103 protein-coding genes and 2 riboswitches are annotated in these 112,686 nt (G+C 64.0%); of the genes, 58 read left to right on the forward strand and 45 right to left on the reverse strand.

Features of this window, described 5'->3' with window-relative positions:
• Positions 1-280: electron transfer flavoprotein subunit beta/FixA family protein (locus ACN0S5_RS08260; protein ID WP_417207677.1), on the reverse strand; the 280-nt coding region annotated here is incomplete at its 3' end.
• A 201-nt stretch (positions 281-481) separates the two neighbouring features.
• Between ACN0S5_RS08260 and ACN0S5_RS08265 the strand changes: the two genes are divergently transcribed.
• From ACN0S5_RS08265 to ACN0S5_RS08290, 6 genes are all read left to right on the forward strand, one after another.
• Positions 482-1,381, forward strand: coding sequence for an NAD(P)-dependent oxidoreductase (locus ACN0S5_RS08265; RefSeq protein WP_417207679.1), 900 nt, complete (start codon positions 482-484; stop codon positions 1,379-1,381).
• Positions 1,382-1,507: 126 nt separating this feature from the next.
• Entirely contained in the window at positions 1,508-3,151 is a 1,644-nt protein-coding gene (locus ACN0S5_RS08270) for an acyl-CoA dehydrogenase family protein (RefSeq protein WP_417207680.1), read from the forward strand.
• 173 nt (positions 3,152-3,324) lie between these two features.
• Positions 3,325-3,639: a carboxymuconolactone decarboxylase family protein gene (locus ACN0S5_RS08275; RefSeq protein ID WP_417207681.1), complete on the forward strand. Its 315-nt coding sequence runs from the start codon at positions 3,325-3,327 to the stop codon at positions 3,637-3,639.
• Positions 3,640-3,676: 37 nt separating this feature from the next.
• Positions 3,677-4,390 carry an alpha/beta fold hydrolase gene (locus ACN0S5_RS08280; RefSeq protein ID WP_417207682.1) on the forward strand — a complete coding sequence of 238 codons (714 nt, stop codon included), beginning with the start codon at positions 3,677-3,679 and terminating at the stop codon, positions 4,388-4,390.
• A gap of 183 nt (positions 4,391-4,573) precedes the next feature.
• A complete protein-coding gene (locus tag ACN0S5_RS08285) occupies positions 4,574-6,049 on the forward strand; it encodes an aldehyde dehydrogenase (protein WP_417207683.1) in 1,476 nt (491 codons plus the stop codon).
• A 104-nt stretch (positions 6,050-6,153) separates the two neighbouring features.
• The gene (locus ACN0S5_RS08290) at positions 6,154-6,969 is read left to right on the forward strand and encodes a thioesterase family protein (protein ID WP_417207684.1); all 816 of its coding nucleotides are present in this window, start codon (positions 6,154-6,156) and stop codon (positions 6,967-6,969) included.
• Positions 6,970-6,977: 8 nt separating this feature from the next.
• Here the strand turns inward: ACN0S5_RS08290 and ACN0S5_RS08295 are convergent, their stop codons facing one another.
• Positions 6,978-8,024 (reverse strand): zinc-dependent alcohol dehydrogenase family protein, encoded by a 1,047-nt coding sequence (locus ACN0S5_RS08295; RefSeq protein ID WP_417207685.1) that lies wholly within the window; start codon positions 8,022-8,024, stop codon positions 6,978-6,980.
• Positions 8,025-8,088: 64 nt separating this feature from the next.
• Positions 8,089-8,853 carry an SDR family NAD(P)-dependent oxidoreductase gene (locus tag ACN0S5_RS08300; RefSeq protein ID WP_417207686.1) on the reverse strand — a complete coding sequence of 255 codons (765 nt, stop codon included), beginning with the start codon at positions 8,851-8,853 and terminating at the stop codon, positions 8,089-8,091.
• A gap of 381 nt (positions 8,854-9,234) precedes the next feature.
• Between ACN0S5_RS08300 and ACN0S5_RS08305 the strand changes: the two genes are divergently transcribed.
• The 8 genes from ACN0S5_RS08305 to ACN0S5_RS08340 all read left to right on the forward strand — a co-directional run bounded on the left by ACN0S5_RS08305 (position 9,235) and on the right by ACN0S5_RS08340 (position 16,962).
• Complete coding sequence (locus ACN0S5_RS08305) at positions 9,235-9,795, forward strand: nuclear transport factor 2 family protein (RefSeq protein ID WP_417207687.1); 561 nt, start codon at positions 9,235-9,237, stop codon at positions 9,793-9,795.
• 22 nt (positions 9,796-9,817) lie between these two features.
• The gene (locus tag ACN0S5_RS08310) at positions 9,818-10,396 is read left to right on the forward strand and encodes a nuclear transport factor 2 family protein (RefSeq protein WP_417207927.1); all 579 of its coding nucleotides are present in this window, start codon (positions 9,818-9,820) and stop codon (positions 10,394-10,396) included.
• Between the two features lie 653 nt (positions 10,397-11,049).
• Positions 11,050-12,120: a TRAP transporter substrate-binding protein DctP gene (gene dctP, locus ACN0S5_RS08315; protein WP_417207688.1), complete on the forward strand. Its 1,071-nt coding sequence runs from the start codon at positions 11,050-11,052 to the stop codon at positions 12,118-12,120.
• Between the two features lie 137 nt (positions 12,121-12,257).
• Entirely contained in the window at positions 12,258-13,328 is a 1,071-nt protein-coding gene (gene dctP / locus ACN0S5_RS08320; protein ID WP_417207689.1) for a TRAP transporter substrate-binding protein DctP, read from the forward strand.
• 67 nt (positions 13,329-13,395) lie between these two features.
• A complete protein-coding gene (locus ACN0S5_RS08325; RefSeq protein ID WP_417207690.1) occupies positions 13,396-14,016 on the forward strand; it encodes a TRAP transporter small permease subunit in 621 nt (206 codons plus the stop codon).
• Positions 14,016-15,317, forward strand: a complete 1,302-nt coding sequence (locus tag ACN0S5_RS08330) for a TRAP transporter large permease (protein WP_417207691.1) — start codon at positions 14,016-14,018, stop codon at positions 15,315-15,317. The genes ACN0S5_RS08325 and ACN0S5_RS08330 overlap by 1 nt, the downstream gene beginning before the upstream one ends.
• A gap of 50 nt (positions 15,318-15,367) precedes the next feature.
• Positions 15,368-15,991, forward strand: coding sequence for a nuclear transport factor 2 family protein (locus tag ACN0S5_RS08335; protein WP_417207692.1), 624 nt, complete (start codon positions 15,368-15,370; stop codon positions 15,989-15,991).
• 11 nt (positions 15,992-16,002) lie between these two features.
• Positions 16,003-16,962, forward strand: a complete 960-nt coding sequence (locus ACN0S5_RS08340) for an NADP-dependent oxidoreductase (RefSeq protein WP_417207694.1) — start codon at positions 16,003-16,005, stop codon at positions 16,960-16,962.
• Between the two features lie 392 nt (positions 16,963-17,354).
• Here ACN0S5_RS08340 and ACN0S5_RS08345 read toward each other — a convergent pair whose 3' ends face one another.
• Both ACN0S5_RS08345 and ACN0S5_RS08350 read right to left on the reverse strand, forming a co-directional pair.
• Entirely contained in the window at positions 17,355-18,959 is a 1,605-nt protein-coding gene (locus tag ACN0S5_RS08345) for a carboxylesterase/lipase family protein (RefSeq protein ID WP_417207695.1), read from the reverse strand.
• 136 nt (positions 18,960-19,095) lie between these two features.
• Positions 19,096-20,052, reverse strand: coding sequence for a LysR family transcriptional regulator (locus tag ACN0S5_RS08350; protein WP_417207696.1), 957 nt, complete (start codon positions 20,050-20,052; stop codon positions 19,096-19,098).
• Positions 20,053-20,482: 430 nt separating this feature from the next.
• Here ACN0S5_RS08350 and ACN0S5_RS08355 point away from each other — a divergent pair, with 430 nt between their 5' ends.
• From ACN0S5_RS08355 to ACN0S5_RS08380, 6 genes are all read left to right on the forward strand, one after another.
• A complete protein-coding gene (locus ACN0S5_RS08355; protein WP_417207697.1) occupies positions 20,483-22,141 on the forward strand; it encodes an ABC transporter substrate-binding protein in 1,659 nt (552 codons plus the stop codon).
• Positions 22,142-22,211: 70 nt separating this feature from the next.
• A complete protein-coding gene (locus tag ACN0S5_RS08360) occupies positions 22,212-23,291 on the forward strand; it encodes an ABC transporter ATP-binding protein (RefSeq protein WP_417207698.1) in 1,080 nt (359 codons plus the stop codon).
• A gap of 2 nt (positions 23,292-23,293) precedes the next feature.
• Positions 23,294-24,208 (forward strand): ABC transporter permease, encoded by a 915-nt coding sequence (locus ACN0S5_RS08365; RefSeq protein ID WP_417207699.1) that lies wholly within the window; start codon positions 23,294-23,296, stop codon positions 24,206-24,208.
• Positions 24,205-25,065, forward strand: a complete 861-nt coding sequence (locus ACN0S5_RS08370) for an ABC transporter permease (RefSeq protein ID WP_417207701.1) — start codon at positions 24,205-24,207, stop codon at positions 25,063-25,065. The genes ACN0S5_RS08365 and ACN0S5_RS08370 overlap by 4 nt, the downstream gene beginning before the upstream one ends.
• Before the next feature lie 29 nt (positions 25,066-25,094).
• Complete coding sequence (locus ACN0S5_RS08375) at positions 25,095-26,159, forward strand: ABC transporter ATP-binding protein (RefSeq protein ID WP_417207702.1); 1,065 nt, start codon at positions 25,095-25,097, stop codon at positions 26,157-26,159.
• 17 nt (positions 26,160-26,176) lie between these two features.
• A complete protein-coding gene (locus ACN0S5_RS08380; RefSeq protein ID WP_417207703.1) occupies positions 26,177-27,532 on the forward strand; it encodes an MmgE/PrpD family protein in 1,356 nt (451 codons plus the stop codon).
• 27 nt (positions 27,533-27,559) lie between these two features.
• Here ACN0S5_RS08380 and ACN0S5_RS08385 read toward each other — a convergent pair whose 3' ends face one another.
• The gene (locus ACN0S5_RS08385; protein ID WP_417207705.1) at positions 27,560-27,763 is read right to left on the reverse strand and encodes a hypothetical protein; all 204 of its coding nucleotides are present in this window, start codon (positions 27,761-27,763) and stop codon (positions 27,560-27,562) included.
• A gap of 435 nt (positions 27,764-28,198) precedes the next feature.
• Between ACN0S5_RS08385 and nadA the strand changes: the two genes are divergently transcribed.
• The 3 genes from nadA to nadC are packed head-to-tail and all read left to right on the forward strand — an operon-like array spanning position 28,199 to position 31,672.
• Positions 28,199-29,251, forward strand: coding sequence for a quinolinate synthase NadA (nadA, locus tag ACN0S5_RS08390; RefSeq protein ID WP_417207706.1), 1,053 nt, complete (start codon positions 28,199-28,201; stop codon positions 29,249-29,251).
• Positions 29,252-29,255: 4 nt separating this feature from the next.
• Entirely contained in the window at positions 29,256-30,851 is a 1,596-nt protein-coding gene (locus tag ACN0S5_RS08395; protein ID WP_417207708.1) for an L-aspartate oxidase, read from the forward strand.
• On the forward strand, positions 30,824-31,672 hold the full coding sequence (nadC, locus tag ACN0S5_RS08400) for a carboxylating nicotinate-nucleotide diphosphorylase (protein ID WP_417207710.1): 849 nt from the start codon (positions 30,824-30,826) through the stop codon (positions 31,670-31,672). Before ACN0S5_RS08395 ends, nadC begins: the two co-directional genes overlap by 28 nt.
• Positions 31,673-31,970: 298 nt before the next feature.
• On the opposite strand, the gene ACN0S5_RS08405 is transcribed toward nadC, so the two are convergent.
• On the reverse strand, positions 31,971-32,501 hold the full coding sequence (locus ACN0S5_RS08405) for a peroxiredoxin (protein WP_417207711.1): 531 nt from the start codon (positions 32,499-32,501) through the stop codon (positions 31,971-31,973).
• An 89-nt stretch (positions 32,502-32,590) separates the two neighbouring features.
• Between ACN0S5_RS08405 and citF the strand changes: the two genes are divergently transcribed.
• Positions 32,591-34,081, forward strand: a complete 1,491-nt coding sequence (citF, locus tag ACN0S5_RS08410; RefSeq protein ID WP_417207712.1) for a citrate lyase subunit alpha — start codon at positions 32,591-32,593, stop codon at positions 34,079-34,081.
• A gap of 143 nt (positions 34,082-34,224) precedes the next feature.
• Positions 34,225-35,427 (forward strand): efflux RND transporter periplasmic adaptor subunit, encoded by a 1,203-nt coding sequence (locus ACN0S5_RS08415; protein WP_417207713.1) that lies wholly within the window; start codon positions 34,225-34,227, stop codon positions 35,425-35,427.
• Positions 35,428-35,452: 25 nt separating this feature from the next.
• Here ACN0S5_RS08415 and ACN0S5_RS08420 read toward each other — a convergent pair whose 3' ends face one another.
• From ACN0S5_RS08420 to ACN0S5_RS08430, 3 genes are read right to left on the reverse strand one after another with little or no spacing between them, the layout of a single operon-like run.
• On the reverse strand, positions 35,453-37,675 hold the full coding sequence (locus tag ACN0S5_RS08420) for a PAS-domain containing protein (RefSeq protein WP_417207714.1): 2,223 nt from the start codon (positions 37,673-37,675) through the stop codon (positions 35,453-35,455).
• Positions 37,672-38,856: an FIST N-terminal domain-containing protein gene (locus ACN0S5_RS08425; protein WP_417207715.1), complete on the reverse strand. Its 1,185-nt coding sequence runs from the start codon at positions 38,854-38,856 to the stop codon at positions 37,672-37,674. Before ACN0S5_RS08425 ends, ACN0S5_RS08420 begins: the two co-directional genes overlap by 4 nt.
• 42 nt (positions 38,857-38,898) lie before the next feature.
• Entirely contained in the window at positions 38,899-39,597 is a 699-nt protein-coding gene (locus tag ACN0S5_RS08430; RefSeq protein WP_323767960.1) for a response regulator transcription factor, read from the reverse strand.
• Between the two features lie 320 nt (positions 39,598-39,917).
• Between ACN0S5_RS08430 and ACN0S5_RS08435 the strand changes: the two genes are divergently transcribed.
• Together ACN0S5_RS08435 and ACN0S5_RS08440 are read left to right on the forward strand one after the other, a co-directional pair.
• On the forward strand, positions 39,918-42,212 hold the full coding sequence (locus tag ACN0S5_RS08435; protein WP_417207716.1) for an Orn/Lys/Arg decarboxylase N-terminal domain-containing protein: 2,295 nt from the start codon (positions 39,918-39,920) through the stop codon (positions 42,210-42,212).
• A gap of 229 nt (positions 42,213-42,441) precedes the next feature.
• Entirely contained in the window at positions 42,442-44,643 is a 2,202-nt protein-coding gene (locus tag ACN0S5_RS08440) for an NADP-dependent isocitrate dehydrogenase (protein WP_417207718.1), read from the forward strand.
• 72 nt (positions 44,644-44,715) lie between these two features.
• On the opposite strand, the gene ACN0S5_RS08445 is transcribed toward ACN0S5_RS08440, so the two are convergent.
• The 7 genes from ACN0S5_RS08445 to ACN0S5_RS08475 form a co-directional block, all read right to left on the reverse strand.
• On the reverse strand, positions 44,716-45,120 hold the full coding sequence (locus tag ACN0S5_RS08445) for a Na+/H+ antiporter subunit G (protein WP_417207719.1): 405 nt from the start codon (positions 45,118-45,120) through the stop codon (positions 44,716-44,718).
• Positions 45,117-45,386: a K+/H+ antiporter subunit F gene (locus ACN0S5_RS08450; protein ID WP_323767968.1), complete on the reverse strand. Its 270-nt coding sequence runs from the start codon at positions 45,384-45,386 to the stop codon at positions 45,117-45,119. The genes ACN0S5_RS08445 and ACN0S5_RS08450 overlap by 4 nt, the downstream gene beginning before the upstream one ends.
• Positions 45,383-45,874, reverse strand: coding sequence for a Na+/H+ antiporter subunit E (locus ACN0S5_RS08455; RefSeq protein ID WP_417207720.1), 492 nt, complete (start codon positions 45,872-45,874; stop codon positions 45,383-45,385). Before ACN0S5_RS08455 ends, ACN0S5_RS08450 begins: the two co-directional genes overlap by 4 nt.
• Positions 45,875-45,877: 3 nt before the next feature.
• Positions 45,878-47,473, reverse strand: a complete 1,596-nt coding sequence (locus ACN0S5_RS08460; RefSeq protein WP_417207721.1) for a monovalent cation/H+ antiporter subunit D — start codon at positions 47,471-47,473, stop codon at positions 45,878-45,880.
• Positions 47,470-47,820 (reverse strand): Na+/H+ antiporter subunit C, encoded by a 351-nt coding sequence (locus ACN0S5_RS08465; RefSeq protein WP_417207723.1) that lies wholly within the window; start codon positions 47,818-47,820, stop codon positions 47,470-47,472. Before ACN0S5_RS08465 ends, ACN0S5_RS08460 begins: the two co-directional genes overlap by 4 nt.
• 1 nt (position 47,821) lies before the next feature.
• Positions 47,822-50,686 (reverse strand): monovalent cation/H+ antiporter subunit A, encoded by a 2,865-nt coding sequence (locus ACN0S5_RS08470; protein WP_417207724.1) that lies wholly within the window; start codon positions 50,684-50,686, stop codon positions 47,822-47,824.
• Positions 50,687-51,096: 410 nt separating this feature from the next.
• Complete coding sequence (locus tag ACN0S5_RS08475) at positions 51,097-52,131, reverse strand: NAD-dependent epimerase/dehydratase family protein (protein WP_417207725.1); 1,035 nt, start codon at positions 52,129-52,131, stop codon at positions 51,097-51,099.
• 92 nt (positions 52,132-52,223) lie between these two features.
• Here ACN0S5_RS08475 and ACN0S5_RS08480 point away from each other — a divergent pair, with 92 nt between their 5' ends.
• The 8 genes from ACN0S5_RS08480 to ACN0S5_RS08515 all read left to right on the forward strand — a co-directional run bounded on the left by ACN0S5_RS08480 (position 52,224) and on the right by ACN0S5_RS08515 (position 59,689).
• The gene (locus tag ACN0S5_RS08480; RefSeq protein ID WP_417207726.1) at positions 52,224-52,970 is read left to right on the forward strand and encodes an HpcH/HpaI aldolase family protein; all 747 of its coding nucleotides are present in this window, start codon (positions 52,224-52,226) and stop codon (positions 52,968-52,970) included.
• A gap of 61 nt (positions 52,971-53,031) precedes the next feature.
• Positions 53,032-53,934, forward strand: a complete 903-nt coding sequence (locus ACN0S5_RS08485) for an NAD(P)-dependent oxidoreductase (RefSeq protein WP_417207727.1) — start codon at positions 53,032-53,034, stop codon at positions 53,932-53,934.
• Positions 53,931-54,794 carry a sugar phosphate isomerase/epimerase family protein gene (locus tag ACN0S5_RS08490; protein WP_417207728.1) on the forward strand — a complete coding sequence of 288 codons (864 nt, stop codon included), beginning with the start codon at positions 53,931-53,933 and terminating at the stop codon, positions 54,792-54,794. The genes ACN0S5_RS08485 and ACN0S5_RS08490 overlap by 4 nt, the downstream gene beginning before the upstream one ends.
• A gap of 156 nt (positions 54,795-54,950) precedes the next feature.
• Positions 54,951-55,703 carry a molybdate ABC transporter substrate-binding protein gene (gene modA, locus ACN0S5_RS08495; protein WP_417207730.1) on the forward strand — a complete coding sequence of 251 codons (753 nt, stop codon included), beginning with the start codon at positions 54,951-54,953 and terminating at the stop codon, positions 55,701-55,703.
• A 3-nt stretch (positions 55,704-55,706) separates the two neighbouring features.
• The gene (gene modB, locus ACN0S5_RS08500; protein ID WP_417207731.1) at positions 55,707-56,399 is read left to right on the forward strand and encodes a molybdate ABC transporter permease subunit; all 693 of its coding nucleotides are present in this window, start codon (positions 55,707-55,709) and stop codon (positions 56,397-56,399) included.
• Entirely contained in the window at positions 56,399-57,472 is a 1,074-nt protein-coding gene (gene modC / locus ACN0S5_RS08505; RefSeq protein WP_417207732.1) for a molybdenum ABC transporter ATP-binding protein, read from the forward strand. The genes modB and modC overlap by 1 nt, the downstream gene beginning before the upstream one ends.
• Before the next feature lie 31 nt (positions 57,473-57,503).
• A complete protein-coding gene (locus ACN0S5_RS08510) occupies positions 57,504-58,169 on the forward strand; it encodes an SDR family NAD(P)-dependent oxidoreductase (RefSeq protein ID WP_417207733.1) in 666 nt (221 codons plus the stop codon).
• Entirely contained in the window at positions 58,163-59,689 is a 1,527-nt protein-coding gene (locus ACN0S5_RS08515) for a cryptochrome/photolyase family protein (protein ID WP_417207735.1), read from the forward strand. Before ACN0S5_RS08510 ends, ACN0S5_RS08515 begins: the two co-directional genes overlap by 7 nt.
• A gap of 67 nt (positions 59,690-59,756) precedes the next feature.
• On the opposite strand, the gene ACN0S5_RS08520 is transcribed toward ACN0S5_RS08515, so the two are convergent.
• The 3 genes from ACN0S5_RS08520 to ACN0S5_RS08530 form a co-directional block, all read right to left on the reverse strand.
• Complete coding sequence (locus ACN0S5_RS08520) at positions 59,757-60,215, reverse strand: DsrE family protein (RefSeq protein WP_417207736.1); 459 nt, start codon at positions 60,213-60,215, stop codon at positions 59,757-59,759.
• Positions 60,216-60,341: 126 nt separating this feature from the next.
• Complete coding sequence (locus tag ACN0S5_RS08525; RefSeq protein WP_417207737.1) at positions 60,342-61,670, reverse strand: PhnD/SsuA/transferrin family substrate-binding protein; 1,329 nt, start codon at positions 61,668-61,670, stop codon at positions 60,342-60,344.
• Positions 61,667-63,109 carry an MORN repeat-containing protein gene (locus ACN0S5_RS08530; protein WP_417207738.1) on the reverse strand — a complete coding sequence of 481 codons (1,443 nt, stop codon included), beginning with the start codon at positions 63,107-63,109 and terminating at the stop codon, positions 61,667-61,669. The genes ACN0S5_RS08525 and ACN0S5_RS08530 overlap by 4 nt, the downstream gene beginning before the upstream one ends.
• Positions 63,110-63,416: 307 nt before the next feature.
• Here ACN0S5_RS08530 and ACN0S5_RS08535 point away from each other — a divergent pair, with 307 nt between their 5' ends.
• Positions 63,417-65,075, forward strand: a complete 1,659-nt coding sequence (locus ACN0S5_RS08535; RefSeq protein ID WP_417207739.1) for an NAD+ synthase — start codon at positions 63,417-63,419, stop codon at positions 65,073-65,075.
• 21 nt (positions 65,076-65,096) lie between these two features.
• Here the strand turns inward: ACN0S5_RS08535 and ACN0S5_RS08540 are convergent, their stop codons facing one another.
• Genes ACN0S5_RS08540 through ACN0S5_RS08555 form a run of 4 tightly spaced genes read right to left on the reverse strand, consistent with a single transcriptional unit; the run spans position 65,097 to position 67,627 of the window.
• Positions 65,097-65,747, reverse strand: a complete 651-nt coding sequence (locus ACN0S5_RS08540; protein WP_417207741.1) for an SGNH/GDSL hydrolase family protein — start codon at positions 65,745-65,747, stop codon at positions 65,097-65,099.
• Between the two features lie 25 nt (positions 65,748-65,772).
• Entirely contained in the window at positions 65,773-66,156 is a 384-nt protein-coding gene (locus tag ACN0S5_RS08545) for a metallopeptidase family protein (RefSeq protein ID WP_417207742.1), read from the reverse strand.
• Positions 66,153-66,686: an RNA 2',3'-cyclic phosphodiesterase gene (thpR, locus tag ACN0S5_RS08550; protein WP_417207743.1), complete on the reverse strand. Its 534-nt coding sequence runs from the start codon at positions 66,684-66,686 to the stop codon at positions 66,153-66,155. Before thpR ends, ACN0S5_RS08545 begins: the two co-directional genes overlap by 4 nt.
• Positions 66,686-67,627: a 1-phosphofructokinase family hexose kinase gene (locus tag ACN0S5_RS08555; protein WP_417207744.1), complete on the reverse strand. Its 942-nt coding sequence runs from the start codon at positions 67,625-67,627 to the stop codon at positions 66,686-66,688. The genes thpR and ACN0S5_RS08555 overlap by 1 nt, the downstream gene beginning before the upstream one ends.
• Positions 67,628-67,770: 143 nt before the next feature.
• Here ACN0S5_RS08555 and gltX point away from each other — a divergent pair, with 143 nt between their 5' ends.
• Positions 67,771-69,099, forward strand: a complete 1,329-nt coding sequence (gltX, locus tag ACN0S5_RS08560; RefSeq protein WP_417207746.1) for a glutamate--tRNA ligase — start codon at positions 67,771-67,773, stop codon at positions 69,097-69,099.
• A 47-nt stretch (positions 69,100-69,146) separates the two neighbouring features.
• Here gltX and ACN0S5_RS08565 read toward each other — a convergent pair whose 3' ends face one another.
• Positions 69,147-69,716: a gamma-glutamylcyclotransferase gene (locus ACN0S5_RS08565; protein ID WP_417207747.1), complete on the reverse strand. Its 570-nt coding sequence runs from the start codon at positions 69,714-69,716 to the stop codon at positions 69,147-69,149.
• 92 nt (positions 69,717-69,808) lie between these two features.
• On the opposite strand from ACN0S5_RS08565, the gene ACN0S5_RS08570 reads away from it, so the two are divergent.
• The 5 genes from ACN0S5_RS08570 to ACN0S5_RS08590 all read left to right on the forward strand — a co-directional run bounded on the left by ACN0S5_RS08570 (position 69,809) and on the right by ACN0S5_RS08590 (position 75,731).
• Positions 69,809-70,297, forward strand: coding sequence for an RrF2 family transcriptional regulator (locus tag ACN0S5_RS08570; protein ID WP_417207748.1), 489 nt, complete (start codon positions 69,809-69,811; stop codon positions 70,295-70,297).
• Between the two features lie 6 nt (positions 70,298-70,303).
• Positions 70,304-70,403: riboswitch (glycine riboswitch) on the forward strand.
• A 3-nt stretch (positions 70,404-70,406) separates the two neighbouring features.
• Positions 70,407-70,471: riboswitch (glycine riboswitch) on the forward strand.
• 85 nt (positions 70,472-70,556) lie between these two features.
• Positions 70,557-71,675: a glycine cleavage system aminomethyltransferase GcvT gene (gcvT, locus tag ACN0S5_RS08575; protein WP_417207928.1), complete on the forward strand. Its 1,119-nt coding sequence runs from the start codon at positions 70,557-70,559 to the stop codon at positions 71,673-71,675.
• A 16-nt stretch (positions 71,676-71,691) separates the two neighbouring features.
• Positions 71,692-72,051 carry a glycine cleavage system protein GcvH gene (gene gcvH, locus ACN0S5_RS08580; RefSeq protein ID WP_089280121.1) on the forward strand — a complete coding sequence of 120 codons (360 nt, stop codon included), beginning with the start codon at positions 71,692-71,694 and terminating at the stop codon, positions 72,049-72,051.
• 145 nt (positions 72,052-72,196) lie between these two features.
• The gene (gene gcvP / locus ACN0S5_RS08585; protein WP_417207750.1) at positions 72,197-75,043 is read left to right on the forward strand and encodes an aminomethyl-transferring glycine dehydrogenase; all 2,847 of its coding nucleotides are present in this window, start codon (positions 72,197-72,199) and stop codon (positions 75,041-75,043) included.
• Between the two features lie 280 nt (positions 75,044-75,323).
• The gene (locus tag ACN0S5_RS08590; RefSeq protein ID WP_417207751.1) at positions 75,324-75,731 is read left to right on the forward strand and encodes a response regulator; all 408 of its coding nucleotides are present in this window, start codon (positions 75,324-75,326) and stop codon (positions 75,729-75,731) included.
• 12 nt (positions 75,732-75,743) lie between these two features.
• On the opposite strand, the gene ACN0S5_RS08595 is transcribed toward ACN0S5_RS08590, so the two are convergent.
• The 4 genes from ACN0S5_RS08595 to ACN0S5_RS08610 form a co-directional block, all read right to left on the reverse strand.
• Positions 75,744-78,296, reverse strand: a complete 2,553-nt coding sequence (locus tag ACN0S5_RS08595) for an ATP-binding protein (RefSeq protein ID WP_417207752.1) — start codon at positions 78,294-78,296, stop codon at positions 75,744-75,746.
• A gap of 214 nt (positions 78,297-78,510) precedes the next feature.
• A complete protein-coding gene (locus ACN0S5_RS08600; protein ID WP_417207753.1) occupies positions 78,511-79,425 on the reverse strand; it encodes an inositol monophosphatase family protein in 915 nt (304 codons plus the stop codon).
• 87 nt (positions 79,426-79,512) lie between these two features.
• Positions 79,513-82,029 (reverse strand): ABC transporter permease, encoded by a 2,517-nt coding sequence (locus ACN0S5_RS08605; RefSeq protein ID WP_417207754.1) that lies wholly within the window; start codon positions 82,027-82,029, stop codon positions 79,513-79,515.
• Positions 82,026-82,718, reverse strand: coding sequence for an ABC transporter ATP-binding protein (locus tag ACN0S5_RS08610; RefSeq protein ID WP_417207755.1), 693 nt, complete (start codon positions 82,716-82,718; stop codon positions 82,026-82,028). Before ACN0S5_RS08610 ends, ACN0S5_RS08605 begins: the two co-directional genes overlap by 4 nt.
• A gap of 15 nt (positions 82,719-82,733) precedes the next feature.
• On the opposite strand from ACN0S5_RS08610, the gene ACN0S5_RS08615 reads away from it, so the two are divergent.
• On the forward strand, positions 82,734-83,405 hold the full coding sequence (locus ACN0S5_RS08615; RefSeq protein ID WP_417207756.1) for an arylesterase: 672 nt from the start codon (positions 82,734-82,736) through the stop codon (positions 83,403-83,405).
• A 15-nt stretch (positions 83,406-83,420) separates the two neighbouring features.
• Here the strand turns inward: ACN0S5_RS08615 and ACN0S5_RS08620 are convergent, their stop codons facing one another.
• The 6 genes from ACN0S5_RS08620 to ACN0S5_RS08645 all read right to left on the reverse strand — a co-directional run bounded on the left by ACN0S5_RS08620 (position 83,421) and on the right by ACN0S5_RS08645 (position 87,133).
• The gene (locus ACN0S5_RS08620; RefSeq protein ID WP_417207757.1) at positions 83,421-83,612 is read right to left on the reverse strand and encodes a hypothetical protein; all 192 of its coding nucleotides are present in this window, start codon (positions 83,610-83,612) and stop codon (positions 83,421-83,423) included.
• A 91-nt stretch (positions 83,613-83,703) separates the two neighbouring features.
• Positions 83,704-84,870, reverse strand: coding sequence for a geranylgeranyl reductase family protein (locus ACN0S5_RS08625; RefSeq protein WP_417207758.1), 1,167 nt, complete (start codon positions 84,868-84,870; stop codon positions 83,704-83,706).
• Positions 84,867-85,421 carry a L,D-transpeptidase gene (locus tag ACN0S5_RS08630; protein WP_417207760.1) on the reverse strand — a complete coding sequence of 185 codons (555 nt, stop codon included), beginning with the start codon at positions 85,419-85,421 and terminating at the stop codon, positions 84,867-84,869. Before ACN0S5_RS08630 ends, ACN0S5_RS08625 begins: the two co-directional genes overlap by 4 nt.
• Before the next feature lie 138 nt (positions 85,422-85,559).
• Positions 85,560-86,222 carry a MotE family protein gene (locus ACN0S5_RS08635; protein WP_417207761.1) on the reverse strand — a complete coding sequence of 221 codons (663 nt, stop codon included), beginning with the start codon at positions 86,220-86,222 and terminating at the stop codon, positions 85,560-85,562.
• Positions 86,223-86,261: 39 nt separating this feature from the next.
• The gene (locus ACN0S5_RS08640; protein WP_417207762.1) at positions 86,262-86,609 is read right to left on the reverse strand and encodes a hypothetical protein; all 348 of its coding nucleotides are present in this window, start codon (positions 86,607-86,609) and stop codon (positions 86,262-86,264) included.
• A gap of 11 nt (positions 86,610-86,620) precedes the next feature.
• Positions 86,621-87,133 carry a flagellar basal body-associated FliL family protein gene (locus tag ACN0S5_RS08645; RefSeq protein ID WP_417207763.1) on the reverse strand — a complete coding sequence of 171 codons (513 nt, stop codon included), beginning with the start codon at positions 87,131-87,133 and terminating at the stop codon, positions 86,621-86,623.
• A 116-nt stretch (positions 87,134-87,249) separates the two neighbouring features.
• Between ACN0S5_RS08645 and fliF the strand changes: the two genes are divergently transcribed.
• The 4 genes from fliF to fliP are packed head-to-tail and all read left to right on the forward strand — an operon-like array spanning position 87,250 to position 90,513.
• Positions 87,250-88,884 carry a flagellar basal-body MS-ring/collar protein FliF gene (gene fliF, locus ACN0S5_RS08650; protein ID WP_417207764.1) on the forward strand — a complete coding sequence of 545 codons (1,635 nt, stop codon included), beginning with the start codon at positions 87,250-87,252 and terminating at the stop codon, positions 88,882-88,884.
• Positions 88,881-89,501, forward strand: a complete 621-nt coding sequence (locus ACN0S5_RS08655; protein WP_417207765.1) for an ABC transporter ATP-binding protein — start codon at positions 88,881-88,883, stop codon at positions 89,499-89,501. Before fliF ends, ACN0S5_RS08655 begins: the two co-directional genes overlap by 4 nt.
• Positions 89,494-89,781 (forward strand): FliM/FliN family flagellar motor switch protein, encoded by a 288-nt coding sequence (locus tag ACN0S5_RS08660; protein ID WP_417207767.1) that lies wholly within the window; start codon positions 89,494-89,496, stop codon positions 89,779-89,781. Before ACN0S5_RS08655 ends, ACN0S5_RS08660 begins: the two co-directional genes overlap by 8 nt.
• Positions 89,782-89,784: 3 nt before the next feature.
• Positions 89,785-90,513, forward strand: coding sequence for a flagellar type III secretion system pore protein FliP (fliP, locus tag ACN0S5_RS08665; protein ID WP_417207768.1), 729 nt, complete (start codon positions 89,785-89,787; stop codon positions 90,511-90,513).
• A gap of 100 nt (positions 90,514-90,613) precedes the next feature.
• Here fliP and ACN0S5_RS08670 read toward each other — a convergent pair whose 3' ends face one another.
• The 3 genes from ACN0S5_RS08670 to ACN0S5_RS08680 are packed head-to-tail and all read right to left on the reverse strand — an operon-like array spanning position 90,614 to position 93,803.
• Positions 90,614-91,567 carry an aldose epimerase family protein gene (locus ACN0S5_RS08670; protein ID WP_417207769.1) on the reverse strand — a complete coding sequence of 318 codons (954 nt, stop codon included), beginning with the start codon at positions 91,565-91,567 and terminating at the stop codon, positions 90,614-90,616.
• 57 nt (positions 91,568-91,624) lie between these two features.
• Positions 91,625-92,545 carry a rhodanese-related sulfurtransferase gene (locus ACN0S5_RS08675; protein WP_417207771.1) on the reverse strand — a complete coding sequence of 307 codons (921 nt, stop codon included), beginning with the start codon at positions 92,543-92,545 and terminating at the stop codon, positions 91,625-91,627.
• 40 nt (positions 92,546-92,585) lie between these two features.
• Positions 92,586-93,803: an Hsp70 family protein gene (locus tag ACN0S5_RS08680; protein WP_417207772.1), complete on the reverse strand. Its 1,218-nt coding sequence runs from the start codon at positions 93,801-93,803 to the stop codon at positions 92,586-92,588.
• A gap of 109 nt (positions 93,804-93,912) precedes the next feature.
• Here ACN0S5_RS08680 and pncA point away from each other — a divergent pair, with 109 nt between their 5' ends.
• Both pncA and pncB read left to right on the forward strand, forming a co-directional pair.
• Entirely contained in the window at positions 93,913-94,506 is a 594-nt protein-coding gene (pncA, locus tag ACN0S5_RS08685; RefSeq protein ID WP_417207773.1) for a bifunctional nicotinamidase/pyrazinamidase, read from the forward strand.
• 49 nt (positions 94,507-94,555) lie between these two features.
• A complete protein-coding gene (gene pncB / locus ACN0S5_RS08690; protein ID WP_417207775.1) occupies positions 94,556-95,848 on the forward strand; it encodes a nicotinate phosphoribosyltransferase in 1,293 nt (430 codons plus the stop codon).
• Positions 95,849-96,066: 218 nt separating this feature from the next.
• On the opposite strand, the gene ACN0S5_RS08695 is transcribed toward pncB, so the two are convergent.
• A complete protein-coding gene (locus ACN0S5_RS08695; protein ID WP_417207776.1) occupies positions 96,067-97,677 on the reverse strand; it encodes a substrate-binding domain-containing protein in 1,611 nt (536 codons plus the stop codon).
• Between the two features lie 120 nt (positions 97,678-97,797).
• Between ACN0S5_RS08695 and hisC the strand changes: the two genes are divergently transcribed.
• From hisC to ACN0S5_RS08710, 3 genes are all read left to right on the forward strand, one after another.
• On the forward strand, positions 97,798-98,883 hold the full coding sequence (gene hisC, locus ACN0S5_RS08700; protein WP_417207778.1) for a histidinol-phosphate transaminase: 1,086 nt from the start codon (positions 97,798-97,800) through the stop codon (positions 98,881-98,883).
• On the forward strand, positions 98,880-99,800 hold the full coding sequence (locus tag ACN0S5_RS08705) for a prephenate/arogenate dehydrogenase family protein (protein WP_417207779.1): 921 nt from the start codon (positions 98,880-98,882) through the stop codon (positions 99,798-99,800). Before hisC ends, ACN0S5_RS08705 begins: the two co-directional genes overlap by 4 nt.
• A gap of 62 nt (positions 99,801-99,862) precedes the next feature.
• Entirely contained in the window at positions 99,863-100,441 is a 579-nt protein-coding gene (locus ACN0S5_RS08710; RefSeq protein WP_417207780.1) for an extensin family protein, read from the forward strand.
• A 229-nt stretch (positions 100,442-100,670) separates the two neighbouring features.
• Here ACN0S5_RS08710 and ACN0S5_RS08715 read toward each other — a convergent pair whose 3' ends face one another.
• The 4 genes from ACN0S5_RS08715 to ACN0S5_RS08730 all read right to left on the reverse strand — a co-directional run bounded on the left by ACN0S5_RS08715 (position 100,671) and on the right by ACN0S5_RS08730 (position 104,646).
• Complete coding sequence (locus ACN0S5_RS08715) at positions 100,671-102,356, reverse strand: flotillin family protein (RefSeq protein ID WP_417207781.1); 1,686 nt, start codon at positions 102,354-102,356, stop codon at positions 100,671-100,673.
• Between the two features lie 24 nt (positions 102,357-102,380).
• Complete coding sequence (locus tag ACN0S5_RS08720) at positions 102,381-103,142, reverse strand: OB-fold-containig protein (protein ID WP_417207782.1); 762 nt, start codon at positions 103,140-103,142, stop codon at positions 102,381-102,383.
• Between the two features lie 191 nt (positions 103,143-103,333).
• Entirely contained in the window at positions 103,334-104,260 is a 927-nt protein-coding gene (locus ACN0S5_RS08725; RefSeq protein ID WP_417207783.1) for a sterol desaturase family protein, read from the reverse strand.
• The gene (locus tag ACN0S5_RS08730; RefSeq protein WP_417207785.1) at positions 104,257-104,646 is read right to left on the reverse strand and encodes a hypothetical protein; all 390 of its coding nucleotides are present in this window, start codon (positions 104,644-104,646) and stop codon (positions 104,257-104,259) included. Before ACN0S5_RS08730 ends, ACN0S5_RS08725 begins: the two co-directional genes overlap by 4 nt.
• 308 nt (positions 104,647-104,954) lie before the next feature.
• Between ACN0S5_RS08730 and ACN0S5_RS08735 the strand changes: the two genes are divergently transcribed.
• A complete protein-coding gene (locus tag ACN0S5_RS08735; RefSeq protein WP_417207786.1) occupies positions 104,955-105,110 on the forward strand; it encodes a hypothetical protein in 156 nt (51 codons plus the stop codon).
• 101 nt (positions 105,111-105,211) lie between these two features.
• On the opposite strand, the gene ACN0S5_RS08740 is transcribed toward ACN0S5_RS08735, so the two are convergent.
• Complete coding sequence (locus ACN0S5_RS08740; RefSeq protein WP_417207787.1) at positions 105,212-105,778, reverse strand: TlpA family protein disulfide reductase; 567 nt, start codon at positions 105,776-105,778, stop codon at positions 105,212-105,214.
• A 21-nt stretch (positions 105,779-105,799) separates the two neighbouring features.
• On the opposite strand from ACN0S5_RS08740, the gene argH reads away from it, so the two are divergent.
• The 3 genes from argH to ACN0S5_RS08755 are packed head-to-tail and all read left to right on the forward strand — an operon-like array spanning position 105,800 to position 107,642.
• Positions 105,800-107,191, forward strand: a complete 1,392-nt coding sequence (gene argH, locus ACN0S5_RS08745; protein ID WP_417207789.1) for an argininosuccinate lyase — start codon at positions 105,800-105,802, stop codon at positions 107,189-107,191.
• A complete protein-coding gene (locus ACN0S5_RS08750) occupies positions 107,188-107,334 on the forward strand; it encodes an argininosuccinate lyase (RefSeq protein ID WP_417207790.1) in 147 nt (48 codons plus the stop codon). Before argH ends, ACN0S5_RS08750 begins: the two co-directional genes overlap by 4 nt.
• The gene (locus ACN0S5_RS08755; protein ID WP_417207791.1) at positions 107,334-107,642 is read left to right on the forward strand and encodes a DUF2834 domain-containing protein; all 309 of its coding nucleotides are present in this window, start codon (positions 107,334-107,336) and stop codon (positions 107,640-107,642) included. Before ACN0S5_RS08750 ends, ACN0S5_RS08755 begins: the two co-directional genes overlap by 1 nt.
• 37 nt (positions 107,643-107,679) lie before the next feature.
• On the opposite strand, the gene ACN0S5_RS08760 is transcribed toward ACN0S5_RS08755, so the two are convergent.
• Entirely contained in the window at positions 107,680-108,501 is an 822-nt protein-coding gene (locus ACN0S5_RS08760; protein ID WP_417207792.1) for an SDR family NAD(P)-dependent oxidoreductase, read from the reverse strand.
• Positions 108,502-108,710: 209 nt separating this feature from the next.
• Here ACN0S5_RS08760 and lysA point away from each other — a divergent pair, with 209 nt between their 5' ends.
• Both lysA and ACN0S5_RS08770 read left to right on the forward strand, forming a co-directional pair.
• Positions 108,711-109,976: a diaminopimelate decarboxylase gene (lysA, locus tag ACN0S5_RS08765; protein WP_417207793.1), complete on the forward strand. Its 1,266-nt coding sequence runs from the start codon at positions 108,711-108,713 to the stop codon at positions 109,974-109,976.
• 37 nt (positions 109,977-110,013) lie between these two features.
• Positions 110,014-112,560, forward strand: coding sequence for a DUF4175 domain-containing protein (locus ACN0S5_RS08770; protein WP_417207794.1), 2,547 nt, complete (start codon positions 110,014-110,016; stop codon positions 112,558-112,560).
• Positions 112,561-112,686: the final 126 nt, after the last annotated feature.

Below are 112,686 nucleotides of genomic sequence, written 5' to 3' on the forward strand. Positions count from 1 at the left end.
TGTGCACGTCGTCGGCGGCCACCACGAGGATGGCGCGGTCGGCGCCCATGGCCAGCGCGGTGCGCAGGGTTTCCTGGCTCTGCTTGACGCCGATGGAGACCGCGATGACCTCCTCGGCCTTGCCGGCCTCCTTGAGGCGAATGGCCTCTTCGACGGCGATTTCGTCGAAGGGGTTCATCGACATTTTCACGTTTGCCAGATCGACACCCGATCCGTCCGCCTTCACGCGAACTTTCACGTTGTAATCGATCACGCGCTTGACCGGGACGAGGATTTTCATGCGTGCCGCTCTCCTTGCACAATTGGGTCGACCATGAATGCGGGTAGCAGCTTCGACACCCTCGGTGAAGCCGGTGGATGCCTGCGCCAAGCGGAGCCATAGGCAGTGGCTATGGTGGTGGGGGCGGGGCGTTTGCGCCTCGGCAAGAACCGGGCGGCTGCGATAGTACTCTGTCAGGACGCCAAAAGGAGGAGGGCAGCGATGTCGATTGGATTTATCGGGCTGGGTGACATGGGTGGCGCATTGGCGCGACGGTTGCAGCTTTCGCACCCGCTTGTGGTCTTTGACCTGAACGCCGAAGCCATCGCAAGGCTGGAGGAGAAAGGGGCCACGGCCGCCAAAAGCCTGCCGCAGATGGCGGCCGATTGCGACACGATCTTTCTTTGCCTGCCGAAATCCGAACATGTGCGCCGCGCGATATTCGGCGCGGGCGGGCTGGCCGAAGGTCTGCGCCCCGGCACGCTCCTGATCGACCAGACCTCGGGCGATCCCAAGGAAACCCGCGACATGGCTCAGCGGCTGGCGGCGCGCGACGTGACCCTTGTCGACGCGCCGGTCAGCGGCGGCCCGGCCGGTGCCGATGCTGGCAAGATTTCGATCATGGTGGGTGCCGAGAAGACGGATTTCGCGACCGTTCTGCCGATCCTCAACAGCATCAGTCCCAACGTCTTCCACGCTGGTGGCAGCGGCACCGGGCATGCCATGAAACTGGTCAACAACCTGCTGTCGGGCGCGCAGCGGCTGCTGAGCCTCGAATGCCTCGCGCTGGCAAGCAACAGTGGCATCGCCCCGACCGACGCGGTGCGCATCCTGCTGGCCGGAGGGGCGCGCAATGTCTTTCTGGAAAGCCAGATCGGACCGATCATCGAGAAAGGCGAAATGAACGTCGGTTTCACGCTGGAGTTGATGCACAAAGACGTAGACCTGGCCTGCCGGGCGGGCAACGACGTCGGTATGCCGATGTTTTTTGGCGCCACCACGCGGGAGATGTACCGGCTTTGCATGACGCTTCTGGGCGGCGATCAAAGCGTCATGACCTCGGCCCTTGCCATCGACCAGATCTCGGGCAGCCGGATCGTGCCGGAGGGCGTGAAGGCCTGAGTCCGGCAAGACGGGACCGCCGGGCCTATGGCTGACGAAGCCTTTGCCTTTCGCCGCCTATGGGGCGGTTGATGTCCGGCGGGACCGGGTCTTAGAGCAGGGGGGAGCCAAGAAGGAGGGCTTCCCATGCTTGAGACCAAATCTGCGCTGAGCGCGCATCTTGACGGCCTGTCGCCGCTTCTTGACGGCTATGTCGCCCGCGCCAGGGCCGCTGTCGCCGCGCGGGTCATGCGGGAGGGCAAGGTCGACCGCGGGCTGGCGGATACCGAGCAGCGCGCGCTGCATGGGCTGGCATGGATCGGGGCCATTGCCGAGGCGATCCGGCAGGCGGCAGACTGGGGCCTTCGGCTGGAGGCGGCAGAGCGGATGCGTCGCGGCGAGGAGTTGACCCTGAGCATCGGTCTGGGCGAATACCTCGAACAATTGACCACTGGCATCGCGATGAGCCAGAATGAAGTGTTCCGACCTTCGGAGTTGGGCTTGGCCGACGCGGCGGCCGAGTTGCGTCGCGCCCCCGCCGTCGCCCATTGGCTGGAGGGCGGCAGCACCCCTGAAACACGGCAAGCGCTGCTGGCGCATCTGCGCGCCGACGGTGCCATCGACGAAAGCCTTGGCGACGAGACCCTCGACATGGTGCGCGATCAGTTTCGCCGGTTCTCGGAGGAACGGATCATGCCGTCGGCACAGGAATGGCATCTGAAGGACGACCTGATCCCCGACGGGATTGTCGCCGAGATGGCCGATTTGGGCACTTTCGGCGTCTGCATCGCCGAGGACTACGGTGGGCTTGGCATGGGCAAGCTGGCGATGTGTGTGGTGACCGAAGAACTCAGCCGCGCCTGGATCGCCGCCGGGTCGCTGGGCACCCGGTCGGAGATTGCAGGGGAGCTGATCTCACAGGGGGGATCCGACGACCAGAAGGCCGCGTGGCTGCCTTTGATCGCCACCGGCGAGGTGCTGCCCACCGCTGTCTTTACCGAACCAAACACCGGTTCTGACCTTGGCAGCGTGCGCACCCGCGCGCACCGGCAGGCAGACGGCGGCTGGCGGATCACCGGCAACAAGACCTGGATTACCCACGCCGCGCGGTCCGACCTGATGACGGTGCTGGCGCGTTCCAGCGAGGCACCGGGGTACGCCGGGTTGAGCATGTTTCTTGCGCCGAAGACGCGCGGCGACGATGCCGCTCCCTTTCCGACGCCGGGGATGACCGGGGGTGAGATTCCTGTGCTGGGCTATCGCGGCATGAAGGAATACGACATCGCCTTCGACGCCTTTCCGGTGCCGGCAGAGGGGCTGCTGGGTGGCGAAGAGGGGCAGGGCTTCAAGCAGTTGATGCAGACCTTCGAAGGTGCCCGGATACAGACCGCCGCCCGCGCCGTTGGCGTTGCCCGCAGGGCTTTTGAACTGGGCTATGCCTATGCCTGCGACCGCCAGCAGTTCGGGCAGGCCATCGTCGGCTTTCCGCGCATCGCCGACAAGCTGGCGGTGATGCTGGCCGAGACCGTGATGGCACGCGAGCTGACCTATTTCTCGGCGCGCGAAAAGGACAAGGACCGGCGCTGCGACATCGAGGCCGGCATGGCCAAGCTGCTCGCGGCGCGGGTGGCCTTTGCCAATGCCGACCTCGCCCTGCAAATCCATGGCGGCAACGGGTATGCGCTGGAGTTCGAAATCAGCCGCGTGTTCTGCGACGCGCGCATCCTCAACATCTTCGAGGGTGCGGCCGAAATCCAGGCCCAGGTGATCGGACGGGGCCTGCTGCGCTAGGGGTACGGGGCGGGTAGGCCCGCCCGGTGCGCATGGCCCCCAAAGGCCGCGCCTATGGTAGGCGGCACATGCGCCAACGGGCATTGCGGCAGTCAAAACTGCCTCGCTACAACAAGGAGGACGCGGGCGTCTGCCGATGCCCGCCGGACCCGCAGACAGCGAAAGGATATCCCATGGAAGAACCGGATTTCTACAAGGCCGTGCCTGAACTCGCGCGACTGCGCAACGACGTGCTCTACGCCGACGTTTGGCAACAACCCGAACTGTCACCGCGCGACCGCAGCCTTGTGACATGCGCGATCCTTGGTGCGCTGGGCAAGAACGCCGAGTTGGCCCATCACATGCAGAACGCAGTGAACAACGGCGTCACCCCGGACGAGCTGCGCGGCCTCGTGGTGCAGCTTGCCTTTTACGCCGGCTGGCCCTGCGGCGTGAACACCGCCAAGGCCGGGTTGCCGATCTTTCAGGGAGACGGCAAGGCCCAATAGGGTCCGCTGTCGCGAAGCAGATACGGGAAGGGCGGGCATGACCGGCAAGACATTCGTTCTGATCCACGGCGGCTTTCACGGCGGCTGGTGCTGGAAGGCGGTGGCCCGCCGCCTGCGGGCGCTCGGTCATGAGGTTCACACGCCCAGCCATACCGGCATGGGTGAGCGGGCGCATCTGGCGGCCGGGGCCATGGGTATGGCGACCTTCGAAGAAGACCTGCTGAGGCTTTTCCACTACGAGGACATCACCGATGCGGTTGTCGTGGGACACAGTTTCGGGGGCTCTGCGGTCTCTATCCTGGCCGACCGCCTGCCCGACCGGGTGCGCCATCTGGTCTATCTTGACGCGATGGTGCTTCAGGACGGACAGAGCCCGCTGGACACCGCGCCGCCGGGCCGGATCGAGCAGTACCGCGCCAACGCGGTGGATACCGCCAATGGCAAGGTCATCCCCCCTGCCGATCCCGCCGCCTTCGGGATCGCGGACCCGCAAATGGCGGAATGGGTGCGCGCGCGGCTGACACCGCAGCCGCTACAGACTTTCCTCGACCCCATTCATCTTGCTCATCCGTTGGGCAATGGCCTACCCGCAACCTATATCGCCTGCACCCAACCCTGGTGGAGCGGCACCGGGTCATCGCGCGACCTGGCAAGGAAAATGCCCGGCTGGGACTGGGTCGAGCTGCCCTGCGGACATGACGCCATGCTGCTTTTGCCGGACGAACTGAGCGACATTCTCGCCGCAATTTGACCGTGGCCACCCCGCAGCAGGGCGCAGCCTCCGGGCTGTCAAGACGGATTGGCCGTTGCCGTCGGACACCGTTTCCGGTTCCGCAATCGCCCTTTGGTCAAGGGCGCGCACACATTTGCCACGCGGCATTCGCGGCGTGGCCTTGGCGGTCGGGTTCGGCCGCAGGCAGTTGGGAGCATCGCCATGAGCTGGCAGAAACACGAAGGCACACTTTTCATCGACGGGACTTGGCAAAAGCCCGAGGGCGGCGGTCGCATTGGCGTCATCTCGCCTTTCACCGAGCAGGAAATCGCGGTCGTCGCCAGCGCCTCGCGGGCCGACATTGACAAGGCCGTCGCGGCGGCCCGCCGGGCCTATGACCAAGGCCCATGGCCCCGCCTGTCAGTCGAAGAGCGCATCGAGGCGATCAAGCGGCTGCGGGCGGTGTTCGAGCGGCGGAAAGAAGACATGGCGCAGGTGATCACCGCCGAGATGGGTTGCCCGATCACCCAGTCGCGCAGCATCCAGACGACGGTGCCACTGATGATGTTCGACGAACAGTGCCAGATCGCCGCTGAAAGCTATCCCTGGACGGAGCTGCGCCGCTCCGCCTCTGGGAACGCGCTGGTGCGGCGCTACGGAAAGGGGGTGGCGGCGCTGATCACACCTTGGAACGCACCGATGATGACGACGGTCCAAAAGCTCGGCCCGGCGCTGCTTGCGGGATGTACCGTGGTCCTGAAACCGGCCTCGCTGGCGCCGCTCAGCGCCTATATTCTGGCCGAGATGATCGAGGAGGCGGGCCTGCCCGAGGGGGTGGTCAACGTCGTGACCTGTGACCGCGTCGAGGCCGAATACCTTGTGCTCCACCCCGGCGTCGACAAGGTGACTTTCACCGGCTCGACCGGCGCGGGGCGTCATCTGGCGGCGAAATGCGGCGGCCTTCTGCGTCCGATCACGCTGGAACTGGGCGGCAAGTCCGCGGGCATCATCCTCGACGATGCAGATATTCCCGCCGCCGTCGAGGCGATGCGGCTGCTGTCGTTCCGCAACTCTGGCCAGATCTGCACCCTGAAGACCCGAGTGCTGGTGTCGACGACCCGCGAAGCCGAGGTGGTGGAGGCCCTGGCCGATATGATCCGCTCGATGCCGATCGGTGATCCGGGCGATGCGGCAACCCACATCGGCCCGATGGTCAGCGAAAAGCAACAGCAGAGCGTCACGGGCTACATCGAGGCCGGCATCGCGCAGACCGGCGCGCCGGTGGTCGGCGGTCTCGGCCGTCCCGAGGGGCTGAACCACGGTTGGTTCGTGCGGCCGACGCTCTTTGCCGGAGTCGACCAGAACGACCGTATCGCGCAGGAAGAGATCTTCGGCCCGGTCTTGTCGGTCATTGCCTATGACAACGAGGATGACGCGGTGGCGATTGCCAACAACTCGGTCTTCGGGCTCAGCGGTTCCGTCTTTTCCGGCGATACAGAGCGCGCCATTGCCGTGGCCGAGCGGGTCCGCACCGGAGTGCTGGAGGTCAACGGCGCGCCCTTCGGCTTTCACGCGCCCTTTGGGGGCGTGAAGCAATCCGGCATCGGGCGCGAAAGCGGCTGGGAAGGCTTCGAGCCCTATGTGGAACTTCAATCCATCGGAGTGCCGAAGGACTACGCCACCTCGCAGGTCGCCTGATAATGTGCGCTCGGCTGTCGCGCGGACATAGAAGCGCGACAGCCGGGACAGTTGCCCGGTCGGGTAGGGAGCGATCCGCCCGACAGGATCAAACCGGAGGCGTCATGCACCAGGCCAATGGACGGCCGACTTTTCATGGCCGGGTGGAAAGCTGGGAGTGCGATTTCAATGGCCATTGGAACACCCGGTTCTATTGCCGCAGCTTCCAGACCGCCGCCGAAGTGGCCGCTGCGCTGGATGGTCGACCTAACCGCGACGAGGTCGTGGTGACGGGTCGCCACATGCGCTTTCACCGCGAATTGCTCTGCAACGAAGCCTTTGCGATTGGCTCTTTCGTACAGAACGTCGCGGGCACTGCTGTCACCGTGCATCACCTGCACCGCCACGGGCAGATGCTGGCCACGTCGGTGGACGACGGACTGCCGCCCAACGCGACCCTGCCGCCGTTGCCGGGGGCGCTGGCCGCGCGGGTCGGGCCGCGTGGCCTGACGGGGCTGGCGGACGCATGGCGGCCCGATCCGGAGGCGGGGGACGTGATCGAACTGGGTCCGGTACGGCACGATGAGGTGGCCAAAGACGGCACGCTGGAGTTCAACGCCGCGATCGCGCGGCTTGGGCCCGTTTCGCATCATGTTCTGGCAGGCCTTGGGTTCACGCATGAATTCACCGTCAAAACCGGCATCGGCCGGATGCTGGTGGAACTGCGCTACAGGCGGCTTGGTCCCTGCGGGCCGCAGGATTTTTTGCGCGGCAGCGGGCGGCTGGTGGCGTCGGGCGGCAAATCCTTTGTCACGGCAAACCTGCTGAGCACCCATCGCGGGACCCCGGTGGCGCTGTTCGAGACCTGTCTGCTGGCGGTGGATCTTGGGACGCGACGGGCCACCGAGGTTCCGGCGTTTGTGTTGCGCACCCCACCCTGAACCGGGCGTCAGAGACCCGGTTTGTCAGCCTCGGGTCCGGTGATGGCAACGCAGATGTTGCCAAAGCCTTCGTGGCGGTCCAGCGCCCGAAACGCCTTTGGTGCATCGTCGAACGCAAAGACCTGCCCCACAACCGGGTGGATTCGGTGATACGCCAGCGCACGGTTCATCGACTCAAAAGCCTGTTTGGATCCGACCGAGACCGATTGCATCGTCAGCCGCTTGCTGAGCACGAAGGGCAGAAACAACGGGGCCTCGTTGCCGGTCACGTTGCCGATGAGGATGACAACGCCGCCGGGGCGGGTGGCCTTGAGCGAATCGTTCAATGTCCGCGCGCCGCCAAGCTCCAGCACCCGGTCGCAGCCGATGCCGTCGGTCGCCTTGCGCGCGGCACGCGACCATTCGGGCTGTACAGAACGGTCGATCACCATGTCCGCGCCCATCTGTTGCAGCCGGGCGGCGCGGTCCGCCGAAGAGGTGGTCATGATGACGCGGGCCCCGGCGGCCTTGGCCAGTTGCAGCGCCATCAGCGCCACCCCGCCGGAGCCGAGGATCAGCACCGTCTCGCCGCTGCGCAGCGGTGACGGTTCCTGTAGGGCGCTCCATGCGGTCAGACCGGCGCAGGGCAGGGTTGCGGCCTCGTTGTCGCTCAAATGCGCGGGCACCTGCACCACCGCCGAGGCAGGCACCACCAGATGCGTGGTCAGAGTGCCGTCCAGCGGCCCGCCCAGTCGACGGGTGACCAGATCCACCGGCGGCGCGCCGCCGGGCCAGTTGAGGAAAAAGCAGGGCGAGACGCGATCGCCCTCGGCCAGATCGCTGACCTCATTGCCCAGCTTTGCGATCCGGCCCACGCCATCGGAGAGTGGCACCAGCGGCGGTTGCACCGCGCGCCCGTGTTTGCCGTCGATCACCACCAGATCGCGGTAATTGAGCGCGGCGGCGCGCATCTCTATCAGTACGTCGCGCGGGCCGGGGACGGGTATGGGGGCCTCGATCCGGCGCAGGTTGTCCAGCCCGAAGCCGTCGGTCAGCGACCAGGAGTGCTTGGTCATCAGGTTCTCCTATTTCGGGAAATTGCCACAGGCCCCCCGGCACCGGCACCGCTGTTCCCAGCGCTCAGAAAGAGGGCGCGCCAGCGGTGAGGCCGCCATCCACCGGCAACACACAGCCGGTCATGAAGCTGGAATCGTCCGACAGCAGAAAGGCGATCACCGCGGCGATCTCGGCGGGTTGTCCCTCACGGCCAATGGGATGCGCGGCGCGGATCCGCGCGGCGTTTGCGGGGTCCTCGAACATCGGCGCGGTCATCGGCGTGTAAATCATACCGGGCGCGATGCAGTTGGCGCGAATGCCGCTCTTGCCCATTTCCAGCGCCACGCCACGGGTCAGGCCGACGACCCCATGTTTGGCCGATACATAGGACAGCCGGTTCGGCACCGCTTCTACACCAGCCTGCGATGAGATATTGACGATGGCACCGGGCCGTCCGGCCTGTGTCGCGTAGCGGCAGAACGCTTGGCAGGTGTTCAGGCTGCCAGTCAGATTTACCCTCAGGTTCAGGTCCCAGACGTCGCGGGTGGTGTCGGTGATGCTGCCGACTCCGCGCACCCCGGCGCAATTCACCACGCCGTCAAGCGCACCAAACCGGTCGACGGCGCGCGCCGTCAGCGCCTCCACCGCCTCGGCGTCGCCGATATCGACAGCCTCGGCCATGGCGCGGTCCTTCCCCGCGCCAGCCGCGCCGAGCGCGGCACGGGCGGCCTCGGCGTCAAGGTCGACCGACACGACATTGGCACCCTCGTCGCAGAGGCGCTGAACGGTCGCGGCGCCAATGCCACTGGCGCCGCCGGTGATGATGTAGGTGCGTCCCTCGAATCGCATATTGCTCTCCCTTGTCGGTCTTGGTGGCACGCGGCATCAAGGCGTCGTGCCTCTGTGTCGGTGAACCATGGTCGCGGTCCGGGCGACTGCATCGGCCGCGTGGCCAACGCGCCCGTGGACCGCCGTTTGCCCTGCGATCCTAGGATGGTCGGCGTGGCACACGAAAGGCATGTCCGTCGCAGGGGCGCACAGCATCGACGCAGACTGGAGCCGTTATAGCCTGCCCCTTTCTGCACCCGCTTTCAGGCCATCATTCGGGGGAGCAGAGCATAGGCAAATGCTGTGGGCAGTATAGCGTCTGACAAACTTGTGGTTCGCAAGGCTGGTGCCGAGACTGCGGGCACCGCCCGAAAGGGGCCGCACGCAATGGATACACAGCGCATGACAGCACAGGACCTGAGCCGGGACTTCGATCCCGCCGCGCTGGCGGGGATCGTGGCCAGACAGGCCATCTGGGATTGTCTCTTGCGCTACATCCGCGGCGTCGACCGGATGGATCAGGTGTTGATCCGCGCCGCCATTTGGGAGGACGCGCGCATCACCCACGGGCCGGTCAGCGGCGGCGTCGAGGATTTCATCGCTGGCTGGCACCCGGCGCAGGCGGCGCGCGATGTCAGTTTCCACCATGTCTCGAACCAGACCGTCGAACTGGACGGAGCGCAGGCGCATTGCGAGGCCTATTTCATGGCGGCGTTGCGCAAGACAGGGGCGGAGAAGCTTGAGATGGTTGGCGGGCGATACATCGACCTGTTCGAACGGCGCGACACCACATGGCGGATCAAGACCCGCCTGGTGCTGCTCGACTGGCAGGGGTTGCTTGACGCAAGCCAGATGGAGACCCGTCTTGCCACCCGGCATCGCGGCAGCCGTGACGCAACCGACCCGTCTTATGAACGTCCGGTGCGCCCGCGCAAGAGGATCGACACCCCATGGGAGCCGTAGGAGGGCTGGCAACTTGGACAACATGACGGAAACCGACAGGATCGCAGAACTGCAACGCCGGATCGAGGCGCTCGACAGGGAAGTGACCCGGCAACGCGACTGCGAAGAAATTCGCCAGGCGATGTATGCCTATGCACGTGGCGTCGATCGCGCCGATGCGGCGCTGTTCGAGGCGGCGTTTCACGATGACGCCTATGACGACCACGGCAATTTTCGTGGCGACAAGGCGCAGACCGTGGCGACCCTGCGGCGCAGCGGCCAGAACCCCGAGGTCAAGGCCTCGATGCACCATATCGGCAACATCCTGATCGACCTTGAGGGAAATTTTGCCAATGTCGAAAGCTATTTCGTCGCCTATCAGCGCCGGGAGGTGGGCGACAGGACCTATACCCGCAGCCGGGCCGGGCGTTATCTGGATCGCTTCGAAAAGCGTGACGGTCGCTGGCGTGTGCTGCGCCGTCGGGTGGTCGACGATTGGAGCCGCTTGGACGAGGTCGGCCAGACGGCGCGCGAAGTCGGCCCCGAGAATACACTGTGCACCCGTGACCGCCACGATGCCTCCTATGAGATGGAAGGCTTCGCGCAGCGCCACATCGGGTGACGACCCACAGCCGAGCATCGGGCGGGCACGGCTTGGCGGTCAGCCATAGTTGGTCCGCCTGTTGCAGGCATCGACGCTGTATGCGGCCCCGTGCGGGGCGGTGCGGGCTGGCGTCTGTTGCGGACGTGATGACCCGGCCGGGGCGACGTGTGGCGCGACGCCGTTGCGCTGGTCCAATCTGGCCCAGTCTGGCCTGATCGCCTCTTGTCCGCATCCTTGCGCTGCCATGTGGGCCTGCCGGGACTCGCGTCAACGCGGTCTCGCCCGGAAGGATTGCGACCGTAGCGGCGCGCGGATCTCGGCCGCGGTCTGGCCACATCGGCGGGCCCTCAACCATGGTCGCTGCAATTGTCAAACTGGGGCCGTCGTTGTCTCTGGACGGGACGGGGTCATCCAGGGGGCCGCGTTTCTTGACCTTTGCAAGCGGCGCAACAGACCGGAACACAGGTGCCGACCCGCGAAAGGGTGCCCTGACAACATAAAGGCAAAACCGATACCTTCCCCTACCGTGACCCTAACGCAAAGGAAAAGGGCACGACCGAAGTGCAAACGGATGTTAGCAATTTTCCACGGCTCGGCGCCGCTGCGGGAATGGCGTGGCAAGCGAGGGCACAGGAAATGCCATAGGCATTTGCGGATATCGGGAGGAAAAGATGGTCCAGATCCACAAAGCAACAAACACACTCGCGGCGGCCACACTGATCACGACTTTTGGGGCAGGGGCGGCGCTGGCCGAGCTCGACCGCGTGAAGTTTGAGGTCGTCACCGGCAACCATGTTGACACCTTCACTCAGGAACTTGCCCTGCCGTTCTTCAACGAATGGCTGGCAGAGCGTTCGGACGGCAAGATCACCGGCAACGCGGTGCCCTATACCGAACTTGGGCTCAGCGGTTACGAGATCATGAACCTGCTGAAACTTGGCACCAACGACATCAGCAACTCGGTCATCGGGTACATGTCCAGCGACAGCCCCAATGTCGAGGGTCTGGAACTGCCCGGTCTGACCGGCGACCTGACGCTGTTCCGCGAGGCGCAGGCAGCCTATCGCCCGCTGATCGCCCGCGAGCTGTCCGAGAACTGGAACGCCAGACTGCTGCTGTTCTACACCCACCCGAAGTTGCAGGCCTTCTGCAACCTGCCCGAGTCCGAGGCCGCCGATTTCAGCCTTGATACCATTCAGGACAAGAAAATCCGGGTCCACAGCACATCCTTTGCGGATTTCGTCGAAGGCATGGGTGCGGTTCCAGTCACCATGTCCTTTGCCGACGTGATTCCCTCACTGGAACGCGGCGTTCTGGATTGCGCCATCACCTCGCCGACGGCGGCCTATGGTTCCGGAATGTTTCAGGTGACGAACTACGTCGTCGACATTCCGGCTGGCTACTCGACCCAGCTTTACGCGATGAACAATGATACGTGGACCGGGCTGAACGACGAGACCCAGGCCTTTTTGACCGAACAATTCGCAGAACTGGAGCAGCAGTTGCACGACATGACCGACCGCGATACCGCGCAATCCGCTGCCTGCCTTGGCGACGGTCCCTGCGAACGGGGCAAGCCGGGCGGCATGGGCCTGCTGACGCTCAGCGAGGCCGATGGGGCCGCGCTGAAAGAGGTGGTTGAATCCACGGTGCTGACCCGCTGGACCAAGCGTTGCGGGGCCGAGTGCGCCACCGAGTGGAATGAGACCATGGGTGCGATCCTTGGCATGACCGCCCAATAACCGCCGAACATTTAGCACCGGCGGTCAGGTTCGCCGACGCCGATCCGACACGGCCACATACCGCAGCGCATGGCGCGCTGCGTGACCGGCCCGTCGCATTGTCGCCTCCGGGCGTAAGACATCAGGAGAGCATCAAGATGAACACCCACATGCTGCGTCATGTCCTTGGACTGGGCGCTGTCGTCATTGCCATGGGGACTGCGCCGGTCACCGCCGAGCTTGCAGAAAAACGCCTTGAGGTCATCGTCGGCAATCACACCGACGCCTTCACCCGCGACCATCAGTTGCCGTTCTATAACGAGACGCTGCCACAGGCCTCGGGTGGGGCGATCACCGCCCGCGCGGTGCCCTACACCGAACTCGGCCTGACCGGCTTCGAGATCATGAACCTGCTCCGCCTCGGCACCAATGACATCAGTTGGGGTGTGGTCGGCTACATCTCGGGCGACAGTCCGCTTGCCGAAGGTCTGGACCTGCCCGGCCTGACCAGCGACCCCAAGGTCGCCTACCAACTGGTCGATGTCTATTCCCCGATCATCGCCGCAGAGCTTGAAGACAAGTTCAACGCCAAGCTGCTGTCAATCACGCTTTATCCGCAGCTTCAGGCCTTCTGCAAACTGTCGGAAGCAGAGATGCAGGATTTCACACTGGAAACGCTGCGCGGCAAGAACATCCGGGTACATGCCAAGGCCTTTTCCGACCTCGTGGAAAGCTTTGGAGGCGTGCCGGTGACCATGGGGTTTGGTGACGTGATCCCGGCGCTGGAACGCGGCGTGCTCGATTGTGCCATCACCTCTTCCTACGTCGCCTATGGCTTCAACATGGGGCAGGTGGCCAATGCCATCCTTGACCTGCCGGCCTTTGCCAACTTCTTCACCGCCGCCAACCTGGATGTCTGGAACGACCTTGACGACGAGACGCAAAGCTTTCTGACCACGCAGTTTGCCGCTCTGGACGCCAGCCTGCGCGAAGAGACCGAGAACAGCACCATCGTCGGCGGCAATTGCCTGCGCGACGGACCCTGTCCGCTGGGCGAACCCTCTGGGATGAAGCTGCTGAACCTGAGTGTGGCAGAGACCGAAACGCTGCGCTCGGGCATTCGCGAGACCGTGCTTACGCGCTGGGTCGAACGTTGCGGCAAGGGCTGCGCCGCCCAGTGGGACGCAACAATCGGCGAAATCCTCGGGGTTTCGCTGGACGGCAAATAACCCCCTCCCCGACGCCCTGTCCGGAAAAACCGGGCGGGGTCATGCGACTTGTCCTGAAGGATCGGATATGAGCCTGAATATTGTCCATGCGCGGCTGGAGGGCGTGGCGCGCTTCGCGGCCCTCGTCGGCGGCTTGGGAATCATCGTCATCGCCGTGATGGTGACGATGGACGTCCTGCTGCGAAAATTCTTCAACACCACTTTGGGCGGCGCCACGGAAATGTCGGGCTTCATCTTCGCCATCGGCACCGCGCTGTCCTACCCTTACGTGCTGTTCGACCGCGCAAACATCCGCATCGACGTGGTCTATTCACTGGTTTCGTCGCGCATCCGCGCCGGTCTCGACCTGCTGGCGTTGCTGTTGCTGCTCTACTTCGTCTCGATGCTGACGCTGTCGGTGGCCGGGGTCTTCGTCAAATCCTGGGAAGGCAACTCGATGAGCATCGGTGTGGTCAACGTCCGGCTCTGGATCCCGCAACTGTTCTGGATGATCGGCTACGTGCTGTTTTCCGCCACCGCGCTGCTGCTGACGGTCTTCGCGGTGGCTGCACTGGTCCGGCGCGACTACGCGACGGTCAACCGGGTCGCCGGCGTGCCCAGCGTCGAGGAAACAATCGAAGAAGAAACCTACATCACGCCGGATCATCCGGCCGAATCCACGCGCCCGGAAGACGAGGAAAAACACTGATGCCCGCAGTCTGGATCGTCATCGCGATTGTCATATTGCTGTCCGCCGCGGTGCCCGTCGGCGCGGTTCTTGGGGTGCTCGCCTTCGGCCTCGACGACCTCTACATGGCCGGGCGGCTGGAGCGCGCCATCGGCAACATCTACTGGGAAAAGAGCATCGATTTCCTGCTCATCTCGGCACCGCTCTTTATCATGCTGGGCGAAATCATGCTGCGCGCCGGGATCGCCCGCAAGATGTACAATGCCGTGGCCAAGTGGCTGACCTGGCTGCCGGGCGGCCTGATGCACGCCAATATCGGCACCTGTGCGCTGTTTGCCGCCACCTCGGGGTCCTCGGTGGCCACGACAGCGACTATCGGCGTTGCCGCCTACCCCGAGATCGAGCGCAACAAGTACAACGAAAGCCTGTTCATGGGCTCGTTGGCCGCAGGCGGCACGCTGGGCATCCTGATCCCGCCCTCGGTCGGCCTTATCCTCTACGGCGTGCTGACGGAAACCTCGATCCCCGAGCTCTACCTCGCCGGTTTTATCCCCGGCATGTTGCTGGCGCTGACCTTCATGGTTGTGATCTTTGTGGCCTGTGTCTTCAAAAGCAGCTGGGGCGGCACCCGGATCAAGACGTCCTGGCGTGAACGTTTTGCCAGCCTGCCCGATTTGGCCGGGCCGGTGGTTCTGTTCCTTGCGGTTGTGGGGTCGATCTATGCCGGCATCGCCACCCCGACAGAGGCCGCCGCCGTGGGGGTCTGCATGGCGTTGCTGCTGGCCGCTGCAAACCGCACCCTGAACTGGCAGATGATCTCTGAGGCCGCCGTCGGCACCATGAAGACCACGGCGATGATCATGTTCATCGTGCTGGCGGCGCTGTTCCTGAACTTTATCTTCGCCTTCATGGGCGTCACCAAGGCGATGCTCGGGGTCATTGCCGATCTGGGCCTGACCCCGGTGGAGACCATGCTGATCATCGTCGCGTTCTACATCCTGCTGGGGATGTTCATGGAGACGCTGTCGATGATGCTGACGACGATCCCCATCGTCTTCCCGATTGTGGTGCAACTTGGCGAGGCGGAATTCACCGGCGTCTGGTTCGGTATCCTGATCACCATTCTGATGGAAGCCGGGCTGATCACCCCGCCGATTGGCATGAACCTTTATGTGGCGCAGGGCATCCGCAGCCGTGGCGGCAAGTTCAGCGACGTGGCCATTGGCGCGCTGCCGTTCCTTTTGCCGATGCTGTTTCTGGCGATTTTGCTGATCGCCTATCCCTCGATCGCCACATGGCTGCCCGACCTGGTCTACCGTTGATCCTTTCAGCGGCCCCCACGCGGGACCGCCAACCGTTTCGGAGGCACGAGATGCAAGACAAAGACACCGACATTGCCCGCAAGGTGAACGAACTCTGGGACCGCGAAGAGATCCGCCAATGCGTGCACCGCTATGCCCGAGGCGTCGACCGCTTCGACCGCGAGATGATCGCTTCGGCGTTTCATCCCGATTGTCTGGACGAGCACGGCAAGTTCGTCGGCACGCCAGAGGAATTCACCGACTGGGCGCTGAACCAGCACGAGGCCGCGCACCTTTGTCACCAGCACTGTCTGCTGAACCATACCTGCGAGCTGGATGGCGATACCGCCCATGCCGAAACCTATTTCATGTTCGTATCGATGAACCGGCAGGGCAAACCGCTGACGCTGGGCGGCGGGCGCTACGTCGACCGGCTGGAAAAGCGCGGGGGCGACTGGCGCATCGCCGCTCGGGTGACGTTGCGCGACTGGTCGATGATGGATGAGATCCCCGACATCGCCGATCTCAGTTCCTTCACCTCTACGCGCGCCTCCCTGCCCGAGGCGGTGCGCGCGTTCATGAATGCCGGACGCGCCACGGCGCGGGATCGCAGCGACCCTTCGTACGACCGGCCGCTCACCGTCGATCCGGCCCGGCGCGACGATTACCGCAAGCTGATGCAGAAAACCGCATGAAAGGAGCGCCCATGTTCGCCGTCACCTTCGAGGCCTTTGGCGGCCCAGAGCAACTGGCCGTGACCGAACGGCCAATCCCGGACCCCGCCGCCGGTGAAGTGGTGGTCCGGATCATCGCCGCCGCCGTCAACCCGACCGACCTGCTGATGCTGGGCGGCGCGCAGGCCAAGATGATGACCCACCTTACACCGCCCTACGTGGCCGGTATGGAATTCTCCGGCAACGTGCACGCGGTGGGTGAGACGGTCGACATTGCGCCGGGCACCCGTGTCATGGGCGTGGTCAATCCGCGCCGTCCAGAGGGCGGGGCCCATGCCGCGTATATCGTGGTGCCCGCAGCCTCAGTCGTTGCGATCGACATGAGCGTCGACGCGCTTGCCGCGGCCACGGTGCCGATGAACGCGCTGACATCGGTTCTGGCGCTGGACATGCTGGCCCTCGCTCCGGGCAAGACGCTGCTGGTGACCGGGGGGGCCGGTATGTTGGGCGGCAGCGCCATACAGTTGGCCAAGGCGCGTGGTCTGAGAGTCATCGCCAACGTGCGCGACGACAAGGCCGCGCTGGTGCGTGACCTAGGTGCCGATCTGGTGGTGCCCCGCGACGACGGGATGGCCGCGGCGGTGCGCGCGGCCTGCCCCGAGGGGGTCGACGGGCTGATCGACGGGGCGCTGATCGGGAATGAGGTCTCGGGTTTGGTGCGCGACGGCGGCGGCGCGGTGGCGCTGCGCAGCTCGCATCCGATCGGGGATGACCGGCTGACCTGTCACGTTGTCTCTGTTGCCAAGGGGTTCGAACGCGAAGATATCCTGCGCGACCTTTCCTGCTTGCTGGGTCAGGGGCGCTTTCGCCCGCGTCTGGCTCAGGGCGGTGCGATCTCGTTCCGAGACGCCGCCAAGGCCTATCGCCTGACCCAGAACGGGGGACTGGATGGCCGCGCCGTGCTGGTCTTTGATGCCGAGGGGCAGGGTTGAGGTCAGGCAGACCGCCGCGTGCCTCGCTGCTCTCGATGACCCTGCGCGGCCAGTTGGCCGTGCAGAGGGCGATGGTCGGCAGCTTTCAGGTCGTGTCCCCCGGTAAAAACGCCGGTCGGGGCATGGTTGCCCCATCCCGGAACCCGGCCCGGCACCCATCCCGGCAGATGTCTCGATCCTGACATTCTCTGCCGAGGGGTGGCTTTCGGCAGCAAATTGCGCCGTCGCTCTTCGGACAGGTGCGCGCCGTTAACCGCGCCCTCCCCCAGATCCCCGCCAACGGCCATGTCGTCACCGGTCTGCCCGGCAGGGGCTGCGTGTCCGGTGTTTCAGCGGATGGCAGTTTCCAAGCGGTCCCTAGCCACTTCGGTGACAAGCCTTGGGCGCGGTCTTCAGGCCGGTGTCCTGACAGCGAATGGCGCGGTGAGGCCAACGGCAAGGGATCGCGGTTCCCATGGCATGCAGGCTCCGGTCCCACCAAAGGCCAGACGCTCTGCACGTCGGGGGTCGCTCGCAAGGCGCGGCGGCACGTCAAGGATCATTGTTGTCCGCCGCGCGGGTTCGTAGATGGGCCAATGGGCAATTCCGGGCACCTGCGGGTGACCGGTCCGGGCAAAGGTGATCCAGGCCGCGCTGACAGTCTCTGCCAATATGTGGCGGTCAGCGCGGCCGCCGGTCATCGGCGATTGGTCCACGGTGCGGAACACAAACGGCACCTCGATGCCGTGCGCCGCCTTGTAGAGGCGGAAATCGGTTTCCCAGGTGAACAGGTAAAGATAGGCCGGGGCACCGCCCTGCGCGGTTTTCTGCAAGGCGATGTCGGCGGCCATCAGTCGCCGGTCTTCGCTGGCAATCCCGACCAGCAGTTCCCAAGGGGTTTCCTCGGGCCGCGCGCGCGCGTGTGCGTTCAGGATCGCCTCCGCGCGCGGGCCCAGCGCCCTCTCGCAATGCGCCTGCAAGGCCTCAATCGTCATCTGGCCGGCACCGGGGCGACGGCACAGGTGCACCGCCGCCTCATCCTTGTTGGTGCCGATCAGCAGCGGCACATTGCGGCTGGCCTCGGGCGCCTGCCCGTCCCAGGGATGCTCCGGCAGAACCGCGCCATCGACGACCGGCGACATCATCCAGATCGCGATTGTAGGGTCTTCGGCCACCGCCGGGTCGTTCAGCGCGCGGCAATACGCCACCGACAAGGCTTGCAGCCTTGACGCCGGGATCCGGTGGAGGGCGCGAATGTCCCGTGGCGCCACCCCAAGATGATGCAGGAAACCCGCCGCGAACCTGCTGGCCCTGTCACGGGGGATGCAGCGCAAATGCGGACCGCTTTCGATGATGGCCTTGTGGAACAGCCCTTTTGCCGAGGGCATCGCCATAAGGTTGCAGATCTTGCGACCACCACCGGAGACCCCGAATAGGGTCACGTTGTCCGGATCGCCACCAAAGGCCGCCACATTATCGCGCACCCATCGCAGCGCCAGAACGATGTCGGTCAGGCCAAGATTGGCGGTCTGCGACACCGCTCCGCCGCTTACATCATCGAGGAACAGGAAACCGAAAATGTTGAGCCGGTGATTGAGGCTGATCACCACCGCGTCGCCGAAGGCGGCGAGGTTGCCGCCGTTGGTGATGGCCTGCGCGGCGCTGCCAACCGAGAAGCCGCCACCATGCAGCCAGACCATGACCGGGCGCTTGCCTGCGCGGTGGCCTGCCGGAGACCACAGGTTGAGCTTCAGGCAGTCTTCGCTACTTGTCGGGACCGGTCCCGGCAGCGGTTGGGTGTAATCGGGGTGCTCATTGAACCCGCCTTGCGGGCAATGCGCACCCCAGGCCGAGGCCTGTAAAACGCCGCGCCAAGGCCGTGCCGGTCGGGCCGGACGAAAGCGGTTCTCGCCGGTTGTGGTCTGGCCATACGGAATGCCCAGAAACGCCCATGCACCGGCAGGGTGCCGGTGTCCCTCAACCGTGCCGCAAGCGGTTTCGACCTTGTTGCTCTGCATAAATGTCCTGCCTCCCGACCCTGCTTGCGATCTGCCGCGCCGGGTTGGTTTTTCCTTTGCCCTGCCGGTCCATGTTTCCGGCGCGGCGGCGCGGGACGGCTGGGGCGACCCGCGTTTTCAGGCCGTCCGCCGGGGATCAGGCCACCGCGTTCAACTCTGCCCGCGACACGCCCCATTGGCGGGCGACACGGCGCAGCATCGGGAACAGGTGCCGTGTCGCCTCTGGCAGCCGGGCCCCGCGGGCAGTCACGATGCTGACCTTGCGGGTCAGCGCCGGTTCGACGATCGGCACAGCGGTCACATTGGGGTAGGAAGCCCAGAGTTCCCCCAGACTTGGAAACACGGTCGCGCCGACACCGGCATCCACCATTGGCAACAACAGGCTGGGTTGCAGCGCGCCGTCGTAGACCCTGCCAAAGGCAATCCCGCGTTCCTTCGCGGCTGCGGCGAACATGCGCTGGGTGATGCTTTCGCTGGTCATCATCACCAGCGGCAGCTTGCAAAGCTCAGCCATGGTGATGTTGGCGTGGCGCGACTGCGCCATGCAGTTGGGGATCAACGCCACGATGGGATCGTCGATCAGATGTTCGAACTCCAACGCCTGATTGCCGGGACAGACGCCGCCGATCCCGAAATCGTATTCGCCGTTGGCGATGCCCGCAATCGTGCGCGCAATCGGCAGTTCCGAGACCGAAATCGTGATCTCGGGATACCGCGCCGCGAATTTCTTGACAACGGCGGGCAGCAGTGTGCCGGAAATCGAGATCGAACAGGCTATCGAGATATGTTTGGACCGGCACCGGCTGGCATCATGCACCCGATGCAGATTGTCGCCGAGTTCGGTCAGGGCCGAACGCGCAAAGCCCAGCAGGTCGCGGCCCTGATCGGTCAGGTCGACTGTGCGGGTGGTGCGGTAGAACAGGCGGGTCTGAAGCTGCTCTTCCAACTGCCTGATGCCGTTGCTCACCGCCGAATGAGACTTGCCGCAGGTTTCCGAGGCCTGCTTGAAGCTGCGGCATTCCGCGACGCTGACGAAGACCTGTAGCAGGTTCAGATTCACGGCCAGCCCGCTGCCGATGTTGGTCACGATCATGTCGGTTGTCCTCCTGCCTCTTGCGCAGATGGCGTCGAGGGCATGACATGCGCCCTGCCCACAGACTGCCGCTGTCCCGCAAGAAGTGTCGCAATCGTTGCCCGCAGACCCGGTTCGGTCAACGTGGCCAGAGCAACGCCGAGTCCCTGCCTTGACGGATCATCGGCTCTGCCTTTGCCCGCCAGGGCGTTCCCGGTTGTCCGCCCCGATTATCCCGAAATCCGGGATAATCATTTGTTTTCAGTACAATAAGCCCCGATCTCGCCTTCTTGGATGGCGATCGCCGCTATAGGCTGTCTGGTCAGGGGAGCCCCGGTCCGGGTGCCGCTCCGGTCGCTGGTTTCGACGCCGCAGCCATGTCGCTGCGGCCCGCGCGCCCGGTGACAGATGCCGGGCGCATGGCGCGCCGGAAATTGGGAGGAGAAGACCGATGACCAAGGACAAGCAGACATACCGATCCGGGATCAGCCGCCGGGCGTTTCTTGCCGGCACCGCCGCCGGAACGACGGCCCTGCTGACGCTGCCGAAAGGCCTGCGCGCGCAGGAAGAACGCACCCTGCGCATCGCCGTGACCGGCCTGACCGGCGAGGTGATGGACCCGATGATGGAGGTGCGGGGCCAAGTGTCCGACATCAGCATGATTATGTTCGACTCGCTTCTGGAAATCGGTCCGGACAACGCGCTGGTGCCCGGCCTCGCAGAAAGCTGGGAGGTCGACGACAGTGGCACCGTCTGGACCCTCAAGCTGCGGGAAGGTGCCCTGTTCCACGGCGGATACGGTGAGGTCACCGCCGAGGATGCGGTCTACAGCCTCGAGCGGTGGATGCACCCGGATGTCGCCAGTTCCGGGGCCAGCGCCCTGCGGAACGCGATCAAAAGCGTCGCCCAGACCGGCACATACACCCTTGAGATCACCACCAATGGCGCCCGTCCGACCTTTCCCTACATGATCTCGCCGCATGAATCCGTCACCGGCATCGTGCTCAGCAAAAAGCAGTTGCTGGAGGCCGGAGAAGACTTCGAGGCCCAGACCCGTCTGCTGAACGAAGGCCCGATCGGGTCGGGGCCCTACCAGTTCGAGTCGCACCGGCGTGGCCGATCGTTGACCATCGCCGCCTTCGATGGCCACTGGCGCGCGAAGCCGGAGGCCCGCCGCGTTGAATTTCTGATTGTGCCCGATCTTTCGACCCAGTTCCTGATGCTGCAATCCGGTGAGATCGACGTGATGCAGCCGGATCCGGATCAGGCGGCGCAACTCAGGGACATGGACGGTTTTGTCTTGGCCACCGTGCCCAATTCGGCCGATTTGGCGCTGAACATCTACGGAACCTTTACGCCTGCGGGTCAGGAAATGGCGACATCTGATCCGCGGGTGCGCAAGGCGATCTCGTTGGCGATCAACCGTCAGGCCATAGGAGAGTCGCTGATGTCCGGGTTCGCCCGTGCGCCGGGGGCGCCCTGGGGGCTTGCCGCCAAGGCCGACGGGCTCTTGCCCGAAGCCTTTGAGCCGTGGATGGAAGAGGCCGCGATCTACGACCCGGAACAGGCCAAGGCGCTGATGGCCGAAGCGGGCTATCCGGACGGGTTCACCGTGGCGGTCCGCGACTCGGTCCGTGCCGCGTCCTTCCCCAACCCTTCGGTTGTCGCGCTGGCGGTGGCGCAGCAGTTGGCAGAGGTTGGCATCAAGGTGGAGTACACGACTCAGGAATACACCACGATCAGGCCCTATTTCGTTGAAAAGCAGGACGACGCCTACATCGCGGGTCAGTTGGCGGCGGCCACGAATACCCCCCGCTTCACCAGTGAGGCCTATCTGCGGGTGTTCTATGCCCAGGCCGGAGTGTCGCGGCTGCTCAAGGACGACCGTTTCGAGGCGCTTGTTGCCATGATCGGCAAGACCATGAACACGGCAGAGCGTGAGGCAATGGTGACAGAGGCCATGCAAATCCTGCACCAGTCTTGGGTCACTGTGCCTGTTCTTGCTGCCGACACGCTTTTTGCGGTGAACGACGCGGTTGTCGCGGATTGGCCGCAGCGCGACACATGGCCATTCCTCAGTCGCCAGATCGAGCTGCTGAAACTCACCTGACGCGCGTCCGGGCCCTGCGTCGGCACGGTCCGGACCTTGCAACTGCCTTTGACAGGAACGGAACAACGCCATGACCGCCAGCGATATCCCTGTGGCCCGGACCATTCTGGAGGCCCGCGGCGTCAAGCGCCACTTTCCACAAGGCGCAAGCCTTGCCTTCTGGCGCGACCGCGAAAAGATCAAGGCCGTCGATGGCATTTCTTTCCGCCTCGTGCCCGGCGAGACGCTCAGCATCGTCGGCGAGTCCGGTTGCGGCAAGACGACCTTGGCGCGGATGTTGCTAGACCTCGACCGTCCAACCGTCGGCTGCATCCGTTTCGAAGGTGAAGACGTCGCGGCGCTGCCAAAATCGGACTGGAAGGCCTTTCGCCTGTCGGTTCAGGCGGTGTTTCAGGACCCGACCAGTTCGCTTGACCCGAAACGGCGCATCCGTGACATCATCGCCGAGCCGCTGCTCGTCAACACCCGGCTGCGCGGCGCGGTGCTGGACGACCGGATCGCCGAACTGTTGCAGGATGTCGGCCTCAACGCCGGGGTCGCCACCGCCTTTCCGCATGAACTCAGCGGCGGCATGCGACAGCGGGTGGCCATCGCGCAGGCGCTGGCGCTCAATCCCAAGGTGATCATCCTCGACGAGCCGGTCTCGGCGCTCGACGTGTCGATCCGGGCGCAGATCATGAACCTGCTGAAACGGCTGCGCGAAGAGCATGGCATCACCTACGTGATGATTGCCCATGATCTTGGAACCGTGCGCTACCTCTCGCACAGGGTCGCGGCGATGTATGCCGGGCAGTTCGTCGAGACCGGCGACACCGATGCGCTTTTCGACGACCCGCTGCATCCCTACACCATCGCGCTGATTTCGGCGGTGGGCAGCACTCGGGCGCTGGCCAAGGGGCGCATCGTATTGTCGGGCGAGCCCGCTTCGCCGCTCGACCGGCTGCCGGGCTGCCGTTTCCAGCCGCGCTGCTGGCTTTGCCGACAGATTGGTCGCCCCAAGACCTGCACCACCCTTGAACCCGAATTGCGCGACGTGCGGGACGGCCAAAGGGTCGCCTGCCACTTCGCAGAGGAGTTGTTGGACCCGGCGCGCCGCGCCGTTCACATCGACGCCGCCCGGTCCTCGGCGCTGGTCGAAGAGGAGTCCTGAACATGTATCCTTATCTGGCGCGGCGCATCGGACAGGGCCTGATCTCTGTCGTCGGGGTCACTGTGCTGATCTTTGTGCTGGTCCGCCTGACCGGCAGCCCGCTTGACGCCATGCTGCCCATCGACGCCGATGCCGAAACCCGCGCCCGCCTTGCGGCGCGGCTGGGACTGGACCGGCCGCTTTATGAACAGTTCGCGATCTTCGTCGGCGACCTGCTGCACGGCGATCTGGGCGAGTCGATCCGCTATCGGGTGCCGGTTTCCCGCCTGCTTGGCGAAACCTTCCCGATGACCGCCAGTCTGGTGTTCCCGGCACTGGTGCTGTCGACCCTCGTGGGGATCCCGCTGGGCATTGTCGCGGCCACCACCAGCCGACGCAGCGTCCGTGCCTTCCTGTCGAGCTTCGGGCTTGTCGGGCTGGCGATGCCGACCTTCTGGCTGGCGATCCTGCTGATCATGGTGTTCTCGATCTGGCTGCGCTGGCTGCCTTCGGCCCGCGCCGGCGGCGTCGAACACTACATCATGCCGGTACTGACCATGTCGGCCTTCCAGATTGCCGCGCTGATGCGCCTGACGCGCGCGTCGGTGCTGAACATCCTCGACAGCGAATACATCAAGCTTGCCCGCATCAAAGGGCTCAGCGAGGGCCGGGTGATCTGGAAACACGCGTTGCTCAACTCGCTGACCGCCGCGGCCTCTTATCTGGGTCTGTTCTTTGCCGCGCTGCTGACCGGCAGCATCGTGGTAGAGACCGTCTTTGCCTGGCCCGGTTCGGGGCGGTTGATCTACACCAGCATTTCGTCGCGTGACTACCCGGTGATTCAGGGCGTTGTCCTCGTCTCGTCGCTGTTCATCATCTTTGTGAACCTCGCGGTCGACCTGCTGCAAGGCTACCTTGATCCGAGGGTCCGCGCATGACCGATGCCGCCAGCCAGCCCGCCGTGTCCCGGCCACGCCGGATCGATTTCGGACGATTGCCGCTGATCACCATCTCGATTGTTGCGCTGTTCATCTTTGCCGGGGTCTTTGCGCCGCTGCTGGTGCCCTACGATCCGAACGGGCAGGATCTGCTGATCCGGCTGAAACCGCCGAGCGCCGACCACTGGTTCGGCACCGATGCGCTGGGGCGCGATGTGTTCTCACGGATCGTCTATGGCGCTCGTGTTTCGCTGGTGGTGGTGTTCTTCGCCCTGCTCGGCGGCGCGGGTCTGGGCATGACGCTGGGTGTGCTGGCGGGCTATTTCGGCGGCATCACCGATGTCGTCATCTCCCGCGTGATCGACGCCGCCATGTCGATCCCTTCGCTGTTCATCGGCATCCTGCTGGCGGTGTCGCTGGGCGGCGGCATCGCCTCGGTGATCATCGCGATCTCGCTGATCATGTGGTCAAGCTTTGCCCGCGTCATCCGCGCGGACGTGATCGCGCTGAAGAACCGCGAGTTCATCATCCTCGCCCGGCTGGTCGGCTGCTCGCATCTGCGCATCCTCCTTGTGCACGTGCTGCCAAATATCGTCAGCACCGCGATGGTCCTGATCAGCATCAATCTTGGCGAGGTCATCCTGATGGAGGCGGGCCTCAGCTTTCTCGGGGCGGGCATTCCGCCGCCGACCGCGTCCTGGGGCAGCATGGTGGCCGAGGGGCAGGGGCATCTCGCCAGAGCATGGTGGCTCACGGCAGTGCCGGGAACGGTGATCCTGTTGGTGGTGCTGGCCTTCAACATCCTTGGCGACTGGACACGCGACCGTCTGGACCCGCGGCTGAGGGACAGACTGTGAGGGACGACCATTTGGCCGAAGGAGCAAACATGCATCGCCACCACGTCGCCAACGGTCCGCCCGAACCTCCAGTGCTGCGCGTCGAGGGGCTGACCATCCAGCTTGGGACCCGTCGCGGCAAGGGCATCGCCGTTGATGGGGTCGGTTTTGACTTGAAGAAAGGCCGCACGCTGGGACTGATTGGCGAATCCGGCTCCGGCAAAAGCCTGACCGCGATGGCGCTGCTGGACCTGCTGCAAAAAAATGTGCTGCGGATCACCGGCGGTCGGATCGAATACGACGGCAAGGATCTTGTCCAGCTCGACGCCGAGGCGCGCCGGGCGTACCGTGGTCGCCACATCTCGATGGTGTTGCAGGACCCGCTGGCGGCACTGAACCCGGTGTTGACGGTGCGCGACCAGCTTTTCGAGGCGTTGCGCCTGCACCACGGTCTGAAAGGCGCCGCACTGCGGGCGCGGGCGGTGGAACTGCTGCGGTTGATGCGCATCCCCTCGCCGGACGCCCGGCTGGAGGCCTACCCGCACGAGATGAGCGGCGGCATGCGGCAACGGGTGGTCGGTGCCATCGCTCTGGCTGGCGATCCGGCGGTGCTGGTCGCGGACGAGCCGACCACCGCGCTCGACGTGACGGTGCAGGCCGCCTACCTCGAACTGCTGAAGAAGATCCAAGCGGAACGCGGCATGGCGATCCTGTTTATCACCCATGATTTCGCCGTGGTTGGCGAGATCTGCGACGAAGTGGCGGTGATGTACGCTGGCCGGATCGTCGAGAAGGGCACGACCGCAGAAGTCTTTGGCGACGCCCGTCATCCCTACACAAAGGCGCTGTTGAAGGCGGTGCCCGACATCACCGAAAAACCGCGCGCGTTGGCCTCTATCCCCGGAACGCCGCCCTCGGTCTTTGCCATGCCGCCGGGCTGCCGGTTCCATCCGCGTTGCTGGCTGCACAAGGCGATGGGCTGCCCGTCCCGCTGCCGCGAGGAGGCCCCCGCAGACCACGCGACAGGCCCCGGTCGGACCGCTGCGTGCCATTTCACCGAGGAGGCCGCAGCCTCCGAACCCGCCGCCAGCCGTGGCGACGACGACATTCAATAGCCGATAGGACCCAGAGCATGACGCAGACCCTCACCGACAAGATCACCGCCTTCGCGACCGCCACCACCTACGCCAGCCTGCCGGATGAGGTGCGTGAACAGGCCAAGAAGCTGATCTTCGATGAAATCGCCTGCTCTGCGTTTGGGCGGCGCAGCCTCGCCGGGACGCTGGCCGACAGCTATGTTCAGACCGTCGCAAGCGCGCCGCAGGCACAGGTCTGGGGATCCTCGACACGCGCCTCCGCCGGGTTTGCCGCCATGGCCAACGGGGCCGCCGGACACGGCGAGGAAGTGGACGGTGCCCATGGTGCGGGCGGGCATCCGGGATCGTCGATCGTGCATGCCGCCATGGCCACCGCCGAGATGCTGCGCGCCACCGGTGCCGATCTGATCAATGCCGTGGTGCTGGGGTACGACGTCGGCGTGCGGTTGCGTTGGGCCTGCGGCGGTTCCTTCGGCGCGCGACGTGACAAACATCTGCATGCGGATTTTCTCTATGCTCTGGGCTGCGCCGTCGCGGCCAGCCGTCTGATGGGGCAGGATGCAACCCGCATGGGCCACGCGCTGGCGCTGACCACCCTTCAGGCCAACGGGCTATACGCGACCTATTCAGAGGAACGTCACATCAGCAAATCCTTCTGCGAAGGCCAATATGCCTATGCCGGCGTCGCCGCCGCGCAGATGTCAGCCGTCGGTCTGGAGGGCAACGCGGACATTATTGGGGCCCATGCTGGCCTGCTCGACGCCTGGGGCATCGACGGCGGGCGCGAGATGGTCGAGCACAGGCTTGGCGAGGACTTTGAGATCATGGGCGCCGGGTTCAAATTTTTCAACGCCGGTTACCCGATCCACGCGCCGCTGGAAGGCGTGCTTGGTCTGGTCGAAGAACACAAGATTGACCCCGCTCAGATTGCGGCGGTGACCATCGAAATGAACGACAATGCCCGGCACATCGTCGACGGTCGCGCCATGCACAACATCTGTATTCAGGATATGGTTGCCGCCAATCTTGCGCGCGGCGGCCTGCGGCTTTCGGACCGGCCTTTCCCCGAGATGCTGGAAGATCCGGTGTTCCGGGCGCTGCGGCCGCATATCTCTGTCGAGTCGAACCCAGAGTTCAAGGACACGGATTCCTCGCGCCTTGGCGCCCGCGTCTCGATTGTTACAAAGGACGGCCGGACTGTCGCAAAGCACGTCAAGCATCCGCGCGGCTACGAGTCATTCGGGCGTGTGACATGGGAAGATCTGGAACGGAAATGGGCCGGGGAACTGGAAGGCTGCGATCTTGACGGCGCGCTAAGGCTGGCCAAGACGCTGGACACGCTGGAAGACATAAGCCAACTTTCCAGTCGCTTCGCCACCGCCCGGAGCTGAGGATACGTTATTGTTGTTGATGGGGTTTTATGGCGTGCCGGTGGTCGACAAGATCACCGGCAGCCACGTGTCGAAACCCGGCTCACCGAACGGCAAGCGCTTTGGCATGATCTCTAACGGCCAGAGACAAACGTTCCGCGCGCCGCGCTCAAGGCATTTGTCGACCGGGACTGTCCAGGTGCCGAAGTCGATGTGCCGCTCGACCCGGTCGCCATGACCGATCTGCGGCATGCACCCCCTGCCGCCACCTGCCCGGTGAACGAGGTCTGCGGACCGCTGGCGAAGGACATCCGACCCAAGCCGTTTGGTTACAAGGGGTTCGCCCGCTGTCGTCGGGCGACGCATCGCGGCGCTGGCGGGCAGCCACCCACGGCACCTTTTGACGAAAGGGGCCATCGACCTTGGTTGCTGCGGCACCGGCGTGCCCGAACCAACCTTGCGGATCGGCGATTTCAGACCTGGGTGCAGACACGCTCGGCAGCCGCGACCGGCCACGCCCGCCGCTGTCCCATGCCATTGTCGGCGGTTGTTAGCGCAGGTCAGCAAAACAAAGGCCTGCGAGCGCTTGCCCTTACGTCATCCCTGCCTTATCACACCCGCACCAGACGCCATCTGTCGACGTTTGCCGCCTCCGTCGGCCCGAAATAACCTGAGGAACCTCCGGAATTGCTCGACCAGATCGCGCTACGCGCCGAACTCGCCGATCTTTACGATCTCTCCCCGTCAACAGAAATCGCCGCCGCCAATGCGCATCTCTACAAGCGGATGGATCGGGTGGTGACGCCGCCGGACTGGGCGATCCATGCGCCCTACGTGGCGGCCATCAACAAGCTCAAGAAAGAGCGGGGCGCGGTCATCCTCGCGCATAACTACATGACGCCTGAGATCTATCATGGCATCGCCGACGTGGTCGGCGACAGCCTGCAACTGGCGATCGAGGCAACGAAGGTCGAAGCGGACGTCATCGTCCAGTGCGGCGTGCATTTCATGGCGGAAACGTCGAAGATCCTGAACCCGTCAAAAACGGTACTGATCCCCGACATGGAAGCCGGCTGTTCGCTGGCCGAAAGCATCACGCCCGCAGGAATTGCGCAGATGCGCGCCAAATATCCCGGCGCGCCGGTTGTCACCTACGTCAACACCACGGCCGAGGTGAAGGCGGCGTCGGACATCTGCTGTACATCGTCCAATGCGGCGCAGATCGTGCGCGGGCTGGACAGCGATACTGTGATCATGACCCCGGACAAATATCTGGCGCAGAACATCGCGGCTCAGGTGCCGGAAAAGCGGATCGTCTGGTGGGACGGGTCCTGCATCGTGCACGAACAGTACACTGCCCAAGACCTGCGGGACTTCCGTGAATGGAGCCCCGACATCCGGATCATCGCCCATCCCGAATGCCCCCCCGACGTGGTGGCCGAGGCGGATTTCTCCGGCTCGACCAGCGGAATCATCGACTACGTGACGCAGCAGCGACCGGAACGGGCGATGCTGGTCACCGAATGTTCCATGGCGTCCAACATCTCGGATGCGCTGCCGGACGTCGATTTCGTCGGGCCGTGCAACATGTGTCCCTTCATGAAGAAGATCACACTGGAAAAGGTGCTCTGGTCGCTGCACTCGATGGAGGGCGCGGTAGAGGTGGATCCGGTGATCGCCGACAAGGCGCGCGTCGCCGTGCAACGGATGATCGACCTCTCCGCAAGGCTGGCCGGCTGAAGCGATGACCCCGATCGACACGTCCCGCGTCATCATCGTGGGCGCGGGGCTGGCGGCGCAATATTGCGCGCTCAAACTGGCCCCCCGCCCGGTCCTGATGATCTCTCCGGACCCCTTGGGCGAAGGTGCGTCCTCGGCTTGGGCGCAGGGCGGCGTGGCGGCGGCGATGGACCCGGCGGACAGTGCCGAAGCCCATGCGCGCGACACCGTCGTCGCGGGCGCGGGCACGGTGGACCGGCGGATTGCCCAATCTGTCACCGCCGAGGCGCGCGCGCATATCCTCGACCTGACCCTGCTGGGCGCGCCCTTTGACCGGGCCGCCGACGGCGGCTATGTGCTGTCGCGCGAGGCGGCGCATTCCTTTGCCCGCGTGGTTCGGGTGCGCGGCGATCAGGCCGGGGCCGAGATCATGCGTGCGCTGGCCCGGCAGGTGCGTGAGGCCGACCATATCCAGGTGCTCGAAGGGGTGATGGCCACCCGGCTTGAGGTCACTGGCGATCGCGTTATCGGCGTCGCCGTCGCCCGCTGCGGCGACGGTCAGAGCAAAAGTATCCTGCTGCGCGGCCCCGCCGTTCTGCTGGCGGGCGGCGGGTCCGGTGGATTGTTCGCCCTGACGACCAACCCGCCACGCATTCAGGGACAAGTCATCGGCATGGCCGCCCGCGCAGGCGCGCGGATCGCCGATGCAGAGTTTGTCCAGTTCCATCCGACCGCCCTTGCCTGTGGGGTCGACCCTGCGCCGCTTGCGACCGAAGCGCTGCGCGGCGACGGCGCGACGCTGATCAACCGCCACGGCGCGCGGTTCATGCTGGCGGCCCATCCTGACGCCGAACTCGCCCCGCGCGACATCGTCGCCCGCGCGGTCTATGCGCAGACCAAGGCCGGGCTGGCCCCGGCGCTGGACACCCGTGCCGCAATCGGCGCAAGGATCCGGACCGATTTCCCCGCCGTGGCCGAGGCCTGTCGGCAAGCGGGCATTGATCCGGTGAAACACCCGATCCCGGTGGCCGCAGCCGCGCATTACCACATGGGCGGCGTGGCCACGGACCCGCAGGGGCAAAGCTCGCTTTGCGGTCTCTGGGCCTGTGGCGAGGTCGCTTCGACAGGACTTCACGGTGCCAACCGGCTGGCCTCGAATGGCCTGCTCGAGGCGCTGGTCTATGGCCGCCGATGCGCGCTGTCCATCGACGCGGCGTTGCCCGTTTCGCGCGGCGCGCCAACGGTGTCTCTGCCCGACCTTTCGGCAGAGGCCGCGCCCGATCCGGCCTTGGTCGCGCAGTTGCGTCATGCCATGACCGAAGGCGCGGGCGTTGTCCGCGATGCGCAGGGGCTTGCTGACACGCTGGCCATGATCGCCCGGATCGAAGCCGCCCAGCCGGGTTGCGACGTGCTGCGCAACATGACCGCCACCGCCACGCTGATCGCCGCCGCAGCGCTGCTGCGCCGCGAAAGTCGCGGCGCACATTTCCGCTCGGATTATCCCGCACCAGCAGGCGAAAGCGGCGCACGATCGCTGCTCACCCTGACAGAGGCCCTGAACGTCCGGGACGCCACCTTCAGAAAGGAACCGGCATGCGCCACAGCCCCTTGCCCGACCTGATCCTCGAACCGCTGGTCCGCGCCGCGCTGGTCGAGGATCTGGGCACCTACGGCGACATCACCACCCGCACCGTCATTCCCGCCGGCTGCACCTATGCCGCGCGGTTGAACGCGCGCGAGGCCGGTGTGGTCTCCGGTCTTCAGATCGCTGCGCTGGCCTTTCGGCTGGTCGATCCGGCGCTGACGGTCACCGCGCACAAACGGGACGGCGACGCGATCCGGTCCGGTGACCTGCTGATGGAGATCTCCGGCGACGCTGCGTCGATCCTGTCGGCGGAGCGTGTCGCGCTGAACTTTGCCGGGCGGCTTTCGGGGATTGCCACCCTGACCGCCGCGTTCGTGGCCGAGACGGAGGGCACGACGACCCGCGTCACCTGCACCCGCAAGACCACGCCGGGACTGCGGCTGGTCGAGAAACAGGCGGTGCTGCACGGCGGCGGGTTCAACCATCGCTTCGGCCTGTCCGACGCAATCCTGATCAAGGACAACCACATCGCCGCCGCCGGGGGCATCCAACCGGTGCTGCGCGCTGTAAAGGCGCAGGCATCGCATATGATGCGTTGCGAGATCGAGGTCGACCGGCTGGACCAGTTGGCCGGGGTGCTGGAGGAAGGTGGCGCCGATGTTGTCCTGCTGGACAACATGACGACGCAGGCTCTGGTGACGGCGGTGGAGATGACGGCGGGGCGCGTCATCCTCGAAGCCTCGGGAAACATGCGGCTCGACCGCATCGCCGAGGTCGCCGCGACCGGGGTGGACTATATCTCCTGTGGGGCGCTGACACATTCGGCCCGAACCTTGGACCTCGGGTTGGATTTCTGAGCGGAACCGCTGTCCCCTGTCGAGGTTGTTCGCCGCAAAGCCAGCGGGACCATGGACCTTTGCAGCCACGCTGGCCCGTGGCTGGCGCACAGGCGCCCCGCAGAGGAAACCCCGGATTGGGTGCGCACCGGGCGGCGCACTGGGCGGCGCACTGGGCGGCGCGCCTGAATTTGCGTCGCGTTGGAACCCGCGGCAGGATCGCCTTGCGGTTGGACGTGCCGCCAACCCGGTGCAGGTCGCTGGAGGCACAGGCCCAGTCGGAATGGGCGTCTGACCTTGCGGTCTTTCGACCCTTGGGTCAGCCCGCGTCCCGCAGATGCGCCAGCATGGTTTCGGCCGCCGACACCGTGACCGGCACGCCGGAGGGATTGTCGCGCAGTCCCGGTTCGGCGAACAGCGCGGTGATTGCCGCGTCCTCTACCAGCATCGAATACCGCCAACTGCGCATGCCCATCCCCTGTGCCGACCGGTCCACCAGCATCCCCATCTTGCGGGTAAACTCGGCGTTGCCATCGGGCAGCATCCGCACCTGTTCGATCCCTTGCGCCCGCGCCCATTGATGCATGACAAAGGCGTCGTTGACCGACAGGCAGGCAACCTCGTCGATTCCCAGCGCGTGAAAGGCATCCATGGCCCGCTCATATCCCGGCAGGTGGCTGTCCGAGCAGGCAGGCGTGAACGCCCCCGGCAGCGCGAACAGCACCACCCGCCGCCCACCAAAGACCTCATCGCTGCTCACCTGCCGCCATTCGTAGGGGTTGTCGCCACCCAGTGCGGCGTTGCGGACACGGGTGTGAAAGACGGCGTCGGGGACGCGGTGCGGGGTCATCGGCTGGCTCCTGTTGCAGGTCGGGGCGGCGTGGCAGAGAGTATCGCAAAGGCGCGCACCGTAAAGCGCCGCAACATTGAAAGACCGCGATGCCCGATCTACCCGCTGACATTCCCGGCTATGGCCCGCTGCGCCCGCTTCACGCCACAGGCAAACAGCGCGCGCGCCGGTCCAAGCTGCTGCCCGATCTCGACGCGGCCATCGCGGCCTGTGATTTGCGCGACGGGGCGACGATCTCTTTCCACCACCATCTGCGCAACGGCGACGGTGTGCTGAACATGGTGATGGCGGCGCTGGCACAGCGCGGCCTGCGGGATCTTCACGTCGCGGCCAGTTCGATCTTTCCGGTTCACGCGCCGCTGGTCGATCACATCCGCAATGGCACCGTCAGCCGGATTTCGACCGCCTTTGTTTCCGGCCCGGTGGGCGAGGCGATCTCCCGCGGGCTACTGCCCAACCCCGTCACCCTGCAAACGCACGGGGGGCGGGCACGGGCGCTGGATCTGCGCGAGTTGCCCATCGACGTGGCATTTGTCGCCGCCCTGGCGGCGGATGACATGGGCAACCTGTCCGGCAGCACGGGGCCAACCGCCTGCGGCACGCTGGGCTATCCGACGGTCGATGTGGGTGTGGCCCGCCACACCGTCGCCGTGACCGACACGTTGATGCCTTATCCGGTGCCCGCCATCGACATCCCTCAGACGCAGGTGGATCATGTGGTGCAGGTCGCGCATACCGGCGATCCTGCCGGGATCGCCTCTGGCACCACCCGGCCTGCCAGCGATGCGGTCAGCCTGTCCATCGCTGACGCCGCCGCGCGGGTCATCGCCGCCAGCGGCCTGCTGGTTGAGGGGTTTTCCTTCCAGACCGGGGCGGGGGGCGCATCGCTGGCCACGGCGGCGGCGGTGGGGCGCGAAATGGCGGCGCGCGGTGTCACCGGCAGTTTCTGCTCGGGCGGGATCACGGGGTTCCATGTGCAGATGCTGAACGCGGGGCTGTTTCGCGCGCTTCTGGATGTGCAGTGCTTTGATCTGGAGGCTGTGCGCTCCTACCGCGACGACCCGAGGCATCAGAGCATGTCCGCCGCCGCCTATGCCGGTCCCCATGTGGGCGGTGCTGTGGTGGACCGCGTGGATGCGGTTGTGCTGGGCGCGGCAGAGGTGGATTTGGGCTTTAACGTCAATGTCACCACCCGCGCGGGCGGCATCATCATCGGCGGATCGGGCGGTCATGCGGACACCGCCGCCGGGGCCAGGCTTGCCATCGTCACTACCCGCCTTACTGCCGCCGGTTTCGCCAAGCTTGTGCCGCAGGTCGGCACCTTGACCACGCCGGGCGCGACCATCGATGTGGTGGTGACAGAGGCCGGGCTGGCGGTGAACCCGGCGCGGCCCGACCTTGCCCGCCGCCTGCACGACGCGGGCCTGCGCGTGCGCGCCATTGCGGACCTTGTGGCCGAGGCCGCGCAGGCCGCAACCCGTCCGACACCGCCGCGCGCAGAGGGGCGCATCGTGGCGGTTTGCGAATACCGCGACGGCGGCGTGACCGACGTGGTGCGCGCGATCCCCTCTGAAACGTGACCATGTCCGGTCACTCGGCACTGGAAATCGACGGAGAATCCGCGACAATCACGCGGGACGGGCTAATTTCAGCCCCGCATGGGTCAGGCGTGAATGGAACCAATACCAAGGCGCGGCCCGCAACAGGGAAAAGAGGATTGAGGATGACCAAAGACATCCAACGCGGTTGGGCGGGCGGGGTTTTTGCCTTATCGCTGTTGCTGCCCGTGGCCGGCATCGCGCAGGACGCGCCGGTGGCGGTCGATACGATGCGGCTATTGGCGCAAAAGACCGTGACCACCGACACCTTCTTTGGCACGGTGCAGGCCACCGGCATGGTCGGCCTGTCCTACGAGGCGCGCGGTTGCGTCGTCGAAGTGTCCGAGCAGGCCAAGCGTGACCGCGTCGCCAGTGCCGGTCAGGTGCTGGTGCGGCTGGACGGCAAGCGGTCGCTGCTGGCGCTGCGCACCGCCGAATCGCGGCTGGCCGAACTGGGCGCGCAGGTCGAAGAGCGCGAACTGGACATCCTGTCCGCTGCCGCCGACGACAAGCGCCGCCAACAGGAACTGGACCTGACCACCGCCGAGTTTGAACGCAACAGCACCATGCTGGGCCGTGGCCTGATCAACGAGACCACGATGGAAGGGGTCGAGCGGCGTTTCATGGAGGCCCGGTTTGCCGCCGACCGCGCGCAAGAGGCCATCGCCACCGCCCGCGCCGCCAAACGCCGCGCCGAAATCGCGCTGGAAATCGGTCAGCTTGACCTTCAGACCGCGCAGCTCAATCACGACATGCTGGTGCTGACCGCCCCCATCGATGGGGTTCTGGTGGGGTTTGAGACCAATGTCGGCGACTGCGTGCAAGAGGGCGAACGCGCGGCGCAGATCTATGCGCCCAGCCAGAAGTCGGTCGATGTCTTCATCCTCATTCGCCGCCTGTCGACAAGCGGCCCGAACGGCATCGCCGAAGGGTCCGAGGTGCGCATCACCCGCGTCAATGATCAGACCTGCGGCGGCACGATCACCCGGTTCGACACCGAGGCCGATCTGGAAAACCAGTTCGTCAAGGCAACAATAGAAGTAGACGAAAGCTGTGCCCCCGGCCTGTTCCTGAACGAGGCGGTCGAGGTCGAGGCGATGATCGGCGCGGGCGAGGACACCTTTGAAATCCCCACCGCCGCCCTGACCAGTGGCGACACGGTCTACCTTGTCAACGAAGAGGGCCTGATGCTGGAAGAGGTGGCGGTCGAGATCCTGCAAACCGGGATACGGCAGACAATCGCGCGCATTCCGGCGGCCTCTGGCCGGTTGGTGGTCAGCGATGCCCGGCTTGGACTGGCGGCGGGGCAGGTGGTGTCGTTGGAATAGGCGGTCGGTCTGACCAGCGCGCCGCTCAGCGTGTCGTCAGGGTGCCAAGCGCGGCGGCATAAAGAAACGACTCGAGGTCCTCTGTGTTGATCGGCTTGGTCATCAATTCGACCTGCGCCGCATCGCACAACTGGCGCAGGTCGTTGGATCGGTTCGCCGACATGACCCGCGCGGGCAGGGTGCCGTCCCGTGCACGCAATTGCCGGACCATGGCCAGACCGTCCTGTTTGCCTTCGCCAAGGTTGTAGTCGACCAGCAGGGCGTCGGGCAGGATGCCCAGTTCATGCAGCATCTCGCGGGCGTCTTCGACGCTGGCGGCGTCCAGCACGCTGCCGCCCCAGCGTTCGATCAGCAGGCTCAGCGCGCGGCGCAACTCATCGTCGTTCTCGACCAAAAGGACAATCAACCCGGTGTCGCGCAACCGCTGGCGGGCGGCGGGGTTTTTCTTTAACGTCGGCACCTCGTTCGGGCCGTTCACCCGTTGCGCGCTGAAGAAGAACCGGGTGCCGCGCCCCAGTTCGGATTGCACGCCCAGCGGATGCCGCAACTGGGCGCAGGCGCGTTCCACGATGGCAAGGCCCAGCCCCAGCCCCTCGTTCACGCTGCTGGTGCGGTCCAGCCGTTCGAACTCGCGGAAAATCCGTTCTTGGTCGGCCTCGGCGATCCCCGGCCCGGTGTCCCAGACCTCGAACCGCAGCGAGCTGCCCTGTCGCCGCGCGCCGACCAGCACCCGGCCGCTTGGGGTATACCGGATGGCATTGGCGATCAGGTTTTGCAGGATACGGCGCAGAAAGCCGGGGTCGCTGGCCACGCTGGCGGTGGCCGGGAGAATGCGCAGATCCAACCCTTTGAGCGCGGCCATCGGCGCAAACTCATCGCGCAGGGCGGTCAGCAACTGCCGCACCGACACCGCCGTGATGTCCAGACTGGCCGCGCCGGAATCCAGCTTGGAAATGTCCAGCAGCGCGTCGATGATGTTCTCGACGCTGCCAAGCGCGCTCAGCGCCTTGTCGGCGGCCTGCACCGTCTCACCGCCCTCGCCGCTTTCGGAAATGGCCGAGACATAAAGCTTGGCGGCGGACAGCGGCTGCAACAGGTCATGACTGGCGGCGGCGACGAAGCGCGACTTGGATGCATTGGCGCGTTCCGCCGTCACCAACGCGTCCTCCAGTTCCAGCGTGCGTTCCATCACCCGCCGTTCCAGCAGTTCATTGGCCTCGGCCAAGGCCCGCGCGGCCTGCCGTTCGACCGACACATCGGTGAACGAGATCACAAAGCCCCGGTCGGGCATTTCCTGCGCAAAGACATCCAGCGTGGTGTCCGGTTCGGCGCGGATCTCGAACCGCAGGGGACGTCGGCCCTGATCCTGATGCGCCCAGTTCCGCAGGCTTCCGGAGCCTTCGGTATCTGCATCGAAACGTTGTTCCAGCTGATCCACCAGCCGGTCGAAATCCACGCCCAGCCGCAGCGAGGACACCGGCACCGACAGCATCTCTCCGATCCGGTCGTTCCAGCCGACCAGCCGGGCGTCCGCATCAAAGATACATACCCCCTGATTGAGGTGATCCAGCGTCGCCCGCAGCATCCGCGCCTGACTGTCCAGCAGTTTGCCGCGCTCTTGCCGTTCCAGCCGCATGATGTCGGTCACGTCGGTCTGCAACACCACGGTGCCGCCGTCGGGCGTGCGATGCTCGCTCACCTGCAACCAGCGGTCCCAGATCAGGCTCACGTTGAAAATTGCGTGCAGGTCCTTGTGCCGCTTCAGCCGCTGTTCGGCCCATTGTTCCGGCGTCACGATCTGCGGCAATTGCAGGAACCGGCTTTCGCTGACCGCCTGCACGTAACTGTCGAACGGCAGCCCTTCGGTCAGGCGCGGCTGGACGTCGTGCAGCGGCAGGCTGAACCGGCTGTTCCACATCACCAGCCGGTCGTCGCGGTCGAACAGGCCAAAACCCTCTTGCACCGCCTCGATCGCATTGGCGAGGTTCTTGCGCGCGTGTTCCGCCTCGTGTTTGGCGCGGGCCAGCGCCGCGTTGGACTGGTTCAGCAGGTCCAGCGTGTATTCCAGATCGCGGGTGCGCTGGCGCACCTGATCCTCCAGCATGGCGGCGCGTTCGAACTGGGCATAGGCCGCGCCGTTCTGGTCGGTGTCCTGTTCGACCCGGCGCATCAGCGCTTCGCTGATCTGCAACAGCTTTTCGTTTTGCCGCTCGACCGGGTCAGCCGGGTCGATCAGGTAATGGGTCATTTGTCCTTGCACGGGACCTCGGGTGCGTAAAAGGCGACGCCGGTCATCGTCTGGTTGACGTGCATGCCGTTGATCTGCTCACCATATGTGGAAAATCCGGTGACACGGTGCCGCGCCAAGACCTCGTCAAGCGGGCGCTTGAGCTGTTTTTTCTCTGCCTCGATCCGGCGCAGGATGCAATCGCAGGCCAGGATCGCCACTGGCGGGGCGCCGCTGGCCAGCGCGGTCAGTTGCTGGTCAAGGTGGTCGACAATATGCGCGGCCTCGGCCAGCGTCAGCACCAGCCCCTCGTCGATGGCCGAAAAGAATTCCAGCGCGCCGCCGTCCGTCACCCGCTTGATGGCGCGGACGTGGTGGCTGCCGCCAAGGCGCACCACCATCGGGTTGTCGGCAAAGGTGAAGGTGTCGATCTGGTGCGGGTCCTTGCCCAGCAGGCGGCCCAGTTCTCGCGCGGCGGGTTCGGCGTTGATCTCATAGACCAAGCGGCGCGAAGGATCGGCACGCGTCACCACCATCCGCAATTCGGTTGGCGTGAAATGGTTCACGCTGAACACCCGCAACCGGCAGCGGCTGCGCACCAGCGCCAGCACCGCCGCCTTTTCATGGCATACCCCGTTCAGCGCCACGAAGGTATGTTCAAACCGGATGCCATCGCCCGCAGAGCCGCCAAACAACTGCGTCGGCCCCAGACCGGCGGTCAGCGCCGAGGCCAGCCGGTCCTCCTGCATCGACAGCCCGTCGACCATGAGAAAGGCAAATTCCTGCTCCATCGCGGCGGCCCGCTGCGACAGCGTCGCGCGGGCGCGGATTGTCTGCTGGGTCAATTCGTGGCCGGGCAGGTGTTCGAGATCGTCAAACAGCAGCACCTCGGCCTCAAAGCAGTCCTTTGGCAAGGCGATGGCCACCACCGAATCCTCGGCATAGCCGCCGCCCATGGCGATCTCACCGGCGGTCGTGCAGGCCATGATCGGGGCCGCGCCAAACCGGCTTTGTGCCTGATTGATCAACTGCTGAAACCCCGCCGAGGGGCTGCAAAAGATCATGACCAAGGCAAAAGGCCCTTGGCCCAGCCCATTTTCCAACTGGTCGATCAGGTCGGGCGCGTCCCATTCGACGCAGGCAGTCCGCAGAACGGCGTCACCTTCGACACCCCCCGCAGACGGAGAGGGTGGTCCGTCCATCGGGTCTCCTCCCCATGTGGTCTGTTATTGTTTTGTAACAGACTATGGAGTGTCGGCGCTCTTTGGCAAGAGGTTCGAAAAGCTGGCCTCGCCCGCGATCAGCACGGCCTGCGTGCGGCTCTGGACCCCCAGCTTGCGCATGATGGCGGTGACATGCGCCTTGACCGTGGTTTCGGCGATGGACAGGTCATAGGCAATCTGCTTGTTCAGCTTGCCTTCGCAGATCAATTGCAGGATGCGCGCCTGCTGGTTCGTCAGGGTCGAAAGCCGTGCCACCGCGTCCTCACCCGCATTGGCGGGATGTCCGGCATCGGCCACGTCGACAAACCCCTCTGGCAGGAACACCTCATCCCGCGCCAGCGCGTCAAAGGCCTGCCGAAAGACACCCCGTTGGCTGTGCTTGGGGACAAACCCATTCGCCCCCGCGCGCATCACCGAACTGACCATCCGGTTGTCCGCCATCGAGGACACCACAACCAGCGGCGTCGCCCCGGCGGCGGTCCGGAGCCGGATCAACCCGTCAAGGCCATTTACATCCGGCAGGTTGAGATCCAGCACAATCACGTCCGGGGCGGCACCCTCGGCCAGCGCGTCCAGCGCATCGGACAACAGGCTGGCGGTCTCGATCTCCTCGATCCCGGCCACGGTCTTGAGCGTCATCGCCAGCGCATCGCAGAACAGCGGGTGGTCATCGACGATCAGCGCGGACGCGAAATGCCGCTGAGGCTCACTCTGTGGCATTGCTCTGCTCCCCATGGACCTGTCCCTTGCTGGTATACCATTCGATCCTAGCAAAGCGCCATGACCCGCGAACCTGTCCTATGGTCTTAGACGGGGCGGCCCGTACCGGACAGGACTCTGCGCAGGCACGCAACCGCCCAAGGCCCATGCCAAACCCGAAAACAGCCCGGCCATGCGGCAAGCGGCCCTTGACGGCCCTCAAATCAATTGAGAACAGTTCAGGCTGTATGTTCTGCACCACAGGGACCAAAGCGGGGGCTTGATGGTGCGCAGGACAGGCCCGCAAAAGGCGAATCCCTGTTTCCCTAACGGAGTGTTCCATGAAATTTCGCTTTCCGATCGTCATCATCGACGAGGACTTCCGTTCTGACAACTCCTCTGGTCTTGGCATCCGCGCGGTGGCAGAGGCCATAGAGGCCGAAGGCTTTGAGGTGCTGGGCACAACCAGCTACGGGGATCTGTCGCAGTTCGCACAGCAGCAATCGCGCGCCAGCGCCTTTGTCCTGTCCATCGACGATGAGGAATTCACCCCCGGCCCTGACCTTGACCCGGCGGTCGTCAATCTGCGCGATTTCATCGAGGAAGTGCGGTGGAAAAACGCCGACGTGCCGATCTACATCTACGGGGAAACCAAGACCAGCCGCCATTTGCCCAACGACATCCTGCGTGAGCTGCACGGCTTTATCCACATGTTCGAGGACACGCCGGAGTTTGTCGCCCGCCACATCATCCGCGACGCCAAGGCCTATCTTGAAGGCATTCAGCCGCCGTTCTTCAGGGCGCTGCTGGACTATGCCGAAGACGGCTCATACTCGTGGCATTGTCCGGGGCACTCCGGCGGCGTGGCCTTTTTGAAAAGCCCGATTGGCCAGATGTATCACCAGTTCTACGGTGAAAACATGCTGCGCGCGGATGTCTGCAACTCGGTCGAGGAACTGGGTCAGTTGCTGGACCACAACGGCGCCATCGGCGCGTCTGAACGCAACGCCGCCCGTATCTTTAACGCCGATCATTGTTTCTTTGTGACCAATGGCACCAGCACCTCGAACAAGATGGTCTGGCATCACACCGTTGCCCCCGGCGACGTGGTGGTGGTGGACCGAAACTGTCACAAATCCATCCTGCACAGCATCATCATGACCGGGGCCATCCCCGTCTTCATGAAGCCGACGCGCAACCATTATGGAATCATCGGCCCGATCCCCAAGTCCGAGTTCCAGATCGAGGCGATCAAGGACAAGATCCGCGCCAACCCGCTGCTGGCGCATGTGGATGCCGACACGGTCAAACCGCGCATCATCACCCTGACGCAGTCCACCTATGATGGCGTTCTGTACAACACGGAGACCATCAAGGAACTGCTGGACGGCTACGTCGAGAACCTGCATTTCGATGAGGCATGGCTGCCGCACGCCGCCTTTCACCCCTTCTACGGCAATTTCCACGCGATGGGCCGCAGGCGCGAGCGGCCCAGCCATTCCGTGACCTATGCCACGCAATCCATTCACAAACTGCTCGCCGGGATCAGTCAAGCCAGCCATGTGCTGGTGCAGGACAGTCAGGATACCAAGCTGGATCGCCACCTGTTTAACGAGGCGTATCTGATGCACACCAGCACCAGCCCGCAATACAGCATCATCGCCAGTTGCGATGTGGCGGCGGCGATGATGGAACCGCCGGGGGGCCGTGCGCTGGTGGAGGAAAGCATCCTCGAGTCGCTCGATTTCCGCCGCGCCATGCGCAAGGTCGATGACGAATACGGTGCGGATGACTGGTGGTTTCAGGTCTGGGGGCCGGAAGAGCTTGACGAAGAGGGCGTTGACGACCCCGGCAACTGGGTGCTGAAAAAAACCGATTCCGAGGGGATGCAATCCTCAGACGGAGAGGAATCGTGGCACGCCTTTGGCGACATGGCACCCGGTTTCAACATGCTGGACCCGATCAAGTCGACGGTGATCACGCCGGGCCTGAACCTTGACGGACGGTTTGAAGAGACCGGCATTCCGGCCTCGATTGTCACCAAATATCTGGCCGAGCACGGTGTCGTGGTTGAAAAAACCGGCCTCTACAGCTTTTTCATCATGTTCACCATCGGCATCACCAAGGGGCGCTGGAACTCGTTGCTGACCGAATTGCAGCAGTTCAAGGATGACTACGACAAGAACCGGCGCATGTGGCGCTGCATGCCAGAGTTCTGCGCCAAACATCCGCATTATGAGGGCATGGGCCTGCGCGACCTGTGCCAGCATGTGCATTCGCTGTACGCGAAATACGGCGTCGCGATCCTGTCGACCGAAATGTACCTCAGCGATCTGACCCCGGCGATGAAGCCCACCGATGCGTTTTCGCATATCGCGGCGCGGTCCACCCAGCGGGTGCCGATCGATGACCTTGAGGGGCGCATCACCACCAGCCTTGTCACCCCCTATCCGCCGGGTATCCCGCTGCTGATCCCCGGTGAGGTGTTCAACAAGAAGATCGTCGAATACCTCAAGTTCAACCGGACTTTCGCGCGCGAATGTCCGGGGTTTGAGACAGATATCCACGGCCTCGTTCAAGAGACGGACGAAAACGGCCACCTGCAATTTTTTGCGGATTGCGTGGCCGAGGGATAGACCGTGGTGCGGGCCAATGGCTTTGGAACAGAACATGGCAGGGTGCGTGCAGAATCGTCATTGCCGTAAGGCATATGGGGATGCCCCGCTGTCGACCGGCGGGGCCGCCCGGTTTCTTTGAAAACGTGACGCAATGCGACACTGTATACATCTGCATACTGTAGACGCGACGGCCTGCTTGGCCTAAGGAGGGGCCAAACCCGCCCCCATATTCAGAAAGGCCGGACACATGTCTGATTCGACTCCCGACATCATCTACACCAAGGTTGACGAAGCGCCGGAACTGGCGTCTGCCTCGCTGCTGCCGATCATCCAGAAATTCGCCGCGGCTGCGGGCGTATCTGTCGGCACCAAGGATATCAGCCTTGCCGGTCGCATCATCGCGACCTTCCCCGAGGTTCTGACAGAGGCACAGCGCCAGTCCGACGATCTGGCCGCGCTGGGCGAACTGGTCAAAACGCCCGAGGCGAACGTGATCAAGCTGCCGAACATCTCGGCCTCGGTCCCGCAACTGGTTGCCGCCGTCAAGGAACTGCAATCGCAGGGCTACGCGCTGCCCGACTACCCCGAGGCACCGTCGACCGACGAAGAAAAAGCTGTCCGCGCGAAATACGACACTCTGAAAGGGTCCGCCGTGAACCCGGTGCTGCGCGAAGGCAACTCTGACCGCCGCGCCGCCGGTGCGGTCAAGAAATTCGCTCAGGCCAACCCGCACCGGATGGGGGACTGGACTGCCGACAGCAAGACGCGCGTCGCCTCGATGCCCGGCAATGATTTCTTTGCCAACGAAGTTTCGGCCACGCTGCCCAAGGCCGCGACCGCCAGGATCGTGCTGGAAACGGCCGAGGGTGAGACCGTGCTGAAAGAGGGCGTTTCCTACCCCGCAGGCACTGTCGTTGACGCGACCTTCATGTCGGCATCGGTGCTGGATACCTTCCTCGCCGAGGAAATCGAGAAGGTGAAAGCCGACGGCACGCTGTTCTCGCTGCACATGAAGGCCACCATGATGAAGGTCTCTGACCCGATCATCTTTGGCCACGCGGTCAAGGCATGGCTGGCGCCGGTCTTTGAGAAATACGGCGACGAAATGAAGGCACTGGGCGTCAACCCGAACTCGGGCCTTGGCGACCTGCTGAACCGCGTCAAGGACAACGCAGAGATCACCGCCGCCATCGAAGAGGTCCGCGCCGCGCGCCCGCCGATGTACATGGTCGACAGCGACAAGGGCATCACCAACCTGCATGTGCCGTCGGACGTGATCATCGACGCCTCCATGCCCGCGCTGATCCGCGCGGGTGGCAAGGGTTGGGGCCCCGATGGCAAAGAGGGAGACACCACCTGCGTCATCCCCGACAACTGCTATGCGCCGGTTTACGACGAGGCGATTGAGTTCTTCAAAGCCAATGGCAAACTGAACCCGGCCACAGCCGGCACTGTTCAGAACCTTGGCCTGATGGCGCAGAAGGCCGAGGAATACGGCAGCCACCCGACCACCTTTGAGATCCCGGCTTACGGCACCGTCAAGATGATCCTCGACGATGGCACCGTGCTGCACACGCACACGGTTGAGGCCGGTGACATCTGGCGGTCCGCCTCGGCCCGCAAGGCACCGATTGAGGATTGGGTAAATCTTGCCATCGAACGTCAGAAGGCAACCGGCTATCGCTCGATCTTCTGGCTGGACGCAAACCGCGCGCACGATGCGCAGCTGATCGCCATGGTCAAGCCGATCCTTGAGGCCAAAGGTGTGGCCGACAAGTTCGAGATCATGGCCCCGCGCGAAGCGACCCGCGCGTCGCTGGAGACGATTACCAAGGGTGAGAACACCATCGCGATCACCGGCAACGTGCTGCGCGACTACCTGACCGACCTGTTCCCGATCCTCGAACTGGCGACGTCGGCCAAGATGCTGTCCATCGTCAAGCTGATGAACGGCGGCGGTCTGTTCGAGACCGGCGCGGGCGGCTCTGCCCCCAAACACGTGCAGCAGTTGGTCGAAGAAAACCACCTGCGCTGGGACAGTCTGGGCGAGTTCTGCGCCCTTGGCGAAAGCTTTAAGTTCCTCGCCGATGCGCGCGGCAATGCCAAGGCCAAGGTGCTGGGTGACGCGGTCGAGACCGCGACTCAGGGTATCCTCGACAATGGCCACAGCCCCAGCCGCAAGGTCGGTGAGCCGGACAACCGCGACAGCCACTACTGGTTTGCCCGCTACTGGGCCGACGCGTTGGCCGCACAATCCGACGACGCAGACCTGGCCGCGCATTTCGCCCCCATCGCCAAGGCGCTGGCAGAGGGCGAAGCGGCGATCGTGGCCGAACTGGCCGCCGCGCAAGGCAAGCCCGCCGATCTGGGCGGCTACTACCACGGCGACGACGGCAAAACCGCAGCCGTGATGCGCCCCTCGGTCACGCTGAACGCGATCATCGGCTAAGCCGGTGACATCGACATGAAAAAGCCCGCCGGGGAAACTCGGCGGGCTTTTTTGATCCTATCGGCTGGCTGTTCAGCTTTCGGCAGGCGTGTCTTCCGTCGACGGGTCCTGTTCGGGCGGATCGTCGTAGATCGACCAGCTGTGCTCGCGTCCGGTGTCGGGCAGGTCGCTGCGCTTGAGGTTCATCAGAATATGCGTCTGCGCGATGAACAGGGTCGAGATCGGCGCGGTCAGGAACAGGAACAGCGTGATCATGAATTCGTGAAAGGACAGGTGCTCTTTCACCAACAGCATAAAGAGCATCGAGGCGATCAGCACGCCGCCCACGCCCAGCGTTGTCGCCTTTGTCGGGGCGTGCAGGCGCTGCATCGTGTCGGTGAGTTTCAGCAGACCCAGAGACCCGATCAGGCCAAAGGCACCGCCGACGACCAGAAAGAACGAGATGACGATTTCTACCAGCATCGGAGCCTCTGTCATTCGATGATGTCCCCCCGTAGCAGAAAGCGGCAATAGGCGACGGTCGAGACAAAGCCGACCATGGCCACCAGCATCGACGCCTCGAAATAGACCGCCGTGCCTTGCAGGATGCCATAGCAGACCAGCAGCGCGATCACGTTGATAACCATCGTGTCCAGCGCCAGAACCCGGTCGGCCTGACCGGGGCCACGGATCACCAGCCAGAGGTTGAACAACAGGCCCAGCCCGAAACACCCCATGGTGAAGTAAAGCGCGTAGGTGATCATCCGAAAATCTCCTTTAGCCGGGCCTCGTAGCGGGTCTTGATCTCATCGCGCACGCCGTCTGGGTCGTCCGTGTGCAGGCAATGCACCAGCAGACTGGCCCCGTCCGCCGCCAGCAGGGCAGAGACGGTGCCGGGGGTCATCGTGATGGTCCCGGCCAGAACGGTTATCGCCTCTGGCGAGGTCAGTTCCAGCGGCACCAGAACCCATTGCGAGTGGATCTGGTCGCGTGGTTTGAACAGCACGATCTGCGCCACCTGAATAGAGGCGACCACAATGTCCCACAGCACGATCAACACATAGGGAACCGTCAGGAATGGCCGTTTAAGCTCTGGTCGTCCGGGCCAGTAGGGTGAGGTCAGGATCGGCACCAGAATGCCAAGGACGCCGCCCAGCAGGACGTTGCCGGGTGTCACCTTGTTCACCAGCATCAACCAGACAAGCAGCAGCGTCAGGCTAAGCAGCGGATGGGGAAAGATGCGTTTCAGCATGGCCTAGTGCTCCTCTTCCGCGAGTGGGTCCGGTGCGTCTGCCTTGAGCGGGTCCAGGTCTTCGGGCTTTTCGACTGGGGCAAGAACCGCGTCGATATAGCCGTCCGGCTCAAACAACTGGGTTCCGGCGGCGCGCATGTACTCTGTCGCCGGTCCGGCCAGCACCGCCAGCGCGGCCAGCAAGGCCAGCAATGTCACGGTCGGGGCGACCTCGGCGGCGGTGGCCGGGGCGGGGCGCGGTTCGGCGTCGATGGGCTCGGCCCCTTCGGGCACCGATGCGGCGGTGGACTTCCAGAACAGCAGACTGCCCGCGCGCGCAAAGCCCACGATGGTCACCAATGAGCCGATCAGGATACCGCTCCACGCCCAAGGCATCAGATCGGGCTCCCGCAGCGCGTCAAGGATCAAGAGTTTGCCCAGAAACCCCGACAGTGGCGGCATCCCGGCCATGGCGATGGCCCCGGCAAAGAACAGCGCCGCGAACAGCCCGTTCTGCAAAAGCGGCGGGCGCACGGACAGGGTGTCCGTCCCGCGCCGCGTGATCACCAGATCGGCCATCAGGAACAGGGCCGCGGCAGAGAACGTCGAATGCACAAGATAGTAAAGCGCGGTTTCGGTCGCGTAGGGGTCTTGTGGCGCGACGGCCAGCATCAACGTCCCCATCGACCCGATCACCGAGAAGGACAGCAGCGGCATCAACCGCTTCGCGGCCAGCACGCCGATGGCCCCCAAGGCAACAGTGACCATGGCCGCCGGGAACAGCCATTCCTCGACCAGCCCGGCGGTTGGCGAGGATTGCGGGCCATAGGCCAGCGTGTGCAGCCGGATGATGGCATAGGCCCCGACCTTGGTCATGATCGCAAACAGGGCAGCCACCGGGGCGGGGGCATTGGCATAGGTGCCGGGCAGCCAGAACTGCACCGGAAACAGCGCCGCCTTGACCATGAAGACGATCAGCAGCAGCACCGCCGCGACGCGCACCATCGCGCCCTCATCCGCGGGGATCAGCGGCACCTTGACCGCCAGATCGGCCATATTGAGCGTGCCGGTGGTGGCGTACATCGTCCCAAGCGCGAACAGGAACAGCGTCGACCCGGCGAGGTTCATCACCAGATATTGCAGTCCCGCCTGTAGGCGCACCTTGCCGCCGCTGTGCACCATCAGACCGTAAGAGGCGATCAGCAGCACCTCGAAGAAAACAAAGAGGTTAAAGGCGTCGCCGGTCAGGAACGCGCCGAAGATACCCATCAACTGGAACTGGAACAGCGCGTGAAAATGCCGTCCCTTGGCGTCCCACCCGGTTGCGATGGCGTGCCAAAGCACGATCAGCGCCAGCGAGGCGGTCAACAGCACCATCAGTGCCGACAAACGGTCCAGCACCAGAACGATGCCAAAGGGCGCGGGCCAGTCGCCAAGGCGGTACACATGCGTCCCGCCGTCCGCCGCCCAAAAGGCCAGCCCCAGCGCGATCAGAAACAGTGCCACGGTCCCGGCGGCCGAGGCGACGCGCGCCAGAACGATGTCGTGCCGCATGACATAACCGATCAGCGGTGCCAGCAGGGCCGGCAGGACGACAGGGGCGATAATCCAGTGGCTCATACCGCGTCGTCCTCCGTCCCGGCGTCTTTCATGTCGATGGTGTCATCCCCGGCCTCCAGATAGGCCCCGAGCGAGAACATCACCAGCACCGCCGTCATCCCGAAGGAGATCACGATGGCGGTCAGAACCAGCGCTTGCGGCAGCGGGTCTGTATAGGTCGCGTCGCCGTATTTTTGCAGGATCGGCGGCGCGTTGATCGCCAGCCGTCCGGTCGACACGAGGAAGATGTTGACCGCGTAGGACAGCAGCGACAGCCCAAGGATCACCGGAAAGGCGCGCAGCCGCAGGATCAGGTAGACCCCGCCGGTTGTCAGAACCCCGATTGCGCTTGCGACAAGGATTTCCATCTCAGGCCCTTCCTTTCTCGACCATCTTCGCCGGGCGCGAGGGATCGTAGTCCAGCGGTTCGGGGTTCACGGTCTCACCCGCATGACGTGCCATGCGCGACAGGCTGTAGAGCATCAGCATCACCGCCCCCAGCACACACAGGAACACGCCCAGATCAAACAGCGCGGCGGTGGCCAGTTCGAATTCCTCGATCGGCGCGATGTGGACATAGCCAAAGGCCGAGGTCAGGAAGGATGTCCCCGACAGCCATGCGCCCGCCCCGGTCAGACCGGCGATCACCACGCCCCAGCCGATCATCGCGTGATATTCGAACTGTTGCCGCCGCATGGTCCAGGCAAAGCCGGAGGCCATGTATTGCATCAACAGCGCGATGGAGAACACCAGCCCAGCGACAAAACCGCCGCCCGGCTGGTTGTGCCCGCGCAGGAAGATATAGACTCCGACCATCAGCGCAATCGGCATCATCACCCGGGTCGAGACCACCATCATCAGCGGATGGCGGTCATGCGAGCGGTCAAAGTTGTAGCCCGAGTTGCGCAGGCGTGCGCCGGCGGGTCCGCTCAGCAGCGCCTCCATCAGGGCAAAGATCACCAGACCGGCGATGCCCAGAACGATGATTTCGCCGTAGGTGTCATAGCCCCGGAAATCGACAAGGATCACGTTGACCACGTTGGTGCCGCCGCCCTCCTTGTACGAATTGGCAAGGTGATAGTGCGAGATGCTGTCCAGATCGCGGGTCATGAAGGCAAAGGCCAGCGTCGCCACACCGATCCCCGCCGCCAGCGCCACGGTCCCGTCCAGCAGACGGCGCGGCGTGTCTTTTTCCGCCGGGGTCGTCTTGGGCAGGAAATGCAGCGCCAGCAGCAGCAGCATGATCGTCACCGTCTCGACAGAGATCTGAGTCAGCGCAAGGTCGGGGGCCGAGAGGTAGACAAACCCGAAGGAGATCATCAGACCGATCACCCCGATCACCACCAGCGCGCGATACCGCATGTGGTGCTGAAAGACGACGACACCGGTCGCGCAGACCAGCAGCACCCAGCCCACGGCAAAGACCGGCGCAATCGGCAACAGCTCTCTGGTGGGCGGGGCCAGCCCGCCGCCAAGGAAGGCCATGTAACCCGCCGTCACCGTGGCCGCGGTGAAGATCGCCAGATAGCGGCTGATCGCGCCGTTGTGCAGCGTCTCCGAGATGACACGGCTAAACGCAACACAGCCCGCGATCACGGCATCAAAGGCGGATTTGGCGTAGAACGGTCCGGCCTTGATCCATGCGGCATCCAGCGGACGGTGCAGCAGCAACAGAACGGCACCCCCCGCAATCGCAAGTCCCGACATGTACAGCGCCGGGGTGACCCCGTGCCAGATTTTCAGGTGCGCGTGGGTGGTGTGGCCGGTGACGGCACTGGCGGCCATGTTGACCACCGGCTCTGCAAGGAAAGGCGCGACACCGATCAGCACCACAAAGATGCACAGAAAGGCAGGCGACAGCCACATGCCCATGGGCGGATCATGCGGTTTGTGCGGATAGTCGTCGCGCACCGGGCCACCGAAGACGTGAAAGATGAACCGGAGGGAATAGGCGACAGAGAACAGCGCGCCAAAGGTGGCCAAGGCGGGCACGATCCAAGGGTTTTCCCACCAATAGGTGTGCGAGGCTTCTTCCAGCATCATTTCCTTGGACAAAAAGCCGTTGAACAGGGGAATCCCCGCCATCGACAGCGCAGCGATGACCCCGATCACCGCCGTGATCGGCATTAGTTTTCCCAGTCCGCCCAGCCGCTTGATGTCTCGGGTGTGGGCCTCATGGTCGATGATCCCGGCGGTCATGAACAGCGCCGCCTTGAAGGTCAGGTGGTTGAGGATGTGGAACACCGCCGCGATGGCGGCGGCTTCTGTGCCAAAACCCAGCAGCATGGTCAGCAGGCCAAGGTGTGAGACCGTGGAAAAAGCCAACAGCCCCTTCAGGTCATCCTTGAACAGCGCAATCACGGCGGCGATCACCATGGTGACAAGCCCGGTGGTGGCGACGGCGTAGAACCACAGTTCCGTTCCCGACAGGGCGGGCCACATGCGCGCCATCAGGAAGACGCCCGCCTTCACCATGGTGGCCGAATGCAGATAGGCCGACACCGGCGTCGGCGCGGCCATCGCGTGCGGCAACCAGAAATGGAACGGGAACTGCGCCGATTTGGTGAACGCCCCGAGCAGGATCAGGATCACGGCGGGTGTGTACCAGTCGGACGCCTTGATCAGATCGCCCGCAGCGAGAATATCGGTCAGGTTATAGCTGCCCGCGATGTCGCCAAGGATCAGCATCCCGCCGATCATGGCAAGGCCGCCCGCGCCGGTCACGGTCAGCGCCATACGCGCGCCCTGACGGCCCTCTGGCAGGTGTTTCCAGTAGCCGATCAGCAGAAAGGACGACAGCGAGGTCAGTTCCCAGAAAATGAGCAAAAGCAAGATGTTGTCAGAAATCACAATGCCCAGCATCGCGCCCTGAAACAGCAGCAGATAGGTGTAGAACTGCCCCACCGGGTCCTCACCCGACAAGTAGTAGCGGGCATAGAGCGTGATCAGCAGGCCGACGCCAAGGATCATGCAGGCAAACATCAGCCCCAGACCGTCGAGGAAAAAGGCCGCCTCCAACCCCAGTTGCGGCAGCCACGGAATGCTGAAGGTGTAGACCGTGCCGTTCATCACGCCGGGCGCAAGCACCCCCAGCATTACAAGGGCCAGCACGGTGGGAACGGCGGTGAAAGTGGCGGTGGCGGTGCGCCCCGCCCGGATCATGACACCGGGAACCAGCGCGCCAAGGAAAGGCAATAGCGCGATGATGGGCAGAAAACTGCTCTCAGAGGTCATTCACGTCTCCGCAGGGTCAGAAAATTGAGGTTTATTGCGAAAAGCCCGAGCAGATTGCAACGCTGTTTCCGCAAACGGCGGGGCATTGCCGCAGGAGCAAAGCAGGCAGGCGGGGGTCACAGACCCGATGCGGCGCACCACGGGTCGCGCAACCCGCAAGGGCAGAAGCGGAACAGCCGCGTCATGCCCCACGACAGGCCGGGGGTCGATATGATCCTCTGGTCCGTCAAGATGCGGTGTCTCTCCCTCTCTCGCGCCTGCCCGGCGCGTCCCCTCTGTGAATATAGTGGGATCACAGGGGGGCACTGCAAGGTCAAAGCTGTTTTTTCTGGTCAGCTTAGGCCCACAAGCCTCTGCCAGACCCGTTTTGCCAGAAGGTTTGCAGCCAGCAGGGCATGTCTTGCCCCGGCCTAGGGGGCCAGTGGATCGGAACTGTTGCGCAGATAGTAGCCGCGATACCAGTCGACGAACCGCGCGACGCCCTCATGGACCGGTGTCGCGGGTGTGTAGCCGGTCAGCGATTTCAACAGCGCCGCATCCGCCCAAGTGGCGGGCACGTCACCGGGCTGCATCGGCATCAGGTTGCGTTTCGCCGTCAACCCGGTGGCGTCTTCGATGGCTTCGATAAAGGCGGTCAGTTGCACGGGTTCAGAGTTGCCGATGTTCACGACGCGGTAGGGCGCGACCGGAGACAGGCTGTCGCCATCGGGGACAATGCCGCCCTCTGGCCGCGCGGGCACCGCGTCCATCAACAGGCGGATCCCCTCGACCAGATCGTCGATATAGGTGAAATCGCGGCTCATATCGCCGAAATTGTAGACGTCGATGGGCGCGCCGCGCAGGATTGCGTCGGTGAACTTGAACAGCGCCATATCCGGGCGGCCCCACGGGCCGTAGACGGTGAAAAAGCGGAACATGGTGGTCGGCAACCCGTAGAGATGGGCATAGCTGTGGGCCATCGCCTCGGTGGATTTCTTGGTCGCTGCGTAAAACGACATCTGATAGTCGGCCCGGTCCGTCTCATGGTACGGCATCTGTGTGTTTGCGCCGTACGCCGATGAGGTCGAGGCTATCAGCAGGTGCCGGGGTGGATAAGCGCGGGCGGCTTCCAGTATCTCGAACGTGCCGATGATGTTGGATTCGAGATAGGACCGGGGGTTTTCGATCGAATAGCGCACCCCGGCCTGCGCGGCGAGGTGGATGACCACATCGGGGGTTTCGCGTTTGAACAGGGCGGCCATGCGTCCGGGATCTTCGACGCGCCCTGCCTCCGCCACGAAATCCCCCAAAGGTGCCAACCGGGCATGGCGCGCCTCTTTCAGGGCGACGTCGTAATAGTCGGTCATCGCGTCAAGACCGATCACCCGCCAGCCTTCAGTCAGCAGGCGCGCCACGACGTGATAGCCGATGAAGCCCGCAGAGCCGGTGACAAGGGCGGTTGGCATGGGGGGTCCTTTGTTTTCGAGGTGCAACTAGCCGTTTGCCTGATCGTGTCGGTTGCGTCTAGTGTCCGGCCAAACAGCGGAGGGGCACAAGAATGGAACTGAAGAAGAACACCTTTAAGGCGGCGATCCTTGAGGGACGGTTGCAGCGCGGCATCTGGTGCAGCATCGCGGACCCGCTGGCGGCGGAAATGATGGCCACTTGTGGCTATGACTGGATGCTTTTCGATTGTGAGCATTCGCCGATGGACCCGATCCGCGTACTGCCGATGTTGCAGGCGGTGGCCCCCTACCCGGTGTCCGCACTTGCGCGGCCCGCCTCGTTGAACGCGCCCGAGATCAAGCGCCTGCTGGATATCGGCGCACAGACGCTGGTTATTCCTTATGTGCAGAATGCCGATGAGGCGGCAGAGGCGGCAGCGGCGGTGGCCTATCCGCCAGAGGGCATTCGCGGCGTGGCGGGCATGACGCGGGCCAGCGGCTTTGGCCTTGTGGACCGTTACCACGCGACGGCCCGCGACGAATTGTGCCTGATCGTTCAGGTCGAAACCGTTGAGGCGCTGACAGAGATCGAGGCCATTGCAGACGTTCCGGGAATCGATGGCCTTTTCATCGGCCCCGCCGATCTGGCGGCCTCGATGGGGTATCATGGCCAGCCGTCGCATCCCGAGGTTCAGGCGGCGGTGGTCGACGGGATCAAGCGGATTTCGGCAGCGGGCAAACCCGCCGGGTTGCTGACCATGGATGCCGGGCTTGGTCAAAAGGCCATCGACGCGGGCGTGGCCTTTATCGCGCAGGATCTTGACCTGATCGCGCTGCGCCGGGGGCTGACACTGACCTGATTTTGCTCGCGCGACAGCCTCTCCCCGGTAAGGTGGGGGAAAACCCGCATGGGAGGAGAGGATGATGCGTTGTGGTGTGATCGGTCTGGGCGACATGGGCTCTGGCCTTGCAAAGAACCTTGTCAAAGCCGGGTTTCAGACCTGCGGCTTTGACCTGATCCCGTCCCGCACTGCGGCTCTGGCGGATCTTGGCGGATCGCCGATGCGCAACGGGGCAGAGGTGGGGGCCGCGTCGGATGTGGTCTATGTCATGGTGATGACGGGCGCAGAGGTCCGGGATGTGATCCTTGGCAAGGGTGGCCTGCTGGAGACGATGGCCCCCGGCGGCACGGTGATCCTGACCGCGACGATCAAACCGGCCGACGCGCGCGCCATCGGCGCGGCGCTGGACGGCACGGGGCTGCGTATGATCGACAGTCCGGTGTCGGGTGGCTACCCCGGCGCGCAGGCGGGCACGCTGACCATGATGGCCGCAGGCGCGCCCGATCTGCTGGACGAATGTGCCCCGGTCATGCAGGCTGTCAGTGCCAATATCCACCGCGCCGGCGAGGCGGTAGGAGAGGGGCAGACCGTCAAGGCCTGCCTGCAATCGCTGTTGGGGTCGATGTTTTCCGCCACGTTCGAGGCGGCGGCGCTGGCGGCCAAGGCAGGTGTGCCGGGGCAGGTAATTCTGGATGTCTTCTCAACCTCTTCCGGCGGCTGCGGCGTGGTGAACAATGCACTGGAAAAGATCATCGATCGCCAGTTCGAAGGCACCGGCAGCCATATCAACACCATGCACAAGGACCTGACCATCTCGATGGCGCTGGGTGAGGAGCTGGGCGTACCGCTGCACACCGCCGCCGCCGCGATGCAGATCTTTACCGCGGGCCGGACAAAATACCCGAACGGCGACAACTGGATCTGCACCCGCGTGATAGAGGAGATCGTCGGCGCGGAACTGCACCGCGAGGCGGCCAAATGAAACTGGGGGTGATCTGTGACGGGATCAGCCGCGATCTGGCGCATACCGTCGACGTGATGGATGAATTTGGCATCGAATATGCCGAGTTGCAGTTTGTCTGGGACGCCGAGGTGGGCGACCACAGCCCGCAACACGTGCGCGAGATCGATACTCTGTTGCGCGACCACGGCCACCCGGTCTGTTGCCTGTCGCGGCACATCTTTGCGGGCATGACCAAGGACAACCTGCCGGGCGACGCGCTGCACACGACACATATGGATGCGCTGAAACGGGTGATCGAAATGGCGCATGTGGTGGGCAGCCCGCTGGTGCGGATCATGACGCCGAAGAAGGAGCAGATCCTGTGGGGCGCGCATGGGGCAGAGAAATGGAATGTCGCACATGGCGCGTGGGACGCGATGCTGCCGCTGATCGCGCCCGCCGTAGAGGTGGCGCGGGATGCCGGGCTGACGCTGGTGGTGGAGACCGGAAACGGAACGATGGTCAATTCCAACTGGACCGCGCGCAAACTGATCGACGATCTTGGCGCAAAGGACGTGCTGCAAATCCTTTGGGACCCGGCCAATAACCTTTGGTGCCATGAGCCCTGTTTTCCTGACGGGTATGAAACGGCGCGCGATGGCTATATCGGGCACATCCACATCAAGGATGTGAAGGTCGACACCCCCAAGGCCACGCTGGAGGTGCGGCCCATGGGGCAAGGGCAGCTCTCTGACCAGTATCCACCGCTGGCCAAGGCGCTGCGGGACGACGGCTATGACGGCGTCGTTTCGTTCGAGAGCGTTTATCATCCCGGCAACGGCGATTTTGAGGCGGGGTTTCGACAGAACGTCGGGGTGTTCAAGACCTTGTTCGGGTAAGGGGGCGCTGCCCCCGTCGCCCTTTGGGGCGACTCCCCCGGGTGTATTTGTACAGAGAAGAAGCCCGGATGTTGCGCCGGAACAGCGGGTCCTGCGATGATTTTTTCGCTTGCACACTGGTGGACGGGCGCGCGCCGTGCCAGATAATTCCACCCTATGAGGCTGACCCTGAGATTTATCCTGCGCGGCGTGCTGTTTCTGGTGCTCTTGGTGCGGCCCGCCATGGCCGAGCCGGTGACGGTCTTTGCCGCCGCCAGCCTGAAGACCGCGCTGGATGAGGTGGCCGGCGGCTATGGCGGTGAGGTGGTGTTGTCCTACGCCGGGTCGTCCGCGCTGGCGCGGCAGGTGCAACTGGGCGCGCCGGCGGATGTGGTTTTTCTGGCGAACACCGACTGGATGGATGTGTTGGACAGCGGCGGGCTGATCGGTCCGGGCACTCGGGGGGATCTGCTGGGCAACCGGTTGGTTCTGGCGGGGCCAGTGGGGGCGGCGCAGGTTGAGATTGGGCCTGACCTTGATCTGGTGGGGATGCTGGGCGAGGGGCGGCTGGCCATGGCCTTGGTCGAGGCGGTGCCTGCGGGCATCTACGGCAAGGCGGCGCTGGAGTCGCTGGGGCTGTGGGCGGCGGTCGCACCCCGTGTCGCGCAGGTCGACAACGTGCGCGCGGCCTTGGCGCTGGTCTCATTGGGGCAGGTGCCGCTGGGCATCGTCTATGCCACCGACGCGCGGGCCGATCCGCGCGTGGACGCGCTGGGCCTTTTCCCTGAGAACAGCCATCCGCCGATCCGCTATCCTGTCGCCGCCGTGGCCGGGCGCGAGGCTGTGGCCGCGCCGTTCCTGACCTATCTGCAAGGCCCCGAGGCGCGGGCGACCTTTCAGGCGCATGGCTTTGCCGTGCTGGGTGACTGACGGATGGAGTGGCTCAGCCCGGCGGAATGGGAGGCGGTGCGGCTGTCGCTGCGGGTCTCTTTCTGGGCGACGCTGGTGGCGCTGCCTTTCGGGTTGTTCGTGGCCTATGCGCTGGCGCGCTGGCGCTTTCCGGGCAAGCAGGTGCTCAACGGGGTGGTGCATCTGCCGCTGATCCTGCCGCCGGTGGTGACGGGTTATCTGCTTTTGCTGACGTTCTCACCACGCGCCCCGGTGGGGGGCTTCCTGCAATCGCTGGGGATTACCTTTGCCTTTCACTGGACCGGCGCGGCGCTGGCTGCGGGGATCATGGGATTTCCCTTGATGGTTCGCGCCATGCGCCTGTCGATCGAGGCGGTTGACCCGAAGCTGGAACAGGCCGCCGCGACGCTGGGCGCATCGCGCGTCTGGGTCTTTGCCACGGTCACGTTGCCCATGGTGTTGCCCGGCGTGCTGGCAGGCAGCATTCTGGCCTTTGCCAAGGCGATGGGCGAATTTGGCGCCACGATCACCTTTGTCTCCAACATTCCCGGCCAGACGCAAACCCTGCCGTCCGCCATCTACGCGTTCCTTCAGGTGCCGGGGGGCGAGGCATCCGCATTGCGGCTGGTTCTGGTGGCTGTCGCGGTGGCGATGCTGGCGCTTTTGCTGTCGGAATGGGTGTCGCGCCGGGTTGCGGCACGGGTCGGGGGCGCGTGATGCTGGGGGTTGCCGTCCGTCACCGGCTGGGGGACTTCATGCTGGATGCGCGCTTTGACGCGCCGCAGGGGCTGACGGTGCTGTTCGGGCGCTCTGGCTCTGGCAAGACCAGCGTTATCAACGCGGTGGCCGGGTTGATGCGGCCCGACATGGGACGCGTCTGCGTCGGCGACCGGGTGCTTGGCGACACCGCGCAGGGGATCTGGCTGCCGCCAAACCGGCGCGGTCTGGGCTATATCTTTCAGGAGGGGCGGCTGTTTCCGCATCTGTCCGTGCGGCAGAACCTGCTGTATGGGCGCTGGTTTTCAGGCAGCACTTTGTCGCTGGAGCCGGTGGTCGAGATGCTGGGCCTGGGCGCGCTGCTTGACCGTCGTCCGGGCGCGCTCTCGGGCGGGGAAAAGCAGCGGGTGGCCATCGGGCGGGCGCTCTTGGCCGATCCCGGTCTGATCCTTGCGGATGAACCGCTGGCGGCACTGGATGAGGCGCGCAAGGCGGAAATCCTGCCCTATTTCGAACGGCTTCGGGATGAGGCGCGCTGCCCGATCCTGTATGTCAGCCATTCGGCGGCAGAGGTCGCGCGGCTGGCGACAACGGTGGTTGTGCTGCAAAACGGCCGAGTGGTGCGGCAGGGGACGGCGTCAGAGGTCCTGAGCGATCCCGACGTGACGCCAGCGGGCATTCGCGCCGTCGGCGCGGTGCTGGAGGCGCGGGTTGCGGCGCATCATGAGGATGGCCTGACAGAGCTGGATGCCGGTGGGGTGCGGCTGTTTCTGCCGCGTGTCCGTCAGGACATTGGCGCGCCTCTGCGGGTGCGGATCGCGGCGCAGGAGGTGATCCTGTCGCGCGGCAGGCCAGAGGGACTGTCGGCGCTCAATATCCTGCCCGGCACGGTGGATTCTATCCGTGAGGGTGAGGGGCCGGGCGCGCTGGTGTCGCTGGACACGCCTGCGGGCCGGGTTCTGGCGCGGGTCACGCGGCGGTCGGCAGAGGCGTTGGGTCTGGCACCCGGCGTGGCCTGTTATGCCGTGGTCAAGACCGTGGCGATTGCACGAGAGGACGTTGGCGGCGCTTGAAGCGTCGCCCAGGGCCGCTAACTGACGGTCCATGGAAAACGCATTGATCATAGGCGATAGCGGCGGGATCGGTGCGGCAGTGGCCGCGCGGTTGCGGGCCGATGGGGGTGTCGTGACCGGCCTGTCGCGGTCGCGCGACGGGTTCGACGTGACGGATGAGGGCAGCGTACGCAGCGCATTGAGCGCGCTGGAGGGACCTTTTGACCTGATCTTTGTCGCAACCGGCGCGTTGGAGATCGACGGCGCGGAGCCGGAGAAGACGCTGAAGGCTGTCGATGCCAAAGGCCTGATGGATCAGTACCTTTTGAATGCCATAGGGCCGGTGATGGTGTTGAAACACGCCCGGCACCTGCTGCCACGGGGCCGGCCAGCGGTCTTTGCGGTGCTATCCGCGCGGGTCGGGTCCATCGGCGACAATCGTCTGGGTGGCTGGTACAGCTACCGGGCCGCCAAGGCGGGGGTGAACCAGTTGATCCATACCGCGTCGGTTGAACTGGCGCGGACCCATCGGCACTTGGCCTGCGTCTGCCTGCACCCCGGCACGGTTGAGACGGGGTTCACCGAAAAATATGCCAACCGCTATCCGACGGTCACAGCGGATCATGCGGCTGAACGGTTGGTCGCGGTCTGCCGGGGGGTAAGTGCCGAGGACACCGGGAAATTTCTGGACTATTCCGGGCGGGAGATCCCTTGGTGAGCCGCTTGGTTCTGGTGCTGGGCGACCAGTTGAGTGCGGGTTTGGCCTCGCTGAAAGCGGCAGACAAGGCGCGCGATGTGGTGGTCATGGCCGAGGTCGCGGATGAGGCCGGGTACGTCCCGCACCACCCCAAGAAAATCGCGCTGATCTTTGCCGCGATGCGCAAGTTTGCTGTTCGGTTGCGCGGCGATGGCTGGAACGTGCGCTATGCCCGGTTGGACGATCCTGACAACGCCGGGTCGATCTGCGGCGAACTGCTGCGCCGCGCCGAGGAGACCGGCGCGTCCGAGGTGATCGCCACAGAACCCGGAGAATGGCGTCTGATCAATGCCTTGCAGCATTGCCCGCTGAAGGTGCGGCTGCTGGAGGATGATCGCTTTATCGCCTCGCACGCGGAATTCGACCACTGGGCCGAGGGGCGCAAGGCGCTGCGGATGGAGTATTTCTATCGCGATATGCGGCGCAAGACCGGGCTGTTGATGGAGGGCGACACGCCTGTCGGTGGACAGTGGAACTTTGACCACGACAACCGCAAACCGGCGCGGGAAGAGGTGACGCACGTCCCGATCCGGTTTGAACCGGATGATGTGGCCGAAGAGGTTCTGGACCTCGTCGAGACGCGGTTTTCCGACAATTTTGGCACGTTGCGGCCCTTTGGCTTTGCGACGGACCGGGATCAGGCGCTGCGGGCGCTGCGCCATTTTGTCGACCACGCCCTGCCGCGCTTTGGGGATTATCAGGACGCGATGCTGGACGGCGACCGTTTTCTCTATCACTCGCTCTTGTCGGCCTACATCAATATCGGGCTTCTGAACCCGATGGAAGTCTGCCAAGAGGTTGAAAACGCGTATGAAAAAGGGGATATCCCGATCAACGCGGCAGAGGGGTTCATCCGGCAGATCATCGGTTGGCGCGAATATGTGCGCGGCATCTATTTCCGCGAAGGCGCTGACTATCCGACGCGGAACAAGCTGAACCATAAGCGAAAATTACCCAATCTGTATTGGGGGGCAGAGACCCGGATGCGTTGTGTGGCCAAAGCGGTGGCCCAGACACGGGATGAGGCCTATGCCCATCACATCCAGCGGCTGATGGTGACCGGAAACTTTGGCCTGTTGGCGGGCATTGATCCGGGCGCGCTGCACGAGTGGTATCTGAGCGTCTACATCGACGCTTTCGAATGGGTCGAGGCCCCGAATACCGTGGGGATGAGCCAATTCGCCGATGGCGGGATCATCGCGTCAAAGCCGTATGTTTCCTCGGGGAACTACATCAACAAGATGTCGGATCACTGTCGGCATTGCGCCTATTCGGTGACGAAAAAGACGGGTGAGGGGGCCTGTCCGTTCAACCTGCTGTACTGGCATTTCATGGACCGTCACCGGGACCGGTTTGAGGGCAATCCACGTATGGCGCAGATGTACCGGACCTTTGACCGGATGGATGCCGACAAGCGCGAAACCATCCTGACAGAGGCGCAGGGGTTTCTTGACCGGATGGACGCGGGCGAACAGGTCTGAGGTGTGGCGTGAACCCTGTATCCGTGACACGCCATCGCCCGCGCCGGGGCAATGGCGCAAAGCCGCATCACGGCTTGATGTAGGTGTAGCCTTCCTGTTGCAGCTTTGACAGTTCAGCCACCCCCGAGGGGACAATGTCGTCTTCCCAGACGTCATAGAGGTCGTTGGAATAGTCGATCTTGCGCCCGACAAGGGTGTTGTTGCAGACGTTGAAGGTCACGTTTTGCGATTTCAGGCCGCCGATGACCGTTTGCAGCGTGTCGTCAGCCTTGGCGGATTTCAGCATGCTGACGCCATTGCCATGCAGCACCACCTTGATGTCCACGTTCTCGACGCCGACGGCATTGATGTGGTTCTGGATGTTGCGCATGGCACCGCGATAGGCCTTGTCGTTTTCACCCCCAAGATAGTTGATGTGATAGACGACCTTCTGCTTGCCATAGCCTTCGGCAAAGGACGCGTCCGGTGTCACAAAAAGCGCGACGGCAAGCCCGATAACGGCGGCGAGGCGGATGAAGTGGATCATGTTCTGGTCTCCTCCCATGTGCGCGGGCTGACCGTGCCCGCCTGCCACAAGGATGGCGCAGGCGGGCGGCCGTCGCACAGCCCACGAAACCACGTGTTTTGTGCCGGTTTGTCCCTAGGGTATACCCTAGGTTTCAATTTCTGACCCTGTAAACTGCTCGCCGGCGCGGGCGATAAGCTGGGCAGAACTGCGGGCTTCGAACTTGCGCAGCAGGTTGGCGCGGTGGAACTCGACCGTCTTGGGGCTGATGCCCAGCGTCGCGGCGATTTCCTTGGTCGACTTGCCCGCGCCGATCTGTGACAGCACCTGCGTTTCGCGGCGGGTGAGTGGAACGCCGGTTTGGTCCTTCGCGGATTTTGGCCCCGGAGCCGGACGGCCTCGGCGTCCGCGGAGCAGGACCAGCGCACCCGCCAGCGCCGCCACCGTTACGGCCATTCCGGCGGACAGCCAGACAGAAAGCGCCGTGCCGGTCACGTCCGCGTCTGCGGCATTGCCCGCACGGTTCGAGAACGCGGAGACCAGAGTGCGGGCGTCGTGATAGCTGACCGGTGCCCCCCACGGATCGGGCAGGTCGCTGGCGGCGCTTTGCAACAGCGCAAGCGCCACGGCGTCGCGCATCGCGGGGTCCGTTCCGGCCAGCGCAAGGAATGGCCATTCCGGATAAAGCCGTGTGCTGACGGCCTCCGGGTGGGTGTAGGTGACATTGGCATTGAGCGCCCGCAGGGTGTCGCGCGGCACCGCGCCCTCGGCCACAAGCCGTTCAAGCAGGCCACTGCGCACGACGCCTGCGTCCAGTTTGCCTTTCAGGACGTCAGCCACAATCGCGTCCTGCGGAAAGCCGTAAAAGGCAAGGTCTGCGGGGTCGTCGAACAGGTCGACGCCCTGTGCGCGCGCCTCGAACCATGCCAGCTGGAAGCCGCCAAAGGCCTGTGGGGCCACCGCCCCGACCCGCGCGCCGCGCAGATCGGCCAGCGTGCTTAGGCCACTGTCCGCCCGCACCAGCACCGCAGACCCAAATTGCAGCGTATGCGCGCCGTCCGGCAGCGTGCGCTTGCGCGTGGCCAGCACGCTCATCGGATAACGGTCGGCAAGATCGATATAGTGGCCGGGGTTGGTGATGAGAAAGTCCAGCCCGCCCGCGTTGATCAGCGGCCCGGCAGAGGTCAGCGTGACGGGAACAAACCGCACCACATGGCCGGACAGGGCAGCTTGTAGATAGGTGGCAAGCTGCGACCATTGCGCCTCACCCTCGTCCCAGCCGCGATGCGCCAGAACCCCGACACGGACGATGGAGCGCTCAACGTCCTGCGCACGCGTGGGGGTGGTGAACAGGCAGACCAAAAGGAGGACGGACAGAAGTCCGCGCCAGAGCCGGGACCGCGCCCGGCGGACCACGCCGACGCGGTTCAGCCACCAGGAAAGTGTTGTGTCGTTGCGGGCCGGGCGGCCGTTCAATTGTCCGCCGGGGCGGGATCAGGGGCCGCTTGGGGTTCGGGGGCGGGGGCCGGAACCGCACGCAGCGCGCCGCCGACCCAATCGCCCGAGGCCTCTTCGCCGGAGGCATATTTCATCGTGCCCTGCCCCTGACGTTTGCCGTCCTTGAAGGTGCCCTGATAGATGTCGCCATTGGCGTAGACCGCAATGCCCTCGCCGTTGATCTCGCCACGTACCCAGGTGCCCTCGTAGCGAAAGCCAGAGGCCATTTCGATGGTGCCCTTGCCGTGGCGCTGACCTTCGCGGAACTGACCCTGATAGACGGTGCCGTCGGGATAGGTGGCCTTGCCCTCGCCGTGGCGCTGGCCGTTCTGCCAGTTGCCCTCATAGCGGTAGCCATCGGGGTAGGTCATCACGCCAAAGCCGTCATTGCGGGCGTTTTCAAAGCTGCCTTCGTAAACCAGCCCGTTGGGATAAGTCGCGCGGCCCTTGCCCTGAATCACCCCGTTGACCCATTCGCCGGAATAGGTTGCGCCATCGGGATAGGTGATCGTGCCAATGCCATTGGCAAGGTCGCCCTTGAACTGGCCTTCGTAGACAGAACCGTCGGGATAAGTGACCTTGCCCTTGCCCTCGATCTGGCCGGTGATCCAGTTGCCATCGTAGCGATAGCCGTCCTTGCCGACAAAGCTGCCGGTGCCGTGACGCTGGTCATTGTTGAACTGGCCTTCGTAGATATCGCCGTTCTCGTAGATGACCTTGCCCTTGCCCTCACGCCGACCATCGACAAGCTGCCCCTCGTAGATGTCACCGTTGGGCTGGATCAGCTTGCCTTCGCCGTCAATCTGTCCCTCACGCCATGTGCCTTCGTAGATCAGACCGTCCGGCATGGTCAGCTTGCCAAAGCCGTCGCGTTCGCCATCGGCGACGCGGCCGTCGTAGACCGACTTGTCGGGGTAAGTGACTTTGGCGACGCCTTCCTTGACGCCGTTCACCCACTGGCCGTCATAGACATAGCCATTGGGCGCGGTCATCACGCCGCGCCCGTGGTGCAGCGCGTTGCGGAACGATCCCTCATAGCGGACGCCGTTGGCGTAGATGGCAATGCCGGTGCCGGTGATCTTGCCATCCAGCCACTGGCCCTCGTAGGTGCCGCCGTCGGCAAAGACGATCTTGCCCATGCCTTCCGGTTTGCCCTTGGCGAACTGGCCGTCATAGACCGATCCGTTGGGAAAGCGCGCAACGCCCTCGCCCTTGATCTCACCGTCGACCCACTCGCCAGTGTATTCATAGCCGTTGGGCAGCCGGTAGGTGCCGGTGCCATGCTGCAACCCGTTGAGGAAGGTGCCCTCATAGACGCCCCCGTCATCGTATTGCTTGGTGACCACCTGATCATCCTGAGCCAGGGCGAAACCCGCCAGCGAAATAGCCAGAATGCCGGTGATGCCTGCAAGTTTCATACGCGCTGCCCTGTGGTGTCGGAGTTGGCCTCAAAATTGGGAAAAACCTAATGGAGGGACCGGGCAGGGGCAATGGCTTTCGGATACGGGTCGCAAGGAGGTGCCAACGGCCTTTGGGGTGCGGAACGTCTGCGGTCCCGTTTGCGGGGCTGCCGAGGGGGGCTGACACATCCCTGTCCGCACCGCCACCGGACCTGAAAGGCAGCGGCGGACCATGCCGGTCGGACCAGCCTTGGCGGCATGGGCTTTCTTCCGCGGTTCCATCTGCTATGTCGGGCCTCAAACCTGACTGAAGAGGCGCAGGCCGATGAGTGACCGTTTCCGCGTGACACTGGCGCAACTGAATCCCACCGTGGGCGATCTGGACGGCAATGCCGCCAAGGCGCTGGACGCATGGCAGCAAGGGATCGAACAGGGGGCGGATATGGTCGCCCTGCCCGAGATGTTCATCACCGGCTACAACGCGCAGGATCTGGTGATGAAGCCCGCCTTCTACACCGCCGCCATGAACAAGATCGACGACGTGGCCGCCGCCTGTGCTGATGGCCCGGCGCTGGGCATCGGCGGCCCCTATGTCGAGGGTACAGAGCTGTTCAACGCCTATTTCATCTGTCGCGGCGGGCAGGTGGTGACGCGGGTGCTGAAACATCACCTGCCAAATGAGACGGTCTTTGACGAGGTGCGTATCTTTGACAGCGGCCCCATCGGTGGCCCCTATGCGGTGGGCAACACGCGCATCGGCTCGCCCATCTGCGAGGACGCCTGGCACGAGGATGTGGCTGAGACGCTGGTCGAGACGGGGGCCGAATTCCTGCTCGTGCCCAATGGCTCCCCCTATTATCGCAACAAGATGGAAACGCGCCTGAACCATATGGTCGGGCGCGTGGTCGAGACCGATCTGCCGCTGATTTACCTCAATATGGTGGGCGGGCAGGACGATCAGGTCTTTGACGGTGGGTCTTTTGTGCTGAACCCCGGTGGCAAGATCGCCGTGCAACTGCCGGTTTTTGACGAATGCGTGGTGCCGGTGGATATGGTGCGCGGGGCCGATGGCTGGCGTTGTGAAGACGGGATGTTCGATCTGCACCCCGACGCATGGGAACAGGATTATCGCGCGATGGTGGAATCCCTGCGCGACTACCTGCGCAAGTCGGGCTTTTCCAAGGTTCTGCTGGGCATGTCCGGTGGCGTGGATTCGGCGCTGGTGGCGACCATCGCGGCGGACGCCATTGGCCCGGAGAATGTGCGCTGCGTGATGCTGCCGTCGGAATACACCTCGCAGCATTCGCTGGAGGACGCCGAGGCCTGTGCCAAGGCGCTGGGCTGTCACTATGACTATGTGCCAATTGCAGGGCCCCGCGCCGCGGTGACCGAAGCGTTGGCACCGCTCTTTGCGGGACGCGATGCGGATGTGACCGAAGAGAACATCCAGTCCCGCCTGCGCGGATTGCTGTTGATGGCCCTGTCGAACAAGTTTGGTGAGATGCTGCTGACCACGGGCAACAAATCCGAGGTCGCGGTGGGCTATGCCACGATCTATGGCGACATGGCGGGCGGCTATAACCCGATCAAGGATCTGTATAAAACGCGGGTGTTCGAGACATGCCGCTGGCGCAACACAAACCATCGCGACTGGATGATGGGGCAGCCGGGTGAGGTGATCCCCGACCGGATCATCACCAAACCGCCCTCGGCAGAACTGCGCGACGACCAAAAGGACAGCGACTCGCTGCCCGATTACCCGGTGCTGGACGCGATCCTTGAGATTCTTGTCGATCGCGACGGGTCCATCGAGGATTGCGTGGCGGCGGGCTATGACCGCGCGGACGCGAAAAAGGTGGAACGGCTGCTGTACCTCAGCGAATACAAGCGGTTCCAGTCGGCCCCCGGCACGCGCCTGACCAAACACGCCTTCTGGCTGGACCGGCGCTATCCCATCGTGAACCGCTGGCGCGACCCAAGTTAAGTCCGGTTCCCGGCGGCCAGATCAGCGGCTGATTTCGCGCGCCAGATAGCGGCCAAGCAAGGCCGCCCCCTTGCGGCTGGGGTGCAGGCGGTCGCGGTCGTAATGTGACAGGTCGTCGGGGTCGATCACCGCCTTGCCTGTGAGGTAGGTCATGTTCTCGATCAGCGGTGCCAGACGCTTCAGGCGCTGGCTGAGGATGGCAAGTTCATCCACGCAGGGCGCAAAGGGGCCGCCTGCGGTGGGGACAGCGTAGTAGTCCAGCCAGTAGATGCGCGCGCCGGATTGCGCCAGTTTCGCCACAAAGCTGGGAATTTCGCCCCGGCGCCCATCGTGTGAGATCAACTGGTTCAGAACGTCGTCACAGGCGCGACATCGACATTCGCCCATCAGATCGTTGCCGCCGCCGTCCAGCACGATCACATCCCAGTCGCCGCGTCTCAACTGGCGGCGGATGTCGAAACCCGTGGCGGCGGCCAACCCGCCACTGTGAGAGAACCGCGCACCGGGCACCGATCTGTTTTTTACCGTCACCTGCGCGGCGGCGGCCAGTTGGTCCGGCACGGACTGTCCGGCCGCGCGGTGCCACGCGAGGATGGAGTCGCCAAGCACAAGGACATTTTCCGCCCGAACAGGGGCGGCGAAGAGGAAAAGGAAAATCAGGATCTGTCGCATGAGGGTAACCTAGGGCGATAGGATTCTATTCCCACCAGCGGTCTATCGTGGCGATGTCGTCATCCGACCAGCCAAAGTGATGCGCGAATTCATGGACCGTGACATGGGCGATCAGGTCGTCCAGTTCGATATCCCCCCGGTCGCGCCATTCGTTCAGGATGGGTTCGCGGAACAGCCAGACCGTGTCCGGAAACGGCGCGGGATCGGCAAAGCTTTTCTCTGTCATCGGAACGCCATCATAGAGCCCGGTCAGGTCCAGCGGATCGGCGATCTGCATGTCTTTTAGAAACGCGTCGGGCGGCCAGTCCACGACTCGCAGAAGAACGGCGCGGGCGGCGGCACGGAACGGATCGGGAAAGCCCGCGATGGTGCGCTCGGCGATATCATAAAAGCGGCTGGTGTCGGTCATATGAGCAGGGCAAGCGGGTAGCGGGCCAGTTCCTCGTGGATCGCCCCGTCCGGGTGCAGGGTCGAGGCATACAGGCTGACCGCGTCACACAGAAACGGTCCGACAGAGGCACTGGCCAGAACGGCCAGAACCGGGCCGGCGTTCTCGCGGGCGCCCATGCGTGCCAGCGTCACATGGGGGCGAAAGCGGCGGCGCTCGGGGGCGATGCCCACGCCGCGCAGGCGCGACAGCACGCGGTCATGCAGGGTGGTCAGGTCCGCGCCGCCACTGGCCTCCAGCGCGATGGCCTGACCGTGCCTGCCGCCAAAGACCGTGCCGCCCGCAAGGGTCAGACGCTGGGCGGGGGAGCGCAGGGTTTGCAGACCCTCGTGGACCGCTTCGGCGGCCTCTTCGGTCTGCTCGCCAAGAAAGGCCAGCGTCAGGTGCAGATTGTCGAAAGGCACCGGGCGACCTGCGGGAAAGCGGGCTTGCAGGGCCTCCAGCGTTGCGCGGGCGGAGTCGGGCAGGGACAGGGCGATGAACAGGCGCATCAGAGGGCGGTCAGCGTCGTCAGCGGCAGGAAGGTGGCGAAATCTTCGGGCAGGCACAACTGCGTGCCGGGGCTGATGACGGCGGCTGCGGCGGCGGCGGCCCCCTGACGCAGCGCCTCGGGCGGTGCGTTGCCCTCGGCCAGGGCCTTGACCATTCCCCCGACAAAGCTGTCGCCCGCACCGATGGCGCTGACAACGGTCTGGTTGGCGGCAGGCACAAACCATCGGCCCTCGGGCGTGGCCATAACAGACCCGTCCGCACCACGGGCGATGACAATCATCTCACCAGCTCCGCGCGCGCGCAGTTCCTCGGCGAAGTCGGCGCTGTCGGCGCGGGTGTCCAGCGGGCGGCCTGACAGGTCGCGCGCTTCGGCGCTGTCCATCCGCAGGATATAGGGGGCGGGCTGTGCGCCGTCGGCCTGATGCGCCAGATGCGGGCCAGAGGTGTCGATCACCATGCGGCGCCCCGGAAGACGGGCGCAGGCACGCGGAATCCAGCCCGGCGCACACCCCGGCGGCATGCTGCCCGACAGCACGACAAAGGCCCCCGGCTCTGCCTCTTCGGCCAGCCTGTCCAGCACGCTGTCCAATTGTGCTTCGGTCCATGCCGGGCCAGTCATGACAAAGCGGTATTGTTCGCCGGTGGTGTCATCGGTGACGGCAAAGCTGTAGCGCGTCTCACCCGGCGCGGGCAGACGCACCAGATCAAGACCGCGCTGTTCCAGCAATTCGCCCAAGGTCGCCCCGGTGCGCCCGCCCAGCGCCACCAGCGCGCGGGCATGGCCGCCCAGTTGGACAACCGCGCGGGCGACGTTGACGCCACCGCCACCCGGTTCGGCGGTTTCCGGCCCGCAGCGCAGCTTTGGCCCCGGCGTGACGGACGGGCAGGATGTGGCCAGATCAAGCGCCGGATTCAGGGTGACGGTCAGGATGTGGGTCATGGGCGCGCTTCCTTGCCGGTCTCGGGGGCCGCTTTGTCCCTTTTGCCTAGCATTCGCACGCGATCCGGACCAGTGGGGCCCTAGCGGAACTGGACAAATGCGCTGCCTTGTGAAAACACCGCGCCTCGTCAGGAGGCACGATCATGACCGTCACCCGTTTCGCCCCGTCACCCACCGGATATATCCATGTGGGCAACCTGCGTACTGCGCTGTTCAACTACCTGATCGCCCGCAAGAGCGGCGGCCAGTTTGTTCTGCGCATCGACGACACCGACCCGGAGCGGTCGAAAGAGACCTATGTCGACGCGATCAAGCAGGACCTCGAATGGCTGGGCCTGACGTGGGACCGGGTGGAACGGCAGTCCGCGCGACTGGACCGCTACACGGCGGCGGCAGACTCTCTGCGCGAGATGGGACGGTTCTATGAGGCGTTCGAGACACCCACGGAACTGGACCTCAAGCGCAAGAAGCAACTGAACATGGGCAAACCGCCGGTCTATGACCGTGCGGCGCTGACCCTGTCAGAGGAAGAGAAAACCAAGCTTCGCGCAGAGCGTGGCGATGGCGTCTGGCGTTTCAAGCTGGATCAGGAACGAATCGTCTGGGAGGATGGAATCCTTGGCGAAGTGTCGATTGACGCGGCCAGTGTCAGCGACCCGGTTCTGATCCGCGCGGACGGGCAGTACCTCTATACGCTGGCCTCAGTGGTGGATGACATGGAAATGGGCATCACCCATGTGGTGCGCGGCAATGACCACGTGACCAATACGGCAACACAGATTCAAATCATCCGCGCGCTGGGCGGAGAGCCGCCCGCCTTTGCGCATCACTCGCTGCTGACCGGGCCGCAGGGGGAATCGCTGTCGAAACGGCTGGGCACGCTGGCGTTGCGCGACCTGCGCGAGGCGGGTGTGGAACCCGAGGCGCTGCTGTCGCTGATGGCGCGTCTGGGCTCGTCTCAGCCGGTGGAACTGCGGCTGTCGCTGGAAGAGATTGCCGATGGGTTCGACCTGTCGCAGTTCGGATCGGCCCCGACCAAGTTCGACGTTGAGGATCTGTATCCGCTGACCGCGAAAAAGCTGCACGGGCTGGAATTGGCTTCGGTGGCGGATGACCTGTCCGCGATCGGTGTGCCGGGGGATCTGGCCGCGCCGTTCTGGAATGTCGTGCGTGACAACATCACCACCCGCAAGGATATCGCCGGTTGGTGGGACTTGTTCCGCGATGGCGCCACGCCGCTGGTTGACGAAGAGGATCAGGCCTTTGTCGCAGAGGCTTTTGGCATGCTGGGGGAGCCGCCGTACAGCGCCGACACATGGAGCAGCTGGACCGCAGCGGTCAAAGAGGCGACGGGGCGCAAGGGCAAGGGGCTGTTCATGCCGTTGCGCAAGGCGGTAACCGGGCTGGAGCGCGGGCCGGAAATGGCCGAGGTGATGCCGCTGTTGCAGAAAAAGCCCGCTATCACGGGCTAAACCGGGACTTTTGCGGCGTGCCGGGGCCATGCCCCCGGCAGCGCAACTCAGTCCGCCGCAGTAATGATCCGGCTGCCCATCGCCTCTAGCCCGGTATCGGTCAGCGTGCGGATTTCATCGGTCAACGGGCGGGCGCGGCTGTAAAGCGGTGCGGCACGATCATCGAGGATCGGGGCCTCCCACCCCAGCGTGGTGTCAAAGAACCGCGCAGGTCCGGCGGGCCCGTATTCCGACAGATAGCCCGCGACAACCACGTCGAGATAGCTGAGCAGGATCGGGTTGTCCGCACCGGGCGCGCGGTGCCGCGCCGGGTCGATGGCGTAGACGACAACCTGATGCGCGTCAGAGCTGTGATCGAGCGTGTGGGTCGCGTCGTGCCGGTCATAGGCGGCCTCGCGTTGGTCAAGCTCTGCCCAGCTTTCGCCGGGAACCGGGGCGATCAGCCCGTCGATACTGGCATCCGGGTCGCGCACCGCCGTGAGATAGCACAGCGCCCGTTCCGGGACCGCGCGCCACGCCCTGTGCCATCCGTGCAGACGTGCGCGGTGGGCCGGGGTGTGCGCATGCGTGGCGCGATTGACCAAAGAGCCGTAGCCGAAGAAATATATATGCTGCATGTGGGAAATATTTGTCCCGATTGACGCATGTCAAACGCTGATTGCGCGCGACGTGGCAATAGAGGCCTGTCCTGAAGGCGTGGGAGGTCGACATGCGCGTGACGAAACGAACCAATATTGCCATGCGTGTGCTGATGTACTGCGCGGCGAATACCGGGCGGCTGGTGACCAAACACGAGATCGCAGAGCGCTGTAATGCCTCGGAAAATCATCTTGCGCAGGTCATCAACCAATTGGCGCAACTGGGGTTTTTGCATACCCAGCGGGGCCGCAATGGCGGGCTGGAATTGGGCCGCCCCGCAGGGGACATCGTGATCGGAGAGGTCTTTCGCGCGCTAGAACAACCGGTGCCGCTGGCAGAGTGTTTTGGCGATGTCGACAACACCTGCCCGCTGACAGAGGCCTGTCGCCTGCGTGAGGCGCTCAACAACGCGGCCAACGCGTTTTATCAGTCGCTGGACCTGATTTCACTGGATTCTCTGGTCTGCAACAATGACGCCCTGCTGGAGATCATGGCGCCCGCTGGTTGTACGGTGCGGCGGCGTCCGGGCACGCTTGTCAACGCCGATCCAATCGACTAGCGTCACGCCATCTTCGACGGGAGAACCGGTGCGGCGCTTGCCAAACCCGGTGCCGAAGGCGCAACCGCCCCGGAAACGCTCAGGCCCAACGGACCGCGAAGGAACGAGACTCTGGAGAGAGGCGCGGTATGTGCGTCCGCCGAAGGGATAGCGATCTCAGGCCAAGGGACAGAGGGGGCAGTGGGGGTGCGGGATTGGTCCGTGCCGGAACTGCCCGAGGCCTTTGCGTTTCGGGGAAAGGGAGCGCATGGCGGACGAGCTGAACGAGCTTAAGACCACTGTCCTGAATGACCTGCACCACGCGCGCGGCGCGAAAATGGTGGGGTTTGCCGGGTATGAAATGCCGGTCCAGTACAAGGCTGGTGTCCTGAAGGAACATTTGCACACGCGGGCTGCGGCGGGGCTGTTCGATGTCAGCCACATGGGGCAGGTGATCCTGCGTGGCCCGGATGCTGCACGGGCGCTGGAGGCGCTGGTGCCGGTTGATGTGATCGGACTGGCCGAAGGGCGTCAGCGCTATGCGCTGTTCACCAATGACGCGGGCGGGATCGAGGACGATCTGATGATCGCCAACCGGGGCGATCACCTGTTTCTGGTGGTCAATGCCGCCTGCAAACACGCCGATGTGGCGCGGATGCGCGCGGCGCTGGAACCGCAGGGCATCACCGTCAAATTGCTGGAAAACCGGGCGCTGGTGGCGCTTCAGGGGCCACAGGCCGAGGATGTGCTGGCCGAGCACTGTCCCGACGTGCGCGATATGAAATTCATGGATGTCGAGACCTTGCCGATTGCCGGCGCGGAATGCTGGGTTTCGCGATCCGGGTACACCGGCGAGGACGGGTTCGAGATTTCGGTGCCCAACACCGCCGCGATGGACCTGGCCAAATCGTTGCTGGGGGACGCGCGGGTTGAGGCCATCGGCCTTGGCGCGCGCGACAGTCTGCGGCTTGAGGCGGGGCTGTGCCTGTACGGTCAGGATCTGGGTCCTGAGACCTCGCCCATCGAGGCCGGGCTGAGCTGGGCGATCTCCAAGGCGCGGCGCACCGGCGGCGCGCGGGCGGGCGGGTTTCCCGGCGATGGACGTATTCTGGCAGAGATGGCCGACGGCACGGGGTGCCGCCGCGTCGGTCTGCGGCCAGAGGGCCGTGCGCCGCTGCGGGCAGGCGTGATGCTGTTCGACGCCGAAGAGGGCGGTTCGGTGGTTGGCAAGGTGACCTCGGGCGGCTTTGGTCCTTCGGTGGAAGGGCCGGTGTCGATGGGCTATGTGCCGACAGCGCAGGCGGGCGAGGGCACAACCCTCTGGGCCGAATTGCGCGGCAAACGGGTTCCGGTGCGGGTGGCCAAGCTGCCCTTCGTACCGGCAGGATTCAAACGGTGAGACCGAGGAGACGCACATGAAATTCACCGAAGAGCATGAATGGCTGGAGGTCGAGGACGACCTTGTGGTCGTCGGGATCACCGCCCATGCGGCGGAGCAGCTGGGCGATATCGTTTTCGTCGAACTGCCTGACGAAGGCCGTGAAGTGACCAAGGACGAAGAGGTGGTGGTGATCGAGTCGGTCAAGGCGGCGTCGGATATCCTTGCGCCTCTGGACGGCGAGATTGTCGAGGTGAACGAATCCATCGTCGCGGACCCCGGCAAGGTGAACGAAGACCCCGAGGGCGATGCCTGGTTCTTCAAGATGAAGATCGAGGATCTTTCGGTGCTTGATGAACTGATGGACGAAAAAGCCTACAAGGCGTTCATTTCGTGAACGCGGCGGCGGGGGACACCCCGCCCTACGCCCATGCCCGGCGTGGCGTGGGCGGATAACGGGGGAGGGGGCTGTGCCCCCTCTTGGCCTTCGGCCAATTCACCCCGGCGGTATTTTCACAGAGAAGAAGACGCGGGAGCGGCGTATGACCTACGAGCCCATCGATTACCTGCCTTATGATTTCGCCAATCGGCGCCACATTGGCCCCTCGCCCGAGGAAATGACGGCGATGTTCGGGGTGCTTGGGGTTTCCGGCCTTGACCAGTTGATCGACGAGACGGTGCCAAAGGCGATCCGTCAGGAAACGGCGCTGGATTTCGGCAAGCCGCTGTCGGAACGCGAGTTGATCTATCGTCTGCGCGAGGTGGCGGATCGCAACAAGGTGCTGACCTCACTGATCGGACAGGGTTATCACGGCACGGTCACGCCGCCCGCGATCCAGCGCAATATCCTGGAGAACCCGGCGTGGTACACGGCCTACACGCCCTACCAGCCAGAGATTTCGCAGGGCCGGCTAGAGGCGCTGCTGAATTTCCAGACCATGGTCTGCGACCTGACCGGGCTGGAGATTGCCAATGCTTCGTTGCTGGATGAGGCGACCGCCTGTGCCGAGGCGATGACCATGGCGCAGCGCGTGGCCAAATCGAAGGCCAAGGCGTTTTTCGTCGATGAGAACTGTCATCCGCAGAACATCGCGGTGATGAAGACGCGGGCTGAGCCGCTGGGGATCGAGGTGATTGTGGGTGCGCCGGATGCGCTGGATCCGGGCAGCGTCTTTGGCGCGATCTTTCAGTATCCGGGCACCCATGGGCATGTGCGGGATTTCACCGATGATATGGCGGCCCTGCACGACGCGCAGGCGGTGGGGATTGTCAGTGCCGATCCGCTGGCGCTGTGCCTGCTGAAAGAGCCGGGGGCCATGGGGGCGGATATCGCCGTTGGCTCGACCCAGCGGTTTGGGGTGCCGGTGGGCTATGGTGGCCCGCACGCCGCCTATATGGCCTGCCGTGATGAGATGAAGCGCGCGATGCCGGGGCGGATTGTCGGCGTGTCGGTGGACAGCCATGGCAACCGCGCCTACCGCCTGTCCCTGCAAACGCGTGAGCAGCACATTCGCCGTGAAAAGGCGACGTCGAACGTCTGTACAGCGCAAGCGCTGCTGGCGGTCATGGCCGGGTTCTATGCGGTGTTCCATGGGCCCAAGGGCCTGCGCGCCATTGCGCAGCGCATCCACCGCAAGACCGTGCGTATGGTCAAGGGGCTGGAGGCGGCGGGCTTCAAGGTGGAACCCGACACCTATTTCGACACGATCACCGTGGATGTGGGCCTGCTGCAACGCGGAGTGTTGCAGGCGGCGGTGCGTGAGGGGCTGAACCTGCGCCGCGTCGGCAAGACCCGCGTGGGGATCACGCTGGACGAACGCACGCGGCCCGCGACCATCGAGGCGGTCTGGCGCGCCTTTGGTCTGGTGAAAAAGGACGACGTGGCGGAGTCGGACTATCGTCTGCCCGAGGCGCTGATCCGGACTTCGGACTACCTGCAACACGACGTGTTCCACATGAACCGGGCCGAGACCGAGATGATGCGCTACATGCGCCGTCTGGCCGACCGCGATCTGGCGCTGGACCGGGCGATGATCCCGCTGGGCTCCTGCACGATGAAGCTGAACTCGGCCGCCGAAATGATGCCGGTCAGTTGGCGCGAATTTTCGATGATCCACCCCTATGTGCCCAAGGATCAGGCGCGGGGCTATACTGCGATGATCGAGGATCTGAACGCCAAGCTGTGCCAGATCACCGGCTATGACGCGATTTCCATGCAGCCGAACTCTGGCGCGCAGGGGGAATATGCGGGGTTGTTGACGATCCGGCGCTGGCAACGGGCGCGGGGACAGGGCGAGCGCAATGTCTGCCTGATCCCGGTCAACGCGCATGGCACCAACCCGGCCTCGGCGCAAATGGTTGGCTGGAAGGTGGTTGCGGTAAAATGCGACGACAAGGGGTCTATCGATCTGGTGGATTTCCGCGCCAAAGCGGAAAAGCACTCTGCTTCGCTGGCCGCCTGCATGATCACCTATCCGTCCACGCATGGCGTGTTCGAGGAGACGGTCAAGGAGGTCTGTGCGATCACGCATGAGCATGGCGGGCAGGTCTATATCGACGGGGCCAACATGAACGCCATGGTGGGTCTCAGCCGCCCCGGCGATCTGGGCGGCGATGTCAGCCACCTGAACCTGCACAAGACGTTTTGCATTCCGCATGGCGGCGGTGGCCCCGGCATGGGGCCCATCGGGGTCAAGGAACATCTTGTGCCGCATCTGCCGGGTAATCCGCTGGACGAAGAGGGCGGCGCGGTGAGCGCGGCCTCGTTCGGATCGCCGTCATTGTTGCCGATCAGCTGGTCCTATTGCCTGATGATGGGCGGCGGTGGTCTGACGCAGGCGACGCGTGTGGCGATCCTGAATGCCAACTACATCGCCAAGCGGCTGGAGGGGGCCTATGACGTGCTCTATCGCGGCGGCAAGGGCTGGGTTGCGCATGAATGTATCCTCGACACCCGGCCTTTTGAGAAATCCGCCGGGGTGACTGTGGAGGATATCGCCAAACGCCTGATCGATGCCGGGTTCCACGCGCCGACCATGAGCTGGCCGGTGGCCGGCACCTTGATGGTGGAGCCGACGGAGTCGGAAACCAAGGCCGAGCTGGACCGTTTCTGCGACGCGATGCTGGCGATCCGCGCCGAGATCCGGGCCATCGAGAACGGCGAGATGGACCGCGAGGTGAACCCGCTGAAGCTGGCCCCGCACACGATGGAGGATCTGGTGCGCGACTGGGATCGTCCCTACAGCCGCGAGCAGGGGTGTTTTCCGCCGGGAGCGTTCCGGGTGGACAAATACTGGCCGCCAGTGAACCGGGTGGACAACGTCTATGGGGATCGGCACCTGATTTGTACCTGCCCACCAATGAGTGACTACGCGGAGGCGGCAGAATAGGCGTTGGCGCGCATATTGACGGAGGCAATCAGCGCGACTTTTGCTGCCAACGCGTGAGGCCTGCGCCGATTGTTAACCATCTGGCAATAAAAGTACCGTATCGGACCTTATGGGTCCGGTGCGGGCCGGACACTTGTCCGGAAACCCGGCAACGCCGTGTTTGTGGCGTCCGGAAAAACTCTGGAACGGTGCTGGGAGTCAAAAGAGTGGGAAAATGGCCCTGTTCGGGCTAAGTTTATCAACACGGTTGATGCTTTTCGGGTTCAAATGGTGGCATTTCATGACACTCAAGCTGATCATCGCGGACGATAATATAGAGTTTCTGGACTATGTCAGGACGGTTGCCGAAGCGAAGGGATGGTCGGTGACGCTGTGCGCGGATGGCAACGAACTGCTGGCCAGTCTTGAAGACATGTCGGATCCGGCGCTGGTATTGGTGGATATCAACATGCCGAACCTCGATGGCGTCGAAGTCGCATGGAAGCTGTCCGATCTCAACGGCGCTGCCCCTGCGCGCCTCCGGTTTATCACCGGTGGAGACCCGACAAATGCAATCGCTGCCCGCATGATTGCCAAGGCCCGCGAACAGGATCCCGGAACGACGCTTTTCAAACCGATTGCCATCGACAAGCTGCGTGAGGTTCTGGCCTTTGAGGCGGAAAAACTGGAGGCGCAGCAATTGTCCTGACCCGTCATGGGGTTATTTGGGGGTTTTGCCCGCCGTCAATGCCTGAGCAACAGCGTTCAGCAGGTCGCCTCTGGGGACCGGTTTCATTAACCGGATGTCGTCGGGCCGTAACCCGTTGCCATGGACGGTCGCCTCGGCCGCATATCCCGACATGAAAATCATCGGCAGGTCGGGGTGAGTCTCGCGCAGGGCGCGGGCCAGATTGGTGCCTTGCAAGTCACCCGGCATGACGATGTCAGTGATCAGCAGATCAAAATGCGGGTCACTTTTGAACAGCGACAAAGCGGCGTCACCGGACCCGACCGCAACAACATCGTATCCTGCGGCTTCGAGGGTGGCGATCAGCATCCTGCGAACCGCGGATTCGTCCTCTGCCAACAGAATGCGCGATGTCTGGGCCGCCGGTGCCGGAACCGTGCGGGGCAAATGGAGATCGGCCACGGGCGTCTCGTCGCTGACCGGAAAGTACAGCTTGAAGGTCGTGCCCTGGTTCAGTTCCGTATAGACTTGCACGGTGCCGCCGGACTGCTTGACGAAACCAAGCACCATGGACAACCCAAGACCGGAGCCCGATCCGGGGGCCTTGGTGGTGAAGAAAGGCTCAAACATGTGCTCAAGCGTGTCGCCCTCTATGCCAGAGCCGGTGTCGCTGACGGCCAGCATGACATAGCGCCCCGGTTCCAACGGCTCATTGCGGGAATCGACATAGGCCTGATCGATCCGCACATTGGCCGTCTCGATTGTTACCTTGCCATGGCCGCCGACGGCGTCGCGGGCGTTCAGGATCAGGTTCAACAGCGCGCTTTCCAAAGAAGCGGCATCCGCTTTGGCCGACCAGAGACCGGCCAACAGCGAGGTTTCGATCTGCACCGATTCCGGCAGCGCCCGACGCATCCAGTTCTTGGCGTGCAGTGCCACAACATTCAGATCCAATGGTTCCGGCGTCAGTCGGGCGCGGCGGGCAAAGGCCAGCATGCTGCGGGTCAGTTCGGCGCCACGGTGACTGGCCTCCAGCCCGGCGTCGATCATTGACCGCTGATCCGGGTTGTCGGTCTCTTCCCGCAGCAGTTCGAGATTGCCCATGATGACCGCAAGAATATTGTTGAAGTCATGCGCCACACCGCCGGTCAATTGGCCGATAGCTTCCAGCCTTTGCGAGCGGTGCGCCAGGTCTTCTTGCTTGTGGGCCTTTTCCAGCGCCGCTACCTCGGCGCTGACATCGACAATCACAGCGTCCACGCGATGTTGTCCATCGCCAATATCGGTGGCCTGGGCATGCACATCGACCCAGCGCCGAACACCGCCCCGCGCCACGATCGACAACCGAACGCGGACCGGTTTACCGGATTCGATCCCTGCATTGATGGCCGCGATCCCGCGCATGACTTCATTCTCGTCCTGCGCCACCATCAGCAATGTCTGATCGGCCATGAGTTCGTCGCGCGGGATACCCCAGATGTCGACAGATTTGTCGCTGACATAGACAAGGTCGCGCGGCGCGCCCTTTTCCCAAATGGCCTGATAGATCATTCCGGGAATGTTCTGGGCGATCACTGCAATCTGGTGTTCGGCCTGTTCTTTTTGCCGCTCTGCCTGCCGGATGTCGGTCAGATCGGTAAGCAAGCCGACGACACGCTGATTGCCGGTGTTTTCGTCGATTTCCAACTCCAGCACGGAACGGATGTCACGCAGGCTGCCATCCATTCTGTAGGCCCGGAAATCGAAGGGTTCGGTGTCAATCTCCCCCGCAGCGTTCCTTTCAAATCGGTCTTCCGCCAAAGCGATGTCATCAGGGTGAAGCCTGCCGAAAATGTCGGACATCGGAAACGGTCCGGGTCGGCCGTCCAGACCGTAGATATCCAGAATGCCCTGATCGACGACAAGCTCATTCGACCCATGATCAAAACTGAAAGTCCCCATCGGACTGTTCTCGCTGAACAGCCTGATCCGCCGGAGCAGTCGGGCATTGTCGCGCGCGATGGCGGCCAGTTTCACGCTTTGTATTATGGCCAGCCATGTCAGAATGACGGAAAGGCTGCCCACCGCATAAAACGCCAGTGCCATGTTCACCGCATTGTCCAGATCCGGAAGACGGCCCAGCCACAGGACGATGAGAATGACGCCTGTGCGAATGACAAGATAGGCAAGCACGCCGTATATCAACGCGCCAAGGGGCGGGATCGGCCACTCCTTGAAAGGGGCGAGTCTGCGCAGGACCAGACCGGCCATGGCAGTGCTCGTCAGGGCAAGAATGCCAATCGGAAGCATTCCGGGACCGAACCAGATCCGCATTATCAAGGCAACCAGCAAGGCAATCAGCGCACCCGGCCATCGGCCCATGTATCCGGCAAAGATCAGAATACCTGATATCGAGCTGAGCATTGCCCCGCCGGCAAACACATGCGCATTGACCGAAAGCGCAATGATCACGATGCCAAAAACAATACCCAGAACAATGTCGGTTTGGCGGGACTGGCCAGAAAAACGTGAGTTCGAGAAAACCAGATAGAGCAGCGCGGCTGCCAGGATCAATGCAATCAGGCTTTGAGCTATTGAGATCAACATGCAGCGATGCCACTCCAAGTGACCGCCGAGGATAATGCGGCTGTTGTCGAATCACCCTAGCTGGAAACCTTTCGATCAGGCAACTGCACGGAGTGGCAGGATAAAAGTTGGCTTTCGGAATGTGGAAAAAGGGGTGGGGGTCAATTGACGCAATTGCGGCGGTGGCGTACCTTTCGCGCGCCGCCTGCGGGATCCGAAAATCCGCTCTGGCCGATTAGGCTTCGGGTTGTTCCTGTTCGGTGGGCGGTGCGTCCTGCGGCAGGTCAAGCAGGAAATCGAAGGCGTCGCGCACCAATCCCCAAGTCGCCTCATCACATGCGGCCAGCAGGTAGCCGGACGTGAGGTCGCCGCGGTATTCCGACCCGTCCAGCATGGCCACATGGCCCCCGGCCTGACGTGTCACGATCACCCCCGCCGGTTGGTCCCAAGCGGTGAGTTTCGGGAACAGCGCAAAGTCGATTTCACCCTGCGCGAGCGTGCGGAACTCATGGCAGGCACAGCGCAGCGACCACACGCGGCCAAGTTTTGTCGTCGTGATCGCGGCTTTTTCGCGCTTGTCCTCGGGGATCAGGAACAGCGGCACAAAGCCGTTCAACTGATCCAGTGTCTTGTGCTGGTCGTGGGCTGTTGTGACAAACCGGCGACCGCGGCGGGGCAGTTGCAATTGCGCAGGATGTTCGCTGTCGGCCCAGACGATATCGTTCAGGACCGGATCGAACAGCAGGCCGAAAACCGGGCGGCCAAAGCGCAAGGCAGAGACCATGACCCCGAACATCGGCAAGCCCTTGGCATAGTTCCACGTGCCGTCAACCGGGTCGATGGTAAAGCAAAGCTCAGCCTCGGCGATTTTCTCGACCAGTTCCGGTTTCGCCGATGCAGCCTCTTCGCCGACGATCAGCGCAGACGGAAAAAAGGTCTGGAGTCCGCGGGTGATCATCGCCTCTGCGGCGGTGTCCGCCTCTGTCACCAGATCCATCGGGCCGGATTTTTCGCCGATCTGGTGGCTGCCAAGCTTGCGAAAACGCGGCATGATCTCTGCCTTGGCGGCGCGGCGGACGAGGTTGAACAGCTGCGTGCGCTGCGCCGAGGTGAGGGGCGCCGTGACCGGCATCGGAAGGGAATCAGTCATGGTTCGAACATCCGGTGATTGCTTTGCGTTGACGTGGTGTTGCCAGTCCGGGGACCGTGGCGCAAGGTGACAGCCTGTCCGCTTTTCTCATTCGCGGGCCCGCAGAACGCCTGCCGGTCGGGCGGCCAGAGGTCGCCATGCAAAGGCGAGGCCCGCCAGAAGCGTGGCAAGAATGCCGCCAAAGACGATGGCGATGGCCGAGGGCCAGATTACAGTGAATTGCGTTTCCATCACGTAGGTCATGATCGCCCAGGCCCCGGCGATGCCCGCGCCCAGCGCCACCGCCCCTGCGGCGGCGCCCAGCAGGCCAGAGCGCAGCGCAAAGCTGCGCAGGATGCGGGCGCGGCTGGCCCCGAGGGTCTTCAGCACCGCCGCCTCATAGGTGCGCGCTCCTTCGCCGGCTGCCGCCGCGCCGATCAGCACAAGGAAGCCGGTCAGCAAGGTTGCCGCCGCGCCCCAGCGCACCGCCTGCCCGATGCCGTCCAGCAAGGTGCTGACCCGGTCGATGGCGTCGCGTACGCGGATCGCGGTGATGTTGGGATAGGCATTGGCGAGGTCGCGCAGGATCGACGCCTCGGCGGTTTCTTCGGCGTAGACGGTCGAGATGAACGTATGCGGCGCACCGGACAGGGCGGCGGGGTTCATCGTCATCACGAATCCGATCCCGGCGGTGGAGAAATCGACCGCCCGGAAGGATGTGATCGTGGCGGTGATGTCGCGGCCAAGGATGTTGACGGTGATCTCATCGCCCAGCTTCAGGCCCATCTCTTCGGCTTCTTCGGCGGCAAAGCTGACCTGCGGCGGGCCGCTGTAATCCTTGGGCCACCATGCGCCCTTGGTGACGGTGGTGCGGGCATCGGGGGTTTCCGCATAGGTCACGCCACGGTCGCCGCGCAGGACCCAGTGTTCGCCCACGACCTCTGCCGCTGGCAAGCCGTTGATCCGGTTGAGGATACCGCGCAGCATCGGCGCGCTGTCAATGCGGCTGACGGCGGGATCGTTTTCCAGCCGGTTCAGGTAGCCGGGCATCTGGTCCTTCTGGATATCGACAAAGAAATAGGATGGCGCAACTGCGGGCAGATCGCGCTGGATCGCACTTCGCAGGTTGCCGTCGATCTGGCCGATGGCCGCCAGCACGGTCAGGCCAAGACCCAGAGACAAGACCACCGATCCGGCGCTTTCACGTGGTCCGCCTATTGCGCCCAGCGCCCAGCGCAAGACGGGGCGGCCCCGCGCCGTGGGCGTGGCAAGGCGCGCCAGCCAGCGGATCGCCCAAGCGGCGGCCACAAGGATCAGCAAAGACCCGGCGATGCCCCCGGCCGTCCACAGCGTCAGCGCAGGGTTGCCGGAAAAGAGCGCCGCCGCCCCCAGCAAGGCCGCGATCAGGAGCAACGTGGCAATGACATAGCGCCACGCGGGCAACAGCCGCGCGCTGTCCAGAGCATCGCGAAACAGTGTGGCGGCGCGCACTTCTTCGGCCCGTGCCAGCGGCCAGAGAGTGAAAAGGAGGGCGGTCAGCAACCCGTACAGCGCAGCCTCGGCCAAGGGCGCGGGGTGCAACGTAAAGATGGCGGGTACCGGCAGCGCCCCGGCGATCAGCGGCGCAAAGAGCAGCGGGATCGCAGCGCCCAGCACCAGCCCAATCGCGATGCCCAACAGGCTGAGCGCGCCGATTTGCAGGAAATAGGTCTGAAAAATCACCGCGCGGGTGGCCCCTAGTGTGCGCAGGGTGGCTATGACAGAGGTCTTTTCGGCCAAATACGCGCGCACCGCTGCCGAAACGCCGATGCCTCCGACGGCCAGACCGGACAGTCCGACAAGGATCAGGAAACTGCCCAACCGTTCGACAAAACGCGCAATGCCGGGCGCGCCGTTGCGGGCGTCGCGCCAGCTGAGGCCGGTGTCCTCAAACCGGCGCAGGGCCTCGGCCCTGACCGTGTCGAGGTCGGTGTCGCTGGACAAGCGCATCCGGTACTCGGTCTCAAACAGGGAGCCCTCCGCGAGCAGGCCAGAGCCTTGCAGGTCTCCGGTCCGCACGATGGTCCGGGGCCCAAGGCCGAACCCGTCGCCCGCATCGTCAGGCTCTGTCAGGATCGTGGCGCGCAGGGTGAAATCCTGCGTGCCAAGGCGAAAACGGTCGCCGGTTTGCAGGCCAAGCCGGTCGGCGAGGATCGGGGCCATGACTGCGCCCAGATCCTGTAGCGCATCGGCCAGTGGGATGGGCGGTTCCAGCACCATCTCACCCAGAAGCGGATAGGCGGCATCGACGGATTTTACCTGCGTCAGCCCGCGTTCGCTGGTGCCGTCACGGGTGACCGTGGCCATGGACCGGAAATCGGTGACCTCTGACACCGCCTCGGCGGTGTTTTCCATCCATGCCCGCTCATCCTCGGTCGCAAAGCGATAGGTGAACTCGGCCATTGCGTCGCCGCCCAACAGGACCGCGCCCTGATCCTCCAGCCCCGCCTGGATAGCGGACCGGACGGAACCGACGCCCGCGATGGCGGCGACCCCAAGGGCAAGGCAGGCAAGGAAGATGCGGAAACCGCGCAGTCCGCCGCGCAACTCCCGCCGGGCCAGACGGCCCGCGATCCTCAGGCTCATTCCGCGGCCCTCAGGTCCGCATCATCGACGTGGCCATCGCGCAGGCGCACAATCCGGTCACAGCGCGCGGCAAGGTCCGGCGCATGGGTCACCAGCACCAGCGTCGCGTCATGCTCTCGCGACAGGCCAAACAACAGGTCGACGATGGCCGCGCCGTTTACCCCGTCGAGGTTGCCGGTGGGTTCATCCGCCAGCAGGATATCCGGCTCTGGCGCAAGCGCGCGGGCAAGGGCCACGCGCTGTTGTTCGCCGCCGGACATCTGTGCCGGGTAGTGGTCGGCGCGGTGCGACAGTCCAACCTTGTCCAGAATCGCCCGCGCCCGATCAAAGGCGCGACGGTCTCCGGCCAGTTCCAGCGGTGTGGCGACGTTTTCCAGCGCGGTCATGGTGGGGATCAGGTGAAAGGACTGAAACACCACACCCATGTGATCGCGCCGGAACCGGGCCAGCGCATCCTCGCTCATGTCGGTCAGATCGTGACCCAAGGCGTGCACTTTTCCGCCGGTGGCGCGCTCTAGCCCGCCCATGATCATCAACAGTGAGGATTTCCCCGACCCCGACGGCCCGATCAGGCCCAGCGTTTCGCCCCGCGTCACGTCCAGCGTGATCCCGTGCAGGATTTCCACCAGTCCGGCATTGCCCCTGAGGCTGAGAGTGACATCTTGGAGCGACAGGACAGGCTCGGGCAAGGGAGATCTCCGGAGATGTTGCGTTGGATCACATATGGGCTGTCAGGCGGGTTGAGCAAGGCGCTGGCGGGGATGCTGATGTTGTTCGCCACAGGGGCTGCGGCGGATCGGGTCCATATTCTGGCGCTGGGCGACAGCCTGACGCAGGGTTATGGGCTGATCGAAGAAGAGGGGTTTGTGCCGCAACTGCGCGCGTGGTTGACGGCGCGCGGGCATGACGTGCGGATTGTGAATGGCGGGGTGTCCGGCGATACGACGGCGGGCGGTCTGGCGCGGGTGGAATGGTCCCTGACGCCAGAAATACAGGCGATGATCGTTACATTGGGTGGCAATGACCTGCTGCGGGGCATTGATCCGGCGGTTTCCCGTGACAACGTGGAGGGGATTCTGAAGGTGGCCGAGGCGCGCGGGCTGGAGGTGCTGTTGATCGGGATGCAGGCACCGGGCAACTATGGCCCCGAGTACAAGGCAGCCTTTGACGCGCTCTACCCTGACTTGGCGCAGACCTACGGCACACTCTATCTGGAAAGTTTCTTTGCCGGTTTGACACAGGACGGCGCAGCACCCGCAGACCTGCGCGCCTTCATGCAGGCGGATGGCATTCATCCGAATGCGCAGGGGGTGTCACGGATTGTGGGGGCGGTCGGCCCGATGGTTGAGGCTTTGATTGAACGGGTGGCAGACTAGGCACAATGACCCCGGTCAGGCCTTGATCTCATGTCCAGTACTGTCATCGGCGTGGACCGCTGCGACGACCAGCGCCGTGCCAACCACCATACTGACGCTGAGGTGCAGCCCAAAGGCGGCAAGCAATGACATATCGCAGGCCAGCCACCCGGTCAGGGCGCAGGCAAGCCCGATCATACTGCCGAATAGAAACGAAAAAACCGCCATCACACCCTCCGTCTGTTGGCAAGGTAGACGGTCAGTTCCTAACAAAGGCTTAAGACCTGACTTTGAGACGGGGCCGTTTGTCTCAGATTGTTCATGTTCCGCTGACCGCGCGCCATGCAAACCCCGGAAGGCGGGCGACCATTTTCTGCATCAAGGCCCCGTATTCCGTTTCACCGGCCATGAGGCGCAGATATTCGCGGCGCAGGGTGCGCGAATTGCGAAAGCTGCGGATAAAGGTGGGGCGCAGGCTTTCCCGGAACATCAGGTTTCGCAACAGTCGGGCGTGCCGCAACCCGCGATGGATCGGCCGCAGGCTGTCCTTGTAGGCATACAGTGCCGAGTCTGGGGTGCCTGCGGTCAAGGCCTGTCGCACAGCGTTGGCGGCCAGCGCCCCACTGTCGAGCGCATGCGCGATGCCCTCGCCGGTGATCGGATCGACCAGCCCGGCGGCATCGCCTGCCAGCAGAATGCGGCCTTTGCCCGGCATTGGGCGAAAGTCCCCGAAAGGCAAAAACTGGCCTTTGACCGGCAGGTCGGAGGGTATGTCGAGCGCGTCCATATAACGGCGCAGGGCCGCTTTCATGTCGGTGTTTCGCGCAAGCACCCCACCGACACCGATGGTCGTGCCACGGGTCTTGGGAAACTGCCAGCCATAGCCCCAGTCCGCGGCCCCGAAATCGATTCGCAACGGACGGTCGGGGTCTGCGCCGGGGCGCTCGACCTCCAGCGCAAAGCCGATCTGAGTCTTGTCATAGGCGCTGCCAAACAGCGTACTGGCGGTGGGGCTGTTGACGCCGTCTGCCGCGATCAGCAGCGGCGCTTCGATCCGCAGGTCGGGCAGGTCAAAGGCCGGTCCGCCGGGATCGAGTCTCCCGGCGCGTCCGGTGAAATCGGCGGCTCCCTCGCCTATCGCTGCGCGGACCAGCGCCGCGTCCAGTTCGAACCGCATGCACAGGTGCAAGGGCGGGGCGTCCGTGCTTTCCCCAAGGTCCTGGCCAAAAGCGTGGAAGGCAAAACTGTCGCGCCGCTCCAGCGGAACCGGCGGCAGTGGGGCGCCGTAAATGCGGCTATACAGGGAAATCGCGCGCCCGGTGAGCCCGCCGCCACACAGCTTGTCCCGAGGAAAGCGCGCCTTGTCCACCAGCGCCACACGCAGCCCGGACCTTGCGGCGGTGAGTGCCGCAGAGGCTCCGGCGGGGCCAGCGCCAAGAACAATCAGGTCGAAATGTTCAGTCCGGCGCGCGGGGGCGTCTGTCACAGAACGGTGACTTTGGTGCCAACGGGGACACGCTCGTACAGGTCGATGACATGATCGTTGATCATGCGCACACAGCCATTCGACACCGACCGACCGATGGAACGGGGTGCGGTGGTGCCGTGGATCGCGTTGAAGGTGTAGCGATTGTTCCGGTACAGATAAAGCGCGCGCGCACCCAGTGGATTGCCCGGACCACCGGGCTGGACAAAATCGTTGTCGATGAATTTGCCGTAGGCACTGGGGTTACGCTCGATCATGGCATTGGTCGGACGCCAAGTCGGCCATTTTTTCTTGCCGCCTACGTCGTAAGAGCCCGAGATCGCCTGCCCGGCGGTCCCGAGACCCACGCCGTAACGGCGCGCCTGACCGGGGCCCTCGACGTAGTAAAGGAAATGCGCCTTTGACAGGATCAGGATCTGACCCGGTGCCATGTCTGCCTTGATCCCCACGGTCTGCGGTTTGTAGATCGGGTCCAGAGTGAAAGCCAACGCAGGCGCAGGCAGCGCGGCGGCGGCCGCGGAGGCGGCGAGGAATGTACGGCGTTTCATCATGGCAGACCTTGGCAAAAGAACACGAACGGCGGCAAAATATGTCGCCCAAGACGAACGGAAAAGCAATCCCGACTCTGCGAGATCCGCGTCACGTTGCCGTGCAGTACCAGTTGCGCGTCCTGTCTGGCAACGTGAGGATCAGTCCTTGGGGACATTTGCGTTGCGCCCGGCAAGGATGACGCTGACGAGATAGGCGGATTGAGGGGTCATGCCCGCCATGATCGCTGCGGCGGCGTCGGGCCGCATCCGGGCCAGAAAACCGGCGGCGAATTCGGGGTCCATTTCCTCAAACAGTGCGGCGGCCTGCTTTGGCTTCATGTTGGCGTAGACGTTGGTCAGCTTTTCGATGTCGTCTTCGGCGGCGGTGCTGGCCAGCGTAAGGGTGTTTCTGAGGCTGGCTTCGGCGGCGGCCAGAGCGGTCATCTTGCGCTCAATTTCTTCTTCGGCGACGGCTAGGGCCTGCATACGCACCTCGATCGCTGATTCGCTTTTGCGGACGCGCGCCTCTCTGGCGTTCAGAGCGTCCAGCAAAGGTTGAAGATCGGCCTCGGCGACAAGGCGGGTCTGTCCTGCGGGGGTGGACGCATGCGGGTCCGTGCCGACGGGAGGAGCGGACACCAACGCTGTTTCGGGCTTTGGCGCGGGGCCCCCTTCGCGGGCCAGAGCCTCTCCGGCACCGATGGCCACCCGCAACAGCCCAGACGTCACCAAAAGCGCGCATATTGCGGCCAGTGCGCCGCGCGGCCTGCGTCTGGTGCGCCGTTGTGCCGGTTTCCCCGCCGCAGCCTTTGCCTTTGCCATGCCGTACCTCATTTGTTCATCGTTTTTGGCGGGGTGCCGTCAGTTGCGCGGGTGGCGCAGAAAAACCGGATCTTTCGACTCGGGCTGTGGCGGGGCGCCGTTCTGCGGCAGGTCGTGCATCGACGCCACAAGCAATTCGAGCCGCCGCGCCACATCTTCGGCCCGTTCGGTCAGCTCCCCCAGCGACTTGTTCGATTCGCCCGCGCTTTGCTGTGCCGCGCCCAATGTCTTGGTCAGGTCGTCGACCTGTGCCGACAGCACCGCCACCGCACCACCGACGCCGTTTTCCAGATCGGTGAAACGCGACAGCCGCCGCGCCAGAATAAAGCAGTAAAACCCGGCGCCAAGAGCGCCTGCCACCAGCAAGATATCCGCAATCACTTCCATTCCTGTCTCCCTCAATTCAGGACAAATTCCAGCACCAGAAGGTCGCGGACGCGACCCTCTCCGGCCACCAGTTTGATCCGGCGCAGCATCTGGCCGCGCAGCCGCACCAGAGCGCCCTGTGCTTCGAGGTCACGTGCCTCCAGCGCGCGCAGATAGCTGTTCAGGACGTCCTGGATTCGCGGCAGGATCTTTTCGACCTCTGCCCGATACTCTGCCGGAACTTCGAGGCTGGCCCGAAACCGCAGGTGACTGGCCTGCGCGCCCGGCCCCAATGAGATCAGGACCGGCGGCACCTCGACAAAGCTGACGTCCGGCAGGGCCTTGGTCGCGACATGCGGGTCACCGTGATCCGCGGACGCGGGGCCATCGGGATTGTCGCCGTTTCCGACGCCCAGCAGGCCGGATTGCACCGCGTAGAATCCCCCGCCACCACCGGCCAGCGCCAGCACCAGACCGATGATCAGCGGAAGTTTAGAAGATTTCTTCGCAACTGGCTCAATTTCATCAACGGTGGCGTCAGACATTTTCAACCTCTTCGTCGGCAGTGACCTCGGTATAGGGTAAATGGGCTAACTGATTGTTAAGGCGAATGGGTCAACCTCAGCACAACCGAACAGAATGTTTGGAGTGGAGGTCGGTCTTGAACCAGATACTGTCGAGCTGGAATGCCCTTGCCGGGCGCCAACGCATGATCGTCATTGGCGCCACGGTGGTGGTCATGATGGCGGTTCTTGGACTGACGCGGCTGGCGTCGGCCCCGAATATGGCCTTGCTTTATGCCGGGTTGGAAAACGACGCCGCCGGTGAGGTGGTCAAGGCGCTGGAGGCGCGCGGCGTGCAATACAATGTGCGCGCCGGTGCAATTTTTGTCCCCGAAGCGGACCGTGACGCGCTGCGACTCACCCTTGCCAGCGAGGGACTGCCCGCCAACAGCGGACAAGGGTATGAGCTGCTGGACGGGTTGTCGGGCTTCGGCACCACCAGTCAGATGTTCGATGCGGCCTATTGGCGCGCGAAAGAGGGTGAACTGGCGCGGACCATCGTTTCGAATCCCCAGATTTCCACGGCGCGCGTGCATATCGCCAACTCCAGCGCGAATCCGTTTCAGCGGGATGTGACGCCCACCGCCTCTATCTCTGTCAGCACGACGGGTGCCGTGCTGACAGCGGCTCAGGCGCGGGCATTGAAATTTCTCGTGGCCTCGGCGGTTCCGGGGCTGACGCCTGAAAACGTTGCGGTGATCGACGGCAAGGGCGGACTGATCGGGGCCGAAGACAAGATCGGCGGCGGCGTAACGGCGGACGACCGCGCGGCACTTTTGCGGGACCGGGTGCAGCGCCTGATGGAGGCGCGGGTAGGCACCGGCAACGCGGTGGTCGAGGTCAGCGTCGCGACCGTCACCGAAACGGAACTGATCCGCGAGCGCAGCTTTGATCCCGAGGGCCGCGTGGTGATCTCCACCGACACCGAAGAGCGCACCGACAGGGCCGAGAACACCGGCGGAGGCGGCGATGTCACTGTCGCGTCGAACTTGCCCGACGGGGCGGCAGGCGGTGGGCCGGACAGCTCATTGACTTCCAAGGCCGAGACGCGCGAACGGATCAACTATGAGATTTCCGAGACCACGCGTGAGATCACCCGCCAACCCGGTGCGATCAAGCGGCTGACCGTCGCGGTTCTGGTCAATGGCACCTACCAGACAGCAGCCGACGGCACACAACAGTTCGTGCCCCTTCCCGAGGTGGAACTTGAGGCGCTGCGCGAACTGGTGGCCTCGGCGGTGGGTTTCGATGAGACGCGCGGCGACCAGATCACCCTGCGCTCGCTGCCCTTTGAGCGGCCAGAGGGGTTGGGAACCGGGCCGCTGGAGCCGGGCTTCTTCACCGGGTCGATTGACACCATGCGGTTGATCCAGATGGCGGTTCTGGCGGTGGTGGCGTTGATCCTTGGGCTGTTTGTGCTGCGTCCGATCCTGTCGCGCGGGAGCCCGGAACCGGGCATGTCGCCCGCCGGCGCCTTGCCGTCGCCGGGCGGGTTAGGCGCAGGTGTTCAAGCCGAGCCGCTGGTGGGTGAGATTGAACCCGAGGGCGGCTTTGACAATCTTCCCGTGTTGGCGGACGGGCCGGACTTTGGCGGGATGGGCATGGTCGATTTCGACACCCCGGCCGAAGAGGATCCGGTTGATCGTCTGCGCAACCTGATCGAGGCCCGCAAAACCGAAACCGTCGAGATTCTGCGCAGTTGGCTTGAGGAAGACAAGGAGGGCGCGTCATGAGTGCGCTTGCAGCGCTTCTGGAGGATTTCGGCAGCACCATGCCGCATCACTTCGCCGCCCAGATGGCCCCGACCCAGCCGGGCATCAGTGAAGCCGATCTTGAAGGGCAGAAACTCGAAGCTTTTGAAAAGGGATACCGCGCGGGCTGGGACGATGCCGTCAAGGCGCAGTCGGACGACCGTTCGCGGATTTCGAGTGCCTTCGGACAGCACCTTCAGGACCTCAGTTTTTCCTACCACGAAGCCTATTCTCAGGTGATGAACGCCGTGACGCCGCTGCTGGATGAGATGGTCGCGTCCCTGTTGCCCCGGCTCGCCCGCGAAACGCTGGGCCAGCATATTGTCGAGCAATTGCAGGTCATGAGCCGTGAGATCGGGGCAATGGAGGTGATCATCGCGGTCAATCCCGCGCGGGTCGAGGCAATCACGCCGCTGCTGGGGGGCGACTTTGGCTTTCCTATAAAAATTTCGTCGGACGACACGCTGGCCGAGGAACAGGCCGACATCCGCTTTGGCGAAACCGAACAACAGATCGATCTGAGCGACCTGATCGCCTCCGTGGCCGAGGCGGTAGAAGGTTTTGCCCATGACAACCGGAGGAAGATGAAACATGGATAGCGCACAAGCCGCACCCCGCAGCGACACAGGGACACCCTTTACCTCGGTCCCGATCGAGATCACCGTATCCGTCGGCCGGGCCCGCCCGTTGGTGCGGGAACTGCTGCAACTCAACGAAGGATCGGTGCTGACCCTCGACAAGCAACTGGACGACCCGGTGGAATTGTACGTCGGCGAAAAGCTGATCGCGATTGGCGTACTGGAGGTGGTCGAAGGCGATGGACCGGGCCAACTGGCGGTGCGAATCACCGAAGTGGTCGACTTGCAGTCGCGGGCCTGATTCATGCGCAGACTCCTGCCTGCTCTGGCGCTGTGCCTGCTGTTGTTGCCGGGCATGGCAGGGGCGCAATCCATCGCCATAGATATGGGCGAGGGTGGCTCTGTCACTGCGACCTCGGTCCAGCTGATCGCGCTGATCACCTTGCTCAGTCTTGCACCTGGCATCGCCATCATGGTCACCTGCTTTCCCTTCATGGTGACCGTGCTGGCGATCCTGCGGCAGGCCGTGGGCCTGCAACAGTCGCCGCCCAACATGCTGATCGTCAGTCTTGCGCTGTTTCTCACCTATTTCGTGATGGAACCGGTCTTTACCGAGGCCTGGGAGACCGGTCTGCAACCCCTTATGGAAGAGCAGATCGAGGTGGAAGAAGCGGCCTTGCTGACAATCGCCCCGTTCCGTGACTTCATGGCCGGACGGGTCGATCCGGACACCTTCGGCGCGATGGCCGATCTGCGCCCGGACGCCGCTGGCACCGCCCTGTCGCCTGACGCGCCGCTGTCGGTTCTTGTGCCCAGCTTCATGTTGTCCGAAATCGCGCGCGCCTTTCAGGTCGGGTTCCTGATCTTTTTGCCCTTCCTGATCATCGACCTTGTCGTCGCGGCGGTGCTGATGTCGATGGGCATGATGATGGTGCCGCCCGCGATTGTTTCTTTGCCGTTCAAGCTGGCGTTCTTTGTGCTGGCGGACGGCTGGGCCTTGTTGGCGGGCAGCCTTGTGAGAGGCTACTTTTAGCGGGAATCATGGTTAATGCCCCTGAGGTCGTGGCCATCCGGCGTTGCCTTGGTCGCGCGTTGGTGGCCGGGGCAGGCAACGCCGGGCGGATATGTTTGGCTTAGCGCGGCGCGATTTCGATTGTTGTCACCTGCCGATATGGTGCGTCGGGCGACACGAGGATCGACCCAAAGCCGGGTGTGTTGAGCACGTTGGGAAAATCCTGCGCCTCAAGACAAATACCGCCGAACGCACCATGGTCCACACCGGGCCAAGGGTTTGCATAGGGCGTCAGGGTGTTTGCGGTATAAACCTGCACGCCCGGTCGATCTGTCCAGAGGCGCAGGCGCATCCCGTCCGGTGCCAAAAGCTCGGCCGCGGGACCGGCGCCGTCGTCCAGCGCAAAGTTCAGGTCATAACCTGTGCCTTCGGGGTCGGCCTTGTCGATCCGCCGCGCCTTGCGAAAGTCGAAACGGGTGCCCCCAACGTGCAGGCGCTCGCCGGTCGGGATAAGGTCCGGCCCGGTCGGGGTATAATGTGAGGCGTTCAGGCGCAGGGAGTGATCGCGCACGGTGCCCGCGCCCGCGAGATTGAAATAGAGGTGCTGGGCAAGGTTCACCGGCGTCACCCGATCCGATACTGCCGTCATGTCCCAGGTCAGCGCAGCCCCGTCCAGCGACAGGCGCACCTCAAAGTCCACCGCACCCGGATACCCCTGATCCAGATGGGGGGACTGCAACGTCAGCCGCACCGCCCGATCCCCTTCGGGGATCATGTGCCAGTTCCGCCACCCAAGCCCGCGCGGCCCGCCATGCAGGTGATGCCCATCGTGCCCGACCGGCAGTTGCCAGTTCTCTCCATCCAGCGTGAAACGCCCCTGAGCGGTCCGGTTGGCCACGCGACCGACGACAATGCCCATCGATTTGGGATTCTCGCGATAGGACTCGGGATCGTCATACCCCAGCACCACCCGCCGCCCGCCAACCTGCCAGTCCTGCACGGCGCAGCCCATGGACAGGACGGTTACGCGGCTATCGCCATCGCGCAGCACGTGACTGGAAATCTGGTCGGTCATCGCGGGTCTCCTCATCCCGCCAAGGCTTAGCAGAGTGGCGGCAACCGACCCAAGCGCTCAATCCTCGTCGAGGATGTCCGTATGCAGGTGCCGCTCACCGCGTTCCTTGGCCAGCGCGATCTGCTTTTGCCGCTCGCGGAACCGCGTCTTGTCTGCCTCGGAGGTCTCATTGATGCAAAGGTGGCAGGACACACCTTGTTCATACTCGGGCCGCGCGCGGTCCTGAGGCAGGATCGGGCGGCGGCAGGCGTGGCACAGGTCATGCGGCCCTACGCGCAGCCCGTGTTCCACCGAAACCCGCCCGTCAAAGACAAAACACGACCCCTGCCAGCTGCTGTCGTCCTCGGGCACCTCTTCGAGGTATTTCAGGATACCGCCCTTGAGGTGAAACACGTCCTCGACCCCCTGACTGAGCAGGTAGTTGGTGGATTTCTCGCAGCGGATGCCGCCGGTGCAGAACATGGCAATCCGCTTGTTGTGAAAGCGGTCCTTGTTCGCCTGCCACCATTCAGGGAAATCACGGAAGCTGTCGGTCTGCGGGTCCACCGCGCCCTCAAAGGTGCCGATGGCGACTTCATAATCGTTGCGCGTGTCAATGACGGCCACGTCGGGGCTGCGGATCAGATCGTTCCAATCCGCCGGTTCCACGTAGTGCCCGACGCGGGCACGCGGGTCCACATCCGGCTGGCCCATGGTCACGATCTCTTTCTTCAACCGCACTTTCATGCGGGCAAAGGGCCGCTCTGACGCGGTCGACAGTTTCCATTCCAGATCGGCGCAACCGGGCAAGGCGCGGATATGCGCCAGAACCGCCTCGATCCCCGCCGCGGGTCCGGCGATGGTGCCGTTGATCCCCTCATGCGCCAGCAACAGCGTGCCGGTGATCTTTTGCGCACGGCAAAGATCCTGCAACGGCCCTTGCAGGGTGGCAGGGGCGTCAAAGCGGGTAAAGTGGTACAGGGCGCAGACGGTGAACATGGGCCTGTCGATACGAAGCGTAGGCGCAGTCGTCCAGCGGCTATTCTGCCGCAATGGCAAGACCGTGAACGACGGCGGTAAAGACCTCGCTGTCCACCGGCTGCGCCTGCGGCAGCGCGCGGGTCATCGCGCCGCGCACGGCATTCAGCAGGCTGGAACCGCCGACATAGACCACCTGATCCACAGTGTCGGGCGCGCAGCCCGCCGCGCGCAGCGTGTCCATCGCGCAGGTTGCAATCTCTTCTCCATAGCCGGACAGGGCAGCGGTCAGCGCCTCTTTCGCCAGCGTTATCGACAACCCGCGTTCGACGACATCCAATGCGATTTCCCCGGCATCCGCGCCATTGGCCGCGATCTTTCCCGCCTCGACCGCGTAGGCGATGTCGTGGCCAAGGTGGGATTCCAGCACGTCCGCCAGCCGTTCGAACAGGTGCGGCTGCGGGGCCAAGCGAATCCAGCGCTGCACCTCTCGCAGGACGGCGGCGTCATAAACAAAGGGGATCTTTTCCCAACTGGCAAGGTCGTGGAACAGGGCGCGCGGGGCGGCATGGGTCTTGGCCCCGATTTCCGCCCCGATCTGCGCGCCGTACCCCAGCAGTGGCATGGCATGGGCAAGGCTCAGCGCCTTGTCGAAATCCGTGCCGCCCAACCGGATACCGCCACTGGCGATCACATGTGTCTTGCCGTCCTTGCGGTCACATACCGTGAAATCCGAGGTGCCGCCGCCGATATCGACGATCAGCATCCGGCCCGCGCCGTCCACCGCCTGTGCGGCGGCCTCTGGCTCTGGCAGGAATTCGACCGAGGTGAACCCGGCAAGGCGGTAGGCCTCTGTCAGATCCTCCAGCGCCTGTGCGTCACGTGTCGCAGAGGCAGAGTGGAAATGCACCGGACGGCCCGACAGGGCGCTGTCGAATTTCAGCCCGGTGTGCGCCTCAGAGCGTTTGCGGATTTCGGTGAGGAAGCGGGCGATGACCTCGATCAGGGTCAGGCGTTCGTTTAGCAGGCGGCGCGGTTCCTGCGCCAACGGCGTGCCCAGAATGCTTTTCAGCGCGCGCATGAACCGGCCTTCGGCCCCGTCCATCATCGCGCGCGCCGCCGCGCTGCCGTACAGATAGCGCCGCTCGGCAAAATCGATAAAGATCGCCGTGGGCAAGGTCTGTTCGCCCGGTTCCAGCGGGATCGCGTAGGGGCGCCCGCCGGCCATGACGGCGGCGCCCGTGTTGGACGTGCCGAAATCCACGCCAAGCCGTGCCATGATCGCATCTCCTGTTCGGAAGGTCGGCACGATTATCAGCCGTCGCATGGCATGGCAATTCCGAAATCGCGCCCCTATGCTGCGCCGGACCGATAGAGGGAGACGGCCCATGCACGCGCTGATCGTGATCGACGTCCAGAACGATTTCTGCCCCGGCGGCGCGCTTGCGGTCGCGCGGGGCGATGAGATTGTACAGCCGATCAACGCGTTGATGGCCGAGGTCGACGCGGTGGTGCTGACGCAGGACTGGCACCCGGCGGGGCATTCGTCATTTGCCACCTCACATGCGGGCAAGGACCCCTTCGAGATGATCGAAATGCCCTATGGCCAGCAGGTGCTGTGGCCCGATCACTGTATTCAGGGCTCACCCGGTGCCAACTTTCACCCCGATCTGGAGGTGGACCGCGCGGACCTGATCATTCGCAAGGGGTTTCGCGCGGCAATCGACAGCTATTCGGCTTTTTTCGAGAATGATCACAGCACACCCACCGGGCTGGAGGGGTATCTGCGCACGCGGGGGATTGATCGTCTGACCCTTGTCGGTCTGGCGACGGATTTCTGCGTGAACTTCTCAGCCGTGGATGCCGTGAAACTGGGGTTTCAGGTGACGGTGCTTCAGGACTTGTGCCGGGCAATCGACCTTGACGGCTCGCTACAGGCGGCGCTGGACGGGATGGCGGAGGCGGGAGTCACGCTTGCGTGATCCCGGTGCATCCGGTTTATCCTGACATTTGACGCGACGGAGGGCCGAAATGGTCGATATTGCAACACGGGTCTGGAATCACAAATGGAAGATCGACCCGATCGTCCGGTCCCTGATCGACACGGATTTTTACAAGCTTCTGATGTGCCAGTCGGTTTTCCGCAAAAAGCGCGACACCGAGGTCACTTTCTCGCTGATCAACCGGTCCAAGCATGTGCCGCTGGCCAAGCTGATTGACGAGGGTGAACTGCGCGAACAATTGGATCACATCCGGTCATTGTCCTTGACGCGGGGCGAAGGGACCTGGCTGCGCGGCAACACGTTTTACGGCAAGCGTCAGATGTTCCGGTCGGATTTCATGGAGTGGTTCGAGAACCTGCGCCTGCCGCCCTATCACCTTGAACGGGTGGGGGATCAGTATGAACTGACGTTCGAGGGCAAATGGCCCGAGGTCATGCTGTGGGAAATCCCGGCCTTGGCGGTGCTGATGGAACTGCGCGGGCGCGCGGTGTTGCACGACATGGGACGGTTCGAACTACAGGTGCTGTACGCGCGGGCGATGACCAAGCTGTGGCAAAAGGTCGAGCATCTGCGGACGGTGCCCGAACTGCGGATCGCGGATTTCGGCACGCGGCGGCGGCATTCCTTTCTGTGGCAGGACTGGTGCGTTCAGGCGATGCTGGAGGGATTGGGCGACAGTTTTGTGGGGACGTCCAACTGCCTGATCGCCAAGAACCGCGATCTGGAGGCCATCGGGACAAACGCCCATGAGTTGCCAATGGTTTACGCGGCCCTGGCCGAGGACGACTCGGCCTTGGCGCGGGCTCCCTATGACGTTTTGGCGGACTGGCAGGAAGAACACGACGGCAACCTGCGGATCATCCTGCCCGACACCTACGGCACCGAAGGGTTTCTACAGCGTGCTCCGGACTGGCTGGCGGGCTGGACCGGCATCCGGATCGATTCCGGCGACCCGGCGACAGCGGCCGAAGTGGCGATCAACTGGTGGAAAAGCCGGGGTGAGGATCCCCGGAAGAAACTGGTCATCTTCTCGGACGGACTGGATGAAAACAAGATCCTTGAGCTTTATAAACGGTTTACGGGTCGTGTGCGGGTGTCCTTTGGTTGGGGCACATTGCTGACCAATGATTTCCGGGGTCTGACACCGGACGACCGGCTGGCCCCTTTCAGCCTTGTCTGCAAGGCGATCAGCGCAAATGGACGCCCCACGGTGAAACTGTCGGACAACCCCAACAAGGCGATGGGACCGGGTGAGGAAATCGCGCGCTACAAGCGGGTCTTCGGAGTGGGCGAACAACAGGCCATGGAAGTGGTTGTCTAAGGCCCGCGCCATGTCCGGGATTGGTTGGGAACCGGGACGGTGCGCCTGTTGCGCACACCGCCCCGCCCACCTTCCCCGGCAACACGTTAATCTGTCTTAGTCACAAGGCAACAAAGCGCGCACGGGTGATCTGTGCGCCATGAGCGCAGGGTTCGGGAACTCGCCCAGCGGACAGATGCCGCACTGTTGCAACACGCCGAAGCGGCCCTGAACTCCCGTCAATTGTACCCTTTGGCGGCCCACAGCGCCTCTTGCAGATCCTTGGCCCCGTCGAACAGGCGTCCGGCGGACAGTCTTGTCAGTTGTGCCAATTGATCCGGGTCGGCGTCGCCAAATGCGATGGTATGGATCGGAATGGTCCGGGTATAGGGTGTCTGGTCCATATGGGCCAGCAGCGGCGTGCGGGTCTCTGTGTCGGAGGGGCCGTCAATCACCGCGATGATGGCTGGCAGGAAATCGGACAGCGTGCCGTCCTCTGCCTGCGGTCGAAAGGCCTCAAACCCTTCGTACAGGGCATAGAATACATCCGTGCCCCCTTCGGCTTGCAAGGTGTCGACCAGTTGGCGCGCCTGTTCGGACGCGGCGGTCTGGTCGCCTTCGATCACGATCGGGTCCAGAATGTTGTGGTTATAGGGTATGAGGATTGTCACATCGCGGGGCGAAGGTTGCAGCAGGCGGGCCTCCGCAGCGGCCGGGTCCAGCAGCGTGGCCACCGCGCCCTTGATCTCTTGTATCGGTGTGCCGCCAGATGACTCCGATACATCCAGCAGCCAGACCGTCAGCGACGGTTTGCGCAGGTCGGTCCGATACAGGCGGAGCGCCTCGGCGATGACCTCGGACGACGGTTCCGGACCCGGTGTAAAGGCGCGGTCCGGGTCAATCCCCCACTCGGGGTTCCAGATCGCGGGGTCCGCGTCCGGCGCGTCCGGGTCGACAGGCGCGACGCGACGGCCCTGGCTGGCCAGAATGACCTGCACCTCTGGCGTGGTCAGAAAGGCCTGAAGCTCCAGAAACCTGGCTTCCTTGTCTGTGTCGCCTTTGGAAACGTAGCCAATCGGACTGTCGGCCACGGCAATCCCGTTGGCCGGGTAGATCGCATACAGCGGCTCCCTGCCCTCGGCGATCAGCTTTTGGTTGGCGTCGATCAGCAGGGCCTCGGTGTTGATCATGGCGTCAAAGGCGGCGGCGTTGTCGATCAGCGCCTGTGCCAGCCAGTCGGCGTCCCCGGCGGACCGATCGACCTGCGCCAGAAAATCGCGCATTTCGTCCCGCAGGTCCGGATCGGCGAGGGTCTCCAAGGTCAGCGCGTCGGCGGTGCCGGACAGCGCGTGAAGAAATCCAAGATAGGCCAGCGCACCGGAATCCGATTGCGTTGCAGAGGCCATCGACAAGCGGAACTTGCCTTCCTTTGCCGCCGTATGGATGTCCTGAACGGTCACATCGGCGCGCCCGATCCACCCAAGCTCTTTGGCGATGGAGGTGCGCAGGCCCAGCACAATTGGGGAGCGCGCCACAGAGGCGCCATGGTGCACAACCTTTTGCGTATCCCCCAGCGCGATCCACAGCGCGCTGGCGGGCCAGACCACATCAAAGTCGGTGCCTGACCCCTTGGCCAGTTCCCGCGCGATGGCCGCCGAAGCGGGATAGGTGATTTCCACGTCGATGTCGTGTTCGGCGGCCCATTCCTGAACAAGCGGCTCTATCGCGCGGTTTTCAGGGTCTGACGCGATACGCAGCACCATGCGGGGTTCAAGTACGCCAGAGTCGAGGATCAAAAGTCCGACGAGGATCACCATCAAGGCAACAAATACATATTCCAGCGTCTTCATAATGCGTCTCCGGAAATCTCCTTGACGGTATCGTATCTTGCGCGGCGTGGAATGGAACCCGTTTGTGGCTTTTCTAAGCGAAGGCACGGCGTTATGCACAGGTGGCTTCAGGAGGTCAGAATGACAGCGATCAAGCCGCAGCCGGGTATCATGGACATTTCACTTTACGTGGGCGGCACGGCCCATGTGAAAGGCGTGACCAATGTGGTGAAGCTCAGCTCGAACGAGAACCCGTTCGGGCCAAGCCCCGCCGCACAGGAAGCCGTCAAGCGATCTGTGCATGAGCTGCATCGCTATCCCTCCACCGACCACCGGGCGCTGCGCGATGCCATCGGCGAGGTCCACGGCGTGGACCCGGAGCGGGTGATTTGCGGTGTCGGGTCGGATGAGATCATTACCTTTCTGTGTCAGGCCTACGCCGGTCCGGGGACCGAGGTTCTGTATACGGAACACGGGTTCGCCATGTACCGCATCAGCGCGCAGGCCGCCGGGGCCACCCCGGTCGAGGTGCGTGAGCGTGAGCGGGTCACAGACGTCGATGCGATCCTTGCGGGCTGCTCCGACGCCACGCGGCTGGTGTTCATCGCCAACCCCAACAACCCCACCGGCACGATGATCGGTCTGGCCGAGATCGAGCGGCTGGCCGAGGGTATCCCGGCGGAGTGCCTGCTGGTGCTGGACGGCGCCTATGCGGAATATGTCGAGGGCTATGACGGCGGTGCCAAGCTGGTCGAGCATCGCGACAACGTGGTGATGACACGCACCTTTTCCAAGCTCTACGGGCTAGGCGGGCTGCGGGTCGGTTGGGGCTATGGACCGCAAGCGGTGATCGACGTGCTCAACCGGGTGCGCGGGCCGTTCAACCTGTCCGGCACCGCGCTGGCCGCGGCAGAGGCGGCGGTGCGCGACACCGCCTTTGTTGAAAAATGCCGGAGTGAGAATACCCGCCTCAGGTCATGGTTGGCAGAGGCGCTGGCCGAACACGGGGTGCCGAGCGATACCTCCACGGCGAATTTCGTGCTGGCGCGTTTTGCCGATCAGGCCGAGGCCGAGGCCTGCGACCTGTATCTGCAAAGTCAGGGCCTGATCGTGCGGCGGGTGGCGGGATACAAGCTGCCCAACTGCCTGCGGATCACCGTCGGGGACGAACCCTCGTGCCGCCAGATCGCGCATTATGTGGGGTTGTTCAAGGCGGGTGCACGATGAGTGTGATTTACCCCCGTGTGGCGCTGATCGGTCTGGGCCTGATCGCGTCGTCGATGTTCTGGGCGATGAAGCGCGGCGGTCTGGCCGGGCATGTGACCGGCTACGCGCGGTCTGAAGACACGCGCGAAACGGCGCGCCGGATCGGGCTGTGTGACGAGGTTGTCGATACGGTCGCGGCGGCTGTGGCGGCCGCCGATCTGGTGGTTCTGGCCACGCCGGTGGGCGTCATGGGCAAGGTCGCCGAAGAGATCGCGCCGCATCTGAAACCGGGGGCCACGGTGATCGATGTCGGATCGGTCAAACGCACGGTGATCGAGGAGGTTGGCCCGCACATCCCGCAAGGCGTGCATTTTGTGCCTTGTCACCCAATGGCCGGGACCGAGCACTCCGGGCCCGAAGCGGGGTTCGCCTCTCTCTTTGACAACCGGTGGTGCCTTGTGGTGCCGGTTGAGGGTGCCGACCCTCAGGCGGTGGCGCAGGTCGAGGCCTATTGGCAGGCTTTGGGCTCAAACACAGAGGTGATGGAGCCGGAGCACCATGACCTTGTCTGCGCCGTGGTCAGCCATGTGCCGCATCTGATCGCCTACACCATGGTTGGTGTCGCGGACGATCTGCGGCGGGTGTCCGATCAGGAAGTGATCAAGTTTTCGGCCGCCGGATTCCGTGACTTCACCCGGATCGCGGCCAGTGATCCGACCATGTGGCGCGACGTGTTCCTGACCAACAAGGACGCCACAATCGAGATCCTCGGGCGTTTCACCGAAGAGTTGATGGCGCTGCAACGGGCCATCCGCACCGGCGACGGTGAGCAGCTTCATGCCTATTTCACCCATACGCGGGCCATACGCCGTGGCATTTTGCAGGCCGGTCAGGATACCAATGAACCGGATTTCGGTCGCGTGAAGGTAAAACGGTGAAACACCTCGCTCTTGGTCTGTGCTGTCTCCTGTTGCTTGGGTCCTGCGGGGCGAGAGAGCGGGTGACAAGCGGACTGGACAAGCTGGGCAACGCCTTTTCCAGCGGTGCGGGCAAGGGCGGCGGTCTTTGCGGCGATCCGGCTTTGCAGGGTGAGATCGTCGGCAATGTACCGGGCAAACTGTCGGCCTGCGGGATCAAGGACGCGGTGCGATTGCAGTCGATTGGCAATGTGCGGCTGACCCAGGGCGCGCTGATGGACTGCAAGACGGCGCGCGCGTTGGAGGTCTGGGTGCGTGAGGGCGCGAAACCGGCGGTGGGCCGACGCGGTGGCGGGGTGTCCGGGCTGAAGGTCGCGGCGCACTACTCTTGCCGGACGCGCAACAACCAACCCGGTGCGCCGATTTCCGAACACGGGCGCGGCAAGGCGATCGACATTTCGGCGATCCTGCTCAAGGACGGGTCCAGCATCACGGTCGAGGATGGCTGGGGCAGGCGCAAGGACGGCAAGGCGCTGCGGCGGATGCACAAAAAGGCCTGCGGGGTCTTTGGCACGGTGCTGGGACCGGAATCGGACCGCTTTCACCGCGATCACTTTCATTTTGACACCAAACGGCATGGCAACGGCACCTATTGCCGGTGACGTGGCAGACATGGTGACGTAAGCGGCGTGCCTTGCTGGCGGGGCGGTGGGTTGAAAACCCACCCTACGCGTATTTCGGCGTTGCAGGGGGCGCTGCCCCCGCTCCTGCGGAGCCCCCCGGGATATTTTCGGACAGAAGAAACGCAAGGTGGCGTGTGGGCAACCTGTGTGGGGCGGGTCCGCGGCGGCAACGCCCTGTGAGAGGCGTTGCCGGTTGTTGTAATGCCGGTCAGGCCGAAGGCGTTTCCGGCGTGTCCGGGTTCGGCGCGTCCTCGGTCGGGGCGGGATCGTCCGTCGCGGCGGCAGGCGCGCTGCTCATCAGGCCGTCGATTGTGCCGTCCATGGTCATACCCAGTTCCTCACCCAGCTTTTTCAGCGCAGGCAGTTGAACGGCCATGCCCAGGATCGAGTCGAGCGCCTGATTGACCGGGGGTTTGTCGCCCGCGCCGCCGTTTGCGCCGCCCTGCGCGCCATTGAGACCAGAGAGGTGGTGAATGCGGATCGAGTCGATCTTTTCTGCCGGTTTGACAGCCTCGGCCAAGATCTTTGGCAGCGCCTCGATCCGGGCAAGATCCACCTTCATGGCGATCAGTCCGGCCGACAGCACGTTTTCGGCATCGGCGATGGCGCGGCGGCCTTCGGCCTCGGCCAGCAGGTCCATCTTCTTGGCCTCGGCGCGGATGGTGATCGCGTCGGCATCGGCCTGCGCCTCTTCGCGGCGGGCGCTGGCGCGGTCGCTGGCGGCGTCCTTTTCGGCCTGCGCTGACAGGCGGATGCCGGTGGCAAGGCGTTCGGCCTCACGCGCGGCCTCGATCAGGGCGATCTGCTTGAGGCGTTCGGCCTCGGCCACTTCCTTGGCGGTGATCACCGCCTCCATTGCCTTGGTCGCTTCGGCGCGGGCAAGATCGGCGCTGGCGCGGGCGCGGCTTTCCTCTTCGGATTTTTGCGCGATGATGATCTGGCGGTCCTGTTCGGCCACCTCAAGTTGACGTTCCTTGGCGATCTCGGCTTCGCGGATCTTGCGCTCGCGTTCGATCTCGGCGCTGCGGACGGATTCCTCACGGGCGATGCGCGAGCGTTCGGTTTCACGCTTGCTGTCTTCGGTGCGGGCGGCGATCTCTGCTTCCTGCGCCATGCGCATGGTCTGGATGCGCTGGATCTGTTCGATGCGGGCCTGTTCCTCGTCCTGCTCGATGGCGATCTTCTGGCGCGAGGCTTCCATCTCGGCGCGGCGCACGGCGACGTCGGCCTCGGCCTCGATGTTGGCGCGTTCCTTGCGGGATTTGGTGATGACCTCTGCCAGACGACGCATACCGACGGCGTTGAAGGCGTTGTTTTCGTCCAGTGCCTCAAACGGGGTCTGGTCGAGCGCGGTCAGAGAGACGGATTCCAGCGAAAGACCGTTTTTTGTCAGGTCCTCAGACACCGTGTTCTGCACTTCCTGGACAAAATCGGCGCGGTTTTCGTGCAGCTGGTCCATCGACATCTTGGCGGCGACAGAGCGCAGGCTGTCGATCAGTTTACCCTCGATCATTTCGCGCAGCTGGTCGACGTAGAACGTGCGGTCGCCCAGCGTCTGGGCGGCGCGGGCGATGCCCTCTTCGGTGGGCATGACAGAGACGTAGAATTCGACGCCGACGTCGACGCGCATCCGGTCCTGAGTGATCAGAGCGGCCTCACCGTTGCGCTGCACCTCAAGGCGGAGCGTCTTCATGTTGACGGGGCTGACCTCATGCAGCAGCGGGATGACGATAACACCGCCGTCCATAATGACCTTTTTGCCGCCGGCACCGGTCTTGACAAGACTGACCTCTCGCGTGGCGCGGCGGTAGAGTCGCGCCAGCACCAGCATGATCAGAACGATGAAGGCCAGCGCGGCCACGACGATAATGAGAATGGGTGTAATGTTATCCATGTTTGTCCCCTATGGTGCGAAAATTCAGGTGAGTGCGACCAGCAGATAGCCAGTCTCATATCGGTGGCGCAGGACCATGACCTCTGTCCCCTGCGGAATGGTCACGTCGTCGCGCAAGGGTTCGGCGCGCAGGTAGTGCATGTTGCCATAACGATCGGTGACGCGCACCTCTGCCGGGCGTCCTCTGGCGGCGGTGCCTTGGGTCACGACGCCGGCGCGACGGCCAAGATGGCGCTCTGACAGGGCTTCTGTTTCCATTTTCGGCAGCAGGCGCGCAAAGAGCGCGCCGAATTGCCGGGCAAACCAGATCGCGGCGGCAGCGGCGGGCAGGGCGGGCAGCCAAGCGGGCAACGGGTCGCCAAAAAGATTGGCGGCGACGGTCTGGATCACGAGGCCCGACAGACCGAAGGCCAGCAGGATTGCGGCCAGCCAGATCAGCGCGGGCATCTTGCCAAAACCCAGCCATGCCGCGATGCTGTCCGCCCCGTCGGGGGCGCCGTCCGGGATGTCGCCGTCCAGATCCGGGCCGTCAAGATCCGGGTTGGCCAGTTCGAGATCGCCGATATCGATGTCGGTGCCCTCCAGCCCCAGATCGATGCCCAGATCGCCGAGGTCGGGCATGTCAACGTCCAGATCCGGCCCGTCGATGTCGACGCCATCCGCTCCGGCACCAAGCAGCGTGCCCCCGAGCAGTCCAAAGACAACTTCGAGCGCCAAAAGCCCAAAAAGCAGGGCGAGTGCGAGGGTAAACGGGAACATCCCGTCTGACAGAAGCAGTTCGAACATGCCTACTCCGAAAATTGTGTATACAAAGGTATACATATCATTTGGGGACCTCACGGTCCTGTTACAAGGCCATGATGGCAAAATCCGCCAACCCTGCAACAGGTTCATGACAGGCATGGACAATGGCAAGCGAAAGGGAAAGTCCGGAATGCCCGACTTCGTTGCGTGACATGGTGTGGTTGCGTGGCGTGTCAGAAGCCCGGAGTTCCGCGTTGCTCCGGATTGGCCGCAAGGTGCCGCGCCTTGATCTGCTCCGAGGTTTCGCGGGTGCCGTCATGGCTCCACCCCGGCGGGGCAACGCAATACATCAGGCGGTCGCGCAGGCGCAGCCCCGGTTGCGTTGCATCGCGCCAGATGCCGACCCATTCGTGAAAGGCCACGCGGATCGGGTTGAACGTGCCAAGGTTGTGGACAAGGCCGTAATCGGGTCTCTCCTCGTCCAGTTCGGGCACAAAGGTCCCGAACAGTTTGTCCCAGACGATAAAGACCCCGGCGTAGTTTGCATCCAGATAGCGGGCGTTGCGCCCATGGTGCACGCGGTGGTGGCTGGGCGTGTTCATCACCGCCTCGACCCACTTTGGCATCCGGCCAATTGTCTCTGTGTGAATCCAGAACTGATAGATCAGGTTCAGTCCGCCGCAGAACAGCACCAGCGCCGGGTGAAACCCCATCAGGATCAGCGGCGCGCGCACCACCATCATAAAGGTGAATGTGTAGGTCCAGGTCTGCCGCAGCGCGGTGGTCAGGTTGTAGTGCTGCGAGGAGTGGTGGTTGACGTGGCTGGCCCAGACCCAGCGAATGCGGTGGCCAAACCGGTGAACCCAGTAATAGCGCAGATCGTCCAGCACGAAACACAGCGCGATGACCCACCATGAGGTGCCCAGGTCAAGCGGTGTAAGCTCCCACAAAAACAGGAAAAAACCCCAAGCGATGAACCCAAGCGCAATGCCCGCGGCGACGTTGCCTGCCCCCATGATCAAAGAGGTGACAGCATCGCGGGTTTCATACCGGCCGCCTTTGCCGGTGAGGCGAATCCACAGCAATTCGGCCAGGATCGCTGCGATGAAAAAGGGCACGGCAAGCTGCACGACATCGGGAAAGGTGATCTGGTCGCTCATGGTGTGCCGATCCTTTCTGCCCAGAGGGCGGTTTCGTCCGGGTCCAAATGCAGCCGGACGGTTGGTGCGGCGTAGTCGGACAGGTGCAGGATCAACCCGCCGTCGTGGGGCGTGATCCGCGCATCCGTCAACCGGCGCGCGGTGCTGTCCGCGCCCATCGGCCAGACCACGCCGACACCGGCATCGGTGTCGATCAGCGCTGCGCGTCCGGACCGGCACAGGGTGACGCCCTTGACATCGGATAGCGGGAATTCGCGGGTCCACGCGGCGCGTGCGGCCTCCTCCGTCGTGAAACGACGGGGGTGCGACAGACCAGTGGTGTGGATCAACAGCGCAATGGCCGCGATCCCCACAACCACCAGCCCAATGAGCACGGTCAGCGGCATGTCTCCTCCTGACCTGCCATCTTGCCGAGCGGGGGCCGTCTGTCAAAAGCGACGGCGCGTCAGCCAGTCCATCTGCGTTCAGGGTCTGCCGGAGTGAGGTGCCGACACGCGCTGCGGTGGGCGCTCCGATTCGAGTGGTTGTGAACCGTGGCCCGATGAAATGAGGCACAAAAGCCGCAAATTCGGGAAACAGCGCTGGTTTCTTGGGCGGATTGTCATCCCGAACTGGGGTTTTTGGCCTGAGTTGGGCAAAACCCATTGAGGTTCGCCCCGGTTTTGCCCAGTTTCAGTCTTGTCGGTGGGGGCCGATGAACCGGAGTGTCGTGAACGTGATCGCAACCTTGTCCATCTTTTGCCTGCTGGCCCTTGTGGCCGCCACGTTGCAATCGCGCCTGTGCCGTGCTGCGCCTGCTGTGCAACGGGTGACGGTGGCACAAAGACCCCGGATCGGCATGCGGCGCTAACCGCCCGGCCAACCAGAATTACTCTCTCTCTCTCTCTCTCTCCAAAAAGACCCCGTCCGGACCTCCGGACGGGGTTTTTCTTTGAAATTGCGGCTTTGCGATCAGGTGCCGCCGTCGAGGCCCATCAGCGCGTTCAGAACGGCGCGCGTGGCGTCCGATGACCAGTCCGCATCGCCGGTCAGCCGCCCGACTTCCTGCCCCTCGGGGTTCAGGATCAGCGTCACCGGCAGGCCCAGAACGCCCATTTGACGCGCCAGCATCGACTTGGGGTCTCGGTGCAGCGGCAGGTTGTCGACGCCGATCTCGTCGAAAAAGGCCTTCATCTTGGGCGGCGGGTTGCGGGAGGTGGCGATGGTCAGAACCTCGAAATTCTCACCGCCCAGTTCCTCTTGCAAGGCTGCCAGCATCGGCATTTCCTTGCGGCAGGGCGCGCACCATGTGGCCCAGAAATTCAGGACCACCCATTTCCCCTGCCACTGTGACAGGTTCAGCGGCGCGCCGTCGAAGGTCATGAAATCCGCTGTGCCGACCGCTTTGGGCTCGGCGTGAAAGACCATCTTGCGCATGTCGCCGGTGGCTGCGGCCTTTGCGGCCTCAACATCGGCGGCGACCGGATTTGCAAGCATCAATGCGGCAGTATAGAGAGCCGCAAGCGTGAGACGTTTCATATGACCTCCGAAGGACACTCTATGTCTGACAAGACCTCGAACCAGATGTGGGGCGGCCGCTTTGCCGCCGGACCCGATGCCATCATGGAGGCAATTAATGCCTCGATCGGCTATGACAAGCGGCTGGCGTCCCAGGATGTGGCCGGGTCTCGTGCCCATGCCGCCATGCTGGCGGCCACGGGCATTATCAGTGATAGCGATGCCGAGGCGATCAGGGAAGGATTGCTCACGGTCTTGTCAGAGATCGAAAGCGGAACCTTCGAATTTTCGACTGCGCTGGAAGACATCCACATGAACGTGGAGGCGCGTCTGAAAGAGGTGATCGGCGAACCGGCAGGGCGGCTGCACACCGGACGGTCGCGCAACGATCAGGTGGCAACGGATTTCCGTCTTTGGGTGCGGGACCAGCTGGACGCCGCCGAGGGTGGTTTGACGGCCCTGATGCAGGCACTGCTGGCGCAGGCCGAGGCGGGGGCCGATTGGGTTATGCCGGGCTTTACCCACCTGCAAACCGCGCAGCCGGTGACATGGGGCCATCACATGATGGCCTATGTCGAGATGTTCGGGCGCGATTTATCCCGCGTCCGCGATGCGCGCAAACGGATGAACGAATCGCCCCTTGGTGCCGCCGCGCTGGCGGGCACCGGGTTTCCCATCGACCGCCATATGACGGCGCAGGCGCTGGGCTTTGATCAACCGATGGGCAACTCTCTGGACGCTGTCAGCGCCCGCGACTTTGCGCTGGAATTCCTATCTGTCGCCTCGATCAGCGCCATGCACCTCAGCCGCTTTGCCGAGGAACTGGTGATCTGGTCCTCGGCCCAGTTCCGGTTTGTCACCCTGTCGGATCGGTTCAGCACCGGCTCCAGCATCATGCCGCAGAAAAAGAACCCGGATGCCGCAGAACTGATCCGCGCCAAGATTGGACGGATTTTCGGCGCGAATGTCGCGCTGATGATGGTGATGAAGGGTCTGCCGCTGGCCTATTCCAAGGACATGCAGGAAGACAAGGAACAGGTGTTCGACGCCGCCGACAACTGGATGCTGGCCCTTGCCGCGATGGAGGGGATGGTGCGGGACATGACCGCCAATGTGACCAACCTCGAAGGCGCCGCATCTGCCGGGTTGTCCACCGCGACGGATCTTGCCGACTGGCTGGTGCGCGAAACCGGCCTGCCGTTCCGCGATGCCCACCACGTCACCGGCAGCCTTGTCGCCAAGGCTGAGGGTAAAGGGTGCGACTTGCCGGATCTGACGCTGGACGAGATGCAGGAAGTGCATGGGAATATCGACGCGTCGGTCTATGATGTGCTGGGCGTGCACAACTCTGTCCGCTCAAGGATGAGCTATGGCGGCACCGCGCCGCAGCGTGTGCGCGAACAGATCGCAGCCTGGAAAGGGCGTTTGGCATGAGGCTTCTTGCAATTCTCGGACTGCTCGCACTGGCGGCCTGCGGGGCGGACGGCGAGCCCGAAACCCCCGAAGGCCCGACCACGTCCGGCCCCGGCATCAGCGTCACTGTGACCGGCACCGCCGAGGTCGGGATCAAAGGCTGATGCTGCGGTGGCTCTGGCTGGCGATGGCGCTTTGGGGGGCCGTGCACCCGATGTATTACTTTGTGTCGTTTCTGGCCGGGAACGGCTGGAACCTGGGCGTTTTGATCGACGCGTGGTACGTCAATGACAGCACGCGCGGGTTGACCTGGGATCTGACCATCGCGGCACTGGCGCTGACGATCTGGATCGTCGCCGAGGTCGCGGTGCGGCGGAATTGGGCTGCTCTGCTGGCGATCCCGGCCACGTTTTGCATCGGAGTCAGTTGCGGCCTGCCACTGTACCTTTGGTTTCGCTCTCGCCCGGTCTAGGGCAAGCGGCGGGGGAAACCCCGCCGGACGCGCGCGCTCAGGTCTTGAGCCATGCCGCAAAGGCATCGGCGTAGTCCGGATGCCAGCGCGAAAGCGGCGCGCGGTTTTCGGCGATGTCCTGCGCGGCCCAGAGGATACGTTTGGCATCGGTGGCCCGATCCACGTCGTTGTCCGGGCAGAGGATGTAGAAATCGTCCCGCCCCAGCGCCTCCAGCAGGACCGCAACGACCTGTTCCGGCGTCCATGCGCCGTCGGGCTTTTGTGTCCGGCCCCGCGCGGTCAGGGGGGTGTGGACCCATCCGGGGATGAACAGCCGCGCTTCTGTCCGGCAGCCGTCGATGTTGCGCAATTCGTGCTGCAACGCCTCGGTAAAGGTCTTAACCCCGGTCTTTGACACGTTGTAGGCGGGGTCGCCCGGCGGCGTGGTGATGCCCTGTTTCGACCCGGTGTTGATAATCAGCCCGCTGCAGCCCGAGGTCGCCATGTCGGGCGCGAAAATCTGGCTGCTGCGGATGATGCCCCAGAGATTTACCGCGATGATCCGCTCCCATGTGCCCGCGTCGTCGAAGATGGAACTGCCGGGCTGGATGCCCGCGTTGTTCATCAGGACATCGACCGGCCCAAGCCTTTCCTCGACCCGCGCCTTGAGCGCCCGGATTTGCGCACTGTCCGAGACGTCGCAGGCCACCCCAAGCGCGGCCCCGGCCTGATCCACGGCGGTATCCAGCGTCTCGCCGGGCAGGTCCGCGATGCAGACGCGCAGACCGAGTGAGGCCAGCCTGCGCGCCATCTCTAGCCCGATGCCGGAGGCACCCCCGGTGATGACAGCCACGTTGCCGTGTTTGATCGCCTCGTGCATGGTGCGCCTTTCGTTTGTCTTGCGGTGCCAGCGTAGAGTGCGTTGCATGGCGTGGACAAGGGGAAGGGGGCGCTGCCCCCGTCGCGCAAGGGCGCGACTCCCCCGGGAATATTTTTGGACAGAAGAAACGCAAAGGGGGGATTGCTGCGACTTGGGTTTGCGCAAGAGAGGGCTGGCCCAAATTCGCGCGCTCGGCTAAAGCCGCGGTCATGGATCATTTCATCTATCAAGACGGGCAGCTCTTTGCCGAGAACGTCCCGGTGGCCGAGATTGCCGCCAGCGTCGGAACGCCGTTTTACGTCTATTCGACCGCGACGTTGGTGCGCCACTTCCGGTTGTTCGATGAGGCGCTGGCCTGGGGGCCGCATCTTGTCTGTTACGCCATGAAAGCCGCGTCTAATCAGGCGATCCTGAAAACGCTGGCCGCCGAGGGCGCGGGCATGGACGTGGTGTCGGGTGGCGAATACGCCCGCGCCAAAGCGGCGGGTGTTCCGGGCGAGCGGATCGTCTTTTCCGGCGTGGGCAAGACGCGGGACGAGATCCGGACCGTACTGGAAGGCGGCATTCGCCAGTTCAATGTCGAGAGTGAGCCGGAGATGCGCGTCATCTCTGAGGTGGCCGCGTCGATGGGTGTTGTCGCGCCGATCACCGTGCGGGTGAACCCGGATGTGGACGCCAAGACCCATGCTAAGATCGCCACTGGCAAGTCCGAAAACAAGTTTGGCATTCCGATCGCCCGCGCCCGCGAGGTCTATGCGGAGGCGGCGCGCCTGCCGGGGCTGAAGGTGATCGGCATTGACGTGCATATCGGCTCGCAACTGACGCAGTTGGAGCCATTTGAGCAGGCCTATCGCAAGGTCGCGGAGCTGACAGAGGCGCTGCGCGCGGACGGGCATGAGATCACGCGGCTGGATCTGGGCGGCGGTCTGGGCATTCCCTACGCGCGCTCGAACGAGGCGCCGCCGCTGCCGATGGACTATGGCGCGCTGATCCAGCGCACTGTCGGTCATCTGGGCTGTGAGATCGAGATTGAGCCGGGCCGCCTGATTGTCGGCAACGCCGGGTTGCTGGTCAGCGATGTCATCTACGTCAAAGAGGGCGAGGGGCGCGATTTCCTGATTCTCGACGCGGCGATGAATGACCTCATCCGTCCGGCGATGTATGAGGCGCATCATGAGATTGTGCCTGTTATTGAGGCACCTGCCGGGGCGGAGCTACACCCCTATGACATCGTCGGGCCGGTCTGCGAAAGCGGTGACACTTTTGCCAAGGGGCGCCTTATGCCCCCGCTTCGGGCCGGGGATTTGGTGGCTTTCCGCTCTGCCGGGGCATACGGTGCCGTGATGTCGAGCGAGTACAACACCCGCCCGCTGATCCCCGAGGTGCTGGTCAATGGCGATCAATTCGCGGTTATCCGCGCAAGGCCGACCTTTGACGAGATCATAAATCGCGATACCATCCCCGAATGGCTGTGAGGCATCCTCCTCGCCGTCACTGATTGCGAGGAGCGACATGCCCCCCACACGCGACCCCTCATCGGATATTTTCCGCACCCTGCGCTGGCCACTGGCGCTGACCCGACTTGGTATGGCGGCCGAACGGCTGGCCCGTGCCTTTTGGCCGCTCTGGTCCATCGTGATCTTCACCCTGGCGCTGTTGATGCTGGGGGTTCAGGACGAGGTTGCGGTTGAATGGGTCTGGGCGGCGGGGGCCGTACTGGGCGCGGGGGCGCTGTGGGCGGTCTGGTACGGGGCGCGGCGGTTTCGCTGGCCCTCCCGTGCGGCGGCGATGGTGCGACTGGACGCAACGCTGACGGGCAACCCTATCCAGGCCTCTCTGGACACGCAGGCGATTGGCGGCGGTGACGCGGCCTCGACCGCTGTGTGGCGCGCGCACCAGACACGGATGCGCGCCCGTCTGGCAGAGGCGCGCGCGGTGGAACCGGATCTGCGCGTCTCGCGGAACGATCCGCTGGCGTTGCGCTATGTCGCGCTTTTGGCGCTGTCGGTTGCGATTCTGTTCGGGTCGCTAGTGCGGGTGCAATCCGTGACGGGCATGGGGGCCGGTGGTCCCGATCTGGCGCAGGGACCGGCCTGGGAAGGCTGGATGCAGCCGCCGGCTTATACCCGGTTGCCGTCTGTCTACCTCAACGACATCACCGCCGCGTCGATCCAAGCGCCCGAGGGGGCAGAAATCACGCTGCGCATGTACGGTGAGGTCGGCGCGCTGAGCATCCGCGAAAACGTGTCTGGCCGCGACCTGCCGCCAGAAGCGGCACAGGACACGGCACAGGATTTTGCCGTTTTGCGGTCGGGTGAACTGGCCGTCGAGGGACCGGGTGGCCGTCTCTGGCAGATCGCCATGATCCCCGACGCCGCCCCCAGCGTGACACGCGACGGTGAGATCGAAGTCAGTTATGAGGGCGAGGCGCAGATCCCCTACACCGCGTCGGACGACCACGGGGTTGTGACGGGGACGGCGCGGTTTGTGCTGGATCTTGACGCCGTCGACCGCCGCTATGGCCGCACCATCGCGCCGGAACAGCGCAAGATGATCGAGGTGCCGCTGTCGATGCCGGTTTCGGGAAACCGGGCGGATTTCACCAATTCTCTGGTCGGGAATTTTTCGCTGCACCCCTGGGCCAACCTGCCGGTCAAGCTGACGCTGGAGGTCGAGGACGGTCGTGGCCAACGCGGCCTGTCGGACCCCGAGGCGCTGACCATGCCGGGGCGGCGGTTCTTTGACCCCGTGGCGGCGGCGCTGATCGAGCAGCGTCAGTCGCTGCTGTGGAACCGTGAGAACGCCGGGATGATCGTGCAGATCTTCAAGGCGATCCTGAATGAGCCCAAGGACCTGTTCCGCAAGGATGTGGAACAGTTGCGCCTGCGCACCCTGACCACGCGGATCGAGCTTTTGGCAAAGTACAACGCCATCACCGACGAAAAGCAGGACGCACTGGCGCAGGCGATGTGGGATCTGGCCCTGTCGATGGAAGAGGGCGATTTGCAGGATGCGCTGGAACGCCTGCAACGGGCGCGTGAGCGTCTGGAAGAGGCGATGAAGAACGGTGCCTCGGATCAGGAAATCGCCGAACTGATGCAGGAACTGCGCGAGGCGACGGACGATTACATGCGGCAATTGAGCCGTCAGCAGGCGCAGGACAACCCCGAGGGTCAGCAGATGGACCCCCAGAACATGATCCAGATGTCGCAGGACGATATCCAGCGGATGATGGACAAGATTCAGGAGTTGATGGAACAGGGCCGGATGGCCGAGGCGCAGGAAGCAATGCGCCAGCTTCAGGAAATGCTGGACAATATGCAGATGACCCAAGGGCCGGGAGGCGGCGGTCAGTCACCGGGCGAGCAGGCGATGGAAGGTCTGGCTGACACCCTGCGCGAGCAGCAGGAACTGTCGGACGAGTCGTTCCGCGATCTCAACGATGGCCAGCGCGGTCAGGGCCAGCGCCCGCCGCCGGGACAGGGCCAGCCGGGTCCGCAGGGACGCCAGCCGGGGCAAGGCCAAGAGGGGCGTGATCCGGGCCAAGGCGACGGCGGTGATCTGGCGGGCGATCTTGCCGAACGGCAGCGGGCCTTGCGCGATGAGTTGAACCGCCAGAGACAGGCGTTGCCCGGACAGGGAACAGAGGCCGGTGAACGCGCCGCCGAGGCGCTCAAGCGGGCAGACGGGGCTATGGACGGGGCAGAACGCGCATTGCGCGACGGGGATCTGGCCGAAGCGATCGACCGGCAGTCCAGCGCGATGGAGGCCCTGCGCGAAGGGATGCGGAATCTGGGCGAGGCGCTGGCCGAACAGCAGCAGCAACGCACCGGCGAGCAAGGCTTTGCCCAAGGCGGCGATCCTGCACAGCAACGCGATCCGCTGGGCCGCAACTCTGGCAACACCGGTCGGGTCGGCACGGATGAGGGTCTGTTGCAGGGGCAGGACGTCTATCGTCGGGCCGAGGAACTGCTGGGCGAATTGCGCAAACGCTCTGGCGAGTTGGATCGTCCCGAGGAAGAGCGCAACTATCTGGACCGTCTGCTGGAGCGGTTCTGATCCAGGAGTGCGCTGACGCGCGCAGGGTGTCTCGGGGCCGGCCTTTGGCCGGTCCCTCGGGCTGCCTCCGGCGGGGGTAGTTTTACAAAGGAGAAACCGGGGCGCGGGTGCGGGAGGATGGCGGCG

The organism is Antarctobacter sp. (assembly GCF_048262615.1).
Taxonomy (GTDB): domain Bacteria; phylum Pseudomonadota; class Alphaproteobacteria; order Rhodobacterales; family Rhodobacteraceae; genus Antarctobacter.

Coding starts and splice junctions, on each gene's coding strand:
- ACN0S5_RS08420 (WP_417207714.1), bottom strand. CDS start 37,675: ATGACCCATTACCTGATCGACCCGGCTGACCCGGTCGAGCGGCAAAAC.
- ACN0S5_RS08545 (WP_417207742.1), bottom strand. CDS start 66,156: ATGACCGACACCAGCCGCTTTTATGATATCGCCGAGCGCACCATCGCG.
- ACN0S5_RS08615 (WP_417207756.1), top strand. CDS start 82,734: ATGTTGCGTTGGATCACATATGGGCTGTCAGGCGGGTTGAGCAAGGCG.
- ACN0S5_RS08660 (WP_417207767.1), top strand. CDS start 89,494: ATGGATAGCGCACAAGCCGCACCCCGCAGCGACACAGGGACACCCTTT.
- ACN0S5_RS08570 (WP_417207748.1), top strand. CDS start 69,809: ATGCGCGTGACGAAACGAACCAATATTGCCATGCGTGTGCTGATGTAC.
- ACN0S5_RS08265 (WP_417207679.1), top strand. CDS start 482: ATGTCGATTGGATTTATCGGGCTGGGTGACATGGGTGGCGCATTGGCG.
- argH (WP_417207789.1), top strand. CDS start 105,800: ATGTCTGACAAGACCTCGAACCAGATGTGGGGCGGCCGCTTTGCCGCC.
- modA (WP_417207730.1), top strand. CDS start 54,951: ATGAGGCTGACCCTGAGATTTATCCTGCGCGGCGTGCTGTTTCTGGTG.
- ACN0S5_RS08590 (WP_417207751.1), top strand. CDS start 75,324: ATGACACTCAAGCTGATCATCGCGGACGATAATATAGAGTTTCTGGAC.
- ACN0S5_RS08485 (WP_417207727.1), top strand. CDS start 53,032: ATGATGCGTTGTGGTGTGATCGGTCTGGGCGACATGGGCTCTGGCCTT.
- ACN0S5_RS08345 (WP_417207695.1), bottom strand. CDS start 18,959: ATGCAGAGCAACAAGGTCGAAACCGCTTGCGGCACGGTTGAGGGACAC.
- ACN0S5_RS08385 (WP_417207705.1), bottom strand. CDS start 27,763: ATGCCGCAGATCGGTCATGGCGACCGGGTCGAGCGGCACATCGACTTC.
- ACN0S5_RS08540 (WP_417207741.1), bottom strand. CDS start 65,747: ATGCGACAGATCCTGATTTTCCTTTTCCTCTTCGCCGCCCCTGTTCGG.
- dctP (WP_417207689.1), top strand. CDS start 12,258: ATGAACACCCACATGCTGCGTCATGTCCTTGGACTGGGCGCTGTCGTC.
- ACN0S5_RS08380 (WP_417207703.1), top strand. CDS start 26,177: ATGACGCAGACCCTCACCGACAAGATCACCGCCTTCGCGACCGCCACC.
- ACN0S5_RS08530 (WP_417207738.1), bottom strand. CDS start 63,109: ATGAAACTTGCAGGCATCACCGGCATTCTGGCTATTTCGCTGGCGGGT.
- ACN0S5_RS08510 (WP_417207733.1), top strand. CDS start 57,504: ATGGAAAACGCATTGATCATAGGCGATAGCGGCGGGATCGGTGCGGCA.
- ACN0S5_RS08740 (WP_417207787.1), bottom strand. CDS start 105,778: ATGAAACGTCTCACGCTTGCGGCTCTCTATACTGCCGCATTGATGCTT.
- ACN0S5_RS08375 (WP_417207702.1), top strand. CDS start 25,095: ATGCATCGCCACCACGTCGCCAACGGTCCGCCCGAACCTCCAGTGCTG.
- ACN0S5_RS08450 (WP_323767968.1), bottom strand. CDS start 45,386: ATGATCACCTACGCGCTTTACTTCACCATGGGGTGTTTCGGGCTGGGC.
- ACN0S5_RS08670 (WP_417207769.1), bottom strand. CDS start 91,567: ATGACCGACCAGATTTCCAGTCACGTGCTGCGCGATGGCGATAGCCGC.
- ACN0S5_RS08600 (WP_417207753.1), bottom strand. CDS start 79,425: ATGACTGATTCCCTTCCGATGCCGGTCACGGCGCCCCTCACCTCGGCG.
- ACN0S5_RS08435 (WP_417207716.1), top strand. CDS start 39,918: ATGAAATTTCGCTTTCCGATCGTCATCATCGACGAGGACTTCCGTTCT.
- thpR (WP_417207743.1), bottom strand. CDS start 66,686: ATGCGCCTGTTCATCGCCCTGTCCCTGCCCGACTCCGCCCGCGCAACG.
- ACN0S5_RS08395 (WP_417207708.1), top strand. CDS start 29,256: ATGACCCCGATCGACACGTCCCGCGTCATCATCGTGGGCGCGGGGCTG.
- hisC (WP_417207778.1), top strand. CDS start 97,798: ATGACAGCGATCAAGCCGCAGCCGGGTATCATGGACATTTCACTTTAC.
- ACN0S5_RS08460 (WP_417207721.1), bottom strand. CDS start 47,473: ATGAGCCACTGGATTATCGCCCCTGTCGTCCTGCCGGCCCTGCTGGCA.
- ACN0S5_RS08635 (WP_417207761.1), bottom strand. CDS start 86,222: ATGGCAAAGGCAAAGGCTGCGGCGGGGAAACCGGCACAACGGCGCACC.
- ACN0S5_RS08705 (WP_417207779.1), top strand. CDS start 98,880: ATGAGTGTGATTTACCCCCGTGTGGCGCTGATCGGTCTGGGCCTGATC.
- ACN0S5_RS08735 (WP_417207786.1), top strand. CDS start 104,955: ATGAACCGGAGTGTCGTGAACGTGATCGCAACCTTGTCCATCTTTTGC.
- ACN0S5_RS08360 (WP_417207698.1), top strand. CDS start 22,212: ATGACCGCCAGCGATATCCCTGTGGCCCGGACCATTCTGGAGGCCCGC.
- ACN0S5_RS08520 (WP_417207736.1), bottom strand. CDS start 60,215: ATGATCCACTTCATCCGCCTCGCCGCCGTTATCGGGCTTGCCGTCGCG.
- pncB (WP_417207775.1), top strand. CDS start 94,556: ATGGTCGATATTGCAACACGGGTCTGGAATCACAAATGGAAGATCGAC.
- ACN0S5_RS08565 (WP_417207747.1), bottom strand. CDS start 69,716: ATGCAGCATATATATTTCTTCGGCTACGGCTCTTTGGTCAATCGCGCC.
- ACN0S5_RS08430 (WP_323767960.1), bottom strand. CDS start 39,597: ATGCCACAGAGTGAGCCTCAGCGGCATTTCGCGTCCGCGCTGATCGTC.
- ACN0S5_RS08755 (WP_417207791.1), top strand. CDS start 107,334: ATGCTGCGGTGGCTCTGGCTGGCGATGGCGCTTTGGGGGGCCGTGCAC.
- ACN0S5_RS08295 (WP_417207685.1), bottom strand. CDS start 8,024: ATGACCAAGCACTCCTGGTCGCTGACCGACGGCTTCGGGCTGGACAAC.
- ACN0S5_RS08355 (WP_417207697.1), top strand. CDS start 20,483: ATGACCAAGGACAAGCAGACATACCGATCCGGGATCAGCCGCCGGGCG.
- modC (WP_417207732.1), top strand. CDS start 56,399: ATGCTGGGGGTTGCCGTCCGTCACCGGCTGGGGGACTTCATGCTGGAT.
- ACN0S5_RS08415 (WP_417207713.1), top strand. CDS start 34,225: ATGACCAAAGACATCCAACGCGGTTGGGCGGGCGGGGTTTTTGCCTTA.
- ACN0S5_RS08285 (WP_417207683.1), top strand. CDS start 4,574: ATGAGCTGGCAGAAACACGAAGGCACACTTTTCATCGACGGGACTTGG.
- ACN0S5_RS08280 (WP_417207682.1), top strand. CDS start 3,677: ATGACCGGCAAGACATTCGTTCTGATCCACGGCGGCTTTCACGGCGGC.
- ACN0S5_RS08605 (WP_417207754.1), bottom strand. CDS start 82,029: ATGAGCCTGAGGATCGCGGGCCGTCTGGCCCGGCGGGAGTTGCGCGGC.
- fliP (WP_417207768.1), top strand. CDS start 89,785: ATGCGCAGACTCCTGCCTGCTCTGGCGCTGTGCCTGCTGTTGTTGCCG.
- pncA (WP_417207773.1), top strand. CDS start 93,913: ATGCACGCGCTGATCGTGATCGACGTCCAGAACGATTTCTGCCCCGGC.
- ACN0S5_RS08640 (WP_417207762.1), bottom strand. CDS start 86,609: ATGGAAGTGATTGCGGATATCTTGCTGGTGGCAGGCGCTCTTGGCGCC.
- ACN0S5_RS08535 (WP_417207739.1), top strand. CDS start 63,417: ATGAGTGACCGTTTCCGCGTGACACTGGCGCAACTGAATCCCACCGTG.
- nadC (WP_417207710.1), top strand. CDS start 30,824: ATGCGCCACAGCCCCTTGCCCGACCTGATCCTCGAACCGCTGGTCCGC.
- ACN0S5_RS08365 (WP_417207699.1), top strand. CDS start 23,294: ATGTATCCTTATCTGGCGCGGCGCATCGGACAGGGCCTGATCTCTGTC.
- ACN0S5_RS08770 (WP_417207794.1), top strand. CDS start 110,014: ATGCCCCCCACACGCGACCCCTCATCGGATATTTTCCGCACCCTGCGC.
- ACN0S5_RS08730 (WP_417207785.1), bottom strand. CDS start 104,646: ATGCCGCTGACCGTGCTCATTGGGCTGGTGGTTGTGGGGATCGCGGCC.
- citF (WP_417207712.1), top strand. CDS start 32,591: ATGCCCGATCTACCCGCTGACATTCCCGGCTATGGCCCGCTGCGCCCG.
- ACN0S5_RS08300 (WP_417207686.1), bottom strand. CDS start 8,853: ATGCGATTCGAGGGACGCACCTACATCATCACCGGCGGCGCCAGTGGC.
- ACN0S5_RS08760 (WP_417207792.1), bottom strand. CDS start 108,501: ATGCACGAGGCGATCAAACACGGCAACGTGGCTGTCATCACCGGGGGT.
- ACN0S5_RS08350 (WP_417207696.1), bottom strand. CDS start 20,052: ATGATCGTGACCAACATCGGCAGCGGGCTGGCCGTGAATCTGAACCTG.
- ACN0S5_RS08275 (WP_417207681.1), top strand. CDS start 3,325: ATGGAAGAACCGGATTTCTACAAGGCCGTGCCTGAACTCGCGCGACTG.
- ACN0S5_RS08465 (WP_417207723.1), bottom strand. CDS start 47,820: ATGGAAATCCTTGTCGCAAGCGCAATCGGGGTTCTGACAACCGGCGGG.
- ACN0S5_RS08455 (WP_417207720.1), bottom strand. CDS start 45,874: ATGCTGAAACGCATCTTTCCCCATCCGCTGCTTAGCCTGACGCTGCTG.
- ACN0S5_RS08445 (WP_417207719.1), bottom strand. CDS start 45,120: ATGACAGAGGCTCCGATGCTGGTAGAAATCGTCATCTCGTTCTTTCTG.
- ACN0S5_RS08370 (WP_417207701.1), top strand. CDS start 24,205: ATGACCGATGCCGCCAGCCAGCCCGCCGTGTCCCGGCCACGCCGGATC.
- ACN0S5_RS08720 (WP_417207782.1), bottom strand. CDS start 103,142: ATGTTCGAACTGCTTCTGTCAGACGGGATGTTCCCGTTTACCCTCGCA.
- ACN0S5_RS08270 (WP_417207680.1), top strand. CDS start 1,508: ATGCTTGAGACCAAATCTGCGCTGAGCGCGCATCTTGACGGCCTGTCG.
- ACN0S5_RS08335 (WP_417207692.1), top strand. CDS start 15,368: ATGCAAGACAAAGACACCGACATTGCCCGCAAGGTGAACGAACTCTGG.
- ACN0S5_RS08715 (WP_417207781.1), bottom strand. CDS start 102,356: ATGGATAACATTACACCCATTCTCATTATCGTCGTGGCCGCGCTGGCC.
- ACN0S5_RS08675 (WP_417207771.1), bottom strand. CDS start 92,545: ATGTTCACCGTCTGCGCCCTGTACCACTTTACCCGCTTTGACGCCCCT.
- ACN0S5_RS08645 (WP_417207763.1), bottom strand. CDS start 87,133: ATGTCTGACGCCACCGTTGATGAAATTGAGCCAGTTGCGAAGAAATCT.
- ACN0S5_RS08555 (WP_417207744.1), bottom strand. CDS start 67,627: ATGACCCACATCCTGACCGTCACCCTGAATCCGGCGCTTGATCTGGCC.
- modB (WP_417207731.1), top strand. CDS start 55,707: ATGGAGTGGCTCAGCCCGGCGGAATGGGAGGCGGTGCGGCTGTCGCTG.
- ACN0S5_RS08305 (WP_417207687.1), top strand. CDS start 9,235: ATGACAGCACAGGACCTGAGCCGGGACTTCGATCCCGCCGCGCTGGCG.
- ACN0S5_RS08655 (WP_417207765.1), top strand. CDS start 88,881: ATGAGTGCGCTTGCAGCGCTTCTGGAGGATTTCGGCAGCACCATGCCG.
- lysA (WP_417207793.1), top strand. CDS start 108,711: ATGGATCATTTCATCTATCAAGACGGGCAGCTCTTTGCCGAGAACGTC.
- ACN0S5_RS08490 (WP_417207728.1), top strand. CDS start 53,931: ATGAAACTGGGGGTGATCTGTGACGGGATCAGCCGCGATCTGGCGCAT.
- ACN0S5_RS08620 (WP_417207757.1), bottom strand. CDS start 83,612: ATGGCGGTTTTTTCGTTTCTATTCGGCAGTATGATCGGGCTTGCCTGC.
- ACN0S5_RS08425 (WP_417207715.1), bottom strand. CDS start 38,856: ATGGACGGACCACCCTCTCCGTCTGCGGGGGGTGTCGAAGGTGACGCC.
- ACN0S5_RS08440 (WP_417207718.1), top strand. CDS start 42,442: ATGTCTGATTCGACTCCCGACATCATCTACACCAAGGTTGACGAAGCG.
- ACN0S5_RS08405 (WP_417207711.1), bottom strand. CDS start 32,501: ATGACCCCGCACCGCGTCCCCGACGCCGTCTTTCACACCCGTGTCCGC.
- ACN0S5_RS08695 (WP_417207776.1), bottom strand. CDS start 97,677: ATGAAGACGCTGGAATATGTATTTGTTGCCTTGATGGTGATCCTCGTC.
- ACN0S5_RS08470 (WP_417207724.1), bottom strand. CDS start 50,686: ATGACCTCTGAGAGCAGTTTTCTGCCCATCATCGCGCTATTGCCTTTC.
- ACN0S5_RS08325 (WP_417207690.1), top strand. CDS start 13,396: ATGAGCCTGAATATTGTCCATGCGCGGCTGGAGGGCGTGGCGCGCTTC.
- ACN0S5_RS08290 (WP_417207684.1), top strand. CDS start 6,154: ATGCACCAGGCCAATGGACGGCCGACTTTTCATGGCCGGGTGGAAAGC.
- ACN0S5_RS08310 (WP_417207927.1), top strand. CDS start 9,818: ATGACGGAAACCGACAGGATCGCAGAACTGCAACGCCGGATCGAGGCG.
- gltX (WP_417207746.1), top strand. CDS start 67,771: ATGACCGTCACCCGTTTCGCCCCGTCACCCACCGGATATATCCATGTG.
- ACN0S5_RS08750 (WP_417207790.1), top strand. CDS start 107,188: ATGAGGCTTCTTGCAATTCTCGGACTGCTCGCACTGGCGGCCTGCGGG.
- ACN0S5_RS08725 (WP_417207783.1), bottom strand. CDS start 104,260: ATGAGCGACCAGATCACCTTTCCCGATGTCGTGCAGCTTGCCGTGCCC.
- ACN0S5_RS08680 (WP_417207772.1), bottom strand. CDS start 93,803: ATGGCACGGCTTGGCGTGGATTTCGGCACGTCCAACACGGGCGCCGCC.
- ACN0S5_RS08340 (WP_417207694.1), top strand. CDS start 16,003: ATGTTCGCCGTCACCTTCGAGGCCTTTGGCGGCCCAGAGCAACTGGCC.
- dctP (WP_417207688.1), top strand. CDS start 11,050: ATGGTCCAGATCCACAAAGCAACAAACACACTCGCGGCGGCCACACTG.
- ACN0S5_RS08630 (WP_417207760.1), bottom strand. CDS start 85,421: ATGATGAAACGCCGTACATTCCTCGCCGCCTCCGCGGCCGCCGCCGCG.
- ACN0S5_RS08595 (WP_417207752.1), bottom strand. CDS start 78,296: ATGTTGATCTCAATAGCTCAAAGCCTGATTGCATTGATCCTGGCAGCC.
- gcvP (WP_417207750.1), top strand. CDS start 72,197: ATGACCTACGAGCCCATCGATTACCTGCCTTATGATTTCGCCAATCGG.
- ACN0S5_RS08475 (WP_417207725.1), bottom strand. CDS start 52,131: ATGCCAACCGCCCTTGTCACCGGCTCTGCGGGCTTCATCGGCTATCAC.
- ACN0S5_RS08330 (WP_417207691.1), top strand. CDS start 14,016: ATGCCCGCAGTCTGGATCGTCATCGCGATTGTCATATTGCTGTCCGCC.
- ACN0S5_RS08480 (WP_417207726.1), top strand. CDS start 52,224: ATGGAACTGAAGAAGAACACCTTTAAGGCGGCGATCCTTGAGGGACGG.
- gcvH (WP_089280121.1), top strand. CDS start 71,692: ATGAAATTCACCGAAGAGCATGAATGGCTGGAGGTCGAGGACGACCTT.